This is a genomic window from Streptomyces sp. NPDC031100, from assembly GCF_055570785.1.
This window is the reverse complement of the sequence record NZ_JBVIGN010000007.1, coordinates 283,901-394,467: the sequence shown is the minus strand read 5'-3', so window position 1 is coordinate 394,467 and position 110,567 is coordinate 283,901. Positions and strand designations below refer to the sequence as shown.

Here is a 110,567-nt window from a genome sequence, read left to right as displayed (position 1 = left end):
CGTCGCTGCCCCGGGCGTCCTTCGCCTTCCCGTCCGTGTACAGGTTCATCAGCGCGGCCAGTTCACGGTTCCACTTGTTCCCGCCCACCCGCACCGGGTTCTCGGGTGACGTCTGGCGCCAGAACTGGAAGTCGTCGACATCCGACTCCGCCGCCTGCGTCCAGACCTTTCCCCGCTGCCACAGGAAGTTGAGGAACAGACAGAGGTCCGTGATGTAGTTCCGCTTCGTCTCCTTCGTGTATCCGCGGAACGGGCTACTGCACGTGTACAGGCTGAGAAGCTCGTCGATGCGGTAGTCCGGCGCCAGCAGAATCGGGTCACCCGGCCGGATCCCGGTTGACGCTTCGCGCTCCGCCAGGTCCATCCAATCTGAGAGCACAGGTACGCGCGCTGGGGTGATCGACGCTGGCTTGGGGATCCGCCGATTCAATAGGGATGGTCTGCCACTTCTCCCAGTCGTCGTGTGTGGCGAGGAATTCGTCGCGGACGACATCGCCAAGCTGGCCGCGGTGCCCAAGCAGACCGTCTGACCTGGTGGCGGACATCCCCGCCGACGCCGCTTCTTTGGACGAGAACCTCAACCGGCTCGCCCGCCGGTTCGTGGGTGTCTGCGGCGCCTGATCATCGCCAACGCCGAAGCGTTCCCTGAGCTGAGCGCCGCCTGGTACGCGCGGGGTTTCGAGCGGGTCCTGGACACCCTCGCGGCCACCTTCAAGCGCTTGGCCGACCAGGGGCTGCTCCGCATGGGCGACCCGCTCCTGGCCGCCAACCACTTCGCTGGCCTGCTGCTGTGGATCCCGGTGAACAAGGCGATGTCCACCGGCTCGCCCCAGCACACCGAGGCCGACCTCGACCACTACGCCGCCGCCGGCGTCCGTGCTTTCCTTTCCGCCTACCGCTGATCATCACGACGAAGCACCCGTCTCGACCCGAAGGGGACCGCATGCCTTGATACGAGCGCACCGTGGAACGCGACGGCGTCGGCCTCTCCTGCCGCGACTGGCCCGGACATGGCACACCTGTCGTTCTGCTCCACGGGCTGGCCGGACACGCAGGCGAATGGGACGACCTCGCCCAGGCCCTGAGCCCTCGGCACCGCGTCGTCGCCGTGGACGAGCGCGGTCACGGCGCCAGCGAACGGCACCCGCACGATGTGAGCCGCACCGCCTACGTCGCCGACGTCATGGCCGTCGTCGAGCAACTCGACCTGCACCGGCCTGTACTGGTTGGCCAGTCCCTGGGCGGGCACACCGCCATGCTCACTGCCGCCGCGCACGGCGAACTGATCGGTGCCCTCGCCCTCGTCGAGGCAGGCCCTGGCGGCCCGAACCCCGACGCCCAGACCGAGATCGGCGCATTGCTCGACGCCTGGCCGATACCGTTCCCCTCACTCCCGGCCGCCACCGAATTCTTCGGCGGCGGCCCGGTCGGCGCAGGCTGGGCAGCCGGACTGGAGCGCAAGGACGACGGATGGTGGCCGCGCTTCGACCGTGAGGTGATGATCGCCTCACTTGCCGAGAACGCCCGGCGTTCCTTCTGGGACGAATGGGCCGGCATCACCTGCCCGACCCTGGCCATCTGGGGCCAGCGGGGCATCATCCCCCCGCAGGAAATCGAGGGCATGCTCCGGCAGAGGCCCGAGACCGTGGCTATGAGCGTCCCCGGGGCCGGGCACGACATCCACCTCGAACACCCCAGCGTGCTGCGACAGGCGCTCCAGAGCTTCATCGTGACGGAAATCTTCACCACTGAGCCGAGCTGACCGTTGCCGCCTGCGCAGTTCGGGGTACTGCCGCGATGTTCGCTGGAAATGCAACGGCCCCGTCGTCGCCCCGTCGTATTGTCCGCGTACTCATCAAAGTGCCCCCGCGTCACCCGGGGTCCGCGTGGCCGGACAGGCGGAGGCACGGTTTCGAACTCCCTGGACGGGAGAATCGGGCTTTCCCAGGTCAGCGCACCCTGCCGCGTGGCTTCAACGGCACGGCCGGCAGCTCGGGTGCGGGCAGAGGCCCGCCGTCGTAGCCCTTTACCTCCCCGAACCGGGACCCCTTCATCCAGTCCTCGCGAGCCTGCACGATCTCGTCCTGGGAGCGGGCGACGAAGTTCCACCACATGATCAGCTCCTCGGCGAACGGCTCGCCGCCCAGCAGCATGATCCCGGCGTCCGACTCGGCGCGCAGTGGGAGTTCGGTGCGGCCGCAGCCGAGGTAGAGCATCGAGCCAGGCAGTACCGGCACGCCGTCCACGTGCACCTCGCCGGACATGGCCAGTACGCCGTACTCGAAGTCCGGTTCGAGGGGCAGGCGGACGTCGGCGCCACGGGTGAGCGCGAGGTCGGCGCCGACGATCGGGGTGAACGTCGTACCGGGGGAGGCGGCGCCGTCCAGGTCGCCTAGGACGACCGTGGCGGTCAGGCCGGGCGCGGTGACGGTGGGCAGCTCGGGGTGGTGCTCGAACTTCGGTTCGGTGTGGCGGTGCTCGTCGGGGAGCGCGACCCACAGCTGCGCGCCGTGCAGGAAGCGGGCGTGCGACTTGGGGCTCTCCTCGGAGTGGCTGATGGCCCGACCCGAGGTCATCAGGCCCAGCTGCTTGGGCCGGATCATCTGCAGGCTGCCGGTGGAGTCGCGGTGCAGCACCTCGCCCTCGTGCAGCCAGCTGACCGTCTGCAACCCGATGTGCGGATGCGGCGGGACCTGCATGCCGGGCTCGTCGGCGATGTCGTCGGGGCCGTAGTGGTCGACGAAGGCCCAGGCGCCGATCATGCGCCGGCCGAGGTTCGGCAGCAGTCGGCGCACCTCGGTCGACTCACCGAGTTTCACCATGCGGGGGCTCAGCAACTCGCGGACGGGCTCGGCGACGACGAATCCGCGGCCGCCGCACACGCTCGGAACGGGTGCACGGTCAAGATTGCTCATGCCGCACAACCTAGCCCTGCTCCGGCCTCATCGGCAGGCCATCGGCCCGGCACGGGCGAGCGTTCAGCCGGACGTGGTGAACCGGTTGCCATCACGACGTCCCGGCCAGGCGGCGGGCGGCCCTGCATCGCCTCGTACAGCGTCGCGCTCAGGGATCAGACCTCCCGGAGTGCGCGCAGCCCGGTACGGCCCCGGATCAGCGGGCGGCCAGGTGGCGTGCGAAGAAGGCGCGGACCGCGTGGCGAACCCTCGGCACTGAAATGTTCGGGTCGAGGGGCCCGATCAGTCTGTTCCGCTCCGCTGCCGTCATCAAACCGGCCGTCTGGAGCTGGGGGAGCATCGCGGCGTAGTCGGCGAAGACCCAGTGGTTGGCGTCGGCGATGCGTGCGCTGCGGACCCACCGACGCGAGCGAGCGGCCAGGGCCGACCAGGAGCGGTCCAGTTCCTGCCGGCGGTCGAACCCCTCGCTGCCGAGCAGGAGCAGTGGCCGGTCCACCCCTTCCGCCGTGACCGGGAAGGGGTCGGGGGCGCCGCCGGGCATGGTGGGCGGGTAGTCGAGATAGCCCTCCAGATTGATACCGGCGCGGACCCGGTGGTTCTCGTGGAGCACCTCGGCGGTGGCGCTTCCGCCCGCCGAGTGGCCGTACACGGCGAGGCGGCGCAGGTCGAGCGTGTCGGCGAGCCCGTGCGGCAGCGGCAGATCGGCCGCATGGCCGAGTCGGTCGAGGACGAAGTGCAGGTCGGCGATCCGCGTGTCGATCATGGTGCGCCAGAAGGACGGCTGGTCCCGCGGATCGCCACGCAGGACCGTCGTGCGAACCGCATCGTGCCGAAACGGTGTGACGCCCGGGAATTCAACCGCGGCCGCGTCCCCGGGATGGTCGACCGAGACGACCACGGCGCCGTGGCTGGCCAGGTCCTCGGCCAGGCAGGTCCCCAGGCCGCGCGGATCGCCACCGCCGGGGCTGTACACCAGCACAGGGCGTCGGCCCGGCAGTGCCGCAGCGCCCGTGAAGGAGTGGGACAGGGTGGCACCCCAGTCCACGCCCGCGCCGGGCAGCCGGAGGGGGCCGTGCGCACCGATCTGTCCGAACCAGAACGCGGCCTGCGGGGCCAACTGCGCAGCCCGGGCAAGGCCGGTGACGTCACGGGCCGGGTAGAACACCGTCAGCATCAGCTCCCGCACCGGGAACTCGGGCGTCAGGGGGTCGCGTCGGGAGGTGTCGACCAGGTAGACCGACTGGCCTCCCACGGGGTGACGGCCGGTGGGGGCGGGCAGGACGAGTACGGCGGCGCCCGCGGCCGGGGTCGCGACGGAGGCGTGGGCGCGGTCGCGGGTACCGAGCAGCAGTGCGGCGGAGCCCAGTACCGCGGACCTGGTGACGGAGCGTCGGCTGAGGGAGAAGTCGTGGGTCATGCCGGGCATGCTGTCCGACCCGGCCCGGCGTGGGCGATGGTTTAGCTTGGGGGCTCAAGGATGGCGCCCTGGACGCTCGTCGTGTCAACCCGCAGGAGGGCCGTGCTCCGGATCCACTTCACGCCGGACGACTTCGCCCGCGTCCGCCTCGCGCCGCGGCCGGCGCCGCTCCAGGAGCTCAACGTGGCGCTGATGACGATGTGCCGCCAGGACGGCGACCTTCTCTACGGCGCGTGGCGTCGCAAGGTACTGCGGGCCCTGCCGAAGGCGGTCGTTCCGCTCGCGGACCTCGTCCCGGCCGGGCGGGCGCCGGCCTTCCTGGACGTGGTGGCGGACTCCCTCCCCGAAGCACTCGAACAAACCCGTTCCGCCCCGGCCGAGCTGGTCAGCGCCGAACTGGAACGCGCCTACGCACCGGCGCGGACGCCCGCGCCGCCGTGGATCCGCGACCTGCACCGGGGTGACGCCGAGGGCTGGCAGGTGATCCGTCGTGCGCAGGAGGCGGCGTTCGAGGCGCTCCTCGGCCCGGTCTGGGGACATGTGCAGGATCTGCACCATTCCGAGTTCGTGCGCCGGGCCGTGCAACTCGCCGGGGGCGGTATCGGCTCGCTGCTGGACGGGCTGCTGCCCGGCGCCCGCCTGGACGGCGGTGTCTGGGAACTTCCCGGCAGGCCTCGGGACGTCCACCTCGGCGGGCGCGGCCTGCTTCTGCTGCCCAGCTTCCACTGGTCCGGGGGACCCCTGTTGTCCGACCTCCCTGACCGACCGGTCGCGGTCACCTACCCGGCCGGTCCCGGCTTCCCGCCCCAGCCCGGCGGCCTCACCGGCCCGCAGGCCCTGGCCAAGGTGATCGGGAACACGCGCACCGAGCTGCTGCAGCTGCTGGCCGAGGAGCGCACCACGACCGAGCTCGCCCGACAGCTCCGCGTCAGCGCCGCGACGGTCTCCGCCCACACGGCTGCGCTCCGAGGCGCCGGACTGATCTCCACCGAGCGTGCCGGGAAGGCGGTCCTGCATCGGCGCACCGCGCTGGGGAGCCTGCTGCTGCGACAGGGTGCGTAGGGCCTGTCCGGCGGATCAGGTCACAGAGAGACGACGGCGGGTCACGGCCCCGGGGAACGCGGGTCACGGCCCGGGGAACGTGGGTCACGGCCCGGGAAGCTGGGGGACGGCTCGGCCGTGGAAGGGCGAACGGGGCTGGGGACCTGTGTCGGGGTGCCGATCGTCGGCCGGGGGGAGCGGGCCGGCTCGGCCGGGCGGGCCTGGCCGCCGCGGACGGCGAAGAACACCAGGGCCGCCACCGCGGCCAGGGTGAGCAGGCCCACCGCGACCCGGCGCACCGCCACCCGGCGGGGGCGGACCGCCCCGGTCGGCGGGCGCAGCGGACGCAGGTCGGCCGGGCCGACGGACTGCGCCCGTGCGGCCAGGGCGACCCGCAGCCGCTCCTCGAGAGGCGTCGGCGCGGTCCCGGTACCGGATTCGTTCATCGCAGACCCTCCAGACGCCGGCCGAGGGCGTCCAGGGCCCGGCTGGCCGTGGACTTGACGGTGCCCCGCGACAGGCCGAGCGTCGCCGCGATCTCGGCCTCGGTCAGATGCGACCAATAGCGCAGGACCAGCACCTCACGCTGACGCGAAGTCAGCGTCCGCAGGGCCGTCAGCACTTCCCGATGATCCTCGTGGAGCAGGACGTCCTCCTCCGGTGCGGGCGCGTGCTGCTCGGGCTCGGGGATGTGCGCCCGTACGGTCCTGCGCCGCCGCAGCACCGAGCGGGCCCCGTTGACGACACTGGTCCGCAGGTACGCCTCGGGGTCGTCCAGCGAGCCGAGCCGGTGGCCGTGGCGGCGGAACAGCGCCGTGAAGGCGTCCTGTACGACGTCCTCGGCCGTGGGCAGGTCGTCCACCAGCAGCACCGCCAGGCGCACCAGGGACAGCCGGCGGTGGTGGTACAACTCCTCGATGCCGGGCGGGGGTTCGGATGCCACCAGCCCCTGGGCCCGGGTGCCGTCGCCGGCGCGGGTCGGCACCGGGTCGGCGCGTGCACGCGCGAGGACGCGGGCCCGCAGCGCGTGCGTGAAGCTGCGCCAGTGCGAGGCGGACCGCTCGGTGCCGGCCCGGTCCCAGGGCAGTGCCGCCGCCGGTGGTGTGGCTGTCGTCATGGATCTCCCGGCCGGGTGTGCGGGGAGCCGCGCCGGGCGACTCCCCGCACACCGGCATGCCTCAGTGGTGCTGCGGAACCCGCGCGGGCGTGGCGTACCCGGTCGCGGGGACGGGACTCGGCGACGCCGTCCGGTGGTGCCCGTGGTGCGGTGCGGGCACCGGGGCAGGGGCGGCCGGGGCCGGAACGGCGGTGGCCGGAGCGGCGGTGGCCGGAGCGGCGGTGGCCGGAGCGGCGGTGGCCGGAGCGGCGGTGGCCGGAGCGGCGGTGGCCGGCACGGGCCGCGGCGTCCCCGCGTGCGTGGGGGACGGCACGGGGCTGGGGCTGCCCGGGTGCGGTGTGGACGGCACGGGAGAGGGGTTGCCGGTGTGCGGCGTGGACGGAACGGGAGACGGCGTCCCCGCATGCGGCGTCGACGGCACCGGCTTCGGTGTCGTCGGGCGGGTCGGGGCGGGCACCGTGGTCGGCTTCGCGTGGCTGCCCGCGGGCGCCGGAGCGGCGGTGGCGTCGGAGCGGGACGCGGAGTGCGCGGCGCTCTGGGCCGCCTGGGCGGTCATGGTGCCGCCGACGGCCAGGGTCGCGCCCACGGCGGAGACCCCCAGGACGGCGCGCAGCCTGCGGATGCGGGGAGGGCGCGGGGAACGGTGTGCGGACATGGGTTCCTTCGGTTGCTCGGGTCGGTCGGACATCGGTCGAAGTGGAGGCCTCCACCCCGACAGACGTCCGACCCCCGGCGAGGTTGCAGGCGACGGCCGACCGATTTTCCGCACGTGTGGCCGACCGCCGCTCGGCGGTACCGCCGGGTCAGCCCAGCTTCTTCAGCAGGTCCTCGGCGACCGGTCCGGAGGAGCCCGGGTTCTGCCCGGTGACCAGATTGCGGTCGACCACCACGTGCGGGGCCCACGGCCGGCCCACCTGGAGGTCGACGCCCGCCTCGGTGAGCCGGTCCTGGAGCAGCCACGCGGCCCGCTCGGCGAACCCGCTCTGTGTCTCCTCCTCGTTGGTGAAGGCCGTCGCCCGGTAGCCGGCGAAGGCGTTCGAGCCGTCGGGCCGGACCGCCGCGAGCAGTGCGGCCGGACCGTGGCAGACCACCGCCAGCGGCTTGCCCGAGTCGAGGGCCGCGGTCAGCAGCCGGCCCGAGTCGGCGTTCACGGCCAGGTCCTCCATGGGGCCGTGCCCGCCGGGGTAGAACACGGCGGCGTAGTCGTCGAGGTCGACCTCGGCGAGCTTCACCGGCTCGCGCAGCTCGGTCATCCCGTCCAGGGCGCGCGCGACCTCGTCGGCGCCCTCCTGACCGCCGTTGAACTCGGGAGCGAGGCTCGCCCGGTCGACCGTGGGCACCACACCGCCCGGCGTGGCGACGACGACCTCGTGCCCGGCGGCCTTGACGGCGCGGTACGGGACCACGGCCTCCTCGGCCCAGAAGCCGGTCGGGTGCAACGTGCCGTCGGCGAGCGTCCAGTGGTCGGCGCCGGTCAGCACGAAAAGGATCTTCGACATGAGTCTTCTTCTCCTGGAACTTGCGCTGGTGGGGACAACGTAGGCGACACCGGTCATAGGCAACCAATGCAACGACGCATGGCAGACATCGGATCTCCTATGGGTCGCGCGGAGGGCGGTGCGGTGAATACTCGGCCTCGTGGACATCCCTTCCCTCGACCTCAACCTTCTGCGTACCTTCCTCGCCGTCTACCGCTCCGGCTCCTTCACCGGCGCGGCCCGTCTGCTCGGTCTGTCGCAGCCGACGGTGACGACGCAGATGCGGACGCTGGAACGGCTGAGCGGCCGGGAGCTGTTCGAGCGGCTGCCGCGCGGGGTCGCGCCGACGCCGGTGGCCGACGCACTGGCCGCCCGGATCGCCGCGCCCCTGGACGAGCTGGCCGCCGTCGCCGGGCCCGAACCGCTGGAGGGCGCGCGCCCGGAGCCCGTCCACCTCGCCGGCCCCGCCGAGATCCTGTGCACGCACGCCCTCCCCGCCCTGGCGCCGCTCGTCGCCGAGGGCGTACGCCTGCGGGTGGCGACCGGCCTGACCGATCCGCTGCTGGACGAACTGCGCGCGGGCCGCCACGACCTGGTGCTCTCCACCGCTCGCCCGCGCGGCCGCGCCCTCGACGCCGTGCCGCTCACCGACGAGGAGTTCGTGCTGGTCGCCGCCCCTGCCTGGGCTGGGCCGACGGCGGACCGGCTGCGCGTCGAGGGGCCCGCGGCCCTCGACTCCGTACCGATGATCAGCTACGCCGAGGACCTGCCGATCGCCCGCCGCTACTGGCGGCACGTCTTCGGCCGGCGCCTGTCCCGCACCGCCGCCGTGACCGTGCCCGACCTGCGCGGGGTGCTGGCGGCGGTGGTGGCGGGCGCGGGGTTCGCCGTGCTGCCCCGCTATCTGTGCGCGGAAGCGCTGCGGTCGGGCGCGCTCGTTGCGCTGCTGGAACCGGAGGACCCGCCGATCAACACGGGCTTCCTCGTCCAGCGGCCCGGCGCCTCGGGCAACCCCGACGTGGCCCGCGTCCGCGACCTCCTGCTGCGGTCGGCCCGGACCTGGTAGCTCAAGGGCGGTGACCGGAACGCCACTCCGGTGCCAGCACCGACCAGATCTCCTCGTCGTGCCGCTTGCCCCGGTACAGGTAACTCTCCCTGAGGACGCCGTCCCTGCGCATGCCCAGCCGCCGGGCGACCGCGATGCTGGGCGCGTTCTCGGGCGACACCCACCACTCGACGCGGTGGATGCCCCGCTCCCGGATCGCCCAGTCGACGAGCACCCGGGCCGCCCGCGTGACCAGGCCCCGGCCCACCGCCGCCGGCTCCAGCCAGCAGCCCGCCTCGGCGATGCCCTGGGCCACGTCCATCCGGCGCAGGATCACCGCCCCGACCAGCGTGCCCCCGTACCGGATCCCGCACAGGCGACCGGCGTCGGCCGCCTCCTTGTCGGCATAGGCCTGGAGGAATTCCCGGCTGGACGCCAGGTCCGTGACCACGTCCGGGAGGCCGTTGAACTGCCCGATGAACTCCCGCCCCCGGTCCAGGTGGTCGAGGAACTCCCCGGCCTGCCAGGGGCCGACGGGACACAGCTCGGCGCCGTCGTCACCGAGGGAGATCGCGTACAAGGTCACCTCCGCGCGAGGGGGTGGGACATCTGGTACGCCAGCCTACGGTCGGCTCCCTCCCCGATCTCCATGAGGGCCTCGTCCAGCTCCATGAACCACTCCCAGGCCGGCCGCCCGTCGGCAGCGGCCAGCCGGGCCACGACCAGGTCCTCCAGCTCCGGCACGCGCTTGTTCTTCCAGACCTTGTCGGCGAGGCTCACCAGCAGGTCCTCCACTCCGATCCCGGGCGCGGTCCAGGAAGCGTGCGTTCCGGCGAACCGGGCCAGGCCGGACTCCACACCGTGGTGCAACAGCAGGTCCCGCCCCGCCTCCTCGTGCCGGGCGCCCGGGCCGGACAGCTCGGCCACGTGCACGGCCTTGCCGATGTCGTGTGTCGCGGCGCCGAAGAGCACCGCCGGCGCGTCGAACTCCAGCCCGGGACAGCGCCGTTGCACCCATGTCACAAGGTCCGCCGCCACATCGTGCACCGCCCTCAGGTGGGCCACGAGACGTGGCGGGGCGTCAACCCGGGCCAGTAGTACGCCGGCCCGCTCGGGAAGTGGTCGTAGTGGTGGATCGGCGATGGCGTCCGTTGCGATGGACACTGCGCTCGTGGCTGTCACCGTGCCAGAGTAATCACCTGGTGATCGTGGCGGACGGCTTACGGAGGGTGTTCATGACGGCGGTGCACACGGCGTTTCTGCTCGGTACGGGTCTGTTCTGGACGGTCGCGTACGTGCTGCTGATCCGCACGGGGTTGCGGGAGCACACGTTCGGGATGCCCGTCGTCGCGTTCGCCACCAACATCAGCTGGGAGTTCATGTTCGCGTTCGTACGGCCCCCGTCCGGGGTCATGCACGTGATCAACATCGTCTGGTTCTGCTTCGACCTTGCCATCGGCTACACCGTCGTACGCTTCGGACGGGCCGAATTCCCCTACCTCCCCGACCGGTTGTTCCTGCCCGCCCTGGCCGTCCTGCTCGCTCTCGCCTACCCGGGCATGAACTACGCCTCCGAGCAGTTCGACGAGGTCGTCGGTGCGATCACCGCGTTCGGCAGCAACCTGGCCATGTCCGGCATGTTCCTGGCCATGCTGGCCGCCCGTCGGGGCACGCGCGGCCAGTCGCCGGGCATCGCCGTGACCAAACTACTGGGCACGGCCTGCGCCTCACTCTCGATGCTCACGGACCCCGCCGGGGAGCCGCGCTACGACAGCGCGCTCATGTACTACCTCTACATCGGCTGCTTCCTCCTCGATCTCGCCTACGCGTACGCGGTGTTCGCCGTCCGGCGCGCCGAGCGGACCGCCGGCTCCGCCGGGTTGCCCGCTCAGAACGCCCTCCAGCGCTGAATCCAGGGCCTTGCCGCTGTTGCGGTTGACAAGCCGCCGGTAGTCGTCGGCGGTCGACTGGAGCGTCCACTGCTGGGTGGCGGTGCCGTTGTTGGCCTGGTTGGCCCCAGTGTGCGGGGTCCAGGTGAGCACCGCGCCGCCGTCGGTGGTCGAGGCGCCGCCTGTGACAACGTTGTCCAGGGACAGGTTCCCCCGGATGGCGGCCCCGCAAGGGCGGACCGACGATGGAGGCGAGGGGTACGGTCACCGTTCGCAGCGCCGGTGCCGCCCGAGGTCGCCGGGGGACGGAGGCCGGCCCCGGCCGCGGTGAGCGGCCGGAAGGGAGGACACCGTGATGCTGGAAGTGAAGACGGTGGACAAGCCGGACGAGCGGCGTGACTTCCCCCGCGGCCATCTCGAGGCTGTCCACCTCACCGGGCTCGACTTCGCCGTGGGCACCTTCGAACCCGGCTGGCGCTGGTCGGAGTCCGTGGCGCCGATCGCGGGCACCGAGAGCTGCCAGTTCCCGCACAGCTGCTATGTCGTTCAGGGCCGGCTGCACATCCGCATGGACGACGGCGGCGAGGGTGAGGTCGGCCCCGGAGACGTGTTCATGTGCCCGCCCGGGCACGACGCCTGGGTCGTGGGTGACGAACAGGTCGTGGTGTACGACTTCGCGGGACCCACGGCACAGAGCTACGCGAAGGCTCCGGGGACCTGACCCGTCCCGCAGGTGCCCCGCGGTGCGCCCGTCACCGCGGGGCACCCGTATGCAGAGCACGCAGAGACAGCGGTCCCCTGGTCAGACCGTGACGACCACCTTCCCGCGGGCGTGCTCCTCTTCCAGGTACCGGATGGCCTCGGGCGCCTCGCCCAGCGGGTACGTCCGGTCGATCACCGGGGTGAGCTTCCCTGACTCGGCCAGCCCCCGCAGGTCCGCCAGCACCGCCTTGCTGGGTGCCGGGCCGATGAGCGGTCGCAGCCGCTGGCGGACGAACGGGGAGAGCGCGAGCCCCTTGAGGATGAGGACGGGAGCCCCGAAGAACTGCCCGGACCTGCCCCCGCTGCCGAGGACCAGCGTCCCGGTGGGCGTGAGGGCACGCCTCAGGCCGGAGATCCCGTGGCCGGCCGCAAGGTCGAGGACGACGTCGTAGCGTCGCCCACCGCGCGTGAAGTCCTCCTGCGTGTAGTCGATCACGTGGTCCGCGCCCGACGAGCGGACCAGCTCGGCGTTGCGCGTGCTGCACACGCCGGTCACCTCCGCGCCGAGGGCCTTGGCGATCTGCACGGCGAACGTGCCGACCCCGCCGGAGGCGCCGTTGACCAGCACCTGCTGCCCGGGCCGCACTTCTGCCACGTCACGCAGGCCGCGCAGGGCGGTGTTCCCGGCCAGCGGCAGGGCCGCCGCCTGCTCGAAGGTCAGGGCGGCGGGCTTGCGCTCCACCCAGGCGTCCGGGACGCACACGTACTCCGCGAACGTGCCGTCGACCTCGCCGAACACCTCGTCGCCCGGCCGGAGATCCAGTACGTTCCGGCCGACCGCCGCCACCTCGCCCGCGAAGTCCCGGCCCCGGATCCGGGCCCGGGGCGCGCGCAGCCCCAGCGCCAGCCGGGCCACATACGGGTCACCGCGCATGAGATGCCAGTCGTACGCGTTCAACCCGGCCGCCCGCACCCGCACCAGCACCTCGTCGTCGGCGGGCACCGGTTGGTCCACGTCCCTCAGCTCCAGCACGTCCGGTGAGCCGTACCGGTCCTGGACGACCGCCCTCATGTCCTGATCTCTCCCCCCTCGCCACGTACTCGCAGGTTAGGGCGAGGCCGCCCGCCCGGGCATCGGGTAAGCGCCCTAGTCCCGGGGGAGGAGGAGTGCGGGTATGTGTAAGGGGCCGCGGTCGTCACAGCTCGTGGGTGACGGCCCCCTCCTCGGCGGACGCGACGGCGTCCGCGTGGCCGAACAGGCCGGGCAGCCCGCCGGTGTGGACGAGCACGGTCTTATCGCCCGGCCGTACGTCGCCGTCCCGGACGGCGGCGGCCAGCCCGGCCAGGGCGCGGCCGGTGTAAATGGGGTCCAGGATGATCCCCTCGGTGCGGGCGGCGAGCCGGAGGGCTTCGGCCACCGGACCGGTCAGCGTCGCGTACCCGCGGCCCACCTGGTCCCGGCGCACCCGCAGGCGTTCCGCCGCGACCTTCTCCGCGGTGAGCGGCGCCGCGAACTCCGCTGCCGCGGCGGCCGGGTCGGCCAGCGCGCCCACGTCGACACCGAGCACCGACTCCGTGCCGAGGGCGGCGACCAGCCCCGCCATGGTGCCGCCCGAGCCGAGCGCGACCACCGCGGTCCGCAGGTCCGGCACCTGTGCGCGCAGCTCCTCGCCGCACCGCACATAGCCTCGCGCGCCCAGCGTGCTGGACCCGCCGAACGGGACCAGGGCCGGCCGGGCGCCCTGCTTCCGCAGCCGCGCGCAGACCTCGTCCGCCACCGCGTCGAGGCCCGCCCGGTCCACGTCGCCCGCCCAGTGCAGCCGTGCCCCCAACAGGCCGTCCAGGGCGAGGTTCCCGGACCGCGACACGCCCGGCGAGCCGCGCAGCACGAGGACGGCGTCCAGGCCCAGCCGGGCGGCCGCCGCGGCGGTCAGCCGGGCGTGGTTGCTCTGCGGGGCGCCCGTGGTCACCAGGGTGTCCGCGCCCTCGGCGAGCGCCGCGCCCACGATCCACTCCAGCTTGCGGATCTTGTTCCCGCCGCCGCCCAGACCGGTCAGGTCGTCCCGCTTGACCCACAGGTCCTGCGCACCGAGCCCGAGCGCGGCGGCGAGCCGGGGTGCCGGTTCGACGGGAGTGGGGAAGGTGCCGAGCTGCACGGGCGGGTGGGTCATGTCGTACGTCCTCCTGGGGGGCGGATGGCCGGGTACAGGGCGGGCAGCCTGCAGGGCTCAGTCGATCATGCCCGGACTCCCCGCGTCACACCGGAAGCAGCCGGGCGATCAGTGCGCTGAGCTGCCGGGCCGTGCGGCACTCGTGCATCTCCACCAGCTCGGCGTAGGCGGGCGCCGCCGAGTCGCCGGTGCCCCACTGGGCGTGCGGTTCGGGGTTCAGCCAGTAGACGCGGCGGGCCCGGCGGGCGAGCTCGCGGACGGCGGGCAGGTTCGGGTCGCCCATGTTGGTGCGGGCGTCCCCGAGCACGAACACCGTCGTCCGCGGGCCGACCGCGGCCCCGTACCGCTCGGCGAACTCGCCGAGCGCGACGCCGTAGTCGCTGCTTCCGTGCCAGCCGGTGAGCGTGGCCTCCGCGCGGATCCGGGCGCTGAGGCCGTCCGGGTCGGCGCGGCCGTGGTCGAGCAGGCCCGTCACCTCGTCGAGGCGGTTGACGAAAGCGAACACCCGGATCTTGCTGAACTGGTCGTGCAGCGCCTGGACCAGCAGCATCGTGAAGTCCGAGAAGCCGGACACCGAGCCCGACACATCGCACAGCAGCACCAGTTCGGGCCGGGCCGGACGGCGTCTGCGCAGCACCGGCCGCATCGGCACCCCGCCCGTGGACAGCGAGGAGCGCAGGGTGCGGCGCAGGTCGATCGTGCCGCGCGCGGCACGGCGGCGGCGCGCGGCCAGCCGGGTCGCCAGCTTCCGGGCGAGCGGCTGAACCGTCCTGCGCAGCTCGGCGAGTTGGTCCCGGCCTGCGTACAGGAAGTCCACCCGGTCGGCAGTCGGGCGCACTGCCCGGCGGGCGATCTCGTCCCGGCTGCGCCGCTCGGCGACCCGGCGTCGCGCCTCCGCACCGACCAGCTGCCGGAACGCCTCGATACGGCGCCGGATCTCGTCGTCCAGCAGCCGGTCCGCGAACCCCGTGCCCCCGTCCCGGCCCCTGATCTCACCCCGCACCCGGGCCAGCAGGGTCTGCGGGCGGAGCCGGTCGAGGGTCTGGTACGCCGACCAGCCGTCCGATCCCGAACTCCCGTACCCGCCGAGACCGTCCACGGCCTCGGCCGCCAGCCGGGCCATCAGCGCGCGGTCGTCGGCGGCCAGCGCGTCCGCGAGCCGGTCGCGCAGCTCCTCCCGGTCCGTCGCTTCGGTGTCCGGACCGCCGACGCCACGCGGGAAGTACAGGTCGAAGACCGGGTCGAACACCGCCCGCTGCCCCGGCCCGTGCAGCAGGGTCGCGGCCAGTCCCTCCCGCAGCAGCGCGCGGTCGGCGAGCCCGAGGGCCTCGGCGGCGCGGGCCGCGTCGACGGTTTCGCCGGTGCCGATCCGCACGCCGTGCGCGCGCAGCGCGCCGACCAGACCGGTGATCCGCCCGTCGACACCGCTCACAGCGCGTCCAGGTCGAGCTTGGCCGCGGCCTTCTGCACGTCGTCCTGGTGCTTGAGGATCACGCCCAGGGTGTCCCGTACGACCGTCTCGTCCAGCGCGTCGGCGCCCAGGGCCAGCAGGGTGCGCGCCCAGTCGATGGTCTCGGCGACCGACGGCACCTTGCGCAGGTCCATCGCGCGCAGCGCCCCGACCACCCGCACCACCGACTCGGCCAGCGCCGACTCCAACCCCGGCACCTTCAGCCGGACGATCCGCCGCTCCAGCTCCTCCTCCGGGAAGCCGATGTGGAGGAACAGGCAGCGCCGGCGCAGCGCCTCCGACAGCTCGCGGCCCGCGTTGGAGGTGAGCACGACGAAGGGGCGCCGGGTCGCCGTGATCGTGCCCAGCTCGGGGACCGTGACCTGGAAGTCGCTGAGCACCTCCAGCAGCAGCCCCTCCATCTCCACGTCGGCCTTGTCGGTCTCGTCGATCAGCAGCACCGTCGGCTCGTCGCCGCGGATCGCGGTCAGCAGCGGGCGGGGCAGCAGGAACTCCTCGCTGAAGATGTCGGTGCGCGTCTCGTCCCAGCTCTCGTCGCGGCCCGCGCTGATGCGCAGCAGCTGCTTGGCGTGGTTCCACTCGTACAGCGCCCGGGACTCGTCCACGCCCTCGTAGCACTGCAGCCGTACCAGTCGCGCCCCGGCGACCTGGGCGACGGCCTTGGCCAGCTCGGTCTTGCCGACTCCGGCGGGGCCCTCCACCAGCAGCGGCTTGCCCAGCCGGGCGGCGAGGAAGACGGTCGTGGCGACTGCGGGCGAGGCGAGGTAGCCGGTCTCGGCGAGACGGGCGGAGACGTCGTCGACGGATGTGAACAACGGGGCCTCCGGCTGGGTCGGGATCTACGTCCGATCACCTATCTAAGCGCTTGTTCACCTTCCTTGTCACGGGATCCATCGGACATCCGGGTATGTGTATACCGATCGGTTTCCGTTGATCCCGGACGCGGTGACCTCGCCGTATCTCGGTTGCCCCTACCTGGCCGTGCTCGTCGAGCTGAAGGACCCGGACCACCCGGCGAGCCAGGTCGCTTCCGGCGTGGAGTAGCCCGCGTCCGGCCCCGAACGGGCCACCCCAACGCGCCGACCCGCTCGCCCGCCCGCTGGAATGGACTCGTGACCGCGCCCCCGGACGACTGCCTCGCGCGCAACGAGTGGATCTGCGGCGCCTATCTGAGCACCCGCCGCCAGATCCTCCTCGACGCGGTCGTCCAGCACCTCCAGCTGACGGCGGTGTCGGTCGCCATCGGTCTGGCCATCGCCCTGCCGCTCGCGGTGCTGGCCCGACGCTGGTCCCTGACGGCCGGCCCGGTCCTCGGCATGACGACGGTCCTCTACACCATCCCGTCCCTGGCGATGTTCTCCCTGCTCCTGCCCCTCTACGGCCTCTCGGCCACCCTGGTCGTCGCCGGACTGGTGCTCTACTCGCTCACCCTGCTCGTGCGCAACATCCTCGCCGGGCTGCGCGCGGTCCCCCAGGAGACCCGGCAGGCCGCCCGCGGCCTCGGCTACGGCCCGATCCGGCTGCTGCTCACCGTGGAACTACCCTTGGCCCTGCCCGCCGCGATGGCCGGGCTGCGCATCGCGACCGTGTCGGCGGTCTCCCTGGCCACGGTCGGCGCGATCGTCGGCTACGGCGGCCTCGGCAACCTGATCTACGCGGGCATGAACACCTACTTCAAGGCCCAGGTGCTCACCGCGTCCGTGCTGTGCGTCCTGATCGCCGTCGCCGCCGACCTGCTCCTGCTGGGCGTGCAGTGGCTGATCACCCCCTGGGCCCGGGCGGCCCGCGCATGAACACCCTCGGGGCCACCTGGCACTGGCTCACCGACCCCGCGCACTGGTCCGGCGAGGACGGCGTCCGGCACCGGCTGCTCCAGCACCTGGTGCTCACCGTCGTCTGCCTGTTCCTCAGCTGTCTGATCGCGCTGCCGGTCGCGCTGGTCCTCGGTCACCTGGGCAGGGGCGGCGCGCTCGCCGTCAACATCTCCAACGTCGGCCGGGCCGTCCCCACCTTCGCGGTGCTGGTCCTGCTCCTGCTGACCCCGGTGGGGAAGTGGGGCGAGGGGCCCACGGTGGTCGCCCTGGTGCTGTTCGCCGTGCCGCCCCTGCTCACCAACGCCTACGTCGGCATGCGCGAGGTCGACCGGAGCGTCGTACGGGCGGCGCGGGGGATGGGCATGACCGGGTGGCAGATGCTGTTTCACGTGGAACTGCCCCTTTCGCTCCCGATGGTCCTCAACGGGGTGCGGATCGCCGCCGTCCAGCTCGTCGCCACCGCCACCATCGCCGCGCTCGCGGGCGGCGGCGGCCTCGGCCGGATCATCACGGCCGGCTTCAACCTGGCCAGCACGCCCCAGGTGGTCGCCGGCGCCCTTCTCGTCGCCGTGTTCGCCCTGATCGTCGAGGGCGTCTTCGAGGCCGCCGAACGCCTGGCACCGGTACGGGCCCGGGGCGGCCGGTGAGGAGCCGCACCGCGGTGACGGCGGCCGCGCTCCTCGCCCTCACCGCCTGCTCCACGGGCCCCTCCCTGGAGAACCGCGGCGAGGTCACCTCGTCGCCCGGCGACAGCCACCACCTGACCATCGGCACGGCCGGCTTCACCGAGAGCGACCTGCTCGCCCAGATGTACGCGCAGCTGCTGAACCAGGCCGGCTACAAGACCTCGATCCTCACCGTCGCCAACCGGGAGCTGTACGAACCGGCCCTGGAGTCCGGCCGGATCGACGTCGTACCGGAGTACGCGGCCACCCTCGCCGACTGGCTGAACGCCAAGACCCACGGCGCCGACGCGATCCCCGTCGGCTCACCCGACCTCGCCGCCACCATGAACGCCCTGCGGGAACTCGCCGCACCCCGCGGACTCACGGTCCTCCCGCCCGGCCGCGCGGTCGACCAGAACGCCTTCGCGGTGAGCGCCGACTACGCCCGCAGACACGGCCTCAAGACCCTCAGCGACCTCGGCGCCGCGCAGCTGAAGGTGCGGCTCGCCGCCGGAGACGAGTGCGTGCAACGGCCGTACTGCGAACCGGGGCTGAAGAAGGTGTACGGCATCGACGTCACCGCGGTGGACCCGAAGGGCGTGGGCACCACGCAGGCCAAGCGGGCGGTCCAGGACGGCCGGGACCAGCTGGTGCTCACCACCACCACGGACGCCACCCTCGACCAGTTCGGTCTGGTCCTGCTCGCCGACGACAGGCATCTGCAGAACGCCGACTACGTCGTCCCGGTCGTCAACCGCTCCCGCGCGGGCAGTCAGCGCGTGGCGCAGGCCCTGGGCAAGCTCAATGACGTCCTGACGACCAAGGACCTGGCGCAGCTGAACCAGCAGGTGGACAGCTGGCGCCGGTTGCCCGCCGACGTGGCCCGGACCTATCTGAAGGACAAGGGCCTGCTGAAGTGATCCAGGTCAGGCGTCCGACACCGAGTCGAAGCTGACCTGCCCCCGCGCGACACCCCGCGCGTCCGCGTCCACCGAGCGGCGCAGCGCCTCGTGCAGCTTCGCCGGGGTCAGCACGCCCAGGAAGCGCGCCCCGTCCAGCACCGCGACCCACCCGGCGTCGTACTGGAGCATCACCCCGAACGCCTGCTTCAGCGGAGCGCCCACCGGCACCCACGCGGTCATCCGGTGCGCGAGGTCCCCGACCGTGCCGCCCGCGGCCAGCTCATGGCGCCCGACCCAGCCGTGCAGATCGCCGCGCGCGTCGAGGACCACCGCCCACCGGGCGCCCTCGGCCCGCAACCGCTCCGCCGCGCGCCCGGCGGGCTCGTCCAGCCGGGCCACCTGCGGCTGTTCGAGATCGTCCGGCTCGATCTCCGTGACCGACAGCCGCTTCAGGCCCCGGTCGGCGCCCACGAACCCGGCGACGTACGGCGTGGCGGGCGCGCCGAGCACCGCCCCCGGCGTGTCGAACTGCTCGATCCGGCCCTGCCCGTACACGGCGATCCGGTCGCCGAGCCGGACGGCCTCCTCGATGTCGTGCGTGACCAGCAGCACCGTCTTGCGCACCGCGGCCTGCATCCGCAGGAACTCGTCCTGCAACTGCTCGCGCACCACCGGGTCGACCGCCCCGAACGGCTCGTCCATCAGCAGCACCGGCGGGTCCGCCGCGAGCGCCCGCGCCACGCCCACCCGCTGCCGCTGGCCGCCCGAGAGCTGCTCCGGATAGCGCGGTCCGTACGTCTTCGGGTCGAGGCCCACCAGATCGAGCAGCTCGGCGGCCCGGGCCCGCGCCTTCGCCCGCTTCCAGCCGAGCAGCGCCGGCACGGTCGCGGTGTTGTCCAGCACCGTGCGGTGCGGGAAGAGGCCCACCTGCTGGATGACGTAGCCGATCCGGCGGCGCAGCCGCACCGGGTCGACCTGGGCGATGTCCTCGCCGTTCACGAAGATCCGGCCGGAGGTCGGCTCGATCAGCCGGTTCACCATCATCATGGTCGTCGTCTTGCCGCAGCCCGAGGGACCCACGAGCGTGACGAGTTCCCCCTCGGACACCTCGAAGGAGAGACCGTCCACGGCCGTCGTACCGTCCGGATACCGCTTGGTGACCTGCTCGAACCGGATCATTCCCTCACGCTAACGGGCCCGCCCGTGCGGTGCCCGGCGGCGGCATCGGCCAGGTGAACCCGTTCAGCCGAGCAGGACCACCTCCAGGGTGCGCGGGCCGTGCACGCCCTCCACCCGGTCCAGCTCGATGTCACTGGTGGCCGAGGGACCGGAGATCCAGGTCAACGGGCGCCTCGGATCGAGCCGTTCGAGGGCCTGCGGGACGGAGGAGACGACCTGGTCGGGCACCCGCACCACGCAGATGTGGTGGTCCGGGATGAGGCTGATCCGGCGCCGGCCCTGGTCCGGGCCGCCGTCGAGGACGATGGTGCCGGTCTCGGCGATGGCGACCGCGCAGCCGGTGACCACGCTCTCCACCTTGTCCAGCTGGTGGGGCGTGCTCGCCGCGCGGTCGTGGATCCGGGTGGGATCGGCGGCCTTCATCCACGCGGGCGGGAGTCCCGGGGGCACGAGCACGTCCTGCGATCCGCGTCGGGCGAGCAACCGCATGATGAGGTGGGACAGTTCGTCCTCGGTGGTGCGGTGCACGATCGCCCGGTAGTCCGCCAGGTTCTCGGCGAGCAGGTCCACCGTCTCCTCGACGGTCCGGTCCCCGTGCACGCGCAGATAGCCGCGGGGCACGGCCTCCTCGTACGGCGTGTCGTCCGGTCGTACGTCCGCGAGCGCGCGCCGCACCCGGCCCAGGATCCGGTCCCTGCTGCTCACTTCACGTCCTTCTTTCCGCCGTTCGTGCGCTGCCACCAGTCGCGGAACGGTTCCGCCGGTACGGCGGGCAGGTCCCGCGTCCCGGTCCACGCCCTGCCGGGTCCCGGCAGGGTACGGGGATGGACGCGGCGGCTGCGGGAAGCGAGCCGTTGGCCCGTGCGCAGAACACCCGGGTGTGAGAACGCCCAGCGTGCCGCGCGCATCGCCGCCCGCTCGGCCGCGTGCCCCTTGGCCGGCTTGAGCACCACCTTGTTGCCGTTCCGGATCACCTGGCCGCCCTCCACGACCCGCTCCCGCAGATGCACCAGCACCTCGGGGATGTCGATGGCGACCGGGCACACCTCGTAGCAGGCCCCGCACAGACTCGACGCATACGGCAGCGAGGCGTCGATCTCGCTTGCCGTGCCCCGGAGTTGGGGGCTCAGAATCGCGCCGATCGGGCCCGGGTACACCGAGCCGTACGCATGCCCGCCGGCCCGCTCGTACACCGGGCACACGTTCAGACACGCCGAGCAGCGGATGCACCGCAGCGCCTGGCGGCCGACCTCGTCGGCGAGGGTGTCGGTACGGCCGTTGTCGAGGAGCACCAGGTGGAAGGTGCTCGGGCCGTCGCCGTCCGTCGTGCCGGTCCACATGCTCGTGTACGGGTTCATGCGCTCGGCCGTGGAGGAGCGGGGGAGTGTCTGCAGGAAGACCTCCAGGTCCCGCCAGGTCGGCACGATCTTCTCGATGCCGACGACCGAGATCAGTGTCTCGGGCAGGGTCAGGCACATCCGGCCGTTGCCCTCGGACTCGACGACGACGAGCGTCCCGGTCTCGGCGACCATGAAGTTGGCGCCGGAGACGCCGACCTTGGCGCGCAGGAACTTCTCGCGCAGATGCAGGCGGGCGGCCTCGGCGAGTTCGGCGGGCGCGTCGGTCAGGCCCTCGGGGGCGGGGCGGCCCCATGCGCCCATCTCGGCGCGGAAGATGTCCCGGATCTCGCCCCGGTTGCGATGGATCGCGGGGACCAGGATGTGCGAGGGCCGGTCCTTGCCCAACTGGACGATCAGTTCGGCGAGATCGGTCTCGTAGGCGCGGATCCCTTCCGCTTCGAGGGCTTCGTTGAGTCCGATCTCCTGCGTGGCCATGGACTTGACCTTGACGACCTCCGACTCGCCCGTGGCCTTGACGAGTTCGGCCACGATCCGGTTGGCCTCGTCCGCGTCGGCGGCCCAGTGGACCGTACCCCCGGCGGCGGTGACCGCCTCCTCCAACTGCACGAGATAGCGGTCCAGATGGCGCAGGGTGTGGTCCTTGATGCGCCGGCCCGCCTCCCGCAGCTCGGCCCAGTCGGACAACTCGGCGACCGCCTTGGCCCGCTTGGTGCGGATGGTGTGCGTGGCGTGCCGCAGATTGCCGCGCAGGGTCCGGTTGTTGACCGCCTCACGCGCCGCCTGCGGAAAGGCCGGCTGGGTGGGCGGGGGAAACACAGGCATGCCGACGAACGTCCCGCTCATACCGCCGGTTCCTCCTCCGTGCTCGCCAGGATCTCCGCGATGTGCACCGGCCGCATGCCCACCTCGAGCCGGCTCATGGTGCCGCCGATGTGCATCAGACAGGAGTTGTCGGCCGCGCACAGCACCTCCGCTCCGGTCGACTCGGCGTTGCGCACCTTGTCCGCGCCCATCGCCGCCGAGACGTCGGAGTTCTTCAGCGCGAAGGTGCCGCCGAACCCGCAGCACTCCTCGGCGCCCGGCAACTCGACCAGCTCCAGCCCCTTGACCGCCTGCAACAGCCGCCGGGGCCGCTCGCCCAGCCCTAGACCGCGCAGGCCGTGGCAGGTCGGGTGATAGGTCACCTTGTGGGGGTAGTAGGCCCCCACGTCGGTCACGCCCAGCACGTCGACCAGGAACTCCGTCAGTTCGTACGTCTTGGGGACCACGGGTGCCAGCGTCCGGGCGAGGGTGTCCCCGCGCCCCTCGGCCCGCGCCCGCTCGCCGATGCGCGGATACAGCTCCCGCACCATCGCCCCGCATGATCCGGACGGGGTCACGATCGCCTCGTACTCCCCGAAGACATCGGAGAAATGCCGGGCGAGCGGCTCTGCCTCATGCCGGTAGCCGGTGTTGTAGTGCGCCTGCCCGCAGCAGGTCTGCGCCAGCGGGAAGTCGACCTCGACACCCAGTCTGGTCAGCAGCTTCACCACCGCCCGGCCGGTGTCCGGATAGAGCGTGTCGTTGACACAGGTCAGGAACAGGGCGACACGCATCGCGGCTCCTCGGAGTCGGTCATCGGACGAGTGCAGGGTAATGGGCGGATCCTGCCGAGGGGAGTGGGCGGCTCACCGCGTGGCGAGGCGGGCCGCCGCCCGACGCCAGCGCGCGGTGTCGCCCCGGGGCGCGTACCGGGTCAGCGGCTGGGTACGGGTGAGCAGCCGGCGCATGTCGGCGGGATCGCCGACCAGCCCGTGGGCGCGGGCCTGCACGAGGACGTTGCCGAGGGCGGCCGCCTCCGTCGCGCCCGCCACCACCGGCAGCCCGCACGCGTCGGCGGTCAGCCGGCACAGCAGCGCGTTGCGCGTGCCGCCGCCGACGACGTACACGACGTCCACCGGACGGTCGGCCAGCCGCTGCGCGTCCCGGACGGCCCGCCGGTGGGCGAGGGCGAGGGAGTCGAGGATGCACCGCGTGATCTCGGCGGGCGTCCCGGGCACAGGCTGCCCCGAGGCCCGGCACGCCTCGGCGATCCGCTCCGGCATCCGCCCCGGCGCCAGGAACGCCTCGTCCCCGGCGTCCACCACCGATCGCAGCGCCGGCACCCCGGCGGCGTGACGCAGCAACAGCCCCAGATCCGGCTCGCCCCAGGCCCGTACGCACTCCTGGAGCAGCCACAGCCCCATGATGTTGCGCAGATAGCGGACCGCGCCGTCGAGCCCCCAGCTCGTTGGTGAAGTTCGCGGCCCGGCTCTCCTCGGTGAGCACCGGCGCGGCCAGCTCCAGGCCGGCCAGCGACCAGGTGCCGGTGCAGATATAGGCGAAGCGCTCGCCGACGGCCGGGGCCGCGGCCACCGCCGACGCCGTGTCGTGCGAGCCGACCGCGGTCACCGGCACCGGGCCGGTGAGCCCCGTCTCCTCCAGCACCTCCGGTCGGAGCACACCGGCCGGATCACCCGGCTGCCGCAGCGGCGCGAACAGCCCGAGGTCGATGCCGAGCCGCTCGGCGACGTCGTACGACCACGCACGCGTCCGAGGGTCGATCAGCTGCGTGGAGGAGGCGTTGGTCAGCTCGGTGCCTTTCGCCGGTCAGCCAGTACGTCAGCAGGTCGGGGATGAGCAACAGCCGCCTGACGTGGGCGAACTGGGCGGTCGAGCGGGCCGCCGTCAGCTGGTGGAGGGTGTTGAAGGGGGCGTACTGCAGCCCGGTGGCCGCGTACAGCTCGGCGGCCGGCACGGTCGCCCACACCTTCTCCGCGCTGCCTGTGGTGCGGGTGTCGCGGTAGTGCACCGGATTGCCGAGCAGGGCCCCGTCGTCCGCCTGACCCGGGACCGGCCCCGGTGCTGGCCCTGAGGGACGTCTCGAAGTCCTTCGGTCGCCGGCACCTTCGCCGCCCGCACCGCCGTCGCACTCGCCTCCGGACAGATCACCGGCAAGGAGGGCGAGACCTTCAAGACCGGCTCCACGACGTACACCATCGGCAAGGACGGCGTGATCAACCTGGGCACGCCCACCGTGTTCGACGCCAAGAACATCGACCGGTTCACCTTCTAGTCAACGAAGGGGCGTTGATGGAACGCGTGTGCTTCCTGCTGACGGTACGGGCGGATCGCCTCGACGAGTACCGTGAGCGGCACGCCGCCGTATGGCCGGAGATGGTGGCAGGCCGAGATGGCGCCGTTCTGCGAGTCACCGGACGGCGCCCGGCCCGACGAGGCCATGAATCCGCTCACCGAAGTCTTCCACCTGGCCTGACGCCTGGAGGCTGCTCATGAACCCCTCGGTCACCCCGAAGGGCAGGACACAACTCGACCCCCGGGCCGTCTACTTCGTCTCCTACGACGGCCTGGTCAACAACAACTCCTTCCAGAAGAGCGGCCTGTTGACCCACCAGGGCCATCAGTACGCCGCCTGGTACACGGCCACCCGCAACGCCGTGATCGCCCGCCGGGTCCTCGGCGGCTCCACCTGGTCGACCCTCGCCCTGCCCCACCGGCTCAAGGCCGACGACTCGCACAACGTCATCTGCATGGGCGTCTCGAAGACCGACGGGCGTCTCCACATCGCCATGGACGCGCACAGCGACGGCTTCTTCTACGTCAAGTCGGTCGCCGGACTCGTCGACGACGCCGTGTCCACGCCCTGGATCCCGTCCGTCTTCGGCGCCGTACGGACGACCCTCGACGGGCTCACCCTCGCCTCGCAGTTCACCTACCCCCAGTTCGTCTCCGCGCCCGAGGGGAAGCTCCAGCTGAGCTATCGCGTCGGCATCTCCGGCGACGGCCGCAACGCCCTTGCCGAGTACGACGGTTCGTCCTGGACGGCACTGGGGGAGTGGACCAGCTCCACCGGCACCTACACCGGCTCGCACGGCTCCAGCACCGCCCGCAACATGTACCTGCACGGCATCGACTACGACGCGAGCGGCCGGTTGCACGCCTTCTTCAGCTGGCGTGAGCAGAACGTCGCCGTGACCGGCAACAGCCGTGGCCTCGCCAACCACGACACCGGGTACGTCCACTCCGAGGACCGGGGGCGCACCTGGCGCAACGACGCGGGAGTCGTCGTAGGCACCACCGGGGGCTGCGACAAGGTCGCCGTCACCGACCCCGGCCTGGTGGTCGATCCCCTCGGCCCCGACCACTGTCTGATGAACCAGGAGAGCCAGGCCGTCGACTCGGCCGGCCTGCCGCACGCCATCATCAGTTACGTCCCCGGCCGGCTCGGTCCGTGCACCACGGACCACGTCGGCGACCGCACCGCGCGCGGCCGGGCCTTCCACATCCGCAAGAACGCCTCGGGCACTTGGCAGAAGACCGAGATCCCCGTCGTACCCAACTCCAGCCAGCGCACAAAGCTTGTCCTGGACCGGTACGACAACGCCTACGCGATCCTCCCCCGCGGCCGGATCGCCGGTGCCTCGAAGTCCTCCGGGTACACGGACTGGGCGCTGCTGTACGACGGCGGCGGCCTGGACGCCTTCGGCGAGGTCGTGACCGACGAGTTGCGGGTCGAGGCGGACAACGTGCTGTCGTTCATGTACCAGGAGAAGTCGAGTGGTACGACCCCCTCGGCCCTCCACGTCGTGGACTTCGCCCTGCCCGTCTGACCCCGTCGGTTGTGCGACGGGATGGCGGTAATGTGAAGGCCGTCCCGCCGCCGCTCGTTCACCTGGAGGTCTCTGACCGATGACCCAGTCGGTGGGTATCAAGGACGTCGCCCGTGCCGCCGGTGTCTCCGTGGGCACGGTGTCCAACGTCATCAACCGTCCGGACACCGTCGCCCGTGAGACCCGTGCGCGCGTGCTGTCCGCGATCGACCGGCTCGGCTACGTCCGCAGCGAGTCGGCGCGCCAGCTGCGCGCGGGCCGCAGCCGGATCATGGGCCTGCTCGTCCTCGACATGGGCAACCCCTTCTTCGTGGACGTCGCGCGCGGCGCCGAGCGTGCGGCGCGCGAGGCCGGGCTCGGCGTGATGGTCTGCAACAGCGCGCAGGACGCGGCCGAGGAGGCCGACTACCTGTCGCTCTTCGCCGAGCAGCGGGTGCGCGGTGTGCTGCTCACCCCGGCCGACGCCACCGGCCGCAACATCGAGACCTTCCGCCGCCACGGCATACCGTTCGTACTGGTCGACCGGGTCGCCGAGGGCACCACCGAGTGCTCGGTCTCCGTGGACGACGTGGCCGGCGGCGCCCTCGCCGTCCGGCATCTGGTGGACGCCGGGCACCGTTTCATCGCCTATGTCAGCGGCCCGCCGGGGCTCAACCAGGTGCGCGACCGCCGCACCGGCGCCCTGAACGCCCTCGCCGAGGCGGGGCTCGGGCCCGACGCCCTGCGGGAGCTGCCCACCGAACGCCTCGACGTGGCCGCCGGCCGGGACGCGGGCGCCCGTCTGCTCGGTCTCGCGGACCGCCCCACGGCCGTCTTCTGCGCCAACGACCTGCTCGCGCTCGGCGTGCTCCAGGCCATGTACGCGGCCGGCGTCACCGTGCCGGACGACCTCGCGATCGTCGGCTACGACGACATCGAGTTCGCGGCCGCGGCCGCCGTACCGCTGACCTCGGTCCGCCAGCCCGCGGTCACCATGGGCTCCCTCGCCGCGGAGCTGCTGCTGGAGGAGACCGAGACCGAGGGCGGACCCGGCGCCCACGAGCACCGGCGCGTGGTGCTCCAGCCGGAGCTGGTGGTGCGCCGCTCCAGCCTCGCCGCCCGCTGACCGAGGGTTCAGTAACAATCGATGATCCAGGGGCTCGGCGCGCGGCCGTGCATGTGCTGAACTGGGACGCGTCCATCCCATCCGTCCCGGGAGACCCGTTGAGCCTCACCTACCGCCAGCCCGGCGTCGTCCTCACCGACCGTCACTTCACCGTGCCCCTCGACCACGGCGACCCGGGCGGCGAGAGCATCGAGCTGTACGCCCGGGAGGCCGTCGCGAGCGACAAGGCGGGGCAGGACCTGCCGTGGCTGGTGTACCTGCAGGGCGGTCCCGGCTTCGGGGCGAATCGTTTCGTCGGACGGCAGGCCTGGCTCGACCGCGCGCTCAAGGACTACCGCGTCCTCCTCCTCGACCAGCGCGGCACCGGCCGCTCCACGCCCGCCACCCGCCAGACGCTCCCGCTGCGCGGCGGCCCCGCCGAGCAGGCCGGCTACCTCACCCGGTTCCGCGCCGACTCCATCGTCCGCGACTGCGAGGCCATCCGCCCCGAGGTGACGGGCGGCGCCCCCTGGACCGTGCTCGGGCAGAGCTTCGGCGGCTTCTGCACGGTGTCGTACCTCTCCCTGGCCCCCGAGGGCCTGGACACCGCCGTCATCACCGGCGGCCTGCCCTCCCTCGACGCCCACGCCGACGACGTCTACCGAGCCGCCTACCCGCGCATCGAACGCAAGGTCGCCGCGCACTACGCCCGCTACCCCCAGGACGCGGAGCGGGCCCGCCGCATCGCCGACCACCTCCTCACCCACGACGTCGTCCTGCCGAACGGCTACCGCTTCTCCGTGGAGGCCTTCCAGTCCCTCGGCCTGATGCTCGGCGCGAGCGACGGCAGCCACCGCCTGCACTACCTCCTGGAGAACGCCTTCGCCCGCACTCCCGCCGGCCACGACCTGTCCGACGACTTCCAGGAACAGGTCCAGAGCGTGCTGTCGTACGCGGGGCACCCGCTGTACGCCCTCGTCCACGAGTCGATCTACGGCCAGGACACCCGCCCCACCGCCTGGGCCGCCGAACGCGTCCGCGCCGAGTTCCCGCAGTTCGACGCGGCCAAGGCGCTCGCCGGTGACGCCCCGGTGCTGTTCACCGGTGAGACGGTCCACCCCTGGATGTTCGACGCCGACCCGGCCCTGCGCCCCCTGCGCGAGACCGCCGAACTGCTCGCCGCCCGCACCGACTGGCAGCCCCTGTACGACCCCGCCCGCCTCGCCGCCAACGAGGTCCCGGTCGCCGCGGCGATCTACCACGACGACATGTACGTCGACACCGCCCACTCCCTGCAGACCGCCCGAACCGTCCGCGGCCTGCGCACCTGGGTCACCGACGAGTACGAACACGACGGCCTGCGCACCGGTGCACCCCGGGTCCTGGACCGGCTCCTCGCCCTGGCCCGCCACGAGGCGTGAGCCGGCGGACCCGAGCGACCCGGAAGGGCATCCCCGGGACGGGTGGAACGGGCGCGCCGTTCGAGCGAACGCAGCGCCGAGGTGTGGGCGGACGTCCTGCGTCAGGCCGGTGAACCGGGCGTCTGACCCCAGTTGGTCGCGAGCGGCACCGGCCTGGACGAGGCCCGGCCCGGCCGCACTCACCGCGGCCGGTGCCGCTGTCAGGCCTACGCCCTCACCGGGGGCCCGGCGCGACACAACGGGTGGTGCGTCAAAAGGAGTTGCCGTCGGTCCAACGCGGCATAGTCTGCGGCCATGAGCGAGCCGAAGATCACCCAGCTCCAGCCCCTGCCCGACGACTGGCAGCGGGCCCTCGCCGTGGTCGCGCACCCCGACGACCTCGAGTACGGGTGCTCGGCGGCCGTCGCCGCCTGGACCGACGCCGGCCGGGACGTCGCCTATGTCCTGGCGACCCGCGGCGAGGCGGGGATAGACACGCTCGACCCCGCCGTCTGCGGCCCGCTGCGCGAGCGCGAGCAGCGGGCGAGCGCCGCCGTCGTCGGCGTCACCACCGTGGAGTTCCTGAACCACCGGGACGGAGTCGTCGAGTACGGCCCCGCGCTGCGCCGCGACATCGCCGCCGCGATCCGCCGCCATCGCCCCGAACTCGTCATCACCCTCAACCACCGCGACACCTGGGGCGGTGTCCAGTGGAACACTCCCGACCACGTCGCCGTGGGCCGCGCCACGTTGGACGCCGCCGCCGACGCCGGCAACCGCTGGATCTTCCCGGAACTCGTCGCGCAGGGCCTGGAGCCCTGGAACGGCGTCCGCTGGGTCGCCGTGGCCGGGTCCGGCAACCCCACCCACGCGGTGGACGCCACGGCCGGCCTGGAGCGCGCGGTACGCTCCCTGCTCGAACATCGCACCTATATCGAGGCGTTGACCGACCAGGACCCCGAGACGCACGTCCGCGACTTCCTGACCGGGACGGCCACCGCCACCAGGGAACGCTTCGGCGGGAAGCCGGCCGTGGCCTTCGAACTGTTCAGCCGATAGCCCGGCCCACGACCCACCACCGAACGGGGACCACATGAACGACACCGACCTCCTCGCCCGCCGCTTCGAGGAGCACCGCGGTCATCTGCGCGCGGTGGCCTACCGGATGCTCGGCTCGCTCGCCGAGGCGGAGGACGCGGTCCAGGAGGCGTGGCTGCGGCTCGGCCGCATCGACGCGGACGAGATCCGGAACCTCGGCGGCTGGCTGACCACGGTCGTCGGACGGGTCTGCCTGGACATGCTGCGCTCGCGCAGCGCACGCCGCGAGGAGCCGATGGACGACACGTTCGTCCCGGACCCGGTGGTCCGCCCGCTCTCCGAGGTCGACCCCGAGAAGGAGGTGGAGGAGGCCGACTCGGTCGGTCTCGCGCTCCTGGTCGTCCTCGAGACACTGGAACCCGCCGAGCGGCTGGCGTTCGTCCTGCACGACATGTTCGCCGTGCCCTTCGACGACATCGCCGCGATCGTGGAGCGCACCCCGGCCGCCACCCGCCAGCTGGCCAGCCGGGCCCGCCGCCGGGTGCAGGGCGCCACCCCGGCGGCCGCCCCCGACCTCGGCCGGCAGCGGCAGGTGGTGGACGCCTGGCTGGCCGCATCGCGCGGCGGCGACTTCGAGGCGCTGCTCGCCCTGCTCCACCCGGACGCGGAGCTGCGCGCCGACGCGGGCGCCCTGGTCCGCGGAGCGGCCGCCTCCAAGGCCGTACACGGCGCACGGACGGTCGCCGCACAGGCCTCGATGTTCTCCCATCTCGCCGTGTACGCACGTCCAGTGCTGGTCAACGGCGCGGTGGGCCTGGTCACCGCGCCCGAGGGAAAGCCCGCGTCCATCACGGCGTTCACGATCGTCGACGGACTCATCACCGGCCTGTACATCCTTGCCGACCCCGAGCGCCTCGCTCGGCTGGAGCTGCCTGCGGCAGAGGCCTGAGCGAGGGCTCGGGCACAGCCCGTGCCAGCGGTGGACTCTCCGCCGTCGGCCGGGAGGTCTCGCAGGTCAGTAGGCTTGATCCCATGCCGGATCAGATAGCCGACCTCTCCGACCTGCGCGGCGACTGCGCCCAGTGCTTCGGGCTCTGCTGCGTCGCCCTGCCCTTCGCCGCGTCCGCGGACTTCGCCCTCGACAAGCCCGCGGGCACGCCCTGCGTCAACCTCCAGGGCGACCACCGCTGCGGCATCCACGCGGACCTGCGGAAGAAGGGTTTCACCGGCTGCACGGTCTACGACTGCTTCGGCGCGGGGCAGAAGGTCTCGCAGCTCACCTTCGGCGGGCAGGACTGGCGTACGGGCCCGAAGGAGCACGCCCGCCGGATGTTCGACGTGTTCCCGGTCGTGCGCCAGCTGCACGAACTGCTCTGGTACCTGACCGAGGCGCTGGGCCTGGACGCCGCCCGGCCCGTCCACGCCGACCTGCGCCGGGCCCTGGAGCGGACCGAGCAGCTCACCCGGCAGACCCCCGAGGAGCTGGCCGCGCTGGACGTGGCCGCCCACCGGCAGGAGGTCAACGTGCTGCTGCTGCGCACCAGCGAGCTGGCCCGGGCGGGCGTCGGCGGCAGCACGGGCAAGAAGGGCAAGAAGGGCAGGTCGAAGGACCGGCGGGGCGCCGACCTCATCGGGGCCCGGCTGCGGGGCGCCGACCTGCGCGGCGCCAGCCTGCGCGGCGCCTACCTCATAGCCGCCGACCTCACCGGAGCCGACCTGCGCGGAGCCGACATGATCGGCGCCGACCTGCGGGACGCCGACCTGACCGACGCGGACCTCACGGGCGCGTTCTTCCTCACCCAGCCGCAGCTGAACGCGGCCCGGGGCAGCGAAGGCACCAGGCTGCCGGAGTCAGTCACCCGCCCCGCGCACTGGGCAGCGCGCGGCTGACCCGATGCTGTCGTCCGGCACGGTCACCGGCGCGGGGGAGGGTCGCCGCTCCAGGTGCAGCCGCAGGCCCTCCGGCATCACCGTCAGGCGTTCGGTGACCCGGAGCCGGTAGTCCGGGTCCGGCCTGAGGTCGTAGCGGCGCAGCAGCAGGCCGAGGACGAGGGTCGCCTCGTGCAGGGCGAACTGGCGGCCGATGCACGCCCGCGCACCGGTCCCGAACGGCTTGAAGGTGTGCGGGGGACGCGCCCGTACCGCGCCCGCGTCGAACCGGTCCGGGTCGAACCGCTCGGCGTCCTCGCCCCACACCTCCGGGTCGCGGTGCAGCAGCGGCAGCAGCACCAGCGCCCACGCGCCGCGCCGCATCGGATGCTCCCCGGCCAGCACCGTGTCCTCGCGGGCCTCCCGTGCGTAGGCGGGCGCGGTCGGCCACAGCCGAAGCGACTCGTCCAGCACCCGGCGCACGTAGCGCAGCTTGGCGACCTGGTCGTAGCCGGGCTCCGGGGTGTCGCCCCAGACGCGGTCCACCTCGGCCCGGGCCCTGGCGGCGGCCTCCGGGTGCCGGGCGAGGTAGTACAGGGCGAAGGAGAGCGCGCCCGAGGTGGTCTCGTGGCCCGCCACCAGGAACGTGATGACCTGCTTGCGGACGTTCTCCGCCGACAGCCGCTCCCCGGTCTCGGGGTGGGCGGTCTCCAGCATCCGGTCCAGCAGGTCCCCGTCCCCGCTGCCGGAGCGGAGCCGGGCCGCGACGAGATCGTCGACCGTGCGGTTCAGGTAGGCGATGTCGGCCGCGTTGCGCCGGGCGGCGCCGCGCAGCAGCAGCGGCGCCAGCGGTACCGGCACGCTGTTCAGCCGCTGCGCGTAGGTGAGCGTGCCCACCATCGCGGTCACGAAGGGGTGCGGCTGCTCCCGCTCGAAGGAGCCGAAGTCGTGTCCGAACCCGGTGCGCGCGATCGTCTCCAGGGTCAGCTTGGTCATGTCACCGGGCACGTCCACCGCCCGCCCGGCCGCCAGCTCGCGGTCCCAGTGGCCGGTCAGCCGTGCCGCGACCGACAGCATCATGCCGTGGTAGGCCCCCATGGCCTCCCGGCTGAAGCCCGGTGCCAGGACGTCGTGCGCCAGCTGCCAGTTCGACTCGTGGTTGTACGCCGTGAACAGGCCGTCCCCGGCGAGGGGGCGCAGATTGGCGACCCCGAGGCCCACGTGCTTGGCGAACCGGGACTCGTCGGCGAGATCGGCGACCAGCCGCGAGCCCCACAGGAACACGAACTCGTTTCCGAAGGCCCGGCGCCGGAAGACCGGACCCAGCTCGCGCCCGAAGCGCATCGAGTCCTGCAGCGGCCGGCGCCGGTCGACGCCCAGCACATCGCCGAGCAGCGGCAGCCGGCGCGGCGGATGCGGGATCCGGTGTAGCTCCGGCCAGCCCTGCTCGGCGCCCCGGAATCCCCTCGGCAGCCTGGTCTCCGTCGTCTCCGCCATGACGCGATCTCCCTTGATCCAGCGGATGGTTGCACCTGTGACGCGCGCGTGTTGTACGTGAGTTCAATAACGTGTTTCAGTGTGGTCCGCTTGTTGAACCCGCGTCAAGTAAAGTGACGCCATGCCCGCGAACCAGGGGGAACGCGCCCGGCGCAGACTCAGCACCGAAGAACGCCGTGAGCAGCTGTTGTCGGTCGGCGCGCGGCTGTTCTCGGAGAGTCCCTACGACGACGTGTGGATCGAGCAGGTCGCCGAGATCGCCGGAGTCTCCCGCGGGCTGCTGTACCACTACTTCCCCACGAAGCGGGACTTCTTCGCCGCGGTCGTGGAGCGCGAGAGCGAGCGGATGCTGCGCATGACGGCGGCCGTGCCCGGGGTGCCGGTGCGCGAGCAGCTCGCCGCCGGCCTCGACACCTACCTGGCCTACGTCCAGGCCCATGCCCACGGCTTCCGTGCCTTCCACCGCGCCGACGCGGCCGGTGACCAGGCCGTGCGCCGCGTCTATCAGCGGGCCCTTGCCGCCCAGGAGCAGCAGATTCTCGCCGCTCTCGCCGCGGATCCCGAGTTCGGGCCCGTCTTCGAGAGCGCCCCGCAGGTGCGCCTCGCCGTGCGCGGCTGGCTCGCCTTCACTACGGCGGTCTGTCTGGAGTGGCTGCGGGACGGGGAGCTGACCCGGGACCAGGTGCGCGACCTGTGTGCGCGTGCCCTGCTCGGCGTTCTCGCCTGACTCCGTTCTCGCCTGACTCCGTGTCCTGACCGAGGTGTGGTTGGCGTGCGCCCGGATCTTCGATAGGTTAGGCAAGGCTTACCTAAGGAGGTCTCGGGATGGGTGACACGCAGGACTGGGCGGCCGGCCCCGGTGCGGCGGAGCGGGCGCGATCGGTGCTCGCCGCCGCGTGGTCGTGCGGGGTGACCGCGGACGGTGCCCGGGAGGAGTACGTCGGCGCGCACTCCGTGACCGAGGACGGCAGGGTGCTGCTGTCGGTGCCCGAGGACAGCGCCCTGTTCGCGGCCGCACTGTGCGCCCCGCGCGGTGAGCCCTCCGCCGTGCTGGAGTTCGCCGATGTGGCCCCGGTCCCGGTGCGGCAGCGGATCCGGGCCCGGCTGTGGCTGGCCGGCTGGTTCGCCCCGGGCGACGACGGCACGCTGATCTTCCGGCCCACGCGGGTGGTGCTGCGGCAGCCGTCCGGTGCCGTCCTCGTCGACGTCGACGAGTTCGCCGCCGCCCGGCCCGACCCGCTGGCCACGGCCGAGGCCCGGCTGCTGACCCATCTCGCCGACGCCCACCCGGACGCCGTGGAGCGGCTCACCCGGCTGGTGCGGCCCGAGAGCCTGCACGCCGCGACCCGGGTGACGCCCCTCGCCGTCGACCGCCACGGCCTCACCCTGCGCATCGAACGCACCCGCTCCCACGGCGACGTACGGCTGCCGTTCCACACGCCCGCCGACGACGTCACCCAGCTCACCGAGCGCATGCACGCCCTGCTGGCACAGGCGAGCGCCGCTGCCTGCCCCCGCGCGCTACAGCGGCAGCGCGCAGACGGCGACGGGTGACGCGAACGGCTCGCCCGCCAGGCGAAGTTCACCGCTCTCGGAGTCGACGTGGAAGACGCTGACCGAGCCGGAGCGCTGGTTCGCCGCGAACAGCAGCCGGCCGTCCGGCGAGAAGGCGATCTGCCGCGGGAAGTCCCCGGCCACCGGCACCGTGCCGAGCAGCCGCAGCCGGGCGCCGTCCGCCTCGGCGGCGTACCGCGCGATGCTGTTGTGGCCGCGGTTGGCGAGGAAGGCGTACGAGCCGTTCGCGGTGACCAGGATCTGTGCCGGGTAGTTGGTGCCGCCGGACGAGCCCGTGGGCTGCGGGTCGCCGATCGTCAGGCGCCCGGTGGCCGGGTCGTAGGCGCAGACGGCGACCGTGTCGTCCACTTCGTTGGCCAGATAGGCGTACCGGCCGCCCGGGTGGAACGTCAGATGGCGCGGGCCCGCGCCCGGCCGGGTGTGCGCCTGCGCCACCTCGGTGAGCCTGCCCTTCGCCTGGTCCAGGCGGTAGGTGTAGACGGTGTCGGTGCCGAGATCGACGGCGAGGACGTGACCGCCGTCCGGGCTGGTGAGGAACTGGTGCGCGTGCGGGCCCTCCTGGCCCGGGCCGGGTGGCGGTGCCGAGTGCGTGATCAGCTCCGTGCGCTCGCCGAGGGCGCCCGAGGCGTCGACGGGGTGCACGACGACGCTGCCCGACGCGTAGTTGGCGCTCAGCAGCCAGCGGCCGCCGGGGTGGACCGACAGATGGCAGGGGCCCGCCCCGCCGGTGCTCCGGCTGCCGAGGATCCGCCGGTCCGCGAGGCGTACGGCGGTGACCGCACCGTCCTGGCGCTCGTCGACCGCGTACAGCGTGCGGCCGTCCGGGTGCAGCGCGAGGTACGAGGGGTCGGGGACCCCGGTGAGCGTCCCCGAGCCGGTGATCCGGCCCGTCGCCGGGTCGTACGAGGCCAGTCCGATGCCCGTGCCGCCGCCCTCGACAGAGGTGTACGTGCCGAGGTAGAGCGCGCGGGGGCCGGGGGCCTTGCGGGGCGGCCGCGTCACCGCCCGCTCGTCCGGCGCCGGCGTGCCGTCCTCGTGCGCCGGGCGGTCCGCCGGAGGGGCCGCCGGTGAGGGCACCGCGACCACGGCGGCCGTGCCCGCCACCACGGAGACGAACCGGCGCCTGGTCCAGCTTCCCCGCGTCGCCCGCGCGTCCCGCTCCATCCCGCACCTCAGGTCGTCGACTGCCCCGCTCGTGACAGCCACCTTGACCCGGAACCACCGCCAAGGGCAAGACGGGCAACGGGTGTTGCGCAGGGTGCAATGCGGACGGCGGCGCCTACCACTCACCGTCCTCGACCGGCTTGCCCGGCGCGTCCTTCAGCGGTATCACCTGGCCCGGGGACGGCTGCTGCCAGGGGTCCAGGTCGTCCCCGAGCCAGTCGCCGACCGGCTTGACGGCCTCCAGGGTCTCCGCCGGAGCCAGGTCCTCGGCATCCTCGTCGTAGTAGTCGTACCAGGGCAGTCCCGCGCTCGTGTACGCCGCCCGGTCCACCGGGGACGGCGGCGGCGCCTCGCCCGTGATGCGGCGCCACTCCGGGGGCGTGACCAGATGGACGAACACCCGCCCGGCGGGCGTGTCCGACCAGTCCGTGAGCGGCCGGTCGTCCTGGTAGACCTCCTGCCGCATCGAGCCGCCGACACCCAGACCCATGGCCGCGGCGCGCCGCGGGGGCCCACCGGGGGCGGCCGGGGCGTAGGGCGGCGGCAGGGGCCCGCCGGGTGCGGCGGCGGCCATGGGGGCAGGAGCGCCGTAGCCGCCGAACGTCCCGGCCGGCCGTGACGTCCGCTGCCGCTCCCGCTCCTGGCGCCGCCACTCGGCCAGGGCCGCCTCCTTCAGCGGGAACGCCTGCAACTGGACGCCGCCCCACGTCTCCTCGCCGCTTACCTGCCCCTCCACGGTCGCGCCCAGGCCGAGCGGTACGGCGACGAACTGGCGGACCGTCCCCTTACCCGAGTTGATGCCGTCCAGCCAGGGCTGGCGGGGCAGCACCACATAGTTCTGCGGGTCGCGGGCGAGGGCGCCACGCCACGGCTTGCCGGAGACGGCGCACACCTTGCCCACGCCGACCTGGAGGGCGGCCGGCTCCGTCGTACCGGCGAAACTCAGCCACATCGCCTCGCGCAGGTACACCGGCAGCATCACGCCGCCGCGCGCCCGCCACTCCTCGGGGACCCGGTCGGCGTAGTCGGCCACCCGCCGGACCGGGAACTCGCCGAGCCCCGGCGGCAGCGGATGCGTGCCCGTCTCGGGCAGCCGCAGCGTACGCACGAACCGCACCGCCACCCCGCCGCGCAACCGCAGCGTGTTCCCGTCGATCCGCACCCCGGTGTCCGTCACAGGCCAGCTCCCTCCCGCCGGTACCGGGCCCCGCCCCGGCACTCCCTCACCGAAAACGCTCGCCGAACCCGGTGCGGTTCCGCCACAGGTTCTCCTGGACGCCGAGGCGCTCGCGCAGCCGGGTCATCCGGGGCAGCTTCGCCCGATGCTCCCGGGACACCCGGTCCAGCTCCTCCAGCAGCCGACGGGTGCGGTGCTCGGTGTTCAGCTCGTCGATCATCCGGTTCACCTCGGTCAGCACGGCGCCGAGCAGATGCCAGTTCGCCCAGTCCTCGCGGACCTCCTCCCCGAGCAGCTCGGCGAGCCGGTCGCGGGTGCCTGCCGCGGTGTGCAGCTCGGCGGTCAGACGGGCCTCGGCCGACTCGGCGTTCTCGCTCAGGTGCGTGGTCACCAGCACCGCGAAGCTGACCACCGCGTCGGCGATCTCGGAGAGCAGCTGCTCCACGGTCGCCCCCACCTGGGGCGGGAACAACCCCTCGGTACCGCGGGCCTTCGCCAGGTCCGTGAAGGAACGGGCCAGCACCCGCAGGACGACCGTGCAGATCTCCAGCGTGTCCAGGCCGGTGCGCAGCACCACCCGGTACAGCAGGCCCTCCTTGACCCGCGGGTTGAACCGCAGGCTGTCCTCGGCCTGCCGCAGCGCCGCGTCCACCTGGACGATGTGGTGGTCCAGCCGGCGCGCCTCGTGCAGCCGCTCCGCCGCCCGCTCCCAGGGGGTGCGGCCCGCGGCCTCCTCGCCCATCCGCAGCATCAACTGCCGCACCCGGCGCGCCAGGTCCCCGATCGAGTGCCCGGCCTCGCCCACCCACACCGGGGCCGGAAGCAGCAGGTTGCAGGCCATGCCGACGACCGCGCCGATCAGCGTCTCCACGATCCGCGCCCAGGCCGTGAACCCGACGGTGGTGACGCCGAGCACCAGCATGGCGCTGATCGCCACCTCGGCCACGTACTCGTCGACCCGCACCAGATGCCCCACAGCCAGCGAGGCCACGATCAGCAGCGCCAGGCTCCACCAGGTCAGACCCACCAGAAGGCTGAAGGCGATGGCGACCAGCACCCCGGCCACCACCGAGTTCACCCGGCGGATGCCGTTGGTGAGCGTGGCGTAGAAGGTCACCTGGACGACCAGCAGGGCGGTGAGGGGAGCGGTCAGCGGGGCCGGCTCGGGGCTCAGGCGCAGCGCGATGACGTAGGCGATCGTCGCCGCCGCGGCCGACCGCAGCGTCTGGACGACCACCGGCTCCCGGCGGCGCCTCAGCAGACGCTCCAGTTCCGCGGTCCACTTCCGTACGTCGCGCATCCCTTGGCCTGTTCCCGTTCCTCGAGTGCGTCGAACGTGCACGATCGAGGACGGTCTCACAGCCGTCGGCGCCTTCGTACCGCAGACCGCGTCGACGACCACCGGCGCAGAACTCGTACCCCGGACCGGATGGTCGGCGACGCCCGGGTGGTCGGCATTGGTGAGGCCACCCACACCTCCCACGACTTCTTCGCCCTCAAGGACCGCCTGTTCCGCCATCTGGTCGAGGAGAAGGGCTTCCGCACCTCGCCCTGGAAGCGAGCCGCCCGGACGACCCCGTGCGCTTCCTGGGCGACGGCATTGGTTACGGCGGGCCGGAACTCTACGGCGCGGTGACCGACTGTGCGGCCGCCACCCACTCGCAGGCGAACGACCGGCTCGCGGCGCCGGGCGGCACAGGGAGCAGTACCTGCACAGGCCGTACCCCGAGCGCAAGGAGATGGCCGAGCGCACCTCCCGGTACGCCGACGGGGCCGAGGTCGAGGAGGTGCTGCGGCTCACCGGCGGGGCGCCTACCGGGAGCCGGTCGAGGCTGTCAGGTGTAGAGCTTGTCGACGAACGCGGACAGGTTGCCGGTCGTACGGGCTATCTGCTCCTCCAGGGTGAGGCTCTCCTCGAACCGGCCCCCGGACTCCGGGACCTTCTTCCCGCGCACGTACAGCGAGCATGCCAGGTCCGTGCACATGTACACCCCGACCGAGTTGCCCTCGCGGCCCGCCGCACCCGCCTTCCGGGCGGTCATCAGCGACACCCCGCCGCCGGGATGGGTGGTCAGGCACACCGAACACATACTGCGGTGCAGGAACCCGCGCTGCGCGGCCGGGAAGCGCAGGGCCACGCCGACGAGCCGGCCCTCGCGCTCGGTGACCAGATAGCAGCGGTCGGGTGCCCCGGGATCGCGCCAGCCGAGGAAGTCCAGGTCGTCCCACGGGCGTTCGGCGAGGTCGCGCGGGACCGCCAGGCGCTTGGCCTCCCCCTTGGAGCAGTTGACGAACGAGTTGCGGATGTCCTGCTCGGTGAGGGATTTCATGGGGGTCCTTCCGGGATGCCGATTCCGCCGTGAACCTAGGGGGTCTAGGTTCGCGGCTAGCCTAGATAGCCAAGGGGAGGGTGGGCGAATGGATTTCCGGCACGTGCGGCCCGCCGACCGGCTGGCGGCCGGCGTGCCGATCCTGCAGGCCTTGGCCCGGGACGGCGCCTACCACTCGGAGTTCGTCACGGGTACCAGCAACAGCGGGCTCACCGCACACCCAGGCGGCGACGGCCGGCGCTGGGAGAGCACTCCGCACCGCCCAGGCGGCCGGAGCCGTCTCCCTGCGTCCGGCCTTCAGCGCCGCCCCGGAGAACGGCGCCCTGTTCGTGCAGCACCGCATCGCGGCCGAGGCCGACGAGGTCTGGGACCTGCTGACCGGCGGGGCCCGGGTGTACGTCTGCGGCGACGGTTCCCGCATGGCACCCGGAGTTCGCCAGGCGTTCCGTACCCTGTACCGGAACGTACGTCCGGCGCCGACGAGGCGGCGGCCGGGCGGTGGCCGGGCGGTGGCTCGACTCGCTCGTGACGGACGGGCGTTACGTCGAGGACGTGTACGCGGCAGGGTGACCCGGTCGGGGGAGGGGGACGGTGGGGGAGTCGGTGGAGCGAGCCCTGCGGGTCCTGGCCGCGGCGGGCATCGGACCCGGCCGGCCGGCCGGGGTGCGCCCGCTGGGCGGCGGGACCTGCAACACCGTCGAAGAGCTGCGGTTCACCGGTGGCGGCCGCACCCTCCACGTCGACGACACCCCAAAGGCAGGGCACCTGCTGCAGACCGCCTGCCCCGGCACGCCCTGGGACGACTCCCTGACGGACGTCGAACAGGCCGCCCTGCGCGGGGACTTGGGCGGTCATGTCGCCCGGCTGCACCGGGTGACCGGGCCCGGCTTCGGCTACCCGTCCGGTGCCCTCGGCCCGCTCGCCCCCGACTGGCGGACGGCGTTCACCGCGATGTTCGGCGCGGTCCTGGACGACACCCGCCACTACGGGGCCCGGCTGCCCCTCCCCGCCCACTTCGACCTGTGGCCCGGCAACGTCGTCGTCTACCTGATCATGCTGGTGGAGACGGTTCCGCGGGCGGTCGGTGAGGACCACGCCCGCCGGGGCCAGGAGGCGGTCGCCCCGGAACTCGTCGCCGCGCTCGCGGAGATCAAGGCGGCCCCTTCTTAGCTCATCACATGAAATAAGGGTTGTCGGAAAGTCGCGGCAAGCCCGTCCCGAGGGGTATGTTGGCAGGTCGGGACAGGGTTCGAAGGGGGCCACATGACGGGGCGGAACGGGCGCACGGTACGCGATCTCAGGCGGGGCAACCGCACGGCCGTGTTGCAGCGGCTGTACTTCGACGGCCCGCTGAGCCGCTTCGAGCTGGGCCCGGTCACCGGACTGAGCTCCGGCTCGGTCAGCAACGTGGTCGCGGACCTCGTCGCCGACGGACTGGTCGAGGAGGCCGGCAGCGTCGACTCCGACGGCGGCCGCCCCCGCACCCTGCTGCGCGTCTCGCCGCACAGCGGCCAGATGATCGGCGTCGACGTCGGCGAAACCCGCGTCCGCGTCGAGCTGTTCGACCTGGCGCTCACCGAACTCGCCCGCACCGAACGGGTGCTGGCCCGGCAGGGCGACGAGGGCTACGACGTCGACGTCATCGTCCGCCACATCCGCGACGGCATCGCCGAGGTCCTCACGGCCGCGGAAGCCGCGCCCGAGCGCCTGCTCGGCGTCGGGGTCGGCGTCCCCGGCATCGTCGAGCACACGGCGGACCGGGGTGCCGTCGTGCACGGGCAGACCATCGGCTGGGACGCGGTCCCGCTGGAGGAGCTGCTCCGCTCGACCTCCGGACTGCCCGACGGCGTGCGGTACTTCATCGACAACGGCGCCAAGACCCTGGGTCAGGCCGAGATGTGGTTCGGCGCCGGGCGTGGCGCCCGTAACGCGGTGGTCGTGCTCTTCGGCTCCGGTGTCGGCGCCTGCCTGGTCACCCCCGAGGTGGAACACGGGCGGGCCGTCGAGTGGGGCCATCTGACCGTACGGGTGCGGGGGCGCCGCTGTCGGTGCGGTGCGCCCGGCTGTCTGGAGGCGTACGCCGGTGCCCAGTCGCTGCTCGACCGCTGGCGCGAGGAGGGCGGACGGCCGCCCGAGGGCGTGGACGAGGAGACCGCCCTCACCGCGATGCTCGCCGCCGCCTACCCGACCGAGGGCAGGGAACCCGACCCCGTCGCGCTCGCGGTCCTGGAGGAGACCGCCGAGTACCTGGGCGCCGGCCTGTCCGACCTGATCAACCTCTTCCAGCCCGAGCGGATCCTGATCGGCGGCTGGGCCGGACTCCAGCTCGGCACCCGGTTCCTGCCCGCCGTACGGCGCCATGCGCGGACGTACGCCCTGCGCTACCCGGCCGACAAGGTCACCATCGACCTCGGCCGGCTGGGCCCCGACGCGGTGACCGTCGGTGCGGCGATCCTGCCCCTCGCCGACTTCTTCGCCCGCGGCGGCCGCCGTGCCGAACCGGCCATCGAGGACCGGCACCCCGCCTGGCGGGCCGCACTGCAGGAGCGGGCCCCGCGCTGAGCGAGGGGGCGGGGTGACTCACCTCACGGCGGCCGCCTGGAACACCACCGGGTAGTTGCCCGTTGAACCAGCCCTGGGTGCGGAGGGGGCAGTGTCCCCGGGCCTACCTTTTGCCCACAGGGACGTGGGCGGAGACGGCCGTCCCTCGAACGAGTGGCGTAAAGCGTGCACGGCCTCGGCAGGTGGGAAGTCTCTTGCCCGTCCATACGTCCAGCCTCCCGCCCAGAAGGAATTACCGTGATGTCTGTCCGCCGCATCATGACCGTTGCAGCAGTGAGCGCACTGCTTTCCCTCGGAGCCATCGCCCCCGCCATAGCTGCCCAGGCACAGGGCACCGGCGACATCACCGACGGTCTTCTCAAACACCCCGTCAGCACTCTTGTGGGCTACCCCCTCGGCCTCCGCCTCGGCATCTGAAACCGTCGGTCGGTGGGCCCGTAGCGCCTGTCGACTCCCGATACCTGTTCATCAGCCCCGTCACCACATGTGACGGGGCTTTCTCATGACGCCCGGGTCGGCGTACGGCCCTCCCGCGTCCAGGCCAGCAGCTCCTCGGCCGACCAGGTGGTCACCACCCGCCCGGCGGGCACCCTGCACTCCTCGGCCCGGGCGCAGCCGAGGATCTGCCAGTCCAGCTGGCCGGGCGCGTGCGCGTCGGTGTCGACCGAGAACAGCACCCCGGCCGCCACGGCCCGGCGCAGCAGCCGCCTCGGCGGGTCCAGCCGCTCCGGCCGGCTGTTGATCTCCACGGCCGTACCCGAGTCGGCACAGGCCGCGAACACCTCGTCCGCGTCGAACTCCGACTCCGGGCGGCCACGGCCCGTGACCAGGCGTCCCGTGCAGTGGCCCAGAATGTCCGCGTGCGGATTCCGGACGGCAGCCACCATCCGGCGGGTCATCGAGCGGGCGTCCATCCGCAGCTTGGAGTGCACGGACACCACCACGACGTCCAGCTGCTCCAGAAGCCCGGGCTCCTGGTCCAGCGAGCCGTCCTCCAGGATGTCGCACTCGATGCCCGTGAGCAGCCGGAACGGCGCCCACCGCGCGTTCAGCTCCGCCACCACCGCCAGCTGCTCACGCAGCCGCTCCGCGGACAGGCCCCGGGCCACGGTCAGCCGGGGGGAATGGTCGGTCAGGGCCGTCCACTCGTGGCCGAGCCGGGCCGCCGTACGCCCCATCTCCTCGATCGGGCTGCCGCCGTCCGACCAGTCCGAATGGGTGTGACAGTCCCCGCGCAGCAGCGCCCGCAGCATGGTGCCGCCGTCCGCGGCGAGCGGCCCCCCGGTCTCCTCCTCCAGGGTGCGCAGATAGCCGGGCACCTCCCCGGCCAGGGCCTCCCGCACCACCTGCGCGGTCTTCGGCCCGACCCCCCTGAGGGACTCCAGCGTCCCGGCCGCCGCACGCTCGGCGACCTCGCCCTCGGGCAGCGCGGACAGCACCCGGGCGGCGGTACGGAAGGCCCGTACCCGGTAGGTGGGCGCCAGCGCACGCTCGAGCAGGAAGGCGATCCGGTCCAGGGCCGCGACGGGATCCATGGCCACCTCCAGCTCGCCGTGCCCCTCCAGGGTTCCCCAGGGCCGCGCCCGCCGCACGACGGGGGGCCGCCGGCGCGCCGACGGCCTCCTGCCTCGTGTTCTTCCGGACGGCGTGCGCGGACGAGTCGTCGGCGCGCGTCGCGTTCTACGCTCTATTCCATGACCGAACAAGGAGTTCCCCACATCGCCCATCCGCGGGTCCTCGTGCTCGGCGTGTGTCCCGGCAAGCCGGGCGAGCCGCCCTTCCGGATCATGGAGATCGACGGGCAGGTCATCGCCGAGGTCAGGACCGTGACCGACGTGCTGGAGACCGCCGCCTCCCACGGCCTTCCCATCCACGACCTGGACGACCCGGACACGATCCGCTGGGTGGGCGGCGACAAGTACACCTGGAAGCTGCACTGAGCCGGACGGCTCAGCCGACCGTCCACTTCTGGTTGACGCCGCCGGAGCACGTCCAGATCTGCAGCCGGGTGCCGTTGACCGTGCTGTTCCCGGTCACGTCGAGGCACTTGTTCGCCTGCGGATTGACGATGTCGTGCGCCGCCGAGACGGCCCACCTCTGGTTGGGGCCGCCCGTGCAGTCCCACAGCTGGACGGTCGAGCCGTCCGCCGTACCGTTGCCGGTGACGTCCAGGCACTTGCCGAGCGCCCGGATCGTACCGTCCGAGCCCACCGTCCACGCCTGCGCGGACGTGCCGTTGCAGTCGTAGAGCTGGACCGCGGTGCCGTTGGCCGAGTTCGCGCCGGCCACGTCCACGCACTTGCCGGCCAGCCCCCGGATCGGGACGCCGGCCGCGCTGTCGGTCGTGGTCACCGACACCGAGTCGACCACCAGCTGCTGCGGGAACTGTGTGGAGCCGTCCGGGTCGCCCGGCCAGTAGCCGCCGACGGCGAGGTTCAGGATCAGGAAGAACGGCTTGTTGAACACCCAGGTCTTCCCGCCCAGGTCGGCGGGCGTGCGCCGCTGGTAGACGTTCCCGTCCACCGACCAGGTGATCGAGTCGGGCGCCCAGTCGACGGCGAAGGTGTGGAAGGCGTCCGCGAAGGCCTGCCCGTTCGGCAGGGTGTAGCCGGCCCCTATGCCGCCCGAGCCGGAGTAGCCGGGTCCATGGATGGTCCCGTGCACGGTCGAAGGCTCGAACCCGACGTTCTCCATCACGTCGATCTCGCCCGAGTCCGGCCAGTTGACCGGCGTGCCCAGCATCCAGAACGCGGGCCACATGCCCTGCCCGCGCGGGATCTTCATCCGGGCCTCGACATGGCCGTACTGCGCGTTGAACTTCCCGGCGGTGTTCAGCCGCGCCGAGGTGTACTGGCAGCTGCCGTACCAGCACTGGTAGCCGGCCGGGTTCTCCTTCCGGGCCGTGATCACCAGATGCCCCTGGCCGTCCAGGGCCGCGTTCCTGGTGCCGGACGTGTAGTACTGCCGCTCGTGGTTGTTGACGTTGTCGCCGGTCTCCAGCGTCCACTTCGAGCCGTCGACCGCGGAGCCCGCGGGGCCGTCGAAGGAGTCGGAGAAGGTGGTGACGGCCGCGGCCGCCGCCGGTGCGGCGTTCTCGGCCCGGGCCGGACCGACGGCGGCCGCGCCGACCAACGCGGCCGACAGGGCGGCGAACAGACATCTGCGGAGCAGGCGCGGGGAGGCCATGGCTCTCCGTTCTGGTGGGGGGTGTGACGCCTCTTGATTTAAGAAGTGAGATAAGTGTCCGTCAATACCTTGGTACGGACCGCTCGTTGACGATCGGTCGCTGGTGCTCGCTCCGGGGGCGGCACACCCATGCCCTGGCGGAAGGCGCGCCGCCAGTAGCATGACCGGCGCAGCCGTGATGATCATACGAGGAGCGGATCGTGCGAGACATCGCCGTCTTCAGTGGCAGTGCCCACCCCCAACTGGCTCAGGAGGTCTGCGGCCACCTCGGCGTGCCGCTCAGCCCGACCCGGGTCAGCCGGTTCGCCAACGACTGTCTGGAGGTGCAGCTTCAGGCCAACTGCCGGGAACGGGACGTCTTCCTGGTCCAGCCGCTGGTCAGGCCGGTGCAGGAACACCTGGTGGAGCTGCTGCTGATGTGCGACGCGGCGCGGGGCGCCTCGGCGGGCCGGATCACCGTCGTGATGCCACACTACTCCTACGCCCGCTCCGACAAGAAGGACGCGCCCCGCATCTCCCTCGGCGGGCGGCTGGTCGCCGACCTGCTGGTGGCGGCGGGCGCGAGCCGGGTCCTCGCCATGACCCTGCACGCACCGCAGGTGCACGGCTTCTTCTCGGTGCCCGTGGACCACCTGCACGCCCTGCGTGAACTGGCCGTGCACTTCCGGCAGTACGACCTGACGCGCACCACGGTCGTCTCCCCGGACCTCGGCAACGCCAAGGAGGCCGCCGCCTTCGCCCGGCTGATCGGCGCGCAGGTGGCGGCCGGCGCCAAGCAGCGGTTCGCGGACGACCGGGTGAGCATCAGTTCCGTCATCGGCGATGTCACGGGCCGCGACGTCATCGTCCTGGACGACGAGATCGCCAAGGGCAGCACCGTACTCGAACTCCTCGACAGACTACGGGAGCTGGGCCCTCGCTCGATCCGGGTGGCGTGCACGCACGGCCTGTTCGCGGCCGGTGCGCTCAAGCGGCTGAGCGAGCAGGCGGACGTCCTGGAGATCGTGTGCACCAACACCGTTCCGGTGCCCCTGGACGAGCACACCGACAAGCTGCGCATCCTGTCCATCGCCCCGGCCCTCGCCGAGGCCGTACGCCGCATCCACAACGGCGAGTCCGTGAGCGCCCTGTTCGAGGAACCGCGCAACGCCTAGACGAACGGTCACCGGTCGCTCTCACAGCGAGCCGGACGCGGCCTCGGGCTGTCCGAGGGCCGCGTCCAGCGTCGGCTGCGGCGGCAGCAGCCGGGACAGCCCGGTGACCCGGAAGATGCGCAGGGTCAGCGGGTGCGTGCACACCAGGTGCAGCCGCCCGCCGCGCTCCACCACCCGGCTGCGGGCCCGGTAGAGCAGGCGCAGCCCCGAGCAGTCGAAGAACTCCACGGCCCGCAGGTCGATCACGATCCGGACGCCGTGCCGGTCGGTGACCCGGTCCAGGGCGGGACCGATCTCCGTCGCCGCGGCGATGTCGATCTCGCCGCGGAACTCCACCACAGTGTGCCCGCGCTCCTCGCGGATGCGCAGATGCCGGGTGAGCGGCGTGGGTTCCTGCTGCACGGCATCACCTCCCACGCGCCCCTGGAAAACCGTTTCTCGACCGTCAAGTTACCCTCGATAGAAGGAATTTGAGCATGTTCGATTGACATATGTCTTCCAGTTTGGCGCCGCGGGTCGTTCTGTGCCGTGGGCGACCGGCGTCAGTCGGCCACCAGAACCAGCTTCCCCGTCGTCCGGCCGGTGTCTCCCAGCTCGTGCGCCTTGGCGGCCTCGGCCAGCGGGAAGGTCCCCGCGATCGTGGCGCGCAGCTTGCCCTGCTCCACCAGGTCCGCGATCGCCCGCATGCCGGCGCGGTCGGCGTCCACGAGCATCCGGACCGCCCGTACGCCCAGCCGCTCGGCCTCGTCGTAGAAGTCCTGGGAGCCGACCGGCAGGATCGACACCACGACCCCGCCCGGACGCAGAACGCGCAGTGACTGCACGGACGTCTCACCGCCCAGTGTGTCCAGCACCACGTCGACGTCCCGCACCGCCTCGGTGACGTCGGTCGACCGGTAGTCGATCGCCTCGTCCACGCCGATCTCCCGCAGGAAGTCGTGCTTCCCGGCGCTCGCCGTGCCGATCACATACGCGCCGAGCGCCTTGGCGATCTGCACGGCGACATGCCCGACCCCGCCGGCCGCCGCGTGGATCAGCACCCGTTGGCCGGGCTGCAGATCAGCGTGCTCCGTCAGTGCCTGCCAGGCGGTCAGCGAGACCAGCGGCAGCGCGCCCGCCTGGATGTGGTCGACGGAGGCCGGCTTGGGCACCAAGGCCCGGACCGGGGCGATGACGTACTCGGCGTGCGCGCCGTGGCCGAAGGGGTAGGACAGCATGCCGAAGACCTCGTCGCCCGGCTGGAATGCGGCCACGCCGATCCCGGTCTCCGCTACCTCGCCGGAGACGTCCCAGCCGAGGACGAACGGCGGCTCGCCCAGGAACCCGCCGGTCGCCCGGTGCTTCCAGTCGGTCGGGTTGACCCCGGCGGCCCGCACCCGGACCAGTACCTCGTTCGGGCCCGGCGCGGGCCGCTCCACCTGCACTTCCTTCAGGACCTCGGGACCGCCGAGGACGTCCTGGCTGATGGCACGCATCGTGTTCACATCGCTCATGGTCACCCAGCCTGCCGGGGTCCGCTCGCCCGGGAAATGGCATGATTGCCAAGCTTCGATAGAATCGTGCCATGCGTGGCACAGCGAATCCGGAGCGCGTGGTCGTCCTGGCCCTCGACGGCGCCTACCCCTTCGAGCTGGGCATCCCCAGCCGGATCTTCGGCGCGGCCGACGGTCACTACGAGGTGCTGACCTGCACCGTCGACGGCGGTCCGGTGCGCACCAATGCCGACTTCAGCGTCAGCGTCCAGTACGGCCCCGAGATCCTGGAGACCGCGGACACCGTGGTCGTCACCTCGATGCCGCCCTCGCACATCCCCGTCGACCTTCCCGCCGAGGTCGCCGCCGCCCTCGCCCGCATCCGCCCGGACGCGCGGATCGTCTCCATCTGCACCGCCGCCTTCGTCCTCGCCGCGGCGGGCCTGCTCGACGGCCGCCGGGCCACCACTCACTGGCAGGTGGCCGACCTGTTCCGCCGCCGCTACCCGCAGGTGGACCTGGACCCGGACGTGCTCTTCGTGGACGACGGCCGGATCCTCACCTCGGCCGGGGCCGCCTCCGGTGTCGACATCTGCCTGCACATCGTCCGCACCGACCACGGCAGTGACCTGGCCAACAGCGTCGCCCGCCGCTGCGTCGTCCCTCCGTTCCGGGACGGCGGCCAGGCCCAGTACATCGAGCAGCCGGTGCCGGAGAGCGGCGCCGCGAGCACGGCCGCCACCCGCGCCTGGGCCCTGGAGCGCCTGGACGAGCCGCTGGCCCTCGCCGACCTCGCCCAGCACGCCCGGATGAGCCTGCGCACCTTCGCCCGCCGCTTCAACGAGGAGGTCGGCCTCAGCCCCGGGCGCTGGATCGTCCAGCAGCGCGTCGCCCGTGCCCGGCACCTGCTGGAGTCCAGCGACCTGGCGGTGGACCGCATCGCCGCCGAGGTCGGCTTCGCCACCGGCGCCTCGCTGCGCCAGCATCTGCACGCGGCGATCGGTGTGTCCCCGCAGGTGTACCGGCGGACGTTCCGGGAAACCCGCTGAGCCTCGAACGTTCTTGCCCGCCCCCGCGTCGGAGTGACGCAACGACGGTCCAGGAAGTGGGGGCGACATGCGCAGGGGACTTGCGGCGATGGCGGTGGTGGCGGCCGTGACGGTGGCGGGGTGCAACGACGGCACCGGAGTACGGGTGGAGGTCAAGGGCACGCCGCCGGCCACCCCGTACAGCGGCCCCCTGTACGTCCCCACCAAGGCTGCGGGCGACGACAGCCCCCGCTCCCTGCGCCTGGCCTCCGGCGCCGCCGGCCGGGCGCTGGAGTGCGACGGGGAGATCTTCGAGGGCGCCGGCCCCGACGGGTGGAGCACGTCGGACGGCGGTGACACGCCGGAGGAGGGGCTGAAGCTCTTCTTCGACATGGACCAGTCGCAGCCCGGCCACGGCTACCGCGTGGAGCGCAGGGAGGCGGACCGGGTGCTGTACTCCTTCGATGTGAAGGGCCGCACCAAGGTGGCCGTCGTGGTCGCCAAGGACCAGAAGGACCGGCCCGGTTGGGGCCCGGAGACGAACGCCTCCTGCGATCCCGCCGAACTCCCCGCACAGTTCGCCGCCGCCGAGGGCTGGGAGGTCTGGACGGACAAGGACGGCAAGCGGGTGCCGGTGAGCCGGCTCAGCAGCACCCCCGGTTCGGAACACTGCGGCTGGCAGTCGGCCCACTTCCTCGACCTCGGCGACCGCACGTACATCCGCGACCCGGAGGGCGTCCTCGGCCGGGACGGCCTGCTCGAGGCGCCGTACCGCAAGGACGTGAGCATGCCGCCGGACGCCCGCGACACCGGGTACCACTACCGCGGGCGGCAGCTGTGGCTCACCGACGACAAGGACACGGCCTACGTCCGCACCGCCGACGCAGTGGAGGCGTGGCCGCTGCTGAAGCACGACGCCCGGTGCGACTGACCGGTCACCGGCTGCGGTGCAGCGCGACCAGCAACTGCCACACCTGGTCCGCCACTTCGTCCGGCTCGGCCGCCAGCAGCCCGTGCAGCCAGTCCGCGAGGACCCCCGCGAAGGTCGCCGCCACCGCCGAGGCGACCAGCGGGGCGTCCGCCGCGCCCGCCAGCTCGCGCTCGGCCAGGCTCCGGGCCCGCAGATCCCGGTGCAGCACCCGGCCGAGCGGCCCGCCGCCGCCCGGCGCGAGCAGGGACCGGTACAGAGCGGCGTGCGGGGCGAGCCCGGCGAAGAACTCCCGTAGCGCGGGCGGGGAGTTGACCGGGTCGGGCCGGCCCCGCCAGGCGTGCAGCGCGTCCACCGCCTGCCGTACGACGTCGGCGCACGCGTCGACCGCCAGCGCCTCCAGCCCGTCGTAGTGCACGTAGAACGTGGCCCGGCCCACCCCGGCCCGGCGCACCAGCGCGGCCACGCCGACCTCCTCCAGGGGGCGCTCGGCGCACTCCGCGAGCAGGGCCGCGCGCAGCCGGGCGCGGGTCCGCGCGGCCCGCGGGTCCTCCGGGGATGCCGGGGTCACCGCGCGGCGAGAACGGCGGCCAGGGCGACCGCGCCGGGCAGGGCCTGGGCGAACAGGATGCGGCGGTTGGCCGTGGCGGCGCCGAACACGCCCGCGACCACGACACAGGACAGGAAGAACACCTGCGCCCGGAACCCGGTCGGGCCGGCCGCGACCAGCCCCCACACCAGGCCCGCCGCCAGGAAGCCGTTGTACAGGCCCTGGTTGGCGGCCAGCGGCGCGGTCGCCCTGGCCATCTCCGGATCGAACCCGTGCAGCCCCCGCCCCGGTTTCTTCTGCCACAGGAACATCTCCAGCACCAGGATGTACCCGTGCAGCGCGGCCACCAGGCCGACCAGCACGTTCGCCACGATCTCCATGATCAGCGGACCTCTCTTCTTGGACAGGCGTCCAGGATAGCGGGACACCTGTCCAAGAAGTCACTCAGGGTCTGTGACACCCCTGCGCAACTCCCGCGCCCGTAACGCCAGCTGGATCTCGAAGCGGGCCACCGGTTCGTGCAGGAGCTCGCCGAACAGCTCGTCCAGCTGCCGCATCCGGTAGCGGACCGTCTGCGGATGCACCGCCAGGCGCGCCGCCACCTCCGCGACACCCCGGCCGGACTGGAGCCAGGCCAGCAGGGTCTCCGCCAGCCGCTCCCGCTGCGGCGGGCGCACCTGCTCCAGCGGGCGCAGCCACCGCTCGGCCATCGCGTCCAGCAGCGCGTCGTCGCGCAGGAGCAGCAGCGTGGACAGGTGGTCCTGGGAGCGCACCACCGAGCCCGACTCGTCCGTGCCGGGCAGGACACCCCGCCGTACGAGGTCCAGTGCCTCCGTGGCCCAGCGCAGCGACCGCGCGCCCTCGTGCAGCGCCACGGTGGGCCCCATCGAGGCGCGCAGCCCCTGCAGCGCCCCGGCCACCGCCCGCGCCCGGCCCGGCCCCTCCGGATCGGGCACCACCAGCAGGGCGGGCTGCACCTCGAACCGGGCGAGGAACTCCGGCGGCACGATCGGCGCCGCCCCCGGCCCCGGATCCACGGCCACCACCGCCAGAGCCCGCGGCACCGTCCAGCGCGCGGCATGGGCGAGATCGGCGATCGCCTCCGCCGAGGCCGGGGGATCGGCGGTCAGCAGGTCCACCAACCGGGCGCGCCGCTGCTGGAGTTCGCCGGCCGCGTGCAGCCGGGCCTCGGTGTACGCCGCGGTCGCCGCGGCCGCCATCTCGTCCAGGTGCAGGAAGAGCGCCTCGCCGAAGGCGCCCAGCACATGGCGGGGCAGCAGCCCGCCGTCCACCAGCGCGTTGACACGGCGCCAGGTCACCCGGGCGCCGAGCCGCAGCGCGGACTGGAACGAGTCGAGGCTGCGCCCCTCCTCGGCCTCCCCGCGGCCGATGCGCTCGTATGTCTCCTTCACCGGCTCCCAGTCGGTGTCCGGCTGGGCCATCCGCTCCAGCAACCCGCGCAGCGCGTGGTCCACGCCCCGGTGCACGGTCTGCATGTACGTGTCGTCCATGGGGCGCGCGTACTCCGGGATCCCGGTCCCGATCGCGCGGACGACCTCCTCGGTGATCTCGGCGACATACGGTCTGAGGCGGTCCGGCAGACCCGGGGGCAACGCCTTGAACGGGCCGCCCGTGTCGACACCCACCGCTGCGGCTCTCTTCGGCACATCCGTGACGATACCCGCGAGTAACCCCCGCGGGCTCATCACCCGGGAACAGTTGTCCCTGCCGGACTTGTGCGCCGGTGACAAACGAACCGGCTCACGCCCGCTCGGCGGCGTACACCCGCTCTCCTCCCACATAGGTGAGCGCCACGCTCGTCTCCGCGATCGCCTGCGGCGGCCCGGCGAACGGATCGCGGTCCAGCACCACCAGATCGGCGAGGGCCCCGACGGCCACCCGGCCGGTGTCGTCCAGGTGGTTCACGTACGCCGAACCGGCCGTGTACGCCGTCAGCGCGTCCGTCAGGCTCAGCCGCTCGTCCGGCAGGAACACCGGCCGGGCGCCGCCCGGTTCCACGCGGTTGACGGCGACATGGATGCCCTGGAGCGGATCGGGGCTGCTCACCGGCCAGTCGCTGCCCGCCGCGAGCCGCGCCCCCGAGCGCTGCAGCGCCCCGAACGGATACTGCCACCCGGCCCGTTCGGCCCCGAGGAACGGGATCGTCAGCTCGTCCATCTGCGGCTCGTGCGCGGCCCACAGCGGCTGGATGTTGGCGGTGGCGCCGAGCCGGGCGAAGCGCGGCACGTCGTCCGGATGCACCACCTGGAGGTGCGCCAGGTGCGGCCGGGTGTCGCTGGGCCCGTTCGCCGTGCGCGCCGCCTGGACGGCGTCCAGCGCGTCCCGTACGGCCCGGTCGCCCAGCGCGTGGAAGTGGCACTGGAAGCCGAGCGCGTCCAACTCGGTGACGTACTTGGGTAGTTGGCCCGGGTCGATGAAGCTCTTGCCGCGGTTGGCGGTGGCGCAACCGCACGTGTCGAGGTAAGGGTCGAGCAGCGCGGCCGTGTGGTTCTCGGCGACCCCGTCCAGCATCAGCTTCACGGTGCCGGCGCGGAACCGGCCGTGGCTGAACGCGGCGCGTTTCTCTACAAGTTCGGGGATCTGTTCGGCCCCGCGCTCCCGGTCCCACCACAGCGCGCCGGTCACCCGCGCCGTGAGCGAGCCGTCCCGGGCCGCCGTCAGATACGCCCCGGCCGGGTCGTCCATGCCGAGGAAGTCCCCGATCAGCGCGTCCTGCCAGGCGGTGATGCCGAGCGCGTGCAGATGCCGCTGGGCGTGCAGCAGCGCGGCCAGCCGGTCCGCCGCGGTGGCGGCCGGTGTCAGCCGGCCGACCAGCTGCATCGCGCCTTCCTGCAGCGTGCCGCTCGGCTCGCCCGAGGCGTCCCGCTCGATCCGCCCGTCGGCCGGGTCGGGCGTGTGCCGGTCGATGCCGGCCAGTTCCAGCGCGCGGCTGTTGACCCAGGCGCCGTGGTGGTCGCGGTTGGGCAGGTACACCGGCCGGTCCGGGACGACCGCGTCCAGCAGCTCCTTCGTCGGCGTCCCGCCCTCGAACGCCTCCATCGACCAGCCGCCGCCGAGGATCCACTCCCGTTCGGGGTGGGCCTCGGCGTACGCGCGTACGGCGGCCACGGTGTCCTCGGCGGTCGTCCTGCCGGTCAGGTCGCACTGGGACAGTTCCAGCCCGGCCGGCACCGGATGGACGTGCGCGTCCTGGAGGCCCGGCAGCAGCAGCCGCCCGGCCAGGTCGACCACCTCCGTGCGCGGCCCGGCCAGCTCGCGCAGCTCGCCGTGCCCGACGGCGGTGATGCGGTCCCCGGTGACGGCCACGGCGGTGGCGGTACGTCCCTCGGGAGTGAGGACGGGGCCGCCGGTGAAGAGCAGATCAGCGTGCATGATGCCTTTCCTGGAAGGTCAGTTGGGGGTGGTCAGAAGCTGCCGGGAGTCGGCGTCGGTGCCCTCGCCGGTGCGGAAGTACGGTGACCGGCGCACCCACTTCGCCCACGCGGCCACGACGAACCCGGACGCGATCATCACCAGCGGCATGAGCAGCAGGAACCAGCCGTTGTCCGCGCTGACCTCGAAGCGGTCGGCGGAGGTGTAGAAGGACCAGCCGAGGTAGCCGCCGAGGCCCAGCAGGGCGAGGGCGCTCAGCACGGGCAGTACCACCGCCCGTACCCCCTGCCGCCAGTCCTGGCGCAGCAGCGAGCGGAACCGGACGGCGGCCGCGAGCGCGGTGAGCGCGTAGGACAGGGAGACGACGATGCCGACGGCGTTCACCGTCGCCATGATCATGTCGGCGAGGCGCGGGATCACCAGGGCGAGCACCGCCACCGCCGTGGCCAGGGCCCCGACCAGCAGCGTCCCGGCCGCCGGCGTTCCGTACCGGGAACTGACCTTGGACCACACCGGCCCGAGGGTACGGTCCCGGCTCATCGCGAACATCCCCCGGGCCGTCGGGATGACCCCGGCCTGGAGCGAGGCCACCGCCGAGAACATCAGCGCCACCAGCGGCAGCGCGGCCAGCGGCTGCGCGGCCAGCCGCTCCCCGAAGTACGCCAGCCCCTCGGCTCCGTGCCCGGCCAACTCGTCCTCGGACAGCACCCGTTGGAAGGCGACCGAACCGAGCAGGAAGAGCCCGAGCATGGTCACCAGGGTGATCAGCCCGGCCCGGGAGGCGTCCCGCGGGTCGCGCACCTCCTCGTTGACGGTGAACGCGGCCTCGAACCCCCAGTAGCAGAACACCGACAGCAGCAGACCCTGCGCCAGCGCGGTCGCCGAGGGGATCGCGAACGGGTCGAACCAGGAGAGCCGGAAGGGATGCGAGCCGGTGACGATGCCGTAGCCGCAGAAGCCCAGCAGCACGACGTACTCGAAGACCAGCAGCCAGGTCTGCAGCCGGGCCGCGGTGCGGACGCCGGTCACGGCGGTCAGGGTGACCACGACCAGGACGACGATGCCCACCGCCGTCGTCTGTGCGGTCGAACCCGGATCCAGGGCGAGCGAGCCGACCCGGTGCAGCCCCGCGTCCCCGGCCAACTGGAGCAGCGCGGAGCCGGTGACCGCCGTGGTGTACGCGAGGAACGCCAGGCTCGCCACGAAGTTGACCCAGCCCACCATGAAGCCGAGCCAGGGACTGAGCGAACGGCCCACCCACACATAGCCGTTGCCCGCGTTCGGCTCCACCCGGTTCAGCCGGGAGTAGGAACCGGCGATACCGAGAATCGGCAGGAACGCCAGCAGCATGATCGCCGGCAGATGCAGGCCGACCACGCCGGCCGTCACACCGAGACCGATGCCGATGCTGGTGGTCGCGGCCGTACTGGACGCGGCGACGGCGACGCCGTCCAGCACGCTCAGGGACTTGCGCAGCTCGGGCTGCGCGGGGGGATCCACACCGAAGGGGGTCTCGCTCATCGCCGGCTCTCCGCTCGCACCGGGGGGCCTGGTCGGCCCCGGTGACCGCAGATGAAACCGCTCGTGCACTTCACAGGTCAACGGTGTTGTCATAAGGTGCCGGGCACACCCGAGGGAGGGGTCCCATGAGCGACCGTGTCGTCCCGCCCGCCGCCCGCCGGCGCAGGCGCCCCACCAAAGAGGGCGTCGTGCTGTCCGAGGAGCTGATCGTCGAGACCGCGCTTCGGCTGATCGAGGAGCACGGCGCCGACGCGCTCTCCGTCCGCCGCCTGGGCCGGGCCCTGGGCGCCGACCCCAGTTCCCTGTACCGGTACTTCCGGCACACCGACGACCTGATGCTCGCCATCGCCGACGAGCTGATCGGCCGCACCCTGCGCGTCTGGCGGCCCACCGGCGACTGGCGCGCCGACCTGCGCGACCTCGGCCTGCGCATGCACGCGGGCGCCCTCGCCCACCCCCGGGCCGCGATGCTCAGCGCCCACCGCGTCACCGGCCGGGCGCACGAGATCCAGGCCGTCGAGAGCATGATCGGCGTGCTGCGCCGGGCCGGATTCCCGGATCCGGAGGCGGTACGGATCTACCACGCCTTCGTCGACCAGGCCCTCGCCTTCGGTGCCCTGGACTCCGCCGTCGCCGCCCTGCCCCGGGCCGCGCAGCAGGCCGAGGCCGAGGTGTGGCGGGACACCTACGCCCGCCTGCCCGCCGACACCCACCCGCACATCGCGGCCACCGCCCGCCATCTGGTGGCCTCCATGCGGACCAGTTCCTACCCGGCCGCCCTGGACCTGCTCCTGACGGCGGCCCAGACACGCCTTGATCACCTCCGTGCACAGACGGAAGGCTGACGGTCACACTGGACGCCGTCCGCACGTCATACGAGCTGAAGCCCATGTCCGAGGAGGCCGTACGACCATGACCCCGCCGCCCGCCCGCACCGCCGAACAGCGCAAGAAGGACACCCTCCACCGGCTGGAGAACGACGTCGACGCCTGGGTCGCCACCGCGGGCGAGGACGCCGGCGCGCCCTACCTCGTCCCCCTGTCGTTCGTCTGGGACGGTGCCGCCCTGCTGATCGCCACCCCGGCCGCGAGCCCCACCGGCCGCAACCTGCTGGCCACCGGCAGGGCCCGCCTCGGCATCGGACCGACCCGGGACGTCGTGATCATCGAGGGCGTCGTCCGGGCCGTGACCCCCGAGGACCTGCCCGAGGAGGACGCCGAGGTCTTCGCCGGCAAGACCGGCTTCGACCCGCGTCAACTCGCCACCCGCTACCTGTACTTCAACGTGCTCCCGCAACGCATCCAGGCCTGGCGCGAGGCGAACGAGCTGGAGGGACGGGAGCTGATGCGCGACGGGGAGTGGCTCGTCGCCGACTGAACGCGCCGGCCGTGGGTCAGTTCCGGCCGTTCTTCTCGGCGACCGGCCAGGAACCCGTCGACCGTGCGATGGCCTTGGCGCCCGTGCGGTCGACGGCACTGCGCACCACCGCGAAGATGGCGCCCTGGACCGCCGCAGCGAGCAGAACCTCGCCCCAGCCGCGGTCCGGGTCCAGCGCGTCGGGCGGGTTCTCCTCGTGCCGGACCGCCAGCCACGCCTTGCGGAACGCGAGCCCCGCCAGCGCCCCGCCCGCCCAGCTGAGCACGAATCCGAGGGGCGCGTAGACGAGCGGGAGCTTCTTTTTCCTGTACTTCGCCATGGGTGACTTCTTCCTCGTCCCGCACCCCTCAAGCGGGAGGCCCGCGCGGCGCCACCCGTTCGCCCGGGCACACGGGACCGCTCTGCGGGCGAGGCACACAAGAGAGCCCCGCCGCGACGGGGGAACGCGGCGGGGCCTGACGCACGGTTGCCCGCTCGGAAGCCGGTTCATGCCTCAGCGAAACAGATTTTTCTAAATCGAGGCGGTTCCCGGCCTGAATCAGCTCTCGTCGAGGGGCTCCAGGACGAAGAGCGGGATCACCCGGGAGGTGTTCTTCTGGTAGTCGGCGTACGGCGGGAAGGCGGCCACGGCCCGCTCCCACCACTCGTCCTTCTCCGCACCGGTGACCTCACGGGCCTTCAGCTCCCGCTTGACCGGGCCGTCCTGCAGTTCCACGTGCGGATCGGACTTCACGTTGAAGTACCAGACGGGATGCTTGGGCGCCCCGCCGAGGGAGGCGACCGCGGCGTACTTCCCCTCGTGCTCCACCCGCATCAGCGGCGTCTTGCGGATCTTCCCGCTCCTGGCGCCCCGCGTGGTCAGGACGATGACCGGCAGCCCGGTGTCCCGCAGTGTCGTCCCCTCCGTCCCGCCGGAACTCTCGTACAGCTCGACCTGTTCGCGCACCCACTGGGTCGGGCTGGGCTCGTACTCGCCCTCGAGTGGCATGGGATCCGTCTCCTTCGTCGGTCCAACGGCTGACGTGTGACCGGCTTCAACATCCGAGGCCGCCCGATTCATCCGTATCGCGCGGCTCTTCACCCGGGAGGGTGAGCACCCAGCCGGTCATCGAGATCCGCTCACCCCGGTGTCACGGTCATCCGTACCGCCAGCACCAGCATCACGCCGCTGGACAGCAGCGCCGTCACCAGCCGCCCCCGCAGGCCGGTGAGGACGCGTCCGAGCAGGGCGCCGCCGCCGGCCAGCAGCAGCTGCCAGCTCGCGGAGGCGGTGAAAGCCCCCAGGACGAACACCGTCCGCTCCAGCGGCCGAACCGCGTCCGCGGTGCTGGTCCCGATCACCAGTGCGGCGAAATAGATCACCGTGACGGGGTTCAGCAGGGTGATCCCGAGAAGGCCGAGATATGCGCGTCCCGCGCCGGGAACCGGCCGCTCGGGGCGGGTGGTCAGCCGGTGGGCGCGGTACTGGCGCAGGGCGAGGACCGCGCCCCACACCGCGAGGACGCCGAGGACCAGGGCCGAGGCCCAGCGCAGCGGGGTGAGCACCGGCCGCAGCGTTGCCGCCAGGGCGGAGCCGCCCGCCGCGGCGAGCAGCGCGTAGAGGCCGTCGGCCGTGGCGACGCCGAGTGCGGCGCAGGCGCCGGTGCGCAGCGAGGTGCGCGCGGTGAGGGAGACCAGATACGTCCCGACCGCGCCGACCGGCACGGCGATGCCGTACCCCGCGAGCAGGCCCGCGAGCAGCGCGGCCGTCACGGGCGCGCGGGGCCGGGCCTTCGCCGACAGCCGGGCTGCTGCTGACCCCGCACCGGAGACACGGCGGTGGTGGTCGGAGGCACACTGGTATCCGTAAGCAACAACATGGGCAGATCCTCGGGCCGCCCCCGGAGCGGCGGCAAACGAATTTCGGCGCGATCCCGCCCCCGCTGACCCGGCATTCCGGCCAGATCGCGCCGACCGCTGATCTGGCCGAACTTGTCGTCGCCTCATAGATGCCTCGGGCATCTAATGAAGATCGGTACGACGCACTTCTTTCGTCTGTGAGGTCTTTCCATGACGGAACTGACGGACACCACCGGCCCGGCGATCCCGGTCGAACCCGTCGCCTTCCCGCAGGACCGCACCTGTCCCTTCCATCCCCCCACCGGATACGACCCGCTGCGCGACGGGCACGGCCTGTCCCGCGTCACCCTCTTCGACGGCCGGGAGGTCTGGGCGGTCACCGGCCACGCCACGGCCCGGGCGCTGCTCGCCGACCCCCGTCTGTCCACCGACCGCACCCGCGACGGATTCCCCGCGCCCACGGCCCGCTTCGCGGCCGTCCGCGACCGCCGCGTGGCGCTGCTCGGCGTCGACGACCCCCTGCACCAGACGCAGCGGCGGATGATGATCCCGTCGTTCACCGTCAAACGCGCGACCGGACTGCGGCCCACGATCCAGCGGATCGTCGACGGCCTCCTGGACGCGACGATCGAGAAGGGCCCGCCGGCCGAGCTGGTCTCCGCCTTCGCCCTGCCCGTGCCGTCCATGGTGATCTGCGGGCTGCTCGGTGTGCCGTACGAGGACCACGAGTTCTTCGAGGAGCAGTCCCGCAGGCTGCTGCGCGGCCCGACGGCCGCCGACACCCAGGACGCGCGCGATCGGCTGGAGACGTACCTCGGCGGTCTGATTGACCGCAAGGCGCAGCAGGCCGAGCCCGGCGACGGGGTCCTGGACGACCTCGTCCACCAGCAGCTGAGCGAGGGCGCGCTGGACCGGCACGACGTGGTCTCGCTGGGCGTCATCCTGCTGGTCGCGGGGCACGAGACGACCGCCAACATGATCTCCCTCGGCACCTACACACTGCTCGAGCACCCCGACCGGCTGGCCGAGCTGCGCGCGGACCCGGCCCTGCTGCCCGCCGCCGTCGAGGAGCTGATGCGGATGCTGTCCATCGCGGACGGCCTGTTGCGCGTGGCCCTGGAGGACATCGAGATCCACGGCACCACGATCGGGGCCGGAGACGGCGTCCTCTTCGCGACCTCGGTCATCAACCGCGACGCCTCGCTCTACGACGATCCCGACGTCCTGGACTTCCACCGCCCCGCCCGCCACCACGTGGCGTTCGGCTTCGGCATCCACCAGTGCCTGGGCCAGAACCTGGCCCGCGCGGAACTGGAGATCGCCCTCGGCACCCTGCTCCGGCGCCTTCCCGGGCTCCGGCTCGCCGCACCCGCCGAGGAAATCCCCTGCAAACCCGGCGACACGATCCAGGGGATGCTGGAACTCCCCGTGACCTGGTAAGAGGCTCGACCCATGCACATCGAGATCGACACAGACGTCTGCATCGGCGCGGGCCAGTGCGCGCTGACCGCGCCGCGCGTCTTCACCCAGGACGACGACGGCTACAGCATGGTCATCCCCGGCCGCGAGGACGGCGCGGGCGACCCGATGGTCCGGGAGGCGGCACGCGCCTGCCCGGTGAGCGCGATCACCGTGAAGGAGACGGCAGGCTGAGGCGGGCTCAGCCGGCGGCCGCCACCAGCACCCGCACCGCTTCGCGGGCCTCGGCCGCCGGCCGGGCGCTGCCCGTCACACCCGCCGTGACCATGGCCCCCTCGGCCAGCAGGAACAGGGGAGCGGCCAGCGCGGCGGGCAGTCCCGCATCGGCCACGAGGCCGGCTAGGTAGCCCCGGAACGCCTCCTTGTGCGCGCGTACCTGCTGCGTCACCCGGTCCGACGTGGCGCCCAGCTCGCCGTAGGCGTTGATCCACGCGCACCCGCGAAAGCCGTCCTCGCCGAACCACCCTTCCAGCCAGTCGAACACGGCCGGGATCCGCTGCCGAGGGTCCGGCTGGCCTGCCACATACGCGGCGAGCCGCCCGCGCCAGCGCTCGTCCCGCCGGGCCAGATACGCCTCGACGAGCTGCTCCTTGGTCGGGAACAGCTGGTAGAGCCGCTTGAGCGACACCCCCGAGGCGCCGCGCAGCTCGTCCATGCCCACGGACTGGATGCCGCGGGCGTAGAACAGCTTCTCCGCGGCGTCCAGCGCCTGCTCCCGGGCGACCTCGCCGTCCATCGGCGACCCCCACTCCTTGACGAGAGAACGAACGTTCTCCTACCGTAGCAGCCCAACGGAGAACGCTCGTTCTCCCCTGCTGTCCGAGCCGAGGAGCAGCCCATGACCGCCCGCCCGCCCCTGCCGCCCTTCACCCGCGAGACCGCCGCGCAGAAGGTCCAGGCCGCCGAGGACGCCTGGAACACCCGCGACCCGCACCGGGTGGCGCTCGCCTACACGGAGGACTCGGTCTGGCGCAACCGCGACACCTTCGTCACCGGACGCGCCGAGATCGTCGCGTTCCTCACCGCCAAGTGGGAGCGCGAACTCGACTACGCGCTGCGCAAGGACCTGTGGGCCTTCGACGGCAACCGCATCGCCGTCCGCTTCCAGTACGAGTGCCGGGACGCCGACGGGCAGTGGTGGCGCTCGTACGGCAACGAACTCTGGGAGTTCGACGAGCACGGTCTGATGGCCCGGCGGGAGGCGAGCATCAACGACCTGCGCATCGACGAGAAGCAGCGGCGCATCCACGGACCGCGGCCCGAGGCCGAGCGGGGGCTCACCTTCCCGCTCCAGTAGGGTGCCCGGATGACCCCACAGGCCGAGAAGCCCTTCCTCTACGTCGTCGTCTGCGCCGCCGGGATCGCCTCAGGAGTCATCAAGCTGATCACCGCCGCACACGAACGGGGCTGGGAGGTTGGGGTCATCGCCACACCGGTCGCCATGGGCGGCTTCTTCGACACCGCCGCCGTCGAGGCGCAGACCGGCCGCCCCCTGCGGTCGGCCTGGCGCTCCCCGGCCGACCCGCGCCCCTTCCCGCCGCCGGACGCCGTGGTGGTGGCCCCCGCCACCTTCAACACGGTCAACAAGTGGGCGGCGGGGCTCGCCGACACCCTCGCCGTCGGCACCCTGTGCGAGGCGGCGGGGCTGGGCGTGCCGATCGCCGTCCTGCCCTGCGTGGCGGACGCGCTGGCCGCCCACCCCGCCTACCAGGACAGCCTCATCCGGCTGCGCGGGATGGGCGTCCGCTTCGGCGAGCCGTACTCCGGCCCGCCCGAGGAGGACGGCGGGCGGCCCGAGTTCCCCTGGGAGAGCGCACTGGACCTGCTGGAGCGGCACTGACAGTGCGTCAGCGCACCTTGCGGACGTACTCCGCCTTGCCCGGTGTGGAGACGTTCACGTCCCGGCGGACGATGCTCAGCCGGCCGCCCCAGTGGGCCAGCGCCTTGCGCAGACCGCCGTCGGTGTACTCGATGTCCACCACCCGGTCGTCGAACGCCTTGGCGTACACCCCGCACTCGTCGTACTGCCCGCACTCCTCGGCGACCGCGAAGTCCAGCCCGGTCCGCCTGCGCTGCCCGGCCAGTTCGGCGGTGTTCTTCTGCCCGACAGCCAGCTTGCGGGCGTGCGCATGCCCGGAGAGCAGGCGCATGAACGCGGTGGCGTCGGACGATGTGAGCAGGCCGCGGGAGCGGGTGTAGCTGTCGTAGTTGTCGGGCTCCACGGCGTCGAAGCCCTTCTTCGCACAGCCGTCGACCCATCGGTTCACGCGCTCCGCCACGCGCTCGCGCTTGGCCGGGGTGCGCAGGTCGAGCAGCGCCTCGTTCCAGTCCTCGTCGATGACGACCTTGCCGCGGGCGTCGCGCAGCAGCAGGTCGGCGGGCCAGGAGGAGCGCTCCTGCGGCTGGGCCTGGAAGGCGTTGACGTAGCAGATGTTGTACAGGCCCGGCGCCGGGGAGTCGGACCGGTCGCGGCTGACGATCCCGACACCGGCGGGCGGGGGATAGGCGCCGCCGATCTGGTAGTCGAAACCGGCGTGGCGCGGTGGCAGGCGTACGGCGGCGGGCTTCTGGGACGGCTTCCCGGGCGCGCCGCCAAAGACGCAACCGGTCAGTGCCGACGCCGCGACGGCGAGGGCGAGCAGCGCGGTGCCGACGGTCGTCCCGGGACCTGAGACACGGGAGACACCCTTGGCGGGCACATCCGCTCCATTGATCACGTGTCAGGATCCAACCGTTCGCGCGCCGCCGCAGTCAAGTGGGCGCCGGAGCACCCCGTACGCTCCTGAGTGACCATCGTCCCCGAAGGCAGGAGCAGCAACGATGCAGTACGTGAAGCTCGGTTCGACGGGCCTGGACGTGTCGCGGATCTGTCTGGGCTGCATGACCTACGGGCTGCCCGACCGCGGCGTGCACGAGTGGACGCTGGACGAGGAGGCCTCCCGTCCGCTCATCCGGCAGGCGCTGGACGCGGGCGTCAACTTCTTCGACACCGCCAACGTCTACTCCGACGGCACCAGCGAGGAGATCGTCGGCAAGGCCCTGCGCGACTTCGCGAACCGCGACGAGATCGTGCTGGCCACCAAGGTGCACGGCCGGATGCGGCCGGGCCCCAACGGCGGCGGCCTCTCCCGCAAGGCGATCATGTCCGAGATCGACCACAGCCTGCGCCGCCTCGGCACCGACTACGTGGACCTCTACCAGATCCACCGCTACGACCACGCCACCCCGGTCGAGGAGACGATGGAGGCGCTGCACGACCTGGTCAAGGCGGGCAAGGTCCGCTACATCGGGGCCAGTTCGATGTACGCCTGGGAGTTCTCCAAGGCCCAGTACACCGCCGAGCGGCACGGCTGGACCAAGTTCGTGTCCATGCAGAACCACTACAACCTGCTCTACCGCGAGGAGGAGCGGGAGATGCTGCCGCTCTGCGCGGACCAGGGCGTCGGCGTACTGCCCTGGAGCCCGCTGGCCCGCGGCCGGCTCACCCGCGACTGGGGCACCGTCACCGAGCGCAGCGCCCAGGACAACTTCGGCAGCCGCCTCTACCTGGAGAGCGACCGCTCCATCGTCGAGGCCGTCACCCGCATCGCCGGCGAGCGCGGTGTCCCGCGCGCCCAGGTGGCCCTCGCCTGGCTGCTGCACCAGGACACGGTGGCCGCACCGATTGTCGGCGCGGCCAAGCCGCAGCACATCGAGGACACGGTGGCCGCCGTCGAACTGGAACTGAGCGACAAGGAGATCGAGCAGCTGGCGGAGCCCTACACCCCGCGCGCGATCAGCGGCCACTGACCGTTCAGTGCGGTCCGTGCGGCGCGAACTCCGTGCCGCACGGACCGGCACCTTCGCTCTCCGGCAGCGGGACAAGTTCGCCGGACATGGTCAGTGTCCGGTAGTAGCCGCCGATCCGCTCGGCCGAACGGCCCGCGTAGTGGCCGATGAAGGAGCGCCGGAAGCGGTCGGCGCTGCGGTTGGGACCCGAACCGTGGACCAGGCTGCCGTTGAAGAACAGCACGTCACCGGGCGCCAGGTCCACGGGCACCGGGGATAGGCCGGGCGGCGGCGGGACGTACTCGCGGGCGAACGACAGCTCCTCGTCGGCCACCTCGGGACAGAACAGGTCCATCCGGTGCGTGCCCGGGACGACTTCGAGGCCGCCGTTGTCCCGGTCGATGACGTCGCAGGCGACCCACGCGGCCACACAGGTGCCCGGCTGCACCCGCAGATAGAAGTTGTCCTGGTGCAGCGCCTGGCCCCGGGCACCCGGCGGCTTGAAGTAGTACATGCTCTGCGCGGCCAGCACCTCCTCGCCCAGCAGCACCTCCAGCACCGTCCGCAGCCGGGCGTCCAGCAGGAACCGCCGGGCCGGCGCGCTGAGCTCGTGCGGCTGCATCACCCGGGGATACCGGCGCAGCGGGTCGGGGTCCGCGGGCAGCGGCTCGAAGTGCCCGGGCACCAGCCCGGCCGCGTGCAGCGCCGCGAAGGAGTTGCGCAGCCGCTCGATCTCGTCGTACCCGAACAGTTCGCGCACGACGGTGAAGCCCTCCGCCTCGAACTGCCGCCGCAGTGCCTCGGGCCGGATGGTGCCCGTCTCCGTCATGGTTGTGCTCCTCGTCGGCCTGTTCCGTCACCGACCTGCCACGCTAGGCCGACGTGTCCCCGGGGAGGATGCCCATGCATGCTGACGGACTGCCCCAGGCCGCTGCCGGGGCGCCGTCCCCGCCGCCCGGCCTCGTGGTGACCGGCCGCTACGACCAGGGGCCCGGGTACGGGGTCGACCGGCCGCGGGGGTCGGACAGCTGGCTGTTCACCTTCACCACGGGCGGGCGCGGCGTGGTCCGGCAGGGCGGCGCCCGTGCCGACGCGCTCCCCGGGCACCTGGTCGTGCTCGCCCCGGGCGTCGCCCACCGCTATGCCGTGGCGCATGGTGCCCCGCACTGGCGGTTCTGGTGGGCGCACTGCCAGGCACGGGTGTCCTGGACGCCCTGGCTCGGCCCGTACGCCATCGCCGACGGCCTGTACATCGTCGCGCCCGTGCCCGGGGCCCTGCACGGCCGCATCGAGGCCGCGTTCGGCCGGATGCTCGCCGACGCCCGCCGGCCCGCCGAGGGCACCCCGCCCGGAGCGGACCCGGTGGCCGTGGCCCAGGGCAGCCTGGCGTGCGAACTGGCCCTGTGCGCGCTGGAGGAGGTCGTGCTGCTCGCGGCCTCCGGCGCCCGCGTACCGGTACCCGGGCCGGGGGCCGACGCCCGGGTGCGGCACGCCGAGGAACTGATCGCCGCCGACCCGGGCGCCCCGCACACCGTCCGCTCGCTCGCCGAGAGCGTCGCCCTCTCCCCGTCCCGGTTCGCCCACCTGTTCACGCAGCGGACCGGCAGGCCGCCCATGCGCGCCCTGCGCGAGGCCCGGCTGCGGCACGCGGCCCGGCTGCTGGAGGTCACCGACCTGACCGTGGAGCGGGTGGCGGCGGCGTCCGGATTCCCGAGCCCCTTCCACTTCAGCCGGGTCTTCCGTGCGCGTTACGGAGTGCCGCCGGGCGCCTATCGGGCGGGTGAACGCCCGTAATCCACTGCAAAGGCTTTCCTTGACGAAAGGTCAAAGAACAGCCCGCCGAACGGCATGTTGAGAAGTGGGAGATCTCTTGTTCGCCGACGTCGGGCTGTGCAAAAGTGTGCGCTGTCGGCGTGCAGACACATGGAATTTCCGCTGCATGCGCCAGGTCGCTCCCGTACGCCCCCCACGCTTCAAAAGAGCTGCCCAGGCGGACGTTCGAGATGCCGAATACCGCCATACCTCTTGGTATGGACTAATTCCCGTGTCGCGCCCGGAGGAATGCAGCCGTGAATGACGCAGGCTCGTCGGATTCCGCCCCCAACGCCCGCCGGTTCGATGTCTCGGACGAGCAACTCAGCGCCGAACTGAAGCGGTGGACGGGAACGACACCCTCGCTCCATCCGGTCGGTGAACTCCTGGACCGGCACTGGGAAGCGGCCTTCGCCTACGCCCGGTTGTGCACCGACGGACCGCGAGCCGCCGGCATGCTCACCACCGCCACGTTCACCCGGCTGTTCGGCGAGTCCCTCAGACAGGCGGGCCCGTCCGCCGCCTGGCGACCCAACCTGCTCGTCACCGTCCGCCGGATCGCGGCCGAGTGGGACGGCGACGGCCGCCAGGAACTGCTCCACCCCGCGCTGCGGCAGGGCACCGGCAGCGGGGAGCGTGCGGCCGCCCGGCTGCTCCCGCCGTCCGGCCGGCGACTGCTGTCCCGAGCGTTCCAGCGGCTGCCCCAGTCCGCGCGCGCCGTGCTGTGGCACACCGAGGTCGAGTCCGAACCCCTCGCCGTCCCCGCCGCGCTGCTGGGCCTGGACGAGGAGGAGACCCGCATCGAACTCCGCCGCGCCCGCGAACGGCTGCGCGAGGAATGCCTCCAGGCCCACCGGGAACTCGCCCCCGAGACCGAGTGCCGGCGCTATCAGCGCATGCTGGACGTGACCTTCCGGCGCGGCGGGTTCGCCGTCGACCCCGATCTGCAGCAGCACCTGAACGGGTGCCGGCACTGCATGCAGACCGCCGACCAGCTCGCCCAGTTCAACGCCGGGCTGGGCCTCGCGCTCGCCGAGGCGGTCCTCGGCTGGGGCGCCCACGCCTATGTGGAGTCCCGGGCGGCCCGCGCCGAGGAGACCACGGTCCCGGAACCTGCACCGGCCCCCTTCGCCCCCACGGGCGGCGAGGCCTTCTTCCCCGCCGCACCGCCCATGCCCCCCGTGCCGCCGACAGCCTCGCCGGCAGCCCGGTCGGCCGCCTCCGGCATACCCGGCCCGTCGCGTCGTTCCACGCACCGGGCCGCCCGCCGCGCCCGCCGCCGCAACCTGGCCCTCGCCGTCGCCACGGTGAGCGGCCTGGTCGTCCTCCCGCTGGTCCTGTGGTCGGTGCTGGGCTCCGGCGACGACCGGGCCCCGGCCCCCGGCAGCTCGCCCTCCCGGACGCCGGGCAAGGACTCCGCGACGCCGGGTCCGTCCTGGGCCGGCGCCCACGGGACCACCCGGGGCGCGCTGCGCGGCCGGCTGCACAACCTCGCCTCGGGCCTGTGCGTGGGCGTCGTCGGCAACAAAGCGGTCAAGGGCGCCGAGACCGAACTCACCACCTGCTCCTCGGCGGCGACCCAGCAGTGGTCGTACGAGACCGACGGACTGCTGCGCAACGCCTCGGCCCCGGACCTGTGCCTGGACTCCCACCTCGGCTACTCGGTCCGGCTCGCCCCCTGCTCGGCCACCGGCAGGGCCGCCAAGGACATCCGCTACGACTTCACCCTCCAGGGCGCCCTGGTCCCGCGCTCGGACCAGGACCTGGCGCTGACGCCCGCCGCGACCGACGGCTCCGGCGCCCTCGTCCTCAAGAACCGCGCCGTGGCCTCCGCCCAGCGCTGGACCATCGACACCGCCAAGCCGGACCTCCAGATGGAGATCGTCAACTGGGACACGGACGACACCCCGTCGCCCACGCCGTCCCCGTCGGCGACGGTCACTCCCAAGGCCTCCAGGACGCCTTCGCCGAGCCCGACCCCTACGGCATCCAAGTCCAGCCCCACGCCGACGAGTTCCGCCACCCTCGACTTCTGCTCGGCCTACCCGGACTACTGCACCTGGGACGGCGGCGGGTACGGCGGCGGGCGGCGCCACCGCTGAGCCGCCCACGGGCTCAGTGGTGGAGCGGCGGGGGAGGGATCGTCCCGAGGCCCGGGGCCGGTTCGGGCCACACCAGCAGGACCGGGCAGGGCGCGTGGTCGACGGCGAACCGGACGGCCGGGCCCAGGCTGCGCGGCCCGAGCCGGGAGCGGTCGCCGTCCCGGGCGAGCACCAGCAGATCGGCCCCGTCGGCGGCGGCCACCACCTCCCGTTCGACGCGCCCCATCCGCTCCTCCTGGAGACACGGCCGTCCCAGCCGCTCGGCCGCCGCGGCCAGGAGCCGCACCGCCGAACTCTCACCGAGTGCCTCCAGCCGGTCGCCCGGGTCGTGTTCGCGATGGCCCCGGCCGAGGAGGCCCGCGTACGCGCCGTGCGCCACCCCGGGCACGTCCGGGCCGGTCACATGCAGCAGCACCACCTCGGAGGTGTGCGGGGCGTGCGTGCGGACGGCGTCCACGCAGGCGGGCCAGGTGCCCTCGACGAGCCAGGCGATCACATGCATCCGGCCGGCCTCCCTCGGCTCAGAGCCTGTGTCATATCCCCGGCCGGGCGCGCGACGCCTGGCACGCACTCCCCCACTGCCTTAAGGGCGTGGGGGGACCCCCAGCCGCGTTGCCGAACCACCCACGTGGCTCCGCCACGAGGGCGCTCCGGCGCCTTGCGATCGCACGCACCAGACGCCGCGCGCTGATCCGACCGGGGATATGACACAGGCTCTCACGGAATCCCTCGGAGCAACTGCAGCGACCCCCACAGTGCCACCACCGACGCGGCCAGCGCCGAGGGCACGGCGATCAGGCCGAGCCGGGTGAACTCCCCGAGGTCCACGTCGTGCTCGTGCTGCTGCACGATCCGCCGCCACAGCAGGGTGGCCAGCGACCCGGCGTAGGTCAGGTTCGGGCCGATGTTCACCCCGAGCAGCACCGCCAGCACCGCGCCGGAACCCTCGGGAGCGGCGAGCGGCAGCAGCACCAGCACCGCCGGCAGGTTGTTGATCAGGTTCGCGAGGACGGCGGCCAGCGCGGTGATCCCGAGCAGCGCGGGCAGCCCCGTGCCGCCGGGCAGGACGTGCCCGAGCGCGTCCGCCAGCCCGTTGTCGACGACCGCACGCACCACGATGCCCAGCGCGAGCACGAACGCCAGGAAGGCCGGTGCCGCCGCACGGACGACCGTGACGGGGCTCGCCTTCCGGCGCACCAGCGCCCGCCCGGCCAGCACCAGTGCCCCCGCCGTGGCCACCCACGCCGGGTCCACCCCGAACGCCGACGCCACCACGAACCCCGCGAGCGTGGCGCCCACGGTCGCCAGCGCGAATAGCGGCAGCCGCGGCGCCGCCCTGGTGTCCCCGCCCAGCGGGGCGGCCGCCGCGAGGTCCCCGGCGAAGAACCGCCGGAACACCAGGTACTCGGCGCCGATCGCCACCAGCCAGGGCAGGGCCATCAGCGCCGCGAACCGGGTGAAGCTCAGCCCGCTCGCCGCGAAGGCGAGCAGGTTCGTCAGGTTGGACACGGGCAGCAGCAGTGAAGCCGTGTTCGACAGATGGGTGCAGGCGTACACGTGCGGTTTCGGCCGGACGCCCGACCGTGCGGCGGTCGCGAAGACGACCGGGGTGAGCAGCACGATCGTGGCATCCAGGCTCAGCACGGCCGTGATCGCCGACGCGAGTGCGAACACCGCGGTCAGCAGCCGCCCGGGACGGCCCTCGGCCCAGCGGGCCATCCACGCCCCGCACGCCTGGAACAGCCCCTCCACAGCGCAGAAATGGGCGAGCACCAGCACCGCCGCCAGGAACCCCACCACCGGCCCGAGCCGTTCCGCCTCGGCGCGGGCGTGGTCCGGCGAGATGGCTCCGGTGGCGATCGCGATCCCGGCCGCCGGGACAGCCAGCACCGCCTCCGGCCACCCGAAGGGCCGTACGACGGCCCAGGCGAGCACGGCGACGAGCAGAACAGCCGACAGGGCCTCGGCGAGCGGGGTGTTCAGGGCGGGTCCTCCGGATCGATCAGGTGGTGCCCGCCCATGAAAACAAACGACCGGGCACGGACTACGAGGACCGGGTGCCCGCCGCGCCCAGGAACTCCTCCCAGCCGCCCACGGGAGCCTGACCCGGCACCAGCGTGCGCAGCTTGCGCAGTACGGCCGTGTCCTGGGCCTCCAGCCAGGCCACGAGCTGCTTGAAGGACACGAACCGCACGTCGTCGTACTCCGCCATCTTGCCGATCGCCTCCTCGACGGCGTCCATGTAGATGCCGCCGTTCCAGCGCTCGAAGTGGTTGCCGACGAAGAAGGGGGCGCGGTTGCTCTCGTACGCCCGCCGGAACCCGTTCAGATAGGTGTCCCGGGCCTGCGCGCGCCAGGCGTCGTACTGGGCACGGTCGCCCAGGGGGTTCCCGCCGGACTGGTTGAACATCAGGTTGTAGTCCATCGACAGCACCTGGAAGGAATGGCCGGAAAACGGTATCGACTGCAGCGGGAAGTCCCAGATCCGGCCGCCCTGCACCTTGCCCGGCCAGATCTGCAGCCCGCCGGGGGAGCTGGCGTCGTACTTCCAGCCGAGCTCGGCCGCGGTGGGCAGCAGATTGGCCTGGCCCTCCAGACAGGGGGTGCGGCCGCCGATCAGCTCCTTGCGGTAGTCGAACGGCAGCGGGTCCAGGTCGGTGAAGCCGGTGTTCGTCTTCCACTTGGTGACGAAGTCGACGGCCTGGTCTATCTCGCTGCGCCACTCGGCGGGCGACCACTTGCGCACGCCGTTCGCGCCGCAGAAGTGCCCGTTGAAGTGGGTGCCGATCTCGTGGCCCTCCAGCCAGGCGGCCCGCACCTGCTGAATCGTCGCGTGGATGTGCCGGTCGGCGAGGTAGCCGATGTCGGAGGCGCCGACCGCGTGCTGCGGCGGACGGTACAGGCTCTTCTTGGACTCCGGCAGCGTGTAGATGCCGCTCAGGAAGAACGTCATCTTCGCGCCGTGGTCGGTCGCGACCTTGCGGAACCGGGAGAACAGCTTGTTGCTCAGCTCTCCGGCGCCGTCCCAGGAGAACACCACGAACTGCGGGGGCTTCTGGCCCGGCTTCAGCCGGGTCGGCGTCGGCTGGTGCGGCTGCGCGCCGGTGTCGGCGGTGGACCCGTCGCCGATGGGCTTCACCGGCCGGCCCTGCGTGGTGCCCTTGCCGTACGCCGGGTCCTTCCCGTCGACGGACAGTCCGGTGCCGGAGGAGCAGGCGGACAGGGCCCCGAGGGCGCCCGCAGCTGCCCCCGCCGTCAGCACACGCCTGCGTGAGATGCCGCTCATCTTCATCCCCGATTTCCTCGTCACGGCTCCCTGCGGAGCCTTCTCGCTGTGCGGTCGAGGGGTTCGATGAGGGGACTTCGAGGAAAGATCGCGGCGGCCGGGACGTGTTGCCGTCCTGTGACAGTTGTGGCGCGCTCATGACGAACCGGTGCGCTCATGACGAACCCCGCTGCCCGGGGGGGCGGACAGCGGGGTTCTGGCGGGGGGATCTGGTGGGACGCGCCGTCAGGTCAGGCGCCGGTGCCGGAGTTGAAGACGGTCAGGAAGACGGAGGAGGAGTTGCCGGAGACGGGGACCGATCCGGCCGTCCACGCCACCTTCAGCGGGTCCCGCTCGTCCGGCGGGGTGATGAGCAGCGCGGCCGGCGCGGCCGTCTTCGCACCGCTGATCTCCGGGTTGGAGAAGGTCAGACCCGCCCAGGCGCTCTGTCCGGGCCGGAGCGTGACCGTCACGGCCGAGCCCGAGGAACGCTTGGGGTCCGCGCCCAGCTGGCTGCCGGAGGCGTTCACGAAGGCCGCGCCCGGAAAGCCGCGCAGGGTGCAGGTCCGGGCGGACTTGTTGGTGAGCACGAGGGGGAAGTTCTCCTGCCCGGCGCCCGGGTTGTTGCGGCCGACGGAGGCGCGCAGCTCGGAGGTGTGGCAGCGGGCGCTGCTGCCGCCGGTCTTGGTGCCCGTGTCCGACGGCGAGGCCGCCTGCGGGGCGGGAGCCGACTTTCCGCCTCCCGGGGCCGAGGCACCGGAGGCGGAGTCGGAGCTGGGGGCCGAGCCGCCCGTGGCCTCGGTCGCCGGACCGGCCGTGCCCGACACCGTCTCGGGTGTGGAGTGGCTGTCCTGGCTGCCGCAGCCGGTCAGGAGGCCCAGGACGGCGAGGGCGCCCGCGAGCAGGGTCCCGCGCTGCCGGGACCGGGATGAGTAGGCCATGGGGATCGACACTCCTGGATCGTCACGGCACGCGGCCGAGGTGTGCATTCGGCGCCGGGTGCGCCGCCATCACGTGCGATGCGCGGGCCACCGGAAAAGTTCGGAACTCACGGTGTTCTTTTCCCCGCGGTGACGGTGATCTCTCCCCGCCGCGACGGCCGGCGTTCTGCTCCGCTCTGTCAGGTGACCCGGAGCGAGCGGAGTATGCCGTCGGTCGCGTCCGCGTCACCCTGCTGGCGCACCTGTACGTACACCTGCGGCTGAGCGGAGTCGTCCGCCGGGCCGAGCGCGGACTCGGTCACCGAACCGCCGTCCGGACAGGCGGTCCAGGTCCGGATCCGGCCGCGCCACTCGGCGCTGGTGAAGGCGCGGCTGCCGGAGTAGCGGCAGCCGGAGTGGGCCAGGGCGTTCACCCGGTCGGCCACGTCCCCGTGCTCACTGACCCCGACGAACACGCCGTCGACCGCGGCCTTCAGGTCGGACCAGTGCGCCAGGTCGCCGGCGACCACCAGGCCCGGCTCGTGCCCGGCCGTCAGCCCGAGCGTGTGCGGATCCCAGCCGGAGTCGCGCAGCTGCCGGGCCCAGCCGGCCGGCACCTGCACGACGACCCGGCCGGTGGAGTCCTTCACCACCGTCCGGTCGGCGGTGCCGGGCCGCTGGAGCACCAGCGTCACCGTGACGGCGGCGGCCGCGGCGGCCAGCACCGCGGCCGCCACCAGCGTCCCGGTACCGAGCCGGCCCCGGACGCCGTCGAGCCGCCTGACGGCCCGCACACCGGAGGCCGCCGCCAGCCGGTCCAGCTCGTCCGCGAACGCCTGCGCCCCCGGCCAGCGCCGCTCCCGGTCCGGCTCCAGGGCGCGCAGCAGCGCCCGCTGCACGTCCTCGCCCAGGTCCGGCCGCAGCCGCACGGGCGGTACGACCTTCCCGGGCGGCCCCGGCACGGTCCCGGTGACCAGCTCGTAGCCGACCGCGCCCAGGCTGTAGACGTCGGCGCGGGCGTCGATGCCCTCCCCCGGCTCGGCCTGCTCCGGCGGCTGATAGCCCGCCGAGCCCGCCGCCAGCGTGAGCTGCGAGGCCTGCGCGAGGCTCTTGGCCAGCCCCAGGTCGGCCAGCAGCAGGCGCCGTCCGCCGTCGGGGGCGGTGTGCAGCAGCACGTTGGTGGGCTTGATGTCGCGGTGCACGATGCCCGCCTCGTGCAGCGCGGCGGCGCTCCGGGCGGCCTGCGCGGTCAGCCTGAGCGCCTGGGGGACGGGGAGCGGGCCTGCCGCCAGCAGATCGGCGAGGGTGCCGCCGTCGGCGTACTCCATCACGAAGTACGGCCTGCCGTCCGGCAGTTCGCCGATGTCGTAGACCTGCACCACCCGGCTGGAACCGGCCCGGCGCAGCAGCCGCGCCTCGGACAGGAAGCGCTCCCGGACGTCGAGCCGGTGCGCCCAGTTCTCGGCGAGGACCTTCACCGCCACCGGGGCGTCCAGCTCGTCGTCGTGTGCGAGCCATACGGTGGCGAAGGCGCCGGAGCCCAGGCGTCGTTCGAGGCGGTAGCGGCCGATCCGCTCCAGGGAGTGCATACGACTATCATGCCTGCCCTGAGATCGACTCCGAGGGGGACCCTGACGTGCAGAACGGGGTGACGGCCGAAGACCTCGCCCGGCGTGCCGCGGCCGGCGACCGAGCGGCCCTGGACCGGCTGCTGACCGAGCTGCGGCCGGAGGTCGTGCGCCGCTGCGGGCGCTTCCTGCCCTGCCGGGAGGACGCCGAGGAGGCCGCCCAGGACGTGCTGCTCCAGGTGGCCCGGCACATCTCCGCCTTCGAGGGCCGCAGCCGCTTCAGCACCTGGCTGTACACGGTCGTCGCCAACTGCTGCCGGATGAAGTACCGCGAGCTGAAGCGGCGGGCCGCCGAACAGCCCGTGGTCATCGAGCCCGCCGAGCACGTCGACCCGCGCACCACCAGCGTCATCGCCGGCTCCCGGATCGATCTGCTGGAGGCCCTGGACCGGCTCGAGCGCGAGCACCCGCATCTGGTGGCGCCGCTGGTCTACCGGGACATCTGCCAGCTGGAGTATGCCGAGGTCGCCGAGCGCATCGGCATTCCCCTCGGCACGCTCAAGTCGAGGCTGCACGAGGCCCGCAAACTGGTGCGGCCCTGGCTGCGGGGCTACTGATCTTCTTCGATCAGTGACAGCTCCGCCCAGATCGTCTTCCCCTCGGTGGTGTGCCGGCTGCCCCAGCGCTGGGTGAGCTGGGCGACCAGCAGCAGCCCTCGGCCGCCCTCGTCGAAGGTCTTGGCGCGCCTGAGGTGCGGGGCGGTGTGGCTGGTGTCGGACACCTCGACGATCAGCGTGGCCGGGTCGTGGATCAGCCGCAGCCGTATCGGGTGGGAGCCGTACCGGATGGCGTTGGTGACCAGCTCGCTCACCACCAGCTCCGCCGTGAACCCGATCCCGCTCCGCGACCAGCGCTCCAGCTGCTCCACGACCTGCTTGCGGATCGGTGCGACCAGCGCCGGATCGGCGGGGATGTCCCAGGTCGCCACCTGGGAGGCGGCCAGCCCCCGGGTGCGGGCCAGCAGCAGCGCCACGTCGTCGGCGGTGCCGCTCGGCGGCAGCAGGGCGTGCAGGATGCGGTCGCAGGTCTCGTCCAGGGAGCCCGCGCTCACCCGCAGCGCCTGGAAGAGCACCTGCCGGCCGGTGTCCCCGGTGCGCTCCCGGGACATGACCAGGCCGTCCGTGTACAGGGCGAGGACGGTTCCCTCGGGCAGCTCCACCTCGGCCGACTCGAAGGGCAGGCCGCCCAGGCCCAGGGGCGGACCGGCGGGCAGGTCCAGGTGGCGGGCCGCACCGCCCGGCTCCAGCACCACGGGCGGCGGATGCCCCGCGCGGGCGAGCGTGCAGCGCCGCGACACCGGGTCGTAGACGGCGTACAGACAGGTGGCGCCGACCTCGCCGGGGCTGCCGTCGCCGCCGGACTCCTCCGACAGCCGGACCACCAGGTCGTCCAGGTGGGTGAGCAGCTCGTCCGGGGCCAGGTCGATGTCGGCGAGGGTGCGGACGGCCGTGCGCAGCCGGCCCATCGTGGCCGAGGCCTGGACGCCGTGCCCGACGACGTCCCCGACGACCATCGCGACCCGCATCCCGGACAGCGGGATCACGTCGAACCAGTCGCCGCCCACCCCCGCCCGGGCCGCCGGGAGATAACGCGAGGAGGCGTCCAGGGCGGCGGTGCGCGGAAGCGTGCGGGGCAGCAGGCTGCGCTGGAGCGCGAGGGCGGTCTCGCGCTCGCGGGAGTAGCGGCGGGCGTTGTCGATGCAGACGGCGGCCCGGGTGGTGATCTCCTCGGCCAGCAGCATGTCGTCGTCGGTGAACGGGTCCGGGCGCCGGTGCCGGGTGAGCACCGCGACGCCGAGGGTCAGCCCGCGCGCCCGGATCGGCACGGACATCGAGGAGTGGATGCCGAACTCCCGGACCCGCTCGAGGCGCGTGGTGCTCCAGTCCAGCCACTGGTCCATGTCGCCGGCGGCCACCGAGGTCCGGATGGTGCGGCCCGCGGTGAGCGAGTCGGCCTGCGGGGAGAAGTCCGGGTACACCTCGATCTGCCCGGGCTCCGCCACCGCCTCCGGAACGCCCTTGAGGATCGACTGGTGGGCGACCCGGCGCAGGTTCACCGGGGCCGTGAGGCGGGCCGGGGGCTCGCCGCCGTACTCCTGCGGGTCCAGCAGGTCGATGGTGACGAAGTCGGCGAGCACGGGCACGCACACGTCCGCCAGCTCCTGCGCCGTCCGGGCGACGTCGAGGGTGGAGCCGATGCGCACGCTCGCCTCGTTCACCAGTTGCAGCCGCTGCCGGGCCCGCTGGATGTCGGTGACGTCGTGCGCGGCCAGGCACACGCCCCGTACCCGCCCCTCGGCATCGGTGACCGGCGCCATCCGGGCCAGCCAGGCGTGCGTGCGCTCCTTGCCACCGGTACGCAGATAGGTCTGGACATCCAGTGGCTGCCCGGTGGTGAGCACCCGGAGCAGGCTCTGTTCCAGCTCCTCGCTCTGCGGATCGCTGCTGATCTCGGTGAGCCTGAGGCCTCGCACCCGCTCCTCGGGCAGGCCCGCGATCTCGGCCATGGCCGTGTTCATCCGGTGCAGCCGCAGTTCGGCGTCGTACACGGCGACGGCGCACGGTGACTGGACGAGGCCCGCCACAGCCAGCGGATCGTCCGCCGCGGGAAGCTCCTCGCCGGTCAGCGGGCTCACCACCAGCCAGCCGCCGCCATGGCCGTCGCGCGCCGGCCGGCGGTGGGCGAGCAGCCACACGGAGACCGTACGGCCGTCCCGGTGGCGCAGTGCGACCGTCCCCTCCCAGCGCGGGCCGACGGGCACGGGCGGGGTACCGTCCCCGGCCAGCAGCCGGGCCGCGGGGCGGCCCACGACGGCGTCCGCCGGGTGGCCGAGCAGGCGCCGCGCGCCTTCGTTCCACTCCACCAGCGTGCCGTCGTCGTCGATGACAGCCCGGGCCGTCGCCGCATCGTCGAACGGATAGACCCGGCTCATCGTCGCCGCTCCCAAGCGCACACTCACAGTGAACAGGTGGCATCACTTGCGTTCCAGCGTAGTGCGTCCCGCACGTCCGTGAACCGCAACCACCGGCGACCAGGACGGCCGGTCGAACACGGTCAAGGGGGAAATCCGGCCGATGTCCCCCGTGGGGCAGGTGCCCGCTTCCGCACCCTTGACGTTCGTGTGTGGCGGACCGTCAGAATCTGTTTGTTCGCGATCAGTTGTGAGTACTTCTGGGCCTTGATGAGGGAGAGCCGCCATGACGGTCACGCGCAGATCGGTTCTGGTCGCAGCCACGGCAGCGCCCGCCGCCGGAACACTCCTGGGCGGCCCGGACGCCGCGGCCCAACCGGACGGCGGGGCGTACGGACGCCGTACCGTCCCGCTGCGGGACGGCTGGCGCTTCGCACTGGTCGACCCGGGCGGCATCACCGACCCGACCGGCGCCTACGCACACGCCGCCGAGCCGGGGTACGACGACTCGGCCTGGCGCGAGGTCGCCGTACCCCATGACTGGAGCATCGAGCAGACCCCCACGACCGAGCACGGCACCACCAGCGGCACCGGCTTCTTCCCGGGCGGCCTCGGCTGGTACCGGCTCGCCTTCACCCTGCCGCCCTCCTGCGCCGGCAAGCGGATCTCGGTGGAGTTCGACGGCGTCTACATGGACTCCTACGTCTACTGCAACGGCACCGAGGCCGGCCGCCACCCCTACGGCTACACCGGGTTCGCCCTCGACCTCACCGACCTGATCCACACCGACGGCAGTACCGCGAACGTCCTCGCGGTCAAGGTCCAGAACCAGCTGCCGAGCAGCCGCTGGTACTCGGGCAGCGGCATCTACCGCGAGGCCCGCCTGGTGATCACCGAGCCCGTGCACGTGGCCCGCTGGGGCACGTACGTCACCACGCCGGAGGTGGGTGCCGAGCGGGCCGTGGTGCGGGTCGCGACCACCGTGCTCAACGCGTCCGGCACCGGCACGGACGTCGAGATCCGCTCCCGGATCACCGGCCCCGACGGCCGCACGGTCGCCCGTGCGTCCACCACGGCCGCCGTCTCCGAGCAGGCCACCGAGACCCACGAGCTGACCGTCCCCGAGCCCCGCCTGTGGGACTTCACCACGCCCGAGCACCGCTACACCCTGCACACCGAACTCCGCGCCGGCGGCCGCACCACCGACACCCGGCGCACCTCCTTCGGCATCCGCACCTACCGCTTCGACCCGGACGAGGGCTTCTCCCTCAACGGCACCGCCGCCAAGATCAAGGGCGTCGACCTCCACCACGACCAGGGCGCGCTCGGCGCGGCGATCAGCATCGACGCCGTGCGCCGGCAGATGACGATCATGAAGTCGATGGGCGTCAACGCCTTCCGCACCTCGCACAACCCGCCCTCGCCGCAGATGATCCAGGTCTGCGAGGAACTGGGCATCGTGATGATGGTGGAGGCCTTCGACTGCTGGCGGACCGGGAAGACCAGGTACGACTACGGCCGGTTCTTCGACGAGTGGTGCGAGAAGGACGCCACCGAGATGGTGCTGGCCGCCCGCAACTCGCCCGCCGTCGTCCTGTGGTCCATCGGCAACGAGATACCCGACTCCACCTCGACCGCCGGGCTCGCCATGGCCGACCGGATCATCGGCGCGATCAAGGCCGCCGACGCCACCCGACCGGTCGTCATCGGCTCGGACAAGTACCACGGCGTGCCCGCGACCGGCTCGGCGGCCGACCGCATGCTGGCCAAGCTCGACGGCCTGGGCCTGAACTACAACACGGCCAAGTCGGTCGACGCCCTGCACGCCAAGTACCCCCACCTCTTCCTCTTCGAGTCCGAGTCCTCCTCGGAGACCTCGACCCGGGGCGCGTACCAGGAGCCGCAGCACCTGAACACCGGCGAGAACCACACACCGGGCAGGCGCGAGACCTCCTCCTACGACAACAACCTCGCCTCCTGGACGATGAGCGGCGAGTACGGGCACAAGAAGGACCGGGACCGGAAGTGGTTCGCGGGACAGTTCCTGTGGTCGGGCATCGACTACATCGGCGAGCCGACCCCGTACGACGTCTTCCCGGTGAAGGCGTCCTTCTTCGGCGCGGTCGACACGGCGGGCTTCCCGAAGGACATGTACCACCTGTTCAAGAGCCAGTGGACGGCCGAGCCGATGGTCCATCTGCTGCCGATGACCTGGAACCACGAGGAGGGCGACACGGTCGAGGTCTGGGCGTACGCCAACGTGCCCTCCGCGGAGCTGCTCCTCAACGGAAGGTCCCTGGGAGTCCGGGAGTTCGACGTCAAGCAGACCACCGACGGCCGCACCTACCTGGAGACCACCGAGGCCACCGGTGACGACAAGACCTTCACCGACGGCCCCTACCCGGGCAGTTACACCAGCCCCAACGGCAGCGCGGGCAAGCTGCACCTGACCTGGCACGTGCCGTACCAGCCGGGCGAGTTGAAGGCGGTGGCCCGGCGGGACGGCAAGGTGGTCGCCACCGACGTCCTGCGCACCGCCGGCACCCCGCACGCCGTGCGTCTGACCGCCGACCGCACCTCCCTCGCCGCCGACGGCCGTTCCCTGGTCTTCGTCACCGCCGACATCGTGGACGCACACGGTGTGATCGTGCCGGACGCCGAACACCTCATCGCCTTCGACGTGACCGGCGGCTCGCCGGCCGGCCTCGACAACGGCCGCGAGGAGAGCGCCGAGCGCTACCAGGCCAGTACGCGTACCGCCTTCCACGGCAAGGCCCTCGCCGTCGTCCGGTCCGGCAGTGAGCCCGGCACCCTCGAGGTCACGGCACGGGCGGACGGTCTGCGCAGGGGCACGGTGAGCGTGCGCACCACACCGGCCCGCGGCGCCGTCACCACCGCAGCGCCCGAGTTCGCGCCCGACCACCCGGTGGCCCCCGACTACCCGCGCGCGGACGCCAGTTACTCCGGTCGCGAGGACACCCGGCCCGCCGCGATGCTGGACGGCGACCCGGCCACCGGCTGGTCCAACGCCTTCACCAAGTCGGCCACCGCCCTGCTGCCCGCCTTCAGCGGCGCCCGGGCGAAGGACTGGGTGTCGGTCGACTTCGGACGCGCCCGGACCGTCGACCGGGTCGCGGTCTCCTTCACGGTCGACGGCACGCACGCACGGCCCGCCGAGGCCGGGGTGGCGGTGTGGGACGGCCACGCGTACGTGCCGGTGACGGGCGCGAAGGTCGACTGGGCCACCGCCTCGGACAGCCCGACGGTGATCACCTTCGACGCGGTGCGCGGCTCACGGGTACGCCTCACGCTCACCAGCGCCTACCCGGGCGAGGCCCGGGGAGCGGTGCGCATCAGCCGGCTGGACGTCTGAGACGCGCTCACTTGCGGTATCCGAGGATGGTCATCATGCCGCTCTCCGAGTGGTACTGGTTGTGGCAGTGGAGCATCCACAGGCCCGGGTTGTCGGCGTCGAACTCCACGACCAGCTTGCGGTGGGGGAGGACGATGGCGGTGTCCTTGCGCGCGCCGACGGCGTCCAGGCCCGTCATGGCGAACGTGTGGCCGTGCAGGTGCAGCGGGTGCCACATGTCGGTGGCGTTGATGAGGGTGAGCCGTACCCGCTCACCGGCGCGGACCGGGTGGCGCTGGCGTTCGTCGTAGGGCTGGTGGTCGAAGCCCCAGCTGAACGTCTTCATGTCGCCGGTCACCCTGATGCGCATCTCGCGGTCGGGTTCGCGGTCCTCCAGGGCGACCGAGTCGGCCGGCACGAGCCGGCGGGCGGGGACGACCTTGCCGTCCAGCTCGTCCGGGCGGACGTTGGCAGGGGGAACGGTTCTTCCCTTGTCGGTGCGGAGCACGGCGAGGGCCTGGCCCTTCTTGCCCTCGGCCAGCGCGACGAGGGGGAAGACGCCGTCCTTGGCGGTGACGAGGACGTCGTAGCGCTCGGCCATGCCGATGAGGAGGGCGTCGGTCCTCGTGTGCTCCACCGGGTAGCCGTCGGTGTGCGTGACGGTCATGTCGTGGCCCGCCAGCGCGACGCGGAAGGCGGTTTCGGAGCCGGCGTTGATGATGCGCAGCCGGATGCGCTCGCCGGGCTTGCACCGGAACTCCGAGGGGTGAGTGGGCGTTCGGCCGTTGGCGAGGTAGAGGGGGTAGTCGACGCTGCCGCCCTCCCCGTGGAGCATGCGGCTGTGCGAGTGGCGCAGCACGCGGGAGGGGCCGCTCGCGGTGCGGGGGTGCGACGCGTGCGGGCTCGCCGCTCCGCCGGGACCGGGACGGCCGCTTCCGGGGCCCATGGCCATGCTGCCCGCCATCATGCCCGTGTCCGGCTTGAGCTGGGTGAGCACCCGGTCGGGGGTGGAGCCGCCCACGCCGTCGAGCCAGTCGTCCAGGAGGAGGATCCACTCCTTGTCGTACCTGAGGGGCTCCCTGGGGTCGTCGACGATGAGCGGGGCGTACAGGCCGCGGTCGGGCTGGAGCCCGACATGGGAGTGGAGGAAGTAGGTGCCCGGATGGGCGACGGTGAACCGGTAGGTGAAGTCGGCGCCCGGCTCGACGGCCCGCTGGGTGAGGTCCGGCACGCCGTCCATGTCGCAGCGCATGCGCACGCCGTGGGAGTGCAGCGTGGTGGTGGCCGGCAGCCGATTGGCAAGGGTGAGGCTGAGGACGTCACCGGCGGTGAGGCGCACCAGCGGCCCGGGCAGCTGCTCATGGTAGGCCCACGTCCGCACCTGTCGCCCGCCCAGGTCCAGCGTGGTCTCGGCGGCGGTCAGCTTCAGCATGTGCACCGGGCCGGAGCCGCGTTTGCGCTCGACGGCACGGACCTCCGGACCCGACGGGTCGACATACCCCTTGGGCCCTGGGGGAACGAAGTCCCCCTGAGCGGCCGCCGCGCCGTGCGGGCCGGAGCGGTGGTGGGAGCCGGAGTCGGTGCAGGCAGCCAGCAGTCCCGCACCGCCGACAGCGATCGGGGCTCGAAGCAGGGTACGCCGCGAAGGTGTGTGCATGAATGAAATAAGACACGTTTTGCTCTGTTATGTCTGGGAACTGCGGCGGCGCGTCTGATGATGTCGGGTGTCACAAGGCCGTGCGGCCCGGCCGTTTTCAGGCGGCGTCGTGGAACACCAGCCCCAGGGTGCGCCTGCGGCCGGACCGTACGGTGCTCACCCCGTGCCGCATCGCGCCGGCCGACCAGCCGCGGCGGGTGCGCACGGGCCGCTCGCGGGTCGTGAACACCAGACCGTGCCCCTGTAGCAGGGCGGTCGCGGTGCCGCGAGACTGGGCGCGCGGCCGTTGCTCGACCATGAGGAACTCGCCTCCGGTGTAGTCCGTGCCGTAGGCGTCCAGCGCGATCACGACCTGGAGCGGGAAGACCAGCTCACCGAACACGTCCCGGTGCAGGGCGTTCCAGTCGCCCGGACCGTAGCGGAGCAGGATCTGCGCCGAACGGTCCTGGCCGGCGGCGTGGCAGCGCTCCAGCCACTCGCCCAGGGAGTCCGGCCAGGGCGCCGGACGGCCCAGATGCTCCGCCCACCCCCGGGCGACGGGAAGCAGACACGCGTAGAGGGCGGCCCGCAGCGCTGCCACCGGGGCGGGCAGGTCGTGCGTGAAGTAGCGGTACTCGCCGGAGCCGAACCGGTGCCGGGCGAGATCGACGGTGGTGCGGAACAGCTCCGGCTTGTCGTACAGGGCCGCCAGATCGGCGCACTCCTCCGGGGTGAGCAACCGGCCTGTTGGCGCGCTGCCGTACTCGTCCAACTCGGCCGCCAGCGCGCCCCAGTCGGTACCGGCCACGCGGCGGCGGGCCTCGGCGAGATGCATGACTCCTCCCTCTTCACACCAGCGTCGGCTGCAGTGCGCCTTCGTGCGTGAGCAGCCACACCTTGCGCTCCACCCCGCCCGCGTACCCGCGCATCGAGCCGTCCGCGCCGATCACCCGGTGGCAGGGGCGCACCAGCAGCAGGGGGTTGGCGCCGAGGGCCGCGCCCACCGAGCGGATCTCGGCCCGGGGCACGCCCAGCCGCGCGGCCAGCTCGCCGTAGCTGATCGTGGTGCCGTACGGAATGTCCTCCAGGGCCTGCCACACCCGCAGCTGGAACGGGGTGCCGACCGGGGCGAGCGGCACGGAGAAGCGGGTGGGGCGGCCGTCGAAGTACGCGTCCAGCAGGCGGCGTACCTCGGCGAACGCCCGGTCCTCGCGGTCCTCGGGGCGGACGGCGGGCGCGCCGCGTTGCCCCGGCAGGGACAGGGACGTGAGAGTGAGGGTGCCGCCGGACTCCTCGCCGGTCAGCAGCAGTTCGCCGAGCGGGCTCGGGCAGGTGGTGTGGACGGTGTGCCTGGTCATCGGGGTCTCCTGACGTTCGGTGCTCGATGTCGAGTCTGCTGCGTCCGGCGCCGGGTCACCGGCGGAAAACGGACATCGCTCTGACCCTGCCCAGGTACCGCGCCAAAAGGTGCTTGACCTGGGAATATTTACGGGTGAGTACCGGGGCGGTACCGTGAGGGCATGCCAGCTCTCAACGTGGAGTTCAGCGAACGCGAACTAGAGGACCTGCGGCAGATCGCCAAGGAGCGGGGTACGTCGATGAAGGCCCTCGTGCGCGAGGCCGCCGCCGCCGACATCGCCCGGCACCGCGCGCTGCAGGAGGGTGCGGAGGCCTTCCGGAGCTTCTTCACCGCCCACGCCGAGGAGTTCGCGGCCGCGTTCCCCGACGACGAGCCCCCCGCCAAGGGCGAGGCCGCCTGAGCGATGCCCTCCGTCATCCATATCGATGTGCCGTGGCTGCTCCAGCGCCACGAGGAGGTCCTGCCCGACCAGCCCACGGTCGACGACTTCTCCGCGCTCGTCGCCGCTGTCGCCCGGCATCGCGTCGACCCGCCCCGGCTCGGCGTGGACTCCGACCCCGCCTGGCGGGCCGCCGCCCTGCTGCACACCCTCGCCCTGCTCAAGCCGCTGCCCGCGGCCAACGCCCGCTTCGCCTGCGCGACCGCCGTGGCGTACATGTTCGTCAGCGGCGTCGGCATCGACCCGCCCTACGGCGCCCTGGTCGACCTCGCCCGCGACCTCATCTCCGGCAAGGCCGACGTGTACGACGCGGCCGACCGGCTCCGCTCCTGGCAGATCTGACACCGCCCCGGTCGGTGAGGGAAGCCGCCTCAAGGCCGCCGGCCGAGGACGGGAGGAACGGGGCCGGCGGCCCGCTGCGCAGTCCACTACCGGGGCGCGCGCCCCGGTAGCGTGCGTGCCGGGCCGGTGGGTGCGCGCCCTTCACACGGGGCGCAGAGAAAGCCGAAAGCTTCCGTACGGGACCGGGGACACCGGCCGAATTCTGACTTTCTTTCAAACCTGTCGATGTCGTACGAGCGCCTTGTTGCGTGTGTGGAACGTGTGCAAGGGTTGAAACACTCGTGCGGGGAGTAATCACCGCGATTCTTCCGGTAGTTGGGGAACCCGTCCGGTACGGCACCGGAGAATTCCCGCTCCCCGTGCGCACATCCCTGAGATCGGCAGCAACGCACGATACGCACAAAGGAATCCGCTCAGTGCCCACCCCCCACCCTCCTCGTCCTCCCTACCCGCCCCCCGGGGGCGAACCAGGGGAGTCCGACGAGTCCCTCGCCGCGCCCCTGCGGGCCGGTTCCGACGCGGAGGCCTCCCGCTCGGCCGCCCTGCTGATGACCCGGCACTGGCAGCCGGCGCAGGAGTACGCGGTCATCTGCCTGGCCGCGCCCGGACCCCTCGCCCACATGGTCACCGCCACCGCCTTCCACCAGATCCTCGACCGCCTCGCGCTCGGCGAACCGGCCGAGGCGCTCCGGCCCCGCCTGCTGGTGGCCGTCCGGGACACCGTCGTGAACTGGTCCGCCACGGACCGGATAACCGCCGTACTGCCGGGCCTCGAGAAACCCGCCGGGGGCCGCGCTATGCGTGCTGCGAAGTCCCTGATACCGGAAAACCGCGCCCTCTCCGAACGTTCTTTCCATAACCTTCCCCTACTCGAACAGACGTTGCTGTGGCACGCCGAGGTCGAGGCCGAACCGATAAACGTCCCCGCGGGGCTGCTCGGTGTCGACATCGACAGTGCTGCGGTCGCACTCGAACAGGCCCGCGAGAAATTCCGGGAAGGCTGCGTCCGCGCGCACCGGGAACTCGCGCCGAGTAGCGCCTGCCGCCACTACAACCGCCTCCTCGACGTGCCGATCCGTCGCGGCGGCGCGCTGCTGCCGGACGTGCAGCAGCACCTCGCCGCCTGCCCCTACTGCCGGCACGCCGCCGAGCAACTGGGCCGGATCGAGGGCGGACTCGGCGTGCTGCTCGCCGAAGCGGTCCTCGGCTGGGGCGCCCGCCGGTACCTGGAGTCGCGTCCCGGCCGCAGCCGGCCGGGCGGCCCCGCGCGCACCCGCAGCACCTCCCGGCGCTCCGGCGGCCGCAGACGCGGCGGCGGGCCCGGGCTGCTGGGCAGGGTCCCGATGCCCGGCGGACGCCGGCGGGGCGACGCGGAGCCCGGGACCCTGGCGCCCAGCCGCCGCGCGCCCGGCGGCTGGGCGTCCAGGACACTGCTCACCGGAGTCGGCGTCGCCTCGGCCGGACTCCTCGCGACCGTCCTCGCGATCAGCGTGTGGCCGCACGACGGCGACGGCACCGACCCGGTCGCCTCCAGGGGAGCCGCCCCCGGCACCGACGCCCCGTCCCCGCCCGCCTCCGCCACCGCACCCGGCACGGCGGGCCTGCCCTCGACCGGCCGGCCCGCCCGGCTGCACAACGCCGCCACCGACCTGTGCCTGGACGTCAAGGGCAAGCCCGCGGCCGGGTCGAACGTGGTGCTCGCCGCCTGCTCGTCGGCACCGACACAGCAGTGGACGTACGACTCCGACGGGCTGCTGCGCAGCGCGGCCGGCCCGGGGCTGTGCCTGGACTCGCACGCCGACGCCGGTGTCGTCATCCTCGGCACCTGCGCCGACGCGGGCACGAAGCGCGGCGACGACGTGCGCTACGACCTCACCGCACAGGGCGAGTTCCTCCCCCGCTGGGACGAGACGCTGGCGCTCGCCACCACCGGTCAGAACGCGGGCGCCGACATCGTCGTCAAGGTCCGGGACCGCTCCACCGGCCAGCGCTGGCTGACCGACGGACCGTCGGCGAGCCCCGGCTCCCTGTCGATAGCCGGCAGCGACGGACCGTCCGCCCGACCGGCCCGGCTGCGGGTGACGGTCACGTAGCTGCTCTCGGTGTGTCCCGCCGTCGCCCGACGGCGGGGCGCCCGGCTTGTCAGGCGGGTGCCTCGACGAGGTCGTCGGCTGTCACCGTCTCCGGTGTGGGGTGGCCGGACAGGGCGAGCGTGAGGTCCAACTCCGCGAGTACACAGCGGACTACGTGCTCCACGCCCGCCTGCCCGTCCAGGCCGAGCCCGTACACGTAGGGCCGGCCGAGCAGCACCGCGCGGGCGCCGAGGGCGAGGGCCTTGAACACGTCGTCGCCGGTGCGCACCCCGCTGTCGAACAGCACCGTGAGCCGGTCGCCGACCGCGTCCGCGACCCGGGGCAGCGCATCGGCCGCCGCGACGGAACCGGCCACCTGCCGGCCTCCGTGGTTGGAGACCACCACCCCGTCCATCCCGGCGTCCGCGGCGAGCCGGGCGTCGTCCGGGTGCAGGATCCCCTTGAGGACGATCGGACCGTCCCAGTGCTCGCGCAGGAAGGCCAGGTCCGGCCAGGTGTGGCCGGCGTCCCCGAACAGGCCGAGGAAGTGCTGCACCGCCGCGTCGGGATCCTCGTGCACGGGCTTGGCCAGGCCCGCCTGGAAGGCCGGGTCGGTGAAGTAGTTGGCGGTGCCCACCCCGTGCAGGAACGGCAGATAGGCCTGGTCCAGATCGCGCGGCCGCCACGCCAGCATCGGCGTGTCCAGCGTGACGACCAGCACGGTGAACCCGGCGGCCTTCGCGCGGGCGAGGAAACTCCGGGTCACCTCGCGGTCCTTGCCCCAGTACAGCTGGAACCACCGCTCGCCGTCCCCCATCGCCTCCGCCACCTGCTCCATCGGCGTGCTGGCCGCCGAGGACAGGACGTACGGAACGCCCTGCGCGGCGGCGGCCCGGCCGACGGCGGACTCGGCGTCCGGATGCATGATCGAAATGGTCCCCACCGGAGCCAGCGCCAGCGGCGCCGGCAGGGCGCGCCCCAGCACCTCCACCGACAAGTCGCGCTCGTGCACGTCCCTGAGCATGCGCGGCACGATCCGGCGCCGGGCGAGGGCCGCCCGGTTGGCGCGCGCGGTGCTGCCGTCACCGGCACTCCCCGCCACATAGCCCACCGGGCCGGGTCCGAGCCGATGTTCGGCCAGCTCCTCCAGCCGGGTCAGATCGGTGGGGAGCCGGGGCACGGTCCCCGCCATCCCGTTCAGATAGATCTCGTACTGGAAGTCCGCCCAGTGCTTCGCCATCCGCACGTCCCGCCTCTCGTCGTCGAGCCTGCGCCGCGCCGACGATACTCGCGGGTAAGTGCGGGTCCGTCCAGCAGGGATTCCGTCAGCCCACGCGCGCGACCGCCCGCACGGGAGCACCGTCCGCCCCGGGCAGCCGCAGCGGAAACAGGAACACCTCCACCGCCTCCGCGCCCACCAGTTGCTCCAGACCGGTGAGGTTCTCGGCGATCACCGCGCCGGCGCCGCACAGCGCACGGTGGGCCGGCAGCCCGGCATCGGCCTGCGGATCGCCCGGTCGGTGCGTGGGGTCGACGCTGAGCGCGTCGACGGCCACCGTGCGCACGCTCGCCCCCACCACGGCCCGGGCTGCCTGCGGGGTCAGCCAGGGGTGGTCGAGGTAGGCGTCCGTGCCCCAGTGCGCCGACCAGCCGGTGACGAGCAGCAGCAGCGCGCCGGGTGTCGCCGCGAGGGTGTCGAGCGCCGGGGCGAGCAGGGCCGGCGTGATCGGCGACCGGGCGGGCAGTCCCCCGACGTCGGCCACGACCGCCGGCCCGGCGAACCGGTCCAGCGGCAGCTCGTCCAGGCGGGGCCAGGCGTCGTCGACGTGGTACGGCGCGTCGACGTGGGTGCCGGACTGCGAACCCAGGTGCAGATTCAGGACGTTGACGCCGTCGGCCGGGGCCCGCAGGGCGGGGGAGACCGTGACCTCCGGGTCGCCGGGATACACGGGCATCCCGGTGACGACGGGCACCGACAGGTCGAGCCAGCCCGGCATCATCCGGCCTCGGCGACCGCGACGGGGGCCACCTCGCCGGCACCGGGACCGGTGATCGGCGGCACCGGCGCCTCGACGGTACGGGCCAGTCGCGCACCCTCCGGCCCGTAGGCCGCCCGGGGCTCGGGGAACAGCCGCAGCAGGGTCAGGAACAGGACGGCGGCCACCGCGAGCGACAGCGGCAGGCTGATGTCGACTCCGTTCGCCAGGTCGCCCAGCGGCCCGACGAACTGGCCCGGGATGTCGGTGAACAGGACGCCGACCACCGCGGCCACCCACCAGGCGGTCATGCCGCGCCAGTTCCAGCCGTGCGCGAACCAGTAACGGCCGCCGCGCTGACGGCGGTTGAAGACCTGGAGGGCGTCCGGGTCGTACCAGCCGCGGCGGGTGTAGAAGCCGAGCATCATGACGACCATCCACGGCGTGGTGCAGGTGATGATCATCGTGGCGAACGTCGAGATCGACTGCACGAGGTCCAGGCCGAACCGGCCGATGAAGATGAACGCGATGGACAACACGCCGACCAGCACCGTCGCCTGCACCCGGGACAGCTTCGGGAACACCGAGGAGAAGTCCAGGCCGGTGCCGTACAGCGAGGTGGTGCCCGTCGACATGCCGCCGATCAGCGCCAGCAGACACACCGGCAGGAAGAACCAGCTCGGCGAGATCGCCAGCAGTCCGCCCACGAAGTCGGGTGCGGCCGGGTCGACGTACTTCGGCGCCTTCGTCGCGATGATGCTCGCGGTCGCGAGGCCGAAGACGAACGGCAGCAGGGTCGCGATCTGGGAGAGGAACGCGGCACCGACCACCTTGCGGCGCGGGGTGCCGGCCGGGATGTAGCGCGACCAGTCGCCGAGGAACGCCCCGAACGACACCGGGTTGGACAGCACGATCAGAGCCGCGCCTATGAACGACGGCCAGAACAGCGACTTGGTCGCCGCGTCCGCCGAGGCCGTGAACACACCGGCGTACGACGGGTCGAAGTCACCGGCGAAGGCGAACGCGCCGAGCAGGAACAGCACGGTCGCCGAGGTCACGGCGATCTTGTTGACGAAGAGCATGAACCGGAAGCCGTAGACGCACACCGCTAGAACCAACCCCGCGAACAGGGCGTATGCGACGACGTACGACGGGGTGCTGCGCTCCAGGCCGAACAGCCGGTGCGCGCCGCCGACCAGGGCGTCGCCCGAGCTCCACACCGAGAGGGAGAAGAACGCGACGGCGGTCAGCAGGGACAGGAACGACCCGACGACCCGGCCGTGCACGCCCAGGTGCGCGGACGACGACACGGCGTTGTTGGTGCCGTTGACCGGCCCGTACACGGCCATCGGGCACAGGATCAGCGCGCCCGCGACGACACCCAGGAGGGTGGCCGCGAGCCCCTGCCGGAAGGAGAGCCCGAACAGGATCGGGAATGCGCCGAGGACACAGGTGGAGAAGGTGTTGGCGCCGCCGAACGCGACCCGGAACAGGTCGAGCGGGGTCGCGGTGCGGTCCGCGTCGGGGATGCGCTCGACGCCGTAGGGCTCGACCTCGGTGAGGGACGGCGGCGCGGCGGCGGACTCGGGGGACTCGGGGGACTGAGGGGTCAAGGCGGGCTCCAGCGGGAATGCGGCGATGGAGCGCTTCGTGGCGCGGCGGTGGCGGACGACCGTCGCAGCCGCAGGGGTGTGCGACGCGGGCGGAGGCCGTCCCGGAGGGGTCTGCCGACGGTACGGCCCGGGCCGAGACCCCTGCCAGAGGACGATTCATCCATCCTCGGCGTCGCCGGTGGAGGAATCGGCCACCTCCTCGCTGTCCGGTCCCTGCGCCCGTACCCGCTGGACGTGCTCCAGGGACTCCCGCAACTCGGTCAGCCAGTCGTCGGCGTGACGCTGCACCAGACGCACGCACCAGGCGAGCGCGTCACTGCGGCTGCGCGCGACGCCTCCTGCGATGAGGGTGTCCAGCACCTGACGCTCGGGCTGCCGCAGCCGGGTCATCACCGGCGCGGCGACATGCGTGAACAGGGCGCGCTCCGCACCGCACGCCACGCCCCAGGACACCTTCCGGCGGAAGAGGTGCTCGGCCTCGCGGGCCACCTCCATCCGGGTCTCGCGGGTGCGCTCCCGGAACTCCTGGATCCGGGCCCCTACGGCGGCCTCCCGCTCGGCGTCCGAGGCGCCCTCGGCGAGCCGGGGCTCCGGGATGCGCCCGATCACGGTGATCTCCTCGCGGTCGGCGGTCACGTCGACCAGGTCCACGAAGAGATCGTCGGGCAGCCGGCCGGCGAACCAGCCGCGCAGCTTCTCTTTCTGCTCCGCTGTAATCATGTAATCAGCATTACGTCGACCAGTTCATGAACACAAGGCGTCACGACGGGGTTCACCGAGGGCGGAGCCGGAATGTTTCAGGCCTATTAACGAGGCGGTGCTTTTCGGCCATGCAAACGCTCTCAGCGATCAAGAACCGCTCAGTTGAGCGGTTGTCATGTTCGAATTCCGTAACTTCACGCCACTGTTTCAACACGCAAGGTTACTGAAATCTGTGGGGTCGATGTGTGTTTCGACGGCGGACTCGGCAGAGTGTCGCTCGCCGTTCCGGTGCCCACCGGTCCGGAGCGAGCACCGTCTATTCGAGCGGAAGGATGCACACAATGCGGAACACCGCGCGCTGGGCAGCGGCCCTCGGCCTCACGGCCGCTGCCGTCTGCGTACCCCTCACCGGGGACGCCGTCGCTGCACCGGGCGCCGCCCCGTCGTCGCTCTACGCCCCCTCGGCGCTGGTGCTGACCACCGGCCACGGCGACAACGCGGCGACGGCCACTCCGGAGCGCGCCGTCACTCTGAACTGTGCCCCGACGGCCTCCGGCACCCACCCGGCCGCGGCCCTTGCCTGCGCCGAACTGCGCGGCATCGGCGGTGACTTCGGGGAGCTCAAGGCCCGGGACGACGTCTGGTGCACCAAGCTGTACGACCCCGTGGTCGTCACGGTCCAGGGCGTCTGGCAGGGCAAGCGCGTCTCGTACGAGCGCACGTTCGGCAACACCTGCGTGAAGGACGCGCTGAACAGCAGCGTCTTCGCGTTCTAGAGACCGGGATCGCGCGGTCCCCCGTATCGCCGGATCAGGCCCGCAACTGGGGAGTGCGGCCCCTGGAACGGGGAACCAGCGATCTCGCACCGGAGTCGACGGGCGGAGTGGGGCCACCCGCCGGCTTCCGGGCACCATGCCGCCCCCCGGGCGGGCCCGTGGGGGGCCTGTCCCGGGGAGCGGCGAAAAACAAGCGGTTTCAACAGGTGCCCATGCCACGCACAGGTGACTCGTGTTCCACCAGGGGTGACGGCCCTCGCGGCCGGGGGTGCACGGACTGTTGCGACGGTCCGCCGCGACCGCCCCGCCGACGCTCTCTCAGGCGTCCCGCCAGGGGGTGCGGCGCGGCCGCCAGGCCGGCACCGCCCGCCGGTAGCGCTCGTACTCGGCGCCGAACCGGCGCACCAGCTCCGGCTCCTCGGACCAGCGTACGAAGGTCCAGGTCAGTACCCCGATAGCGGCGGCGTAGCCGAACAGCACCGGGCGGGCGAGCAGCAGGGCCTGGCCGCAGAGCACGGCGACGACCGCGATGTAGACGGGATTGCGTACGTACCTGTACGGCCCGTTCACCACCAGCCGCTCGGGCGGCGCCACCGGTGACGGGGTGCCGAGGCCCTCCAGAGCGAACCGGGTGAAGGCGTCCAGGATGACCGCCGCCCCGGCGACCAGGGGCAGCAGTCCGATCAGGCGCAGCGGCAGCCACCAGTCCCCGGCCTGCCAGCCGCCCGTCAGCCACCAGGGCACCAGTACGGACACGCTGCCCGAGATGAGGACGAGGAACAAGGCGCTGCCGAGCAACGCGCTCGCCTTGCGCATACCTCCACCATGGCACCGGGAGGAGCCGCCGTCTCCCTGCTGACGGCGGCCCCTCGGCCCGGAAGGCGTGGTTGTCACATGTGCACGACCGGTGCGGCGCCCGCGTCCTGCTGCGGCACCCCGCGCCGGTAGGAACGCGATGACCGTGCCCGCGGCGAAGAAGCCCGCCGACCGCCAGAAGGCGGCCGCGACCCCGCCGGTGGCCAACTGCATGGCGTTCGGCATGACCAGGCCGAGGCCCACGCCGATCACGATCAACTGCGGCAGCACCGCGCTGACGCAGGCGGATCCGAGGCCGATGCCGGTCAGCCGGGCCAGGCCGGCCGTGGCGATCGCGAAGCCCAGCGGGATGACCGCCTTCGGGCCGATCCGGGGCAGCAGGACCGTGGTGCCCACCTGCGCGGTCACCATCAGCGCGCCGACCATCGGCAGGAAGGCCACACCCGTCTTGGTGGGGCTGAAGCCGAGGTTGAGCTGGAGGTAGTAGGTCAGGAAGAGGAAGACGCCGAACATGCCCGCGCCGGTGATCAGCACCGCGAGGAACGAGGCGCCCCGGTCGCGGTCGAGCAGGATGCGCAGCGGCAGCAGCGGCAGCAGCGGGTGCGCGGCCCGGGTCTGCCACCCGGCGAACGCCGCCAGCAACAGTCCGCCCGCGATCAGGAAGCCCCAGGTGAGCGGCGAATCCCAGTCGTGCGTCTCGGCGTTGTAGAAGCCGTACACCAGCGAGAACAGACCGGAGGCGACCAGGACCGTGCCCGGCACGTCCGGCTTGGCGTTCGCGGCGTCGCGGTGGTTGCCGAGCAGCGCCCAGCCGCCGGCGAAGGCGGCGACCGCGATGGCCACGTTGACGTACACGTGGTGTTGAGCAGCGACAGCGCGGCCGGAGCGAGCAGCGCGCCGAAGGCGCCCTGCAGGGCGCGGGCGACGACCAGCATGGTGAAGCCGTTCGCCGCACCGCCGAGCCCGGAAGCCGCGGCGAAGCCGACGATGCCGACGAGGAAGGCGGGCTTGCGGCCGAACAGGTCGGCGATCCGGCCGCCGAGGAGCAGCAGCGAGGCGAAGGCGAGCGCGTAGGCGGTCACGATCCTCCCCCACCGCCTTAAGGGCGTGGGGGGACCCCCAGCCGGCTGCCGTCGGAGAAGCCGAGGTCGGCCTGGGCGGAGGGCAGTGCGATGTTCACGTGCCACTTTCAGCGAAGCGGCAGCGTTTCGTTTTCTGGGCTGGTCCGACCCGGTCCCCTGGGGGGAGTGCGTCCGCTACGGTGGCGCCGTCGGCATGGGGGCTCTGAGTCGAGAATCGGTTACAGGTGGCAGACACTTCTTCTGGTCCGGTCGCGGTGATCCTGACCGCGCTCCACGTCGAGTACGACGCGGTGCGCGCCCGCCTCACGGACCTCACCCGGAACAGCGAGAACGGCACGGTCTTCGAGCACGGCCGGCTGCCCGGCACCCGCTGGAGCGTCGTGCTCGCGCAGACCGGGCCCGGTAACGACAACGCGGCCGTGGTCACCAAGCACGCCTACGACCTGTACCGGCCGAGGGTGCTGTTCTTCGTCGGGGTGGCGGGCGGACTGAAGGACGACGTCCGGATCGGCGACGTGGTCGTCGGCGAGCGCATCTACGACTACCGGGAGAAGCAGGGTCCCCGCGGCGGCCACTACCGGCCCCGCGGCTGGGAAGCGCCGTGGTGGCTCGTCCAGCACGTGCAGCACATGAGCTTCGGCCCCGAGGTCGCCGGCCGGGTGCGGGTCGCGCCGATCGCCTCCGGCAACGTCGTGCTCGACCGGGAGCCCTCCGCGCTGGGCGAGTTGCTGCGCGGGAACTACGACGACGCGGTCGCGATCGAGATGGAGAGCGCGGGCGTGTGCCGGGCCGCCCATCTCGTCGGCGGCCTCGACACGCTGACGATCCGGGGGATCAGCGACCGGGCCGACGGAGGCAAGCAGCGGGCGGACGCGGGCGGTTCCCAGGAGATCGCGGCGTGGTGCGCGGCCGCGGCAGCGGTGCGCATCCTCTCCTCGCTGGCGCCCGAGGGGGAGGCGGAGGGTACAACCACCCCTGATGCGCAGGGTGTTGAGGGTCTGTCCGCGTCCTCGTCACGCGAACGCGGGACGTCGGCCGACACCGGCGCATCCGGGCCGGACGGCGGCGAAGCCGCTGTATACGGTGCGCATGGCGGCGACTTGGCGGGGGCAGGGGCGGACCGAGCTGCTGCCGCCCTGTCGGAGGACCCCGCAACGCGCTCCGGTGAAACCGCCGCATCCGAAGCCGGTGAGCAGGGCGATGACGCCGTGTCCGAGCCGTCGGGGGAGCCGCTGACCGTCCGGCCGTCGGGAAATCCACCGACCGTCCCCCCGGACCGTCGCCGCCGGACCGCTCTGTCGGCCGCCGTGGGCCGCACGAGCTTACGCACACGGGTCGCCGGAAGGTCCCCCAGGCGGAGGCGCGCCACCCTCATGGCCGGCGTCGCGGTGGCCGTCGTCGGCGGGCTGCTCGCCTTCCTCCTGAAGGCCGCTGCCGACTCCGGGACGTCGGACCAGGACTCGACGCTGGAGAGATGTCCGGTGTCCCAGGCCCGTGTGAAGCTGCACATCGCCGCCTCCATCGACTTCTCGACCTCACTGAGCGAGGCCGCCGCGGACTACGGCGCGCGGAGCAGCGCGGGCGGCAGCTGCGTCAAGATCGAGGTCTCGTCCGTCAACTCCGGTACGGCCATGCGCGCGTTGGCCCGGGGCTGGGGCGAGGACGACGGCGACGAGCCGGACGTGTGGTCGCCCGCCGGCAGCGAATGGCTCACCCTGGCCCGTACCCAGGCGACCGGGCCGGTGAAGCAACGGCTGCCCGAGACCGCGGAGCCCATCGTGACCAGCCCGCTGACGATCGCGATGCCCAAGCCGATGGCCGAGGCGCTGGGCTGGCCGGAGTCCACCATCGGCTGGGGCAAGCTCGCACAGTGGGCCGCCGACCCGGCCACGTTCTGGGAGAGCGTCGGCCAGAAGCAGTGGGGCGCCTTCAAGCTGGGCAAGACGAATCCCACGTACTCGACCTCCGGTCTGAACGCCACCATCGGCGCCTACTACGCCAAGACCCGCACCAGCGCCGAACTGTCCCCGCGGGACATCGACGCGCCGGACAACCAGGCCTTCGTCCGTGCCATCGAGAAGTCCGTGGTCCACTACGGCGACACCACGCTGACGTTCCTGGCCAATCTGCGCGCCGCCGACGACCGGGGCGGTGCCGACGAGGCGCTGAAGTACATCTCGGCCGTCACGGTCGAGGAGGACGCCGTCGTCGCGTACAACGAGGGCTACCCCTGCGGGGCCTACAGCAAGGCGCACGGCTGCGAGAAGCGGAGCCGCCCGCACACCCCGCTGGTCTCCTTCTACCCGACCGACAGTGATCCGGTCAGCGACCATCCCTACGTCGAGCTCAAGAACATGGACAAGGCCAAGCGGCCGGTCTCCCGGGACTTCCTGAACTACCTGCACCGCTCGGACGTCTACGGCAAGTACTTCGCGCCGTACGGCTTCCGGACCCACAAGGGGGCCGCCGACGCCGCCCCGTCCCTCTCGCGGACCAACGGCGCGCAGCCCGACGCCTCCATCTCCGACTACACGGCACCGGACGGCGCGGTCCTGAGCCGGTTGCAGACCGTCTGGCCGACCCTGCGGCGGCGGGCGAATGTCCTCGTGGTGATCGACACCTCCAAGTCGATGGACGAGGAGGTGCCCGGCACCGGCGGCACCAAGATGGAGCTGCTGCGCCAAGCCGAGCCCGCCCTGTTCGGCAACGGCGGTTTCGCGGACACCGACCGGGTCGGCCTGTGGAAGTTCTCCAACGCGGCCAGTCTCGACGGCAAGCACCACTACGTCCCGCTGGTCGACATCGGGCCGATGGGGGAGAAGTCCGCCGACCGGCGCGGTGCGACGCGGCGCAAGGAGCTCGCGGACGAAATCAACAATCTGGTACCGAACGGGGCGACCGGCCTGTACGGCACGGTCGAGGCGGCGGTGGACACGCTGCGCAAGGACTACGACCCGGACGCCATCAACGCGATCGTCCTGCTCACCGACGGTCGCAACGAGGGCGTACCGCCCAAGCCGACCCTCAAGGATGTCCTCGCCAGGATCGGCACCCCCGCGAAGCGGATCCGCGTGTTCACCGTGGCCTACGGATCGAAGGCCGACCAGCAGGACGCGAACGGCAGAAGCGTGCTGGAGGAGATCGCCACGGCTACCGGGGCGCACAACTACGAGGCCAAGGACCCGAAGATCCTCAACGAGGTGCTGACCAGCGTGATCTCCAACTTCTGAGGGGCCGTCCTCCCACGGCCACGACCTCAGTCCATTCCTTGACGGGAATATAACCGCAGAGGCATATTGGTCGCATGTCCGACGCCGCGCTCTGGACCGCTCTCGCCGACCCCCACCGGCGGGCCATCGTCGCTCTGCTCCTGGAGCGGCCCCGGCCCGTCGGGGAGATCGTGGAGGCATGCGGACTGAGCCAGCCGAGCACCTCCAAGCACCTGAAGGTGCTGCGGGAGGCCGGTCTGGTCCGGGTCAGGCAGGACGCGCAGCGCCGCGTCTACGCCCTCGACCCGGCCCCGATCGCCGCGCTGGACGCCTGGCTGGCGCCGTACCGCAGGCTGTGGACCAGCAGCCTCGACGCCCTGGGCCGCCGCCTCGACGAGACGCAGGAGAGGGAGGAGGCGGACGGCTCCGAGGAGAGGGACGAGGCGGACGGCTCCGAGGAGCGGGGCGAGACGCCGGACGACACCTGACACCCCCACCGCGAAGGACCGAAGCACCATGTCCGTCGACCTCACCGGCACCTATCTGACCCTCGACGACGGCCGCCCCGCCGTCCGCTTCAGCCGCACCTACGACCACCCGCAGAGCCGCGTCTGGCACTTCGTGACCGACCCGGACGAACTCGCCCAGTGGTTCCCCTCCCGCGCCGAGATGGACCTGCGCCCCGGCGGAGCGATCCGGTTCACCGGCGACCCCAACATGCCCGAGTCCACCGGCCGGGTCCTCGCCGTCGACCCGCCCCGTCACCTGTCCTTCGAGTGGGGCGGCGACGAACTCCACTTCGACCTGGAGGAGGCCGGCCCGGGCCGCACCCGGTTCACGCTCACCAACGTCCTCGTCGCCGAGAACACGGCCGCCCGCAACGGCGCCGGCTGGGAGGTGTGCCTCGCCGCCCTGGACGCCAGGGCCCGCGGCGAACGCTCCGAGGGCCCGCACGCCGGACCGGGCGCGCCTTGGAAGGAGTTCTACGACGGTTACGTCGGGGCCGGAGTGCCCTCGGGCGCACCCGTGCCGGGGCTGGATGCCTGACCGGCGCGGTACCGCGTCGAAGGGCTGCGCCGACCGGGGGCGCTGTGCCAGTGTGGCAGTCGACACATGCGCGAACGGGGGGAGCGTCATGGACCTTGCCATCACGGCCACGGCCGACGACGTCGAGGCGGAACTGCGCTCGCTGTACCTCTGGCTCTCCGACGATCCCTACATCCGGCGCAACGCCCGCCTGGAGCTGGGCGGCGACCGACCGGCCCCGGGACGGATGGGGTCTGCCCTGGACGCCATCCAGCTCGCCCTCGACAGCGGCTTCCAGCTCGGCAACCTCGCCCTGGCCTGGATCTCCTGGCGGGCCACACGCCCCACCCCGCCCGAGATCACCATCGAACGGAACGGAACGAAGATCACGCTGTCCGGGCAGGATGCCGACACCGCCGCCCGTCTGCTGGCCGAACTCGACCAGTAGGCGGGCGGCGTGGACACCGCGGCATCCCCCGAGAGATCCGCCGCCGTGCTGATCGGCGTGAGCCGGTACGAGCATCTCGAATCCCTGCCCGGCGTCGAGGGCAACGTCACGGACCTCGCCGCCCAGCTGTGCGACCCCTCGGTCTGGGGACTGCCGTCCGCGCAGTGCCATGTGCAGCTCGAACCCGTCAGCCAGGCCGCGGCTCTCGCGCCCCTGCAGGAGCTGGAAAGCAGCCGGCTGGACACCCTGATCGTGTACTACGCGGGCCATGGCCTCATCGACCCGAACACGGGTGACCTGTGGTTGGGCCTGCCGGGCTCGCGCAACGGCGCGGTGGAAACGGCCGTTCCGTACGACTGGCTGCGCAGGAAACTGTTGAGACTGAGCGTCGAGCGCCGGATCGTGATCCTCGACTGCTGCTACAGCGGCCGGGCCCTGGGCATGATGGGCGATCCGCCGGCGGCCGTGGCCAACGGCGCCGTGGTGGAGGGCACGTACCTGATCGCCTCGGCCGGGGAGTCCGCGCAGGCCTTGGCCCCGCCGGGCGCCCGGCACACCGCCTTCACCGGCGAACTGATCAACATCCTGTCCCGCGGAGTCGCGAACGGACCCGAACTCCTGCGCCTGGACTCGATGTTCGAGTACCTGACGGAAGCGCTGCGGTCCCGTTCCTGCCCCCAGCCACAGAAACGGGTGCGCAACACGGCAGGCCAACTGCCCCTCTTCCGCAACCGGGCCTACACCCCTGCGCACGCCCAACGCCTGCTGGCGGACAGGTACGAACTGGGCGCACGTATCAGGGAGGACGCCGTCACCGAGACGTTCCAGGCACGCGACACCGCTCTCGACCGCCCGGTCACCATCAAGCTGATGACCCCTCCGGCCGCCACCGCCGGTCTGTCTGCCGGGTTCCGCCGACGGGCCAGGTCCCGAGCCCTGCTCAGACACCCGATGGTGGCAGTCCTCCTGGACATCGGCACGGTGCAGCGCGACGGTGTCCAGTGCCCCTACCTGGTGACCGAACACGTCGGGGGATCGACACTGGGCACCCTGGTGAGACGCCAACTCGCCCCTCCGGAGTGGGCCGTGCACGCCGCCGGCGAACTGCTCGGCATGCTGGAGCATGCCCATGAGCTGGGCGTCTACGGCTGGCATCTCGATCTCGAGAGCGTCGTGGTCACCCCCGAGAACCACATCAAGGTGGTGGACCTGGGCGACGCCCCCGACGAACGGGGTGACCTCCTGGAAATGGGCCGGCTCCTGTACGGGATCCTCACCGGCACCCCTCCCGGTGAGGCGGGTGCCCCCGTCGCTCCGCCGTCGGCACGGCGACCCGAAGTGTCCGACGAGTTCGACGCCGTCGTACTCAAGGCCCTGTCCCACGACCCCGCCGACCGGTACCGGAACGCCGGCGACATGTGGCGGGCGATCGCAGAGCTGCGAGACCGCGCCGTGCGCCCTGTGCCGCACCAGGTGACGCCGCCCCAGCACGGCAGCCGCCCGCCGCACCACGCCACGGCGCACCCGACGTCCGACGCTCCGGTCCTGCGTTTCGCCGCGGGCTCGCACAAGGGCATGCTCTGTGACAGCAACCAGGACTCGGGCTATGCCGGCCCGCGTCTGCTGGCACTCGCGGACGGGGCGAACGGGCAGCCCGCGGGCGAGGTGGCCAGCTCCGAGGTGATCGCCACCCTGGTGGCGCTCGACGACGAGGAGCCGGTCGAGAACATGCTCACCGTGCTCGACACCGCGGTGCAACGAGCCCAACGGCAGTTGCGCGAGATGGTGGAGGAGGACCCGGGTCTCGAGGGCATGGAGACCACCCTCACCGCCGTGTTGGTGACGGGGACGCGGCTCGGGCTCGTGCACGTCGGCGACTCACGTGCGTACCTGCTCCGGGACGGGGTCCTGACCCAGATCACGGCGGACCACACCTGGGTGCAGGGGCTGCTCGACGAAGGCCGCATCACTCCTGAGGAGGCCGCCGTGCATCCTCAACGTGCGCTGCTGACGCGGGCACTGGGGCGGGCCGAACACGTCGAGCCGGATGTGTCCCTGCGTGCGGTCCGGGCCGGCGACCGCTACCTGCTGTGCACCGACGGTCTGACCGCCGTGGTCTCGGACGAGACGATACGTGTATGCATGGCGGAATACCGGTCGCCTCAGGAGACCGTCCAGGAGTTGGTCCAGCTGGCTCTGCGCGGTGGAGGTCCGGGGAACATCTCGTGCATCGTCGCCGACATGCTCGATGCCGAGGTGGTCGAGATCGTGGATCGGGTGTCGGACGTTCCGGTGGTCATCGGTGCCGTGGCCGAGAACGCCTGGCACACGCAGTGAGCCCAGCCCCATGGGTCACGCGAGCTGCCTGCGCACCAGTTCGTGCAGTCGACCCGTGGTGTCCGCGAGGAGATCGGCGGGGCGGCCCTGTTGGATGACCTTGCCGTCCTCCATCACGACGACCCGGTCCGCGTCCAGGACCGTCGAGAGGCGGTGGGCGATGACGATGCGGGTGGCGTTGAGTTTGCGGGTGCTCTCGATGACGATGCGCTGGGTGTCGTTGTCGAGGGCGCTGGTGGCCTCGTCGAAGAAGAGGATGCGCGGGCGGCGGATCAGTGCCTGGGCGATCATCAGGCGCTGCCGCTGTCCGCCGGAGATCGCGCCGTTGCCCGCGACGATCGTGTGCAGGCCCATCGGCATGCGCTTGATGTCCTCCGCCAGACCCGCCATCTCGGCAGCGGCCATCGCCTCCTCGGGCGTGTACGGCTCGGTGCCGCAGATGACGTCGAGGATGGAACCGGTGAACGGCTGGGCGTGCTGGAGGACGACTCCGCACTGGCGGCGTACGGCCGACTGGTCGAGGGCCGCCAGGTCCTGGCCGTCGTACAGGACGCTGCCCGAGACCGGCTTGTCGAAGCCGATGAGCAGGCGCAGAAGGGTCGATTTGCCGCAGCCGCTGGGGCCCACGATCGCCACGAACTCGCCCGGGCGGACGGCGAAGGAGACGTCGTCCAGGACGAGGGGGCCGTCGTCGGCGTACCGGAAGGAGAGCCGGCGGGCCTCGACCGCGCCGGACAGCGGGCCCGGGCGGGTGCTCGCCGTGCGCACCTCCGGCGTGGCGTCCAGGACCGGCCTGATCTCCTCGAACAGCGGCAGCGCGGCCACCGCCGAGACGAAGGAACCGGTGAGCTGGGTGACCGAGGTCAGCACCATCGTCACCGAGGTGTTGAAGGTGAGGAAGGCCGCCGCCGACATCGCGCCCTTGGCCGGGCCCGCCAGCAGCATGAACATCAGCAGGGTGACCACCGGCAGATAGACCGCGCCCAGCACCGTGGTGAGGTTCTTGATCCGGCCGACCTTCTGCTGGAGTTCCCGGCTGTGCGCGAACTCCCGCGCCCAGGCGGCGTACGCGTAGTTCTCCGCCGCCGCCACCCGCAGCTTGGGCAGGCCCCGCAGCGTCTGGAACGCCTGGTTGTTCAGCTTGTTGCCGAGCACCACGAGCTTCCGCTGCCAGCGCACCTGCCACAGCCCGAGCCCCAGGAACACCGCCGCGATGACGACGAGCATGCCGATCGCCGCCATGGCCATCGGCACGCTGTACCAGAACAGCAGCCCGAGGTTCATCGCGCCGACCGTCACCGACTGCGCCACCACCGGACCGACGCCCGCCAGCAGCCGCCGGATCGCGCTGATGCCCATGGCGGCACTGGCCAGTTCACCGGTGGAACGCTGGGTGAAGAACCGGGTCGGGAGCCTGAGCAGCCGGTCCCAGACGGCCGGCTGGAGCGCCGACTCGATACGGCCCTCCAGGCGCAGGATCGTCAGGTTGTCCAGCAGCGTGAACGCGGCCGACACCACGCCGCTGACCATCACCGCCAGACACACCTGGACGATCAGGTCCGTCTGGGCCCTCGGCACGTACTCGCCCAGCACCTTGCCCGTCGCGATCGGCACCAGCGCGCCGATCGCCACCGTCACCAGCCCGGCGAGCATCAGGTTGAGCAGGTCGCCGCGGGTTCCGCGCAGGCTGAACCGCAGCAGCCCGAGCGGACTGAGCCGCCGCTCGGGCAACGGCCGGTAGAACATCACCGCACGCGGCTCGAACTCCTCCGCGTTCGCCTTCTCGACCGGCGTCTCGCGTCCGGTGCCCGGGTGCACGGCCACATAGCCGCCGCGCCGCCACAGCAGCGCCACCGGCGCCCCGGACAGCGCCCGGTGCCCGACCAGCGGGCCCACGTTCTCCCGCCACCAGCGACCGTCCAGGCGTACGGCCCGGGTGCGCACCCGGGAGGACAGGGCCACCCGCTCGACCGGGTCGAGGCGTTCGCTCTCGGTGCCGCTCTGCGCGGGCTCCGCGAGGGTGATCCCGGCCGCCTCGGCGACCAGCTTGCAGGCCGCGTAGGAGGCGTCGGCGTCGGCGGCCGTCGTACGGCGGGCCGAGCGCTTGCCGATGGAGGCGAGCAGGGTCTGGTCGGCCTGGGCGCGGACCGCCTCACCGGCCTTGATCCCGGCGGCCGTGCGTGTCTCGTGGGTGCGCTCCAGCTGTTCGATCCACCGGTCCAGCGCGGTCAGCAGCCGGTACTGCTGGTCGACCATGCTCTGCCACAGCGCGGGATCCATCAGCAGGTCCGCGGCGGCCTCCGAGCCGTACAGCGAGCCGTACTGGACGCTGCCGGGCGGCACCTGCATCCAGAACACGTCGTCGTCGGCGGGGGCGGTCGCCCGCTCCTCGGCCATCGGCGCCTGGAAGAGGACCGACAGGCCACGGCCGACGCCCAGCGCGACCGCATACTCCAGCGGGCTCGACGCCGGGGGCACGTACTGCGGGTTGCCGTACTCGTCGTACGACCAGGTCTGGGTGTGGGCGGGCTGGTACAGCTCGCGCAGGTTGATCCGGTGCACCACACAGTCCCGCGCCGGACGCGCCACCAGCGTGTGCTGCGGCCCTGCGACCGGGCCGAGCAGCAGTGCGCCCGCCTCCAGCCGGCCGAGGTGGTGCCAGTGGCCCTGCTGGGCGGCGTCCACCGCGAACAGGTCCAGGGCACCGGCGGCGACCAGCCACAGCACCTGCGGACCCTCCAGGTCCAAGCGGTTGAAGCCCGCGCAGTCGATGCGCGTGCCCATGGACCCCAGCGCACCGAGAACGAGGTCGCCTTCGTACCCCTCCTGCACAGTCGTCATCTCATCGCTCCCTGACCAGTGCGGCGTACGCGCCGCCGTGCGCCACCAGCTGCTCGTGCCGTCCGCGCTCCACGACCGTGCCGTGCTGCAGCACCACGATCTCGTCGCTGTCCCGGACCGTGCTCAGCCGGTGGGCGATCACCACGCAGGCGCAGCCGCGCCGACGCAGGTTGTCCATCACGACCTGCTCGGTCTCCGCGTCCAGCGCGCTGGTCACCTCGTCCAGCACGAGGATGCTGGGCCGCCGCACCAACGCCCGGGCGATCTCGAGGCGTTGGCGCTGCCCGCCGGAGAAGTTCCGGCCGTCCTGCTCGACCTTGCTGTGAATGCCGCCGGGCCGGCGCATCACCACGTCGTACAGGGCCGCGTCCCTCAGCGCCTCCACCACGGCCTCGTCCGGGATCGACGGGTCCCACAGGGCCACGTTGTCGCGGACCGAGCCCTCGAACAGGAACACGTCCTGGTCGACGAAGGAGACGGAGGCGGCGAGCGCCCCGCGCGGAATGTCCTCCAGACGGCGGCCGTCGATGCGGATCACGCCGTCCCAGGGCGCGTACAGGCCCGAGATCAGCCGCGACACCGTCGACTTGCCGCTGCCCGAGCCGCCGACCAGTGCCACCTGCTGCCCGGGTCCCACGGTCAGGTCGAAGCCGCTCAGCAGCGGCTTGTCCAGCGGGCTGTAGCCGAAGGTGACGTTCTCCAGCTCGACGTGCCCGTGCAGCCGCCGTGTGGAGTCGGCGCCGCCGGGGCGGGCGTAGAGCGGGTCGGCCTGGAAGTTCTCCACGTCCTTCAGCCGGGCCACGTCGGCCGCGAAGTCCTGGATGCGGCCCGCCACACCGTTCAGTCGCGTGAGCGGCGCGGTGAAGCGGGTGACCAGCGCCTGGAAGGCGACCAGCAGGCCCACCGAGATGTGTCCCTCGACCGCGCGCAGGCCGCCGATCCACAGGATCAGCGCGCTGTTGACCGTGGCGAGCGTGGGCGCGACCACCCCGAGCCAGGCACTCGGCACGCCGAGCCGCTGCTGTTCCTCCAGCGTGGTGGCGTGCTGGCCCGCCCACTTGCGGAAGTAGCCGTCCTCGCCGCCGGTCGCCTTCATCGTCTCGATCAGCTGCAGACCGGTGTACGAGGTGTTGGTGAGCCGTGCGGTGTCCGCCCGCAGCTTCGCCGTGCGGGTCGCGCGCAGCCGTACGACCAGTCGCATGGCCACCACGTTCAACAGGGCCACGCCGATGCCGACGAACGTCAGCTGCGGGTCGTAGGTGTACAGCAGTACGGCGTACAGGACGACCACGACGGCGTCCACGCCCGCGGCCGCCAGGTCGCGGGCCAGTGTCTCGGCGACCTGGTCGTTGGACTGGAGCCGCTGCACCAGGTCGGCCGGGGAGCGCTGGGAGAAGAAGGTGACCGGCAGCCGCAGCAGATGGCGCAGGAAGCGGGCGCTGGAAAGCGTGGAGGAGATGATCCGGCCGTGCAGCAGGTTGGCCTGCTGGAGCCAGGTCAGCACCAGTGTGAGCAGGAGGCAGGCCGCCATCGACGCGAACAGCACGCCCAGCAGTGAGGTCTGTCCGCCGATGAGGAACATGTCGATGTAGGTGCGGCTGAGCGCGGGCACCGCCGCGCCCACGGCCACCAGCAGCAGACTGGCCAGCACCGCGGCGGGCAGGGTGCCCGCGGTGCCGCGCAGCCGGGCCGGCATCGCACCGAGCACGCCCGGCTTGCGGCCGCCCTTGGTGAAGCCTTCGCCGGGCTCCATCACCAGCACGACACCGGTGAAGCTGCCGTCGAACTCCTCCATGGGCACGAACCGGCGGCCCTTCGCGGGGTCGTTGATGTACACCCCGCGCCGGCCGAAGCGGCGGCCCATGCCGTCGTAGACGACGTAGTGGTTGAACTCCCAGAACAGGATGGCCGGTGCCGCGACCTCGGCGAGGGCGGCCAGGTCCATCTGCATGCCCTTGGCGGTGAGGCCGTAACTGCGGGCCGCCTTCAGCAGGTTGCTGGCGCGTGAACCGTCGCGGGAGACACCGCAGGCGATGCGCAGCTCCTCCAGCGGGATGTGCCGGCCGTAGTGACCGAGCACCATCGCGAGGGAGGCGGCGCCGCACTCGACGGCCTCCATCTGGAGCACGGTCGGGGTGCGGACCGTGCCGCCACGGGGCTTGGGGACCGGGCGCCGGGCCGGGGCGGCGCGTCTGCGGCCGCGGGTCTCCTGGGTGGTGGTCACGGCAGCAGCCAATCGACGGGGCGCTGGTCGGCCAGCCGGATCGAACCGCTGGCGAGGGTCATGGAGTCGAGCTTGTACGGCGGCCCGTCGGCAGAGGACCACTGGTAACCGCTCTTGGTGCCGGGCGACTTGTCGAGCCTGACCAGGACCGCCACCGGCCGGCCCTTCTTCGTGAACTGCTCGCCCAACTGGCTGTCGCCGAGGAACGCGGCGATCGACTGGGCGGACTGCGCGGTGCGGTCCACCGACTTCACCTGCCCGCGCAGCACGCCGTACTGCTGGGTCGGCACCGAGGACACCGTGAGGTCCACGGCCGCGTGCGCCGGGATGGCGGCGGCGTTCTCGGCGGGGACGTACACCGTCGCGTACAGCGGGTCGGAGGCGTGCGCGATCTTCTCCACCGCGGCGATGTTCGCACCGGTCTGGATGATCTGGCCGATGGTGGCGGCGAGCGCGGTGACGCGGCCCGCGGCGACCGTGCGCACCACGGAATCGCCTTGACTCGTACGGACCTTGAGGACCGGAGCGTTCGCGGGCAGCCGTTCGCCCTGCTTCGCGAGCACGGCCGTGACCTGGCCGGCCACGGGGCTCTGCAGCAGATAGCTGCCCTGCCCGTGGGTGAGGATGGCCTGCGCGCTCACCGTGGAGGCGACCGAACCGGTCACCGCCCACACGGAGGCCGCCGCCATGACGACGACGGTGACGCCGAGCGCGAGCCAGCCCTGGGGTCGGGCGAGGCGGACCGGAAGGTCCAGCTCCTCCGGCGACTGGAGCTTGGCGAGGGCCTGTTGGCGGAACTGCACGGAACTTCCCTCACCCGAGGAGAGACATCGTTACGACAGGATTCGGGCGTCTTCCGACACCCTTCCGACACCTTCGGGCACCCGAGAGCCCCGGAGCCGGGGGACGGCTCCGGGACTTCGGTGACACCGAGGTGCGATCAGAGACCGGCGACCGTGGCGGTCAGCGGCGCCGTGTTGATGCCGGCGACGCCGGTGACGGTGCCGAGAGCGGTGTTGACCAGGCCGTTGACGCCCGGGGCAACCTCGTTCACGGTGGCGAGGGTGCTGTTGAGGGCGTTCACGGAAAGGCCGCCGGAGACGTTGTCCAGCTCGGCGTCCGAGATCTCGACGGTCTCAACCTGGGGGGTGGAGTTCATGATGGAACTTCCCTTCGTATGGATATTTCACAAGGGGGGAAGCGGCCCCCTCTGGGGACAGACGACGGCCGCGATCGCGGGTGCCGGGCGCCCGTCCCCGGGAGCCCGGGGGACCCCCGCGATGTGATGGATCAAAGCACGCACGCGAGCTGCGCTTCCAATCAACCAAGCCCCTCACCAGCGCACTTGGTGCGCGCGAGGCCCCAACCGTGCAGGCGCGTGCACGCCATGTCGGCGACTCCTTCACATGCCGCACGGCATCGGCGCAACCCGTCCCCTTGCTCGCCGGGCCGCGAATCCGGCACTCCGCGCCAAAGGCGTACCAGGGGGCGCGCGAATGTGCAGAACCCAGGGCGAGAGTGACTTGGTTGAGTATTCAATGTGCAGATTCGCTGAAGCAGGGATTCCGGTACGTGATCGGAACGGACCGCTACCGATCGATGGCTGAGCGTGTCAGCCCATGAGTGCATAGACCGTGCTCGCACGGGCCGCGAGCGCGCCCGAACCGGCATCGCTCAGCGTGATGTCCGCGAACGCCATCCGCCGGCCCAGCTTGGTCAGGACCGCTTCGATCAGGACATCCGAACCGGTCACCGCCCGCTGGAACGACGTCGACTGCTGCACGGTCGTCATCGGCACGAAGCCGCCCCGCGCGGCCGAGACCGCGATCACCGTGGCCGTGTCGGCGGCCGCCATCAACGCCTGCCCCGACAGGGCGCCACCCTCCCGGGCCAGCCGGTCCGACCAGGGCAGACGCAGGACCGCCCGGTTCTCGCCCACGGTCTCGACGGACAGCCCGAGATCGAGCACCCAGGGGGCGAAGTTGGCGGACAGGATCTTGTCGGCTTCGGCGGTGGTCATCGTCATATGGGGGATTCTTCCCGGCCGCGCGGCCCGACACGCGGAGCATGGCCGATTCGCCGCCAGTGGAGGGAAGTTGGCAACCGGAATTGAACGCACCGGGTGACCCGCCCGTACCTACAGCCATCCAGGCGCCCCCGATCAACTGCCCGACAGCGGCATGTACCCCCGTCCCCAGGAGGTCGAGAAGTTTGAGTCACAAGCGAATGCCCAAGCGCAAGGCCGCGATAGCGGTGGGCGGTGTCGCGGCGCTCGGAGCGGCGGCCCTCCTGCTGCCGCACGCCAACGCGTCCCAGGACACCAACGATGCCGCGGGCGCCGCCGGCAGCGCGAAGACCCTGAAGGCCTCGGACGCCTCGGATCTCTCCTCGCACTTGCAGAAGCTGCTCGGTGACGCGCTCGCCGGGTCCTACTACGACAGCGGCAGGCAGCAGCTGGTCGTCAACGTGGTCAGCGGGGACAAGAACGTCATCGTGCAGGCGAAGAAGGCCGGCGCGGCCGTCCGCCAGGTCCGCAACAGCACCGCCGAACTCAAGTCCGCCGCGCAGACCCTGAAGACCAGGGCGACCATCCCGGGCACCGCCTGGGCCGTCGACCCGCGCACCAACAAGGTCGTGGTCACGGCCGACTCCAGTGTCACCGGCGCCAAGTGGAACCGGCTCCAGTCGACCGTGCAGAGCCTCGGTTCGGGCATGGCGACGCTGAAGAAGTCCGCCGGCACCTTCAAGACCTTCGTCTCCGGCGGCGACGCCATCTTCTCCCAGGTGCAGGGCGGCAACGTGCGCTGCTCTCTGGGCTTCAACGTCAAGGCCTCCGACGGCAGCCCCGCCTTCCTGACGGCCGGTCACTGCGGGGTGGCCGCCAAGGACTGGTCCGACTCCCAGAACGGGCAGCCCATCGCGACGGTGGACCAGGCCACCTTCCCGGGCAACGACTTCTCCCTCGTCAAGTACAACGACGCGAGCACGCAGGCGCCCAGCGAGGTCAACGCCGGCAACGGCCAGACCGTGCAGATCACCCAGGCCCAGGACGCCACCGTCGGCGAGACCGTGTTCCGGATGGGCTCCACCACCGGGCTGCACAACGGCCAGGTGACCGGCCTCGACGCCACCGTGAACTTCCAGAGCGAGACCGACCCGAACGGCGTCGACACCGTCAACGGCCTCATCCAGACCAATGTCTGCGCCGAGCCCGGCGACAGCGGCGGCTCCCTGTTCACCCAGGACGGCGGCGCCGTCGGCCTCACCTCCGGCGGCAGCGGCGACTGCACCAGCGGCGGCGAGACCTTCTTCCAGCCGGTCACCGCCGCCCTGCAGGCCACCGGCGCCACCCTCGGCGACGGCGGCAACGGCGCGGGCGGCCAGGCGGGCGCGGGCGACCAGGCGGGCACCGCCGATCCCTCGGCCTCCGCCGGGGACCAGGCCGGTGCCGGCGACCAGGCGGGCGGCGAGCAGATCGGCGGCACCCCCGACCCGTCCGCCACGGCGGGCGACCCGAGCGGCACCGGTGACGCCACGGGCACCGGCGACCAGTCCGGCGCGGGCACGGGCGACGGCGCGGCGTCCCTGACCGGGTCCCACTGAGCCGTCCCGGACCGTGCGGCGGGGCGCCGTCCCTGACAGTCCCACCGAGCCGTCCCACACCGGGACCTGACGAGCCGGGACCATCGAACCGTCCCGGGTCGCCCTGACCGGCCCACCGCGGTTCCGGCCGACAGGGACGGTCCGGCCCTCCGGCGGGAGGGCCGGACCGCGGTCGTTCAGCAAGGCGGCTCAGCGGTCCTCGCGCGCCCGTAGCAGCAGGACCGCCACGTCGTCCGCCCGCTCCCGTGCCGCCGCGCTGTGCCCCACCAGGTCGTCGGCCAGGCTCTCCAGCGGCTGGTCGCCCCGTTCGGCCAGCAGCGCGCCGAGGTCGACCAGCGAGTCCTCGATGTCGACGCCGGGGGACTCCACTAGACCGTCGGTGTAGAGGGCGAGGACCGCGCCGGGGGCCAGGGAGACGTCGGTCGTCGGATACGTGGCCGACGCGTCGATCCCGAGCAGCGGGCCGCCGGCAAGGTCCAGCACCCGCACCCGTCCGTCCGGGCGGCGCAGCAGCGGCGGCGGATGCCCGGCCCGTGCCATCACGGCCTGCCCCCGCGCCGGGTCCAGCCGCAGATACAGGCAGCTGGCGAACAGGTCGGCGCCGAGGTCGATGAGCAGCCGGTTGGTGCTGCGCATCACCTCCTGGGGGGTCTGCCCCACCGTGGTGTACGCCCGCACCCCGGTGCGGATCTGCCCCATCAGCGCGGCCGCCGTCACATTGTGGCCCTGGACGTCACCGATCACCGCGGCCGCCAGCGGCCGGGTCGGCACCAGGTCGTAGAAGTCGCCGCCGATCTCCATGCCGTGAGTGGCCGGCAGATAGCGGGCCGCCGCCTCGATGCCGGGCAGCGGCGCCAGCGAGTGCGGCAGCAGCGACTGCTGCAGCCCCTGGGCCAGCCGGTGCTTGGCGTCGTACAGCAGGGCGCGCGCCAGGGCCTGCGCGATCAGGCCGCCGAGGCTGGTCAGGACCGCCCGTTCGTCGGCGGGGAAGACATGCGGTTCGGCGTACGCCAGGACGCAGGTGCCGACCGGCCGCCCGGACGCGATGAGCGGCAGATACGCCCACGCCGCGTACCCGTCCGATGTCTCGTGCCGGTGCGGGTAGAGCCGTTCCAGCTGCTCCCGCGACTCGAAGAAGGCCGGCAATCCGCTGTCGAGGGCGTGGGTGCCCGGCGTGCGCTCGCTCAGCGGCAGCCCGTCGAAGCGCTCCACGACGTGCGGGTCCGGGTAGCCGCGGTGCCCCAGCACATGCAGCCGCCCGGCCTGCGAGCCGAGGATCACCAGTGCCTGGGAGCCGACCGCCGGGGCGACCTCGTCCGCGACCAGCTGCACCACGTCCTGCACCCCGACCGCCTCCGTCAGCGCCCCGGCCAGGCTCAGCACCTGGGAGATGCTCACCAGCCGCGAGGGCCCCGGCCCCGACTGCGCAGTCGCCCGTGCCATCTCCGCCACCGCCCGGGCCCGGCTGATCCGCACGCTCAGCCCGGTGGTGCTCGGGTACATCCGGAACGACAGCCACTCGCCCGGCGGGCGCAGCGCCACGAACGACGTCGCCTGCTGGCTGATCAGCGCGGCCCGGTAACGGTCCTCGTACATCGGGTCGTTCAGCCACGGCACCGTCACCCACAGCAGCGTGCCGAGCAGGTCCTGGGCGGGTCTGCCGAGCAGGTCGGCGGCCGCCGCGTTGGCGAAGGTGATCCGGCCGTTCAGATCGAGCGACACCAGCCCGTACGGCAGCCGGGACACCAGCCGCACCGCCTCCACCGACCCGAGCGTGTCGGCCACGCCCGACGGCGGTGTCGCCAGCAGGTCGGTCTCGGGACCGACCGCCCGGTTCTCCGCAGCCGCCCGTTCCAGCCGCAGGGCCAACCGCTCGCAGCCCGCCGTCAGATGGGCGCGCTCCCGGTCGGACAGTTCCGACGGATGCGCGCCGGGCCAGGTCACGAACACGGCGCCGTACACGGTCCCCGCCGTCGCCACCGGCAGCGCGGCCAGCGCGAAGGGGTACGGCAGCACCACCGCTATCCGCGGATAGCGGCGCGCCATCTCCTCCTCGCCGCCCACCCAGACGAGCTGCCGTTCGCGCACCGCGTCCGCGACCGGGACCGGCGCGCCCAGCCGGACCCGCTCCCACGGCGCGGCGAACGCCCGCGGCATCCCCGCCGTCACCGCCATCTCCAGGACCGGCGTGTCGGGCCTGAGCAGGTACACCGCGCCGGAGTGCGCACCCACCGCCTCCATCATCGAGGCCAGCGCGAGCGACAGCAGCGGGCGGCCGACCGGCGTCCTGGCGGCCGCCGGCGCCTGCGCCGGCCCTGGCCCGTCGGACACGCCGACCACCTCCTCGTACGGCCGCGCGTCGCGTCTTGGGGTCAAGGCTCCCCCGCGGGGACGCGCCGCGCACGGCGAGCGCCCTTCGTACGCCGGGCGGAGGCCCTGACCTGCGCGGGCGCTGCCTGCGCGTGGGGCCGCCGGATACCCGGTCCGGCCGGGACCATGCCCCCGCAGCCGAAGCGCGCGGTGGCGTACGGGCGCCCCGCGTGCGCCCCCGCGCACCCTGATGGCCGGATCTGTGCGACCGCGAACGGTGACGGCACCTAAGAATGGGGCACGCGCTGAACACCCGAAGACGAGAACACGGCGATGCCGGGTGACTACGGACGACTGGAGGGGCGGGCATTGATCCGGGTACTTCTGGTGCACGACGCGTGTCTGGTGCGATCGGTCCTGGCCGAGTGGCTGCGGCAGGAACCCGGTCTGCGGGTGGAGGACGCACCCTGGCGTGCCGGGGGGGGGGGGGGGGGGGGGGGGGGGGGGGGGGGGGGGGGGGGGGGGCGGGGCTGGGACGAAAAACACAAGGTGCCGCCC

General features: G+C 72.4%; 103 protein-coding genes and 6 pseudogenes (1 of these 109 cut by a window edge). 49 read left to right on the top strand and 60 right to left on the bottom strand.

Translation table 11 applies throughout. The features are described from left to right. On the bottom strand, window positions 1–364 hold the 5' portion of the coding sequence (locus tag ACZ5DS_RS22180; RefSeq protein ID WP_468241142.1) for a site-specific integrase. It extends 128 nt beyond the left edge of the window; the window shows 364 of its 492 coding nt (coding positions 1–364); it begins with the start codon at window positions 362–364; its stop codon lies off the left edge, out of view. A 244-nt stretch (window positions 365–608) separates the two neighbouring features. Here ACZ5DS_RS22180 and ACZ5DS_RS22175 point away from each other — a divergent pair, with 244 nt between their 5' ends. Both ACZ5DS_RS22175 and ACZ5DS_RS22170 read left to right on the top strand, forming a co-directional pair. After that, the gene (locus tag ACZ5DS_RS22175) at window positions 609–902 is read left to right on the top strand and encodes a TetR/AcrR family transcriptional regulator C-terminal domain-containing protein (RefSeq protein ID WP_468241290.1); all 294 of its coding nucleotides are present in this window, start codon (window positions 609–611) and stop codon (window positions 900–902) included. Between the two features lie 62 nt (window positions 903–964). Further along, a complete protein-coding gene (locus ACZ5DS_RS22170; RefSeq protein ID WP_468241140.1) occupies window positions 965–1,762 on the top strand; it encodes an alpha/beta fold hydrolase in 798 nt (265 codons plus the stop codon). A 187-nt stretch (window positions 1,763–1,949) separates the two neighbouring features. On the opposite strand, the gene ACZ5DS_RS22165 is transcribed toward ACZ5DS_RS22170, so the two are convergent. Together ACZ5DS_RS22165 and ACZ5DS_RS22160 are read right to left on the bottom strand one after the other, a co-directional pair. Further along, window positions 1,950–2,915: a pirin family protein gene (locus ACZ5DS_RS22165; RefSeq protein ID WP_468241138.1), complete on the bottom strand. Its 966-nt coding sequence runs from the start codon at window positions 2,913–2,915 to the stop codon at window positions 1,950–1,952. A 196-nt stretch (window positions 2,916–3,111) separates the two neighbouring features. Beyond that, a complete protein-coding gene (locus ACZ5DS_RS22160) occupies window positions 3,112–4,332 on the bottom strand; it encodes an alpha/beta hydrolase (RefSeq protein WP_468241136.1) in 1,221 nt (406 codons plus the stop codon). 102 nt (window positions 4,333–4,434) lie between these two features. Here ACZ5DS_RS22160 and ACZ5DS_RS22155 point away from each other — a divergent pair, with 102 nt between their 5' ends. Then, the gene (locus ACZ5DS_RS22155; protein ID WP_468241133.1) at window positions 4,435–5,394 is read left to right on the top strand and encodes an ArsR/SmtB family transcription factor; all 960 of its coding nucleotides are present in this window, start codon (window positions 4,435–4,437) and stop codon (window positions 5,392–5,394) included. A 41-nt stretch (window positions 5,395–5,435) separates the two neighbouring features. Here the strand turns inward: ACZ5DS_RS22155 and ACZ5DS_RS22150 are convergent, their stop codons facing one another. From ACZ5DS_RS22150 to ACZ5DS_RS22135, 4 genes are all read right to left on the bottom strand, one after another. Beyond that, window positions 5,436–5,819, bottom strand: a complete 384-nt coding sequence (locus tag ACZ5DS_RS22150; protein WP_468241131.1) for a hypothetical protein — start codon at window positions 5,817–5,819, stop codon at window positions 5,436–5,438. Then, window positions 5,816–6,490 carry an RNA polymerase sigma factor gene (locus tag ACZ5DS_RS22145; protein ID WP_468241129.1) on the bottom strand — a complete coding sequence of 225 codons (675 nt, stop codon included), beginning with the start codon at window positions 6,488–6,490 and terminating at the stop codon, window positions 5,816–5,818. The genes ACZ5DS_RS22150 and ACZ5DS_RS22145 overlap by 4 nt, the downstream gene beginning before the upstream one ends. A 61-nt stretch (window positions 6,491–6,551) precedes the next feature. Then, window positions 6,552–7,145 carry a hypothetical protein gene (locus tag ACZ5DS_RS22140; protein WP_468241127.1) on the bottom strand — a complete coding sequence of 198 codons (594 nt, stop codon included), beginning with the start codon at window positions 7,143–7,145 and terminating at the stop codon, window positions 6,552–6,554. Between the two features lie 148 nt (window positions 7,146–7,293). Continuing rightward, the gene (locus tag ACZ5DS_RS22135; RefSeq protein WP_468241125.1) at window positions 7,294–7,989 is read right to left on the bottom strand and encodes a type 1 glutamine amidotransferase domain-containing protein; all 696 of its coding nucleotides are present in this window, start codon (window positions 7,987–7,989) and stop codon (window positions 7,294–7,296) included. Window positions 7,990–8,128: 139 nt separating this feature from the next. On the opposite strand from ACZ5DS_RS22135, the gene ACZ5DS_RS22130 reads away from it, so the two are divergent. Then, window positions 8,129–9,034 carry a LysR family transcriptional regulator gene (locus ACZ5DS_RS22130; protein ID WP_468241122.1) on the top strand — a complete coding sequence of 302 codons (906 nt, stop codon included), beginning with the start codon at window positions 8,129–8,131 and terminating at the stop codon, window positions 9,032–9,034. 1 nt (window position 9,035) lies between these two features. Here ACZ5DS_RS22130 and ACZ5DS_RS22125 read toward each other — a convergent pair whose 3' ends face one another. Both ACZ5DS_RS22125 and ACZ5DS_RS22120 read right to left on the bottom strand, forming a co-directional pair. Further along, window positions 9,036–9,593: a GNAT family N-acetyltransferase gene (locus ACZ5DS_RS22125; protein WP_468241120.1), complete on the bottom strand. Its 558-nt coding sequence runs from the start codon at window positions 9,591–9,593 to the stop codon at window positions 9,036–9,038. Between the two features lie 2 nt (window positions 9,594–9,595). Further along, window positions 9,596–10,195 (bottom strand): phosphohydrolase, encoded by a 600-nt coding sequence (locus tag ACZ5DS_RS22120; RefSeq protein WP_468241118.1) that lies wholly within the window; start codon window positions 10,193–10,195, stop codon window positions 9,596–9,598. Window positions 10,196–10,248: 53 nt separating this feature from the next. Here ACZ5DS_RS22120 and ACZ5DS_RS22115 point away from each other — a divergent pair, with 53 nt between their 5' ends. Beyond that, a complete protein-coding gene (locus tag ACZ5DS_RS22115; RefSeq protein WP_468241115.1) occupies window positions 10,249–10,923 on the top strand; it encodes a transmembrane-type terpene cyclase in 675 nt (224 codons plus the stop codon). A 54-nt stretch (window positions 10,924–10,977) separates the two neighbouring features. Here the strand turns inward: ACZ5DS_RS22115 and ACZ5DS_RS22110 are convergent. Next, window positions 10,978–11,055, bottom strand: a pseudogene (locus ACZ5DS_RS22110) (hypothetical protein); the annotation flags it as partial. A 202-nt stretch (window positions 11,056–11,257) separates the two neighbouring features. On the opposite strand from ACZ5DS_RS22110, the gene ACZ5DS_RS22105 reads away from it, so the two are divergent. Next, window positions 11,258–11,623 (top strand): cupin domain-containing protein, encoded by a 366-nt coding sequence (locus ACZ5DS_RS22105; protein WP_468241287.1) that lies wholly within the window; start codon window positions 11,258–11,260, stop codon window positions 11,621–11,623. Window positions 11,624–11,704: 81 nt separating this feature from the next. Here the strand turns inward: ACZ5DS_RS22105 and ACZ5DS_RS22100 are convergent, their stop codons facing one another. From ACZ5DS_RS22100 to ACZ5DS_RS22085, 4 genes are all read right to left on the bottom strand, one after another. Then, window positions 11,705–12,676 (bottom strand): NAD(P)-dependent alcohol dehydrogenase, encoded by a 972-nt coding sequence (locus ACZ5DS_RS22100; RefSeq protein WP_468241113.1) that lies wholly within the window; start codon window positions 12,674–12,676, stop codon window positions 11,705–11,707. A gap of 124 nt (window positions 12,677–12,800) precedes the next feature. After that, window positions 12,801–13,775 carry a pyridoxal-phosphate dependent enzyme gene (locus tag ACZ5DS_RS22095; RefSeq protein WP_468241111.1) on the bottom strand — a complete coding sequence of 325 codons (975 nt, stop codon included), beginning with the start codon at window positions 13,773–13,775 and terminating at the stop codon, window positions 12,801–12,803. 85 nt (window positions 13,776–13,860) lie between these two features. Beyond that, complete coding sequence (locus ACZ5DS_RS22090; RefSeq protein ID WP_468241109.1) at window positions 13,861–15,207, bottom strand: vWA domain-containing protein; 1,347 nt, start codon at window positions 15,205–15,207, stop codon at window positions 13,861–13,863. After that, window positions 15,204–16,061, bottom strand: coding sequence for an AAA family ATPase (locus ACZ5DS_RS22085; protein ID WP_468241107.1), 858 nt, complete (start codon window positions 16,059–16,061; stop codon window positions 15,204–15,206). Before ACZ5DS_RS22085 ends, ACZ5DS_RS22090 begins: the two co-directional genes overlap by 4 nt. A 297-nt stretch (window positions 16,062–16,358) precedes the next feature. Between ACZ5DS_RS22085 and ACZ5DS_RS22080 the strand changes: the two genes are divergently transcribed. Genes ACZ5DS_RS22080 through ACZ5DS_RS22070 form a run of 3 tightly spaced genes read left to right on the top strand, consistent with a single transcriptional unit; the run spans window position 16,359 to window position 18,645 of the window. Further along, window positions 16,359–17,039 (top strand): ABC transporter permease, encoded by a 681-nt coding sequence (locus tag ACZ5DS_RS22080; RefSeq protein WP_468241105.1) that lies wholly within the window; start codon window positions 16,359–16,361, stop codon window positions 17,037–17,039. Continuing rightward, window positions 17,036–17,707, top strand: a complete 672-nt coding sequence (locus tag ACZ5DS_RS22075) for an ABC transporter permease (RefSeq protein ID WP_468241103.1) — start codon at window positions 17,036–17,038, stop codon at window positions 17,705–17,707. The genes ACZ5DS_RS22080 and ACZ5DS_RS22075 overlap by 4 nt, the downstream gene beginning before the upstream one ends. Then, on the top strand, window positions 17,704–18,645 hold the full coding sequence (locus tag ACZ5DS_RS22070; protein ID WP_468241100.1) for an ABC transporter substrate-binding protein: 942 nt from the start codon (window positions 17,704–17,706) through the stop codon (window positions 18,643–18,645). Before ACZ5DS_RS22075 ends, ACZ5DS_RS22070 begins: the two co-directional genes overlap by 4 nt. A gap of 6 nt (window positions 18,646–18,651) precedes the next feature. Here the strand turns inward: ACZ5DS_RS22070 and ACZ5DS_RS22065 are convergent, their stop codons facing one another. From ACZ5DS_RS22065 to ACZ5DS_RS22045, 5 genes and pseudogenes are all read right to left on the bottom strand, one after another. Beyond that, window positions 18,652–19,806 (bottom strand): ATP-binding cassette domain-containing protein, encoded by a 1,155-nt coding sequence (locus ACZ5DS_RS22065; protein WP_468241098.1) that lies wholly within the window; start codon window positions 19,804–19,806, stop codon window positions 18,652–18,654. Window positions 19,807–19,869: 63 nt separating this feature from the next. Beyond that, window positions 19,870–20,511, bottom strand: coding sequence for a LutC/YkgG family protein (locus tag ACZ5DS_RS22060; protein ID WP_468241096.1), 642 nt, complete (start codon window positions 20,509–20,511; stop codon window positions 19,870–19,872). Next, window positions 20,508–22,010 carry a LutB/LldF family L-lactate oxidation iron-sulfur protein gene (locus ACZ5DS_RS22055; RefSeq protein WP_468241094.1) on the bottom strand — a complete coding sequence of 501 codons (1,503 nt, stop codon included), beginning with the start codon at window positions 22,008–22,010 and terminating at the stop codon, window positions 20,508–20,510. The genes ACZ5DS_RS22060 and ACZ5DS_RS22055 overlap by 4 nt, the downstream gene beginning before the upstream one ends. Next, on the bottom strand, window positions 22,007–22,762 hold the full coding sequence (locus ACZ5DS_RS22050) for a (Fe-S)-binding protein (protein WP_468241092.1): 756 nt from the start codon (window positions 22,760–22,762) through the stop codon (window positions 22,007–22,009). Before ACZ5DS_RS22050 ends, ACZ5DS_RS22055 begins: the two co-directional genes overlap by 4 nt. Before the next feature lie 72 nt (window positions 22,763–22,834). Next, window positions 22,835–24,021 (bottom strand): annotated as a pseudogene (locus ACZ5DS_RS22045) (rhamnulokinase); the annotation flags it as partial. A 66-nt stretch (window positions 24,022–24,087) separates the two neighbouring features. Here ACZ5DS_RS22045 and ACZ5DS_RS22040 point away from each other — a divergent pair. From ACZ5DS_RS22040 to ACZ5DS_RS22005, 8 genes and pseudogenes are all read left to right on the top strand, one after another. Then, a pseudogene (locus tag ACZ5DS_RS22040) lies at window positions 24,088–24,261 on the top strand (rhamnose ABC transporter substrate-binding protein); the annotation flags it as partial. A gap of 17 nt (window positions 24,262–24,278) precedes the next feature. Further along, window positions 24,279–24,462, top strand: a pseudogene (locus tag ACZ5DS_RS22035) (L-rhamnose mutarotase). Window positions 24,463–24,478: 16 nt separating this feature from the next. Then, entirely contained in the window at window positions 24,479–25,816 is a 1,338-nt protein-coding gene (locus ACZ5DS_RS22030; RefSeq protein WP_468241090.1) for a BNR repeat-containing protein, read from the top strand. Between the two features lie 79 nt (window positions 25,817–25,895). After that, on the top strand, window positions 25,896–26,921 hold the full coding sequence (locus ACZ5DS_RS22025) for a LacI family DNA-binding transcriptional regulator (RefSeq protein WP_468241088.1): 1,026 nt from the start codon (window positions 25,896–25,898) through the stop codon (window positions 26,919–26,921). Between the two features lie 98 nt (window positions 26,922–27,019). After that, on the top strand, window positions 27,020–28,321 hold the full coding sequence (locus ACZ5DS_RS22020) for an alpha/beta fold hydrolase (RefSeq protein WP_468241086.1): 1,302 nt from the start codon (window positions 27,020–27,022) through the stop codon (window positions 28,319–28,321). A 294-nt stretch (window positions 28,322–28,615) separates the two neighbouring features. Further along, the gene (locus ACZ5DS_RS22015; RefSeq protein ID WP_468241084.1) at window positions 28,616–29,359 is read left to right on the top strand and encodes a PIG-L deacetylase family protein; all 744 of its coding nucleotides are present in this window, start codon (window positions 28,616–28,618) and stop codon (window positions 29,357–29,359) included. Between the two features lie 34 nt (window positions 29,360–29,393). Beyond that, the gene (sigJ, locus tag ACZ5DS_RS22010; protein ID WP_468241082.1) at window positions 29,394–30,287 is read left to right on the top strand and encodes an RNA polymerase sigma factor SigJ; all 894 of its coding nucleotides are present in this window, start codon (window positions 29,394–29,396) and stop codon (window positions 30,285–30,287) included. An 83-nt stretch (window positions 30,288–30,370) separates the two neighbouring features. Continuing rightward, window positions 30,371–31,228 (top strand): pentapeptide repeat-containing protein, encoded by an 858-nt coding sequence (locus ACZ5DS_RS22005; RefSeq protein WP_468241079.1) that lies wholly within the window; start codon window positions 30,371–30,373, stop codon window positions 31,226–31,228. Here the strand turns inward: ACZ5DS_RS22005 and ACZ5DS_RS22000 are convergent. Beyond that, window positions 31,190–32,704 (bottom strand): cytochrome P450, encoded by a 1,515-nt coding sequence (locus ACZ5DS_RS22000; protein WP_468241077.1) that lies wholly within the window; start codon window positions 32,702–32,704, stop codon window positions 31,190–31,192. The two genes, ACZ5DS_RS22005 and ACZ5DS_RS22000, sit on opposite strands and share 39 nt — an antisense overlap. A 121-nt stretch (window positions 32,705–32,825) precedes the next feature. On the opposite strand from ACZ5DS_RS22000, the gene ACZ5DS_RS21995 reads away from it, so the two are divergent. Continuing rightward, on the top strand, window positions 32,826–33,431 hold the full coding sequence (locus ACZ5DS_RS21995) for a TetR/AcrR family transcriptional regulator (protein ID WP_468241075.1): 606 nt from the start codon (window positions 32,826–32,828) through the stop codon (window positions 33,429–33,431). A gap of 98 nt (window positions 33,432–33,529) precedes the next feature. After that, window positions 33,530–34,258 carry a DUF2470 domain-containing protein gene (locus ACZ5DS_RS21990; RefSeq protein WP_468241072.1) on the top strand — a complete coding sequence of 243 codons (729 nt, stop codon included), beginning with the start codon at window positions 33,530–33,532 and terminating at the stop codon, window positions 34,256–34,258. Here the strand turns inward: ACZ5DS_RS21990 and ACZ5DS_RS21985 are convergent. The 3 genes from ACZ5DS_RS21985 to ACZ5DS_RS21975 form a co-directional block, all read right to left on the bottom strand. Further along, complete coding sequence (locus ACZ5DS_RS21985) at window positions 34,226–35,443, bottom strand: lactonase family protein (RefSeq protein WP_468241070.1); 1,218 nt, start codon at window positions 35,441–35,443, stop codon at window positions 34,226–34,228. The genes ACZ5DS_RS21990 and ACZ5DS_RS21985 overlap by 33 nt on opposite strands. Before the next feature lie 115 nt (window positions 35,444–35,558). Beyond that, the gene (locus ACZ5DS_RS21980) at window positions 35,559–36,620 is read right to left on the bottom strand and encodes a hypothetical protein (RefSeq protein ID WP_468241067.1); all 1,062 of its coding nucleotides are present in this window, start codon (window positions 36,618–36,620) and stop codon (window positions 35,559–35,561) included. Window positions 36,621–36,666: 46 nt separating this feature from the next. Next, on the bottom strand, window positions 36,667–37,920 hold the full coding sequence (locus tag ACZ5DS_RS21975) for an FUSC family protein (RefSeq protein ID WP_468241065.1): 1,254 nt from the start codon (window positions 37,918–37,920) through the stop codon (window positions 36,667–36,669). Between the two features lie 129 nt (window positions 37,921–38,049). On the opposite strand from ACZ5DS_RS21975, the gene ACZ5DS_RS21970 reads away from it, so the two are divergent. Then, the gene (locus ACZ5DS_RS21970) at window positions 38,050–38,256 is read left to right on the top strand and encodes a hypothetical protein (protein WP_468241062.1); all 207 of its coding nucleotides are present in this window, start codon (window positions 38,050–38,052) and stop codon (window positions 38,254–38,256) included. A 199-nt stretch (window positions 38,257–38,455) separates the two neighbouring features. Here the strand turns inward: ACZ5DS_RS21970 and ACZ5DS_RS21965 are convergent, their stop codons facing one another. Continuing rightward, window positions 38,456–38,950, bottom strand: coding sequence for an FBP domain-containing protein (locus ACZ5DS_RS21965; protein WP_468241060.1), 495 nt, complete (start codon window positions 38,948–38,950; stop codon window positions 38,456–38,458). 251 nt (window positions 38,951–39,201) lie between these two features. Between ACZ5DS_RS21965 and ACZ5DS_RS21960 the strand changes: the two are divergent. The 4 genes and pseudogenes from ACZ5DS_RS21960 to ACZ5DS_RS21945 all read left to right on the top strand — a co-directional run. Further along, window positions 39,202–39,520 (top strand): annotated as a pseudogene (locus tag ACZ5DS_RS21960) (hypothetical protein); the annotation flags it as partial. 21 nt (window positions 39,521–39,541) lie between these two features. Beyond that, window positions 39,542–40,120 (top strand): phosphotransferase family protein, encoded by a 579-nt coding sequence (locus tag ACZ5DS_RS21955; RefSeq protein ID WP_468241058.1) that lies wholly within the window; start codon window positions 39,542–39,544, stop codon window positions 40,118–40,120. 93 nt (window positions 40,121–40,213) lie between these two features. Then, window positions 40,214–41,512: an ROK family transcriptional regulator gene (locus ACZ5DS_RS21950; RefSeq protein WP_468241055.1), complete on the top strand. Its 1,299-nt coding sequence runs from the start codon at window positions 40,214–40,216 to the stop codon at window positions 41,510–41,512. 273 nt (window positions 41,513–41,785) lie between these two features. Beyond that, the gene (locus tag ACZ5DS_RS21945; protein ID WP_468241053.1) at window positions 41,786–41,929 is read left to right on the top strand and encodes a hypothetical protein; all 144 of its coding nucleotides are present in this window, start codon (window positions 41,786–41,788) and stop codon (window positions 41,927–41,929) included. Between the two features lie 83 nt (window positions 41,930–42,012). Here ACZ5DS_RS21945 and ACZ5DS_RS21940 read toward each other — a convergent pair whose 3' ends face one another. Then, the gene (locus tag ACZ5DS_RS21940) at window positions 42,013–43,047 is read right to left on the bottom strand and encodes a PHP domain-containing protein (protein WP_468241051.1); all 1,035 of its coding nucleotides are present in this window, start codon (window positions 43,045–43,047) and stop codon (window positions 42,013–42,015) included. 159 nt (window positions 43,048–43,206) lie between these two features. Between ACZ5DS_RS21940 and ACZ5DS_RS21935 the strand changes: the two genes are divergently transcribed. After that, on the top strand, window positions 43,207–43,452 hold the full coding sequence (locus ACZ5DS_RS21935; RefSeq protein WP_468241049.1) for a hypothetical protein: 246 nt from the start codon (window positions 43,207–43,209) through the stop codon (window positions 43,450–43,452). Window positions 43,453–43,462: 10 nt separating this feature from the next. On the opposite strand, the gene ACZ5DS_RS21930 is transcribed toward ACZ5DS_RS21935, so the two are convergent. Continuing rightward, complete coding sequence (locus tag ACZ5DS_RS21930) at window positions 43,463–44,698, bottom strand: ricin-type beta-trefoil lectin domain protein (RefSeq protein WP_468241047.1); 1,236 nt, start codon at window positions 44,696–44,698, stop codon at window positions 43,463–43,465. 200 nt (window positions 44,699–44,898) lie between these two features. Here ACZ5DS_RS21930 and ACZ5DS_RS21925 point away from each other — a divergent pair, with 200 nt between their 5' ends. Continuing rightward, entirely contained in the window at window positions 44,899–45,852 is a 954-nt protein-coding gene (locus ACZ5DS_RS21925) for a ribose-phosphate diphosphokinase (RefSeq protein WP_468241045.1), read from the top strand. A 21-nt stretch (window positions 45,853–45,873) separates the two neighbouring features. On the opposite strand, the gene ACZ5DS_RS21920 is transcribed toward ACZ5DS_RS21925, so the two are convergent. Both ACZ5DS_RS21920 and ACZ5DS_RS21915 read right to left on the bottom strand, forming a co-directional pair. Beyond that, window positions 45,874–46,254, bottom strand: coding sequence for an anti-sigma factor antagonist (locus tag ACZ5DS_RS21920; protein ID WP_468241042.1), 381 nt, complete (start codon window positions 46,252–46,254; stop codon window positions 45,874–45,876). Between the two features lie 140 nt (window positions 46,255–46,394). Next, window positions 46,395–47,345 carry an NADP-dependent oxidoreductase gene (locus tag ACZ5DS_RS21915; RefSeq protein WP_468241040.1) on the bottom strand — a complete coding sequence of 317 codons (951 nt, stop codon included), beginning with the start codon at window positions 47,343–47,345 and terminating at the stop codon, window positions 46,395–46,397. Window positions 47,346–47,416: 71 nt separating this feature from the next. On the opposite strand from ACZ5DS_RS21915, the gene ACZ5DS_RS21910 reads away from it, so the two are divergent. After that, on the top strand, window positions 47,417–48,373 hold the full coding sequence (locus tag ACZ5DS_RS21910; protein ID WP_468241037.1) for a GlxA family transcriptional regulator: 957 nt from the start codon (window positions 47,417–47,419) through the stop codon (window positions 48,371–48,373). Window positions 48,374–48,440: 67 nt separating this feature from the next. Continuing rightward, window positions 48,441–49,283, top strand: a complete 843-nt coding sequence (locus tag ACZ5DS_RS21905; RefSeq protein ID WP_468241035.1) for a hypothetical protein — start codon at window positions 48,441–48,443, stop codon at window positions 49,281–49,283. 4 nt (window positions 49,284–49,287) lie between these two features. Here the strand turns inward: ACZ5DS_RS21905 and ACZ5DS_RS21900 are convergent, their stop codons facing one another. From ACZ5DS_RS21900 to ACZ5DS_RS21880, 5 genes are all read right to left on the bottom strand, one after another. After that, window positions 49,288–49,851 carry a TetR/AcrR family transcriptional regulator gene (locus ACZ5DS_RS21900; protein WP_468241032.1) on the bottom strand — a complete coding sequence of 188 codons (564 nt, stop codon included), beginning with the start codon at window positions 49,849–49,851 and terminating at the stop codon, window positions 49,288–49,290. Next, window positions 49,848–50,210 carry a DUF1304 domain-containing protein gene (locus ACZ5DS_RS21895; RefSeq protein ID WP_468241285.1) on the bottom strand — a complete coding sequence of 121 codons (363 nt, stop codon included), beginning with the start codon at window positions 50,208–50,210 and terminating at the stop codon, window positions 49,848–49,850. Before ACZ5DS_RS21895 ends, ACZ5DS_RS21900 begins: the two co-directional genes overlap by 4 nt. Before the next feature lie 60 nt (window positions 50,211–50,270). After that, window positions 50,271–51,497, bottom strand: coding sequence for a PucR-like N-terminal domain-containing protein (locus ACZ5DS_RS21890; protein WP_468241030.1), 1,227 nt, complete (start codon window positions 51,495–51,497; stop codon window positions 50,271–50,273). 94 nt (window positions 51,498–51,591) lie between these two features. Beyond that, the gene (locus ACZ5DS_RS21885; protein WP_468241028.1) at window positions 51,592–53,223 is read right to left on the bottom strand and encodes an amidohydrolase; all 1,632 of its coding nucleotides are present in this window, start codon (window positions 53,221–53,223) and stop codon (window positions 51,592–51,594) included. 18 nt (window positions 53,224–53,241) lie between these two features. Next, window positions 53,242–54,744, bottom strand: coding sequence for an APC family permease (locus ACZ5DS_RS21880; RefSeq protein WP_468241025.1), 1,503 nt, complete (start codon window positions 54,742–54,744; stop codon window positions 53,242–53,244). A 125-nt stretch (window positions 54,745–54,869) separates the two neighbouring features. Here ACZ5DS_RS21880 and ACZ5DS_RS21875 point away from each other — a divergent pair, with 125 nt between their 5' ends. Together ACZ5DS_RS21875 and ACZ5DS_RS21870 are read left to right on the top strand one after the other, a co-directional pair. Then, window positions 54,870–55,589, top strand: a complete 720-nt coding sequence (locus tag ACZ5DS_RS21875) for a TetR/AcrR family transcriptional regulator (RefSeq protein ID WP_468241023.1) — start codon at window positions 54,870–54,872, stop codon at window positions 55,587–55,589. A gap of 67 nt (window positions 55,590–55,656) precedes the next feature. Then, window positions 55,657–56,121 carry a pyridoxamine 5'-phosphate oxidase family protein gene (locus ACZ5DS_RS21870; protein ID WP_468241021.1) on the top strand — a complete coding sequence of 155 codons (465 nt, stop codon included), beginning with the start codon at window positions 55,657–55,659 and terminating at the stop codon, window positions 56,119–56,121. Between the two features lie 16 nt (window positions 56,122–56,137). Here ACZ5DS_RS21870 and ACZ5DS_RS21865 read toward each other — a convergent pair whose 3' ends face one another. The 3 genes from ACZ5DS_RS21865 to ACZ5DS_RS21855 all read right to left on the bottom strand — a co-directional run bounded on the left by ACZ5DS_RS21865 (window position 56,138) and on the right by ACZ5DS_RS21855 (window position 57,873). Next, on the bottom strand, window positions 56,138–56,440 hold the full coding sequence (locus ACZ5DS_RS21865; protein ID WP_468241019.1) for a DUF4235 domain-containing protein: 303 nt from the start codon (window positions 56,438–56,440) through the stop codon (window positions 56,138–56,140). A 219-nt stretch (window positions 56,441–56,659) separates the two neighbouring features. Beyond that, window positions 56,660–57,109, bottom strand: a complete 450-nt coding sequence (locus ACZ5DS_RS21860; RefSeq protein ID WP_468241017.1) for a nitroreductase family deazaflavin-dependent oxidoreductase — start codon at window positions 57,107–57,109, stop codon at window positions 56,660–56,662. Window positions 57,110–57,240: 131 nt separating this feature from the next. Then, window positions 57,241–57,873: a LysE family transporter gene (locus ACZ5DS_RS21855; RefSeq protein WP_468241014.1), complete on the bottom strand. Its 633-nt coding sequence runs from the start codon at window positions 57,871–57,873 to the stop codon at window positions 57,241–57,243. A 297-nt stretch (window positions 57,874–58,170) separates the two neighbouring features. Between ACZ5DS_RS21855 and ACZ5DS_RS21850 the strand changes: the two genes are divergently transcribed. Beyond that, a complete protein-coding gene (locus ACZ5DS_RS21850) occupies window positions 58,171–59,400 on the top strand; it encodes a cytochrome P450 (protein ID WP_468241012.1) in 1,230 nt (409 codons plus the stop codon). A gap of 12 nt (window positions 59,401–59,412) precedes the next feature. Continuing rightward, window positions 59,413–59,613: a ferredoxin gene (locus tag ACZ5DS_RS21845; protein ID WP_468241009.1), complete on the top strand. Its 201-nt coding sequence runs from the start codon at window positions 59,413–59,415 to the stop codon at window positions 59,611–59,613. 7 nt (window positions 59,614–59,620) lie between these two features. On the opposite strand, the gene ACZ5DS_RS21840 is transcribed toward ACZ5DS_RS21845, so the two are convergent. Next, window positions 59,621–60,175 carry a TetR/AcrR family transcriptional regulator gene (locus ACZ5DS_RS21840; protein ID WP_468241007.1) on the bottom strand — a complete coding sequence of 185 codons (555 nt, stop codon included), beginning with the start codon at window positions 60,173–60,175 and terminating at the stop codon, window positions 59,621–59,623. 102 nt (window positions 60,176–60,277) lie between these two features. Here ACZ5DS_RS21840 and ACZ5DS_RS21835 point away from each other — a divergent pair, with 102 nt between their 5' ends. After that, complete coding sequence (locus ACZ5DS_RS21835) at window positions 60,278–60,736, top strand: nuclear transport factor 2 family protein (RefSeq protein ID WP_468241005.1); 459 nt, start codon at window positions 60,278–60,280, stop codon at window positions 60,734–60,736. A 9-nt stretch (window positions 60,737–60,745) separates the two neighbouring features. Continuing rightward, window positions 60,746–61,279: a flavoprotein gene (locus ACZ5DS_RS21830; RefSeq protein WP_468241002.1), complete on the top strand. Its 534-nt coding sequence runs from the start codon at window positions 60,746–60,748 to the stop codon at window positions 61,277–61,279. A gap of 7 nt (window positions 61,280–61,286) precedes the next feature. On the opposite strand, the gene ACZ5DS_RS21825 is transcribed toward ACZ5DS_RS21830, so the two are convergent. After that, window positions 61,287–62,138: an endo alpha-1,4 polygalactosaminidase gene (locus ACZ5DS_RS21825; RefSeq protein ID WP_468241000.1), complete on the bottom strand. Its 852-nt coding sequence runs from the start codon at window positions 62,136–62,138 to the stop codon at window positions 61,287–61,289. A 121-nt stretch (window positions 62,139–62,259) separates the two neighbouring features. Here ACZ5DS_RS21825 and ACZ5DS_RS21820 point away from each other — a divergent pair, with 121 nt between their 5' ends. Continuing rightward, window positions 62,260–63,228, top strand: coding sequence for an aldo/keto reductase (locus ACZ5DS_RS21820; protein ID WP_468240998.1), 969 nt, complete (start codon window positions 62,260–62,262; stop codon window positions 63,226–63,228). A 4-nt stretch (window positions 63,229–63,232) separates the two neighbouring features. On the opposite strand, the gene ACZ5DS_RS21815 is transcribed toward ACZ5DS_RS21820, so the two are convergent. Next, window positions 63,233–64,036 carry a phytanoyl-CoA dioxygenase family protein gene (locus ACZ5DS_RS21815; protein WP_468240995.1) on the bottom strand — a complete coding sequence of 268 codons (804 nt, stop codon included), beginning with the start codon at window positions 64,034–64,036 and terminating at the stop codon, window positions 63,233–63,235. 74 nt (window positions 64,037–64,110) lie between these two features. Here ACZ5DS_RS21815 and ACZ5DS_RS21810 point away from each other — a divergent pair, with 74 nt between their 5' ends. Beyond that, window positions 64,111–65,001: a helix-turn-helix domain-containing protein gene (locus ACZ5DS_RS21810; RefSeq protein ID WP_468240993.1), complete on the top strand. Its 891-nt coding sequence runs from the start codon at window positions 64,111–64,113 to the stop codon at window positions 64,999–65,001. 275 nt (window positions 65,002–65,276) lie between these two features. Beyond that, window positions 65,277–67,121: an RICIN domain-containing protein gene (locus ACZ5DS_RS21805; protein ID WP_468240990.1), complete on the top strand. Its 1,845-nt coding sequence runs from the start codon at window positions 65,277–65,279 to the stop codon at window positions 67,119–67,121. A gap of 13 nt (window positions 67,122–67,134) precedes the next feature. On the opposite strand, the gene ACZ5DS_RS21800 is transcribed toward ACZ5DS_RS21805, so the two are convergent. From ACZ5DS_RS21800 to ACZ5DS_RS21780, 5 genes are all read right to left on the bottom strand, one after another. Beyond that, a complete protein-coding gene (locus ACZ5DS_RS21800) occupies window positions 67,135–67,623 on the bottom strand; it encodes a universal stress protein (protein WP_468240988.1) in 489 nt (162 codons plus the stop codon). Between the two features lie 215 nt (window positions 67,624–67,838). Continuing rightward, window positions 67,839–69,104: an arsenic transporter gene (locus ACZ5DS_RS21795; protein ID WP_468241283.1), complete on the bottom strand. Its 1,266-nt coding sequence runs from the start codon at window positions 69,102–69,104 to the stop codon at window positions 67,839–67,841. 61 nt (window positions 69,105–69,165) lie between these two features. Further along, a complete protein-coding gene (locus tag ACZ5DS_RS21790) occupies window positions 69,166–70,407 on the bottom strand; it encodes a polysaccharide deacetylase family protein (RefSeq protein WP_468240985.1) in 1,242 nt (413 codons plus the stop codon). A gap of 230 nt (window positions 70,408–70,637) precedes the next feature. After that, window positions 70,638–71,327 carry a DUF4232 domain-containing protein gene (locus ACZ5DS_RS21785; RefSeq protein WP_468240982.1) on the bottom strand — a complete coding sequence of 230 codons (690 nt, stop codon included), beginning with the start codon at window positions 71,325–71,327 and terminating at the stop codon, window positions 70,638–70,640. 179 nt (window positions 71,328–71,506) lie between these two features. Further along, window positions 71,507–72,895, bottom strand: coding sequence for a serine/threonine-protein kinase (locus ACZ5DS_RS21780; RefSeq protein ID WP_468240979.1), 1,389 nt, complete (start codon window positions 72,893–72,895; stop codon window positions 71,507–71,509). Window positions 72,896–72,942: 47 nt separating this feature from the next. Here ACZ5DS_RS21780 and ACZ5DS_RS21775 point away from each other — a divergent pair, with 47 nt between their 5' ends. Beyond that, the gene (locus ACZ5DS_RS21775) at window positions 72,943–73,491 is read left to right on the top strand and encodes an RNA polymerase sigma factor (protein ID WP_468240976.1); all 549 of its coding nucleotides are present in this window, start codon (window positions 72,943–72,945) and stop codon (window positions 73,489–73,491) included. Here ACZ5DS_RS21775 and ACZ5DS_RS21770 read toward each other — a convergent pair. Further along, a complete protein-coding gene (locus tag ACZ5DS_RS21770; protein WP_468240974.1) occupies window positions 73,485–75,866 on the bottom strand; it encodes a SpoIIE family protein phosphatase in 2,382 nt (793 codons plus the stop codon). The genes ACZ5DS_RS21775 and ACZ5DS_RS21770 overlap by 7 nt on opposite strands. Before the next feature lie 265 nt (window positions 75,867–76,131). On the opposite strand from ACZ5DS_RS21770, the gene ACZ5DS_RS21765 reads away from it, so the two are divergent. After that, on the top strand, window positions 76,132–79,218 hold the full coding sequence (locus ACZ5DS_RS21765; RefSeq protein ID WP_468240971.1) for a glycoside hydrolase family 2 TIM barrel-domain containing protein: 3,087 nt from the start codon (window positions 76,132–76,134) through the stop codon (window positions 79,216–79,218). Window positions 79,219–79,225: 7 nt separating this feature from the next. Here the strand turns inward: ACZ5DS_RS21765 and ACZ5DS_RS21760 are convergent, their stop codons facing one another. The 3 genes from ACZ5DS_RS21760 to ACZ5DS_RS21750 all read right to left on the bottom strand — a co-directional run bounded on the left by ACZ5DS_RS21760 (window position 79,226) and on the right by ACZ5DS_RS21750 (window position 82,191). Next, complete coding sequence (locus ACZ5DS_RS21760; protein ID WP_468240968.1) at window positions 79,226–80,854, bottom strand: multicopper oxidase family protein; 1,629 nt, start codon at window positions 80,852–80,854, stop codon at window positions 79,226–79,228. A gap of 97 nt (window positions 80,855–80,951) precedes the next feature. After that, window positions 80,952–81,668 (bottom strand): 2OG-Fe(II) oxygenase, encoded by a 717-nt coding sequence (locus tag ACZ5DS_RS21755; RefSeq protein ID WP_468240966.1) that lies wholly within the window; start codon window positions 81,666–81,668, stop codon window positions 80,952–80,954. A 13-nt stretch (window positions 81,669–81,681) separates the two neighbouring features. Beyond that, on the bottom strand, window positions 81,682–82,191 hold the full coding sequence (locus ACZ5DS_RS21750; protein WP_468240963.1) for a methylated-DNA--[protein]-cysteine S-methyltransferase: 510 nt from the start codon (window positions 82,189–82,191) through the stop codon (window positions 81,682–81,684). Window positions 82,192–82,353: 162 nt separating this feature from the next. Here ACZ5DS_RS21750 and ACZ5DS_RS21745 point away from each other — a divergent pair, with 162 nt between their 5' ends. The 3 genes from ACZ5DS_RS21745 (at window position 82,354) to ACZ5DS_RS21735 (ending at window position 85,067) form a co-directional block, all read left to right on the top strand. Beyond that, window positions 82,354–82,593 carry a hypothetical protein gene (locus ACZ5DS_RS21745; protein WP_225829764.1) on the top strand — a complete coding sequence of 80 codons (240 nt, stop codon included), beginning with the start codon at window positions 82,354–82,356 and terminating at the stop codon, window positions 82,591–82,593. A 3-nt stretch (window positions 82,594–82,596) separates the two neighbouring features. Beyond that, window positions 82,597–82,974 carry a toxin Doc gene (locus tag ACZ5DS_RS21740; protein ID WP_468240959.1) on the top strand — a complete coding sequence of 126 codons (378 nt, stop codon included), beginning with the start codon at window positions 82,597–82,599 and terminating at the stop codon, window positions 82,972–82,974. A gap of 416 nt (window positions 82,975–83,390) precedes the next feature. Further along, window positions 83,391–85,067 carry an RICIN domain-containing protein gene (locus ACZ5DS_RS21735; RefSeq protein WP_468240957.1) on the top strand — a complete coding sequence of 559 codons (1,677 nt, stop codon included), beginning with the start codon at window positions 83,391–83,393 and terminating at the stop codon, window positions 85,065–85,067. A gap of 49 nt (window positions 85,068–85,116) precedes the next feature. On the opposite strand, the gene ACZ5DS_RS21730 is transcribed toward ACZ5DS_RS21735, so the two are convergent. From ACZ5DS_RS21730 to ACZ5DS_RS21715, 4 genes are all read right to left on the bottom strand, one after another. Next, window positions 85,117–86,286 carry a lactate 2-monooxygenase gene (locus tag ACZ5DS_RS21730; RefSeq protein WP_468240955.1) on the bottom strand — a complete coding sequence of 390 codons (1,170 nt, stop codon included), beginning with the start codon at window positions 86,284–86,286 and terminating at the stop codon, window positions 85,117–85,119. An 85-nt stretch (window positions 86,287–86,371) separates the two neighbouring features. Then, window positions 86,372–87,043, bottom strand: coding sequence for a cyclase family protein (locus ACZ5DS_RS21725; protein ID WP_468240952.1), 672 nt, complete (start codon window positions 87,041–87,043; stop codon window positions 86,372–86,374). After that, window positions 87,043–88,635, bottom strand: a complete 1,593-nt coding sequence (locus tag ACZ5DS_RS21720; protein ID WP_468240949.1) for a purine-cytosine permease family protein — start codon at window positions 88,633–88,635, stop codon at window positions 87,043–87,045. The genes ACZ5DS_RS21725 and ACZ5DS_RS21720 overlap by 1 nt, the downstream gene beginning before the upstream one ends. Before the next feature lie 156 nt (window positions 88,636–88,791). Beyond that, on the bottom strand, window positions 88,792–89,355 hold the full coding sequence (locus ACZ5DS_RS21715; RefSeq protein ID WP_468240947.1) for a hypothetical protein: 564 nt from the start codon (window positions 89,353–89,355) through the stop codon (window positions 88,792–88,794). A 323-nt stretch (window positions 89,356–89,678) separates the two neighbouring features. Here ACZ5DS_RS21715 and ACZ5DS_RS21710 point away from each other — a divergent pair, with 323 nt between their 5' ends. Then, window positions 89,679–90,113: a protease inhibitor gene (locus ACZ5DS_RS21710; RefSeq protein WP_468240944.1), complete on the top strand. Its 435-nt coding sequence runs from the start codon at window positions 89,679–89,681 to the stop codon at window positions 90,111–90,113. A 318-nt stretch (window positions 90,114–90,431) separates the two neighbouring features. Here ACZ5DS_RS21710 and ACZ5DS_RS21705 read toward each other — a convergent pair whose 3' ends face one another. Beyond that, entirely contained in the window at window positions 90,432–90,929 is a 498-nt protein-coding gene (locus tag ACZ5DS_RS21705) for a methyltransferase family protein (protein WP_468240942.1), read from the bottom strand. Window positions 90,930–91,003: 74 nt separating this feature from the next. After that, a pseudogene (locus ACZ5DS_RS21700) lies at window positions 91,004–92,109 on the bottom strand (MFS transporter); the annotation flags it as partial. A gap of 126 nt (window positions 92,110–92,235) precedes the next feature. Between ACZ5DS_RS21700 and ACZ5DS_RS21695 the strand changes: the two are divergent. From ACZ5DS_RS21695 to ACZ5DS_RS21675, 5 genes are all read left to right on the top strand, one after another. After that, window positions 92,236–95,241 (top strand): phosphorylase family protein, encoded by a 3,006-nt coding sequence (locus tag ACZ5DS_RS21695; protein WP_468240940.1) that lies wholly within the window; start codon window positions 92,236–92,238, stop codon window positions 95,239–95,241. A 74-nt stretch (window positions 95,242–95,315) separates the two neighbouring features. Next, window positions 95,316–95,708, top strand: a complete 393-nt coding sequence (locus ACZ5DS_RS21690) for an ArsR/SmtB family transcription factor (protein WP_468240937.1) — start codon at window positions 95,316–95,318, stop codon at window positions 95,706–95,708. Between the two features lie 28 nt (window positions 95,709–95,736). Beyond that, on the top strand, window positions 95,737–96,267 hold the full coding sequence (locus ACZ5DS_RS21685; RefSeq protein WP_468240935.1) for an SRPBCC family protein: 531 nt from the start codon (window positions 95,737–95,739) through the stop codon (window positions 96,265–96,267). 88 nt (window positions 96,268–96,355) lie between these two features. After that, entirely contained in the window at window positions 96,356–96,694 is a 339-nt protein-coding gene (locus ACZ5DS_RS21680) for an effector-associated constant component EACC1 (protein ID WP_468240933.1), read from the top strand. 9 nt (window positions 96,695–96,703) lie between these two features. Continuing rightward, window positions 96,704–99,031: a caspase, EACC1-associated type gene (locus ACZ5DS_RS21675; protein ID WP_468240931.1), complete on the top strand. Its 2,328-nt coding sequence runs from the start codon at window positions 96,704–96,706 to the stop codon at window positions 99,029–99,031. Window positions 99,032–99,046: 15 nt separating this feature from the next. On the opposite strand, the gene ACZ5DS_RS21670 is transcribed toward ACZ5DS_RS21675, so the two are convergent. The 5 genes from ACZ5DS_RS21670 to ACZ5DS_RS21650 form a co-directional block, all read right to left on the bottom strand. Beyond that, on the bottom strand, window positions 99,047–101,872 hold the full coding sequence (locus tag ACZ5DS_RS21670) for an NHLP bacteriocin export ABC transporter permease/ATPase subunit (RefSeq protein ID WP_468240928.1): 2,826 nt from the start codon (window positions 101,870–101,872) through the stop codon (window positions 99,047–99,049). A 1-nt stretch (window position 101,873) separates the two neighbouring features. After that, window positions 101,874–104,096 (bottom strand): NHLP family bacteriocin export ABC transporter peptidase/permease/ATPase subunit, encoded by a 2,223-nt coding sequence (locus tag ACZ5DS_RS21665; RefSeq protein ID WP_468240926.1) that lies wholly within the window; start codon window positions 104,094–104,096, stop codon window positions 101,874–101,876. Beyond that, on the bottom strand, window positions 104,093–104,899 hold the full coding sequence (locus ACZ5DS_RS21660) for a hypothetical protein (RefSeq protein WP_468240924.1): 807 nt from the start codon (window positions 104,897–104,899) through the stop codon (window positions 104,093–104,095). The genes ACZ5DS_RS21665 and ACZ5DS_RS21660 overlap by 4 nt, the downstream gene beginning before the upstream one ends. A 137-nt stretch (window positions 104,900–105,036) precedes the next feature. Beyond that, window positions 105,037–105,255, bottom strand: coding sequence for a type A2 lantipeptide (locus tag ACZ5DS_RS21655; RefSeq protein ID WP_468240921.1), 219 nt, complete (start codon window positions 105,253–105,255; stop codon window positions 105,037–105,039). Window positions 105,256–105,708: 453 nt separating this feature from the next. Then, window positions 105,709–106,122 carry a PaaI family thioesterase gene (locus ACZ5DS_RS21650; RefSeq protein WP_468240919.1) on the bottom strand — a complete coding sequence of 138 codons (414 nt, stop codon included), beginning with the start codon at window positions 106,120–106,122 and terminating at the stop codon, window positions 105,709–105,711. A 200-nt stretch (window positions 106,123–106,322) separates the two neighbouring features. Here ACZ5DS_RS21650 and ACZ5DS_RS21645 point away from each other — a divergent pair, with 200 nt between their 5' ends. Next, window positions 106,323–107,699 carry a S1 family peptidase gene (locus ACZ5DS_RS21645; protein ID WP_468241280.1) on the top strand — a complete coding sequence of 459 codons (1,377 nt, stop codon included), beginning with the start codon at window positions 106,323–106,325 and terminating at the stop codon, window positions 107,697–107,699. Window positions 107,700–107,888: 189 nt separating this feature from the next. Here the strand turns inward: ACZ5DS_RS21645 and ACZ5DS_RS21640 are convergent, their stop codons facing one another. After that, entirely contained in the window at window positions 107,889–110,039 is a 2,151-nt protein-coding gene (locus ACZ5DS_RS21640; RefSeq protein WP_468241278.1) for a SpoIIE family protein phosphatase, read from the bottom strand. Window positions 110,040–110,567: the final 528 nt, after the last annotated feature.

What these genes read in the sequence shown, in the direction of transcription:
- ACZ5DS_RS22165 (WP_468241138.1), bottom strand. Translation starts at nt 2,915, where the DNA reads ATGAGCAATCTTGACCGTGCACCCGTTCCGAGCGTGTGCGGCGGCCGC.
- ACZ5DS_RS22160 (WP_468241136.1), bottom strand. Translation starts at nt 4,332, where the DNA reads ATGACCCACGACTTCTCCCTCAGCCGACGCTCCGTCACCAGGTCCGCG.
- ACZ5DS_RS22150 (WP_468241131.1), bottom strand. Translation starts at nt 5,819, where the DNA reads ATGAACGAATCCGGTACCGGGACCGCGCCGACGCCTCTCGAGGAGCGG.
- ACZ5DS_RS22145 (WP_468241129.1), bottom strand. Translation starts at nt 6,490, where the DNA reads ATGACGACAGCCACACCACCGGCGGCGGCACTGCCCTGGGACCGGGCC.
- ACZ5DS_RS22140 (WP_468241127.1), bottom strand. Translation starts at nt 7,145, where the DNA reads ATGTCCGCACACCGTTCCCCGCGCCCTCCCCGCATCCGCAGGCTGCGC.
- ACZ5DS_RS22135 (WP_468241125.1), bottom strand. Translation starts at nt 7,989, where the DNA reads ATGTCGAAGATCCTTTTCGTGCTGACCGGCGCCGACCACTGGACGCTC.
- ACZ5DS_RS22115 (WP_468241115.1), top strand. Translation starts at nt 10,249, where the DNA reads ATGACGGCGGTGCACACGGCGTTTCTGCTCGGTACGGGTCTGTTCTGG.
- ACZ5DS_RS22105 (WP_468241287.1), top strand. Translation starts at nt 11,258, where the DNA reads ATGCTGGAAGTGAAGACGGTGGACAAGCCGGACGAGCGGCGTGACTTC.
- ACZ5DS_RS22100 (WP_468241113.1), bottom strand. Translation starts at nt 12,676, where the DNA reads ATGAGGGCGGTCGTCCAGGACCGGTACGGCTCACCGGACGTGCTGGAG.
- ACZ5DS_RS22095 (WP_468241111.1), bottom strand. Translation starts at nt 13,775, where the DNA reads ATGACCCACCCGCCCGTGCAGCTCGGCACCTTCCCCACTCCCGTCGAA.
- ACZ5DS_RS22075 (WP_468241103.1), top strand. Translation starts at nt 17,036, where the DNA reads ATGAACACCCTCGGGGCCACCTGGCACTGGCTCACCGACCCCGCGCAC.
- ACZ5DS_RS22065 (WP_468241098.1), bottom strand. Translation starts at nt 19,806, where the DNA reads ATGATCCGGTTCGAGCAGGTCACCAAGCGGTATCCGGACGGTACGACG.
- ACZ5DS_RS22055 (WP_468241094.1), bottom strand. Translation starts at nt 22,010, where the DNA reads ATGAGCGGGACGTTCGTCGGCATGCCTGTGTTTCCCCCGCCCACCCAG.
- ACZ5DS_RS22050 (WP_468241092.1), bottom strand. Translation starts at nt 22,762, where the DNA reads ATGCGTGTCGCCCTGTTCCTGACCTGTGTCAACGACACGCTCTATCCG.
- ACZ5DS_RS22030 (WP_468241090.1), top strand. Translation starts at nt 24,479, where the DNA reads ATGAACCCCTCGGTCACCCCGAAGGGCAGGACACAACTCGACCCCCGG.
- ACZ5DS_RS22025 (WP_468241088.1), top strand. Translation starts at nt 25,896, where the DNA reads ATGACCCAGTCGGTGGGTATCAAGGACGTCGCCCGTGCCGCCGGTGTC.
- ACZ5DS_RS22015 (WP_468241084.1), top strand. Translation starts at nt 28,616, where the DNA reads ATGAGCGAGCCGAAGATCACCCAGCTCCAGCCCCTGCCCGACGACTGG.
- sigJ (WP_468241082.1), top strand. Translation starts at nt 29,394, where the DNA reads ATGAACGACACCGACCTCCTCGCCCGCCGCTTCGAGGAGCACCGCGGT.
- ACZ5DS_RS22005 (WP_468241079.1), top strand. Translation starts at nt 30,371, where the DNA reads ATGCCGGATCAGATAGCCGACCTCTCCGACCTGCGCGGCGACTGCGCC.
- ACZ5DS_RS22000 (WP_468241077.1), bottom strand. Translation starts at nt 32,704, where the DNA reads ATGGCGGAGACGACGGAGACCAGGCTGCCGAGGGGATTCCGGGGCGCC.
- ACZ5DS_RS21995 (WP_468241075.1), top strand. Translation starts at nt 32,826, where the DNA reads ATGCCCGCGAACCAGGGGGAACGCGCCCGGCGCAGACTCAGCACCGAA.
- ACZ5DS_RS21990 (WP_468241072.1), top strand. Translation starts at nt 33,530, where the DNA reads ATGGGTGACACGCAGGACTGGGCGGCCGGCCCCGGTGCGGCGGAGCGG.
- ACZ5DS_RS21985 (WP_468241070.1), bottom strand. Translation starts at nt 35,443, where the DNA reads ATGGAGCGGGACGCGCGGGCGACGCGGGGAAGCTGGACCAGGCGCCGG.
- ACZ5DS_RS21975 (WP_468241065.1), bottom strand. Translation starts at nt 37,920, where the DNA reads ATGCGCGACGTACGGAAGTGGACCGCGGAACTGGAGCGTCTGCTGAGG.
- ACZ5DS_RS21970 (WP_468241062.1), top strand. Translation starts at nt 38,050, where the DNA reads ATGGTCGGCGACGCCCGGGTGGTCGGCATTGGTGAGGCCACCCACACC.
- ACZ5DS_RS21965 (WP_468241060.1), bottom strand. Translation starts at nt 38,950, where the DNA reads ATGAAATCCCTCACCGAGCAGGACATCCGCAACTCGTTCGTCAACTGC.
- ACZ5DS_RS21950 (WP_468241055.1), top strand. Translation starts at nt 40,214, where the DNA reads ATGACGGGGCGGAACGGGCGCACGGTACGCGATCTCAGGCGGGGCAAC.
- ACZ5DS_RS21940 (WP_468241051.1), bottom strand. Translation starts at nt 43,047, where the DNA reads ATGGATCCCGTCGCGGCCCTGGACCGGATCGCCTTCCTGCTCGAGCGT.
- ACZ5DS_RS21935 (WP_468241049.1), top strand. Translation starts at nt 43,207, where the DNA reads ATGACCGAACAAGGAGTTCCCCACATCGCCCATCCGCGGGTCCTCGTG.
- ACZ5DS_RS21930 (WP_468241047.1), bottom strand. Translation starts at nt 44,698, where the DNA reads ATGGCCTCCCCGCGCCTGCTCCGCAGATGTCTGTTCGCCGCCCTGTCG.
- ACZ5DS_RS21915 (WP_468241040.1), bottom strand. Translation starts at nt 47,345, where the DNA reads ATGAGCGATGTGAACACGATGCGTGCCATCAGCCAGGACGTCCTCGGC.
- ACZ5DS_RS21910 (WP_468241037.1), top strand. Translation starts at nt 47,417, where the DNA reads ATGCGTGGCACAGCGAATCCGGAGCGCGTGGTCGTCCTGGCCCTCGAC.
- ACZ5DS_RS21905 (WP_468241035.1), top strand. Translation starts at nt 48,441, where the DNA reads ATGCGCAGGGGACTTGCGGCGATGGCGGTGGTGGCGGCCGTGACGGTG.
- ACZ5DS_RS21895 (WP_468241285.1), bottom strand. Translation starts at nt 50,210, where the DNA reads ATGGAGATCGTGGCGAACGTGCTGGTCGGCCTGGTGGCCGCGCTGCAC.
- ACZ5DS_RS21885 (WP_468241028.1), bottom strand. Translation starts at nt 53,223, where the DNA reads ATGCACGCTGATCTGCTCTTCACCGGCGGCCCCGTCCTCACTCCCGAG.
- ACZ5DS_RS21880 (WP_468241025.1), bottom strand. Translation starts at nt 54,744, where the DNA reads ATGAGCGAGACCCCCTTCGGTGTGGATCCCCCCGCGCAGCCCGAGCTG.
- ACZ5DS_RS21875 (WP_468241023.1), top strand. Translation starts at nt 54,870, where the DNA reads ATGAGCGACCGTGTCGTCCCGCCCGCCGCCCGCCGGCGCAGGCGCCCC.
- ACZ5DS_RS21870 (WP_468241021.1), top strand. Translation starts at nt 55,657, where the DNA reads ATGACCCCGCCGCCCGCCCGCACCGCCGAACAGCGCAAGAAGGACACC.
- ACZ5DS_RS21865 (WP_468241019.1), bottom strand. Translation starts at nt 56,440, where the DNA reads ATGGCGAAGTACAGGAAAAAGAAGCTCCCGCTCGTCTACGCGCCCCTC.
- ACZ5DS_RS21860 (WP_468241017.1), bottom strand. Translation starts at nt 57,109, where the DNA reads ATGCCACTCGAGGGCGAGTACGAGCCCAGCCCGACCCAGTGGGTGCGC.
- ACZ5DS_RS21850 (WP_468241012.1), top strand. Translation starts at nt 58,171, where the DNA reads ATGACGGAACTGACGGACACCACCGGCCCGGCGATCCCGGTCGAACCC.
- ACZ5DS_RS21845 (WP_468241009.1), top strand. Translation starts at nt 59,413, where the DNA reads ATGCACATCGAGATCGACACAGACGTCTGCATCGGCGCGGGCCAGTGC.
- ACZ5DS_RS21840 (WP_468241007.1), bottom strand. Translation starts at nt 60,175, where the DNA reads ATGGACGGCGAGGTCGCCCGGGAGCAGGCGCTGGACGCCGCGGAGAAG.
- ACZ5DS_RS21835 (WP_468241005.1), top strand. Translation starts at nt 60,278, where the DNA reads ATGACCGCCCGCCCGCCCCTGCCGCCCTTCACCCGCGAGACCGCCGCG.
- ACZ5DS_RS21830 (WP_468241002.1), top strand. Translation starts at nt 60,746, where the DNA reads ATGACCCCACAGGCCGAGAAGCCCTTCCTCTACGTCGTCGTCTGCGCC.
- ACZ5DS_RS21820 (WP_468240998.1), top strand. Translation starts at nt 62,260, where the DNA reads ATGCAGTACGTGAAGCTCGGTTCGACGGGCCTGGACGTGTCGCGGATC.
- ACZ5DS_RS21815 (WP_468240995.1), bottom strand. Translation starts at nt 64,036, where the DNA reads ATGACGGAGACGGGCACCATCCGGCCCGAGGCACTGCGGCGGCAGTTC.
- ACZ5DS_RS21810 (WP_468240993.1), top strand. Translation starts at nt 64,111, where the DNA reads ATGCATGCTGACGGACTGCCCCAGGCCGCTGCCGGGGCGCCGTCCCCG.
- ACZ5DS_RS21800 (WP_468240988.1), bottom strand. Translation starts at nt 67,623, where the DNA reads ATGCATGTGATCGCCTGGCTCGTCGAGGGCACCTGGCCCGCCTGCGTG.
- ACZ5DS_RS21790 (WP_468240985.1), bottom strand. Translation starts at nt 70,407, where the DNA reads ATGAGCGGCATCTCACGCAGGCGTGTGCTGACGGCGGGGGCAGCTGCG.
- ACZ5DS_RS21785 (WP_468240982.1), bottom strand. Translation starts at nt 71,327, where the DNA reads ATGGCCTACTCATCCCGGTCCCGGCAGCGCGGGACCCTGCTCGCGGGC.
- ACZ5DS_RS21780 (WP_468240979.1), bottom strand. Translation starts at nt 72,895, where the DNA reads ATGCACTCCCTGGAGCGGATCGGCCGCTACCGCCTCGAACGACGCCTG.
- ACZ5DS_RS21770 (WP_468240974.1), bottom strand. Translation starts at nt 75,866, where the DNA reads ATGAGCCGGGTCTATCCGTTCGACGATGCGGCGACGGCCCGGGCTGTC.
- ACZ5DS_RS21765 (WP_468240971.1), top strand. Translation starts at nt 76,132, where the DNA reads ATGACGGTCACGCGCAGATCGGTTCTGGTCGCAGCCACGGCAGCGCCC.
- ACZ5DS_RS21760 (WP_468240968.1), bottom strand. Translation starts at nt 80,854, where the DNA reads ATGCACACACCTTCGCGGCGTACCCTGCTTCGAGCCCCGATCGCTGTC.
- ACZ5DS_RS21755 (WP_468240966.1), bottom strand. Translation starts at nt 81,668, where the DNA reads ATGCATCTCGCCGAGGCCCGCCGCCGCGTGGCCGGTACCGACTGGGGC.
- ACZ5DS_RS21750 (WP_468240963.1), bottom strand. Translation starts at nt 82,191, where the DNA reads ATGACCAGGCACACCGTCCACACCACCTGCCCGAGCCCGCTCGGCGAA.
- ACZ5DS_RS21745 (WP_225829764.1), top strand. Translation starts at nt 82,354, where the DNA reads ATGCCAGCTCTCAACGTGGAGTTCAGCGAACGCGAACTAGAGGACCTG.
- ACZ5DS_RS21740 (WP_468240959.1), top strand. Translation starts at nt 82,597, where the DNA reads ATGCCCTCCGTCATCCATATCGATGTGCCGTGGCTGCTCCAGCGCCAC.
- ACZ5DS_RS21730 (WP_468240955.1), bottom strand. Translation starts at nt 86,286, where the DNA reads ATGGCGAAGCACTGGGCGGACTTCCAGTACGAGATCTATCTGAACGGG.
- ACZ5DS_RS21725 (WP_468240952.1), bottom strand. Translation starts at nt 87,043, where the DNA reads ATGCCGGGCTGGCTCGACCTGTCGGTGCCCGTCGTCACCGGGATGCCC.
- ACZ5DS_RS21715 (WP_468240947.1), bottom strand. Translation starts at nt 89,355, where the DNA reads ATGATTACAGCGGAGCAGAAAGAGAAGCTGCGCGGCTGGTTCGCCGGC.
- ACZ5DS_RS21710 (WP_468240944.1), top strand. Translation starts at nt 89,679, where the DNA reads ATGCGGAACACCGCGCGCTGGGCAGCGGCCCTCGGCCTCACGGCCGCT.
- ACZ5DS_RS21705 (WP_468240942.1), bottom strand. Translation starts at nt 90,929, where the DNA reads ATGCGCAAGGCGAGCGCGTTGCTCGGCAGCGCCTTGTTCCTCGTCCTC.
- ACZ5DS_RS21690 (WP_468240937.1), top strand. Translation starts at nt 95,316, where the DNA reads ATGTCCGACGCCGCGCTCTGGACCGCTCTCGCCGACCCCCACCGGCGG.
- ACZ5DS_RS21685 (WP_468240935.1), top strand. Translation starts at nt 95,737, where the DNA reads ATGTCCGTCGACCTCACCGGCACCTATCTGACCCTCGACGACGGCCGC.
- ACZ5DS_RS21680 (WP_468240933.1), top strand. Translation starts at nt 96,356, where the DNA reads ATGGACCTTGCCATCACGGCCACGGCCGACGACGTCGAGGCGGAACTG.
- ACZ5DS_RS21670 (WP_468240928.1), bottom strand. Translation starts at nt 101,872, where the DNA reads ATGACGACTGTGCAGGAGGGGTACGAAGGCGACCTCGTTCTCGGTGCG.
- ACZ5DS_RS21655 (WP_468240921.1), bottom strand. Translation starts at nt 105,255, where the DNA reads ATGAACTCCACCCCCCAGGTTGAGACCGTCGAGATCTCGGACGCCGAG.
- ACZ5DS_RS21650 (WP_468240919.1), bottom strand. Translation starts at nt 106,122, where the DNA reads ATGACGATGACCACCGCCGAAGCCGACAAGATCCTGTCCGCCAACTTC.
- ACZ5DS_RS21645 (WP_468241280.1), top strand. Translation starts at nt 106,323, where the DNA reads ATGCCCAAGCGCAAGGCCGCGATAGCGGTGGGCGGTGTCGCGGCGCTC.